Origin of the sequence: Flavobacterium crocinum (genome assembly GCF_003122385.1) — a bacterium.
GTDB lineage: Bacteria > Bacteroidota > Bacteroidia > Flavobacteriales > Flavobacteriaceae > Flavobacterium > Flavobacterium crocinum.
The window spans coordinates 5,305,771-5,421,113 of the sequence record NZ_CP029255.1; the positions used below are offsets into that span (position 1 = coordinate 5,305,771).

Below are 115,343 nucleotides of genomic sequence, written 5' to 3' on the forward strand. Positions count from 1 at the left end.
TAGTATTGGCAGGAGTTGCTAAAGTTCCATCTCCTAATCTATCATTTGTTAGAATATTTAATGGAGTTGAAGGCTGATTTGTTGTATTACCATTACTAATATCATTAGTAGCAATTGGTGGTAAACTAACCACAATTGTTTCCTCTAAATCATCTCCAGCTGTCGTAGGATCTGTTTGATCTCCTTTAGCCGCAGTTGTTCTATTGATAATAGTTAAACCTTTAGTACCCGCATTTACTTTTGCTGTAATTTCTAAGGTAACTGTACCATTAACTGCCAGGTTTCCAATAGTCCATACTCCAGACGCATAGTTATAAGTTCCAGCAGTTACTGTATGGCTTTCATAAGTTAAACCTGCAGGAAGAATATCTGTTAAACTAACACCTGTAGCACTAGTAGGACCACCGTTATTTGTAACCACAATACTGTATCTAATAGTATCACCTTCATTTGGTCTTGATGCAGAAATACCTGCAACAGTGACAGCCGAAACCGTTTTTACTGTAACCAAATCTGATACATTAACCGGAGTAACCACTACAGTACTCTGATCATTTTCTAATGGATTATTATTTCCAGGTATTGAGTTCGGATCAAATTGATCAGCACCTGTTACTTCAGCAACATTGTTATAATTTCCTGTAGCTAATACTCTAGCTGTAATACTTAAAGTTGCACTAGCGCTGTTAGCTAAATTGCCTACTGACCAGCCTCCGGAATTACTATCAAATGTTCCTACTGAAGGCGTTGCACTCACAAACGAATATCCTGATGGTAATTGATCTGTAACTACGATTCCTGTCGCATTACTTGGACCATTATTGGTTACCACAATGGTAAATACTGCATTTTCGCCAACATTAGGAGAGGCAGTTGCCACTGTTTTAAGTAAGCTCAAATCAGAAATCGCTCTTGGAGTACTGGAAACTTCACTTGTGTTATCCGCAGGATTTCCATCCGTTTCAGTACTTGTTGCCGTAGCAGTATTAAGATAATTACCTGTTGGGTTTACAGTAGCAGTAATGTTTAAAGTTCTTTTTATTCCGCTTGCCAGGTTACCTATTATCCAGTTTCCTGAGACATTGTCGTAGTTTCCTGTTGCATCGTCGCTTACAAAAGCGTAACCAGTAGGTAATCTATCATTTACAACCACACTTGTAGCATCACTTGGCCCATTATTTACAACATCAATTGTAAATACCACTGTAGATCCTACATCTGGAGTTGCATTATTTATTCTTTTCACAACTGCAAGATTTACTAATGCAGAAGGTGTAGTTGTTACTGTTGAAAAATCATCTCCGGTTCCATCATTTGGTGTAGAATCCGGATCCTGCTGATCGCTTGCAATTACCTCAGCATTATTTACATAACTGCCATTTTTAAGAACTTTAGCAGTTATCTGAATAGTTTCAGTAGTATTTGCAATAATTGGTCTTGAAACTGTCCAGTCTCCTGTTGTTCTGTTATACATCCCTGCAGTTGGAACTGCATTTACGAATTCATAACCAGAAGGCAATAAATCTCTAATAACAACACCAGTAGCATTGCTTGGTCCTGCATTTGAAACTGCAATTGTAAACACTACATTATCGCCCACTTTTGGAGCAGTTACATCAACAATTTTATTCACAGATAAATCAGCAATTTGTACAGGAGTTACAATAACTTCGCTTTGATCATTCTCTGTAGCGTCATTATTTCCCGGAGTAGAATTACTATCTACTTCATTAGCTCCCGTAACTTCTGCTACGTTATTATAATTACCCGTTGGCAATACCCGAGCCTGAATATCTAAAGTAGCTGTTGCTCCGTTTGCAAGAGTTCCAACTGTCCATGAGCCTGGTGTATTATTATAACTTCCGGCAGATGGAGCAGCACTAACAAATAAATATCCTGAAGGCAATTTATCTGTAACTACAACTCCTGTTGCATCACTTGGCCCAGCATTGTTTACCGTAATCCTGAAGGTTACAATATCATTAACATTAGGCGTATTATTATTAACTGTTTTAACTAAGCTTAAATCTACTAATGGACCACGAGATATTGTGATTTCATCTTGATCGTCTTCTGTTAAAACATTATTATTTGGTGTCGAATTTACATCTGTTTCATTCGCACTAATAACTTCGGCAACATTGGTATAATTTCCTGTTGCATTGACTGTAGCCGTAACATTTAAAACTGCTGAAGCTCCGTTTGCGATAGTTCCAATAGTCCATAATCCAGTTCCATTGGCATAAGTTCCGTTTGAAACTGTCGAACTAACATAAGTATATCCGTTAGGAAGTAAATCTCTAACCTGCACTCCTGTAGCATTACTTGGTCCCGCATTTGAAACTCTTACAGTAAACACCACATTTGATTCCGCTAACGGACTAATATTATTTACCGATTTAGTTAGTGATAAATTAATTAAAGCTGTTGGAACAGTAGTTACCGTTGAAGTATTATTCGCAGGGACTGGATCCGTTTGATTACTTGCTGTTACACTTGCAGTATTTCTAAATTCATTAGCTGTTCCTGTTATAGGATTTACTTTAGCCGTAATATCTAAATATTCTGTTTTTCCATTTGCAACACTTCCTGAAATTGTCCAATTTCCATTAGTTGCATTATAAGCTCCATTAGTCGAAGTATAGCTTACAAAAGTATAACCAGTAGGTAATAAGTCATTTACAATCACTCCTGTTGCATCACTTGGCCCAACATTTCTTAATGCAATTCTAAACTTAACATTATCTCCTACTTTTGGAGCAGTAACATCTACAGTTTTAATAACTTCTAAGTCAGCTAACTGAACTGGTGTAATTACAACTTGCTGTTGATCATCTTCTGTTGGATTGTTATTTCCAGGTGTTGAATCTGGATCAAATACATTAGAGTGAACTATTTCTGCAACATTTCTATAATCTCCGGTTGCATTTATTCTAGCGGTAACTGTTAATATTGCCTGACCACCACTATTTATAGTTCCTATATTCCAAGAACCTGAAGTGCTAGAATATGTAGTTCCTGTATGGCTCACATAAGTATAACCTGAAGGTAAATAATCAAGTACACTTACAGAAGTTGCAGCACTTGGTCCGGCATTTCTAACCGTTATCGTAAAAGTAACATTACTACCAACATTATATGGGCCTGCACTTACAACTTTTGTTAAACTTAAATCTGCAATTGCTCTTGGAGTACTAGAAACGCTACTTGTATTGTTAGCAGTATTAGTATCCGTTTCAGTACTCGTTACAGTTGCTGTATTAACATAACTTCCAGTTGCATTTACTCTGGCGGTAATTGTCAAGGTAGCTCTGGCTCCATTTGCTAGATTCCCTATAGTCCATGCGCCAGTTACTCTGTTATAGCTTCCTGCACTGCTATCGCTTATCCAGGTATAACCAGCTGGCAAGTTATCAGTTGCCACTACATTCGTAGCATTACTAGGTCCGTTATTTACAACTTGAATTGTAAACTGAACATTCGTTCCAACGTCTGGTGTAGCATTATTTATTTGTTTCGTTATCGCTAAATCAACACTTGGTGTTGGAGTAAGAGTTAGAGAAGCCTGATCATCTTCTGTTGGAATATTATTATTTGGTATTGAATCTGGATCAACCTGATCACTAGCTGTTATTTGAGCTGTATTGGTGTATTCATTAGTTGCTCCCGTCGCAGCATTTACTCTGGCTTTATAAGTTAAGTTTAAAGTAGCTCCATTTAAAACTGATAAACCAGACCAGTTTATTGCGTTTCCTCCTGCATTATAATTACCCTGATTAGAGACACTTCCTGTAATTAAAGTGAATCCAGCCGGTAAATTATCTCTCACTGCAATTCCGGTTGCATCACGGTTTCCATTGTTTGTAACAGCAACCGTAAAAGTTACAATATCTCCCACTCTAGGTGATATAACATCAGCGGTTTTAGTCAAACTCAAATCTGTCTGACCGATTAATGTAATTTCTACAGTATCAGAATCAACAGCACAAGAGCCGTTAGAAACAGTATATTTAAATACATATTTACCTGGAATAGTTCCGGCAATTTGTGTAGTAGGACTATTTACATCTATAATCACAGGAGTATTAGGTCCTGAAACAAATGACCACGTACCTGTATTTGGTGCAGGGTTTGTTGCAGCCATAGTAACAGTTGCGTATTCTCCCAGTGTTTGATCCGGACCAGCATTTACAGCTGCAATAGCCGGATTAATTGTTACCAGCATTGTATCTTCTAAATTACAGCCTCCACCATTAGAACTTGACCATTTAAACTCATAAGTTCCATTTGTCAAAGCTGATACAGTAGACTGAGCGCTAAATCTATTAGAAAAAATAGCTGTTGTTGGCCCCGATACCTGAGTCCATGTTCCCGTTCCTGGATTAACAGGATTAGCATTCATTACTGCTGTAGTCGAATTACATAAATTCTGGTCAGGACCTGCGTTTGCAGGTGTTGGAGGTGCTCCTGTAAAGGTAATATTTACAGTATCTGTACTTACAGCACAAACAGATCCATTTCTTACTGTCCAGGTAAAAGTATATGTTCCTACCGGCAATAAATATGGGTTAGCAATTGATAATGTTGATTTTGGATTATTTGGACTATCAATAACAATTCCTCCATTAGACGGATCAGTTGTTAATGTCCATGTTCCAATACCTCTTGTAGGAGCTACTGCATCAAGCTGGGTAGCTAACTGACAAGCACTTTGATCTGCTCCCGCATCGGCTGGGCTTGGAGGTGAGTAAGCGTTTATTCTAACAACATCACTTAAATTATTACAAGTACCATTGCTGGCTGTCCATTTAAAAATATAGACACCTTCTGTTAGTCCGGTAACGTTTGTAGTACTTAAAGTAGGTGAAGCTATTGCACCACCTGCCGGTCCACTGACTTTACTCCAAATACCCGATCCGGAAGTAATTGAATTACCACTTAAAGCAATCGAATTACCAGCTGATAAACAGATATCCTGATCAACTCCTGCATCAGGTGTTGTAGGTAAAGCACTATTTGTAACGGTCATAGTATCACTAGTAGCGGCACAACTTCCTGAACTTGCTATGCTATATCTAAAGGTATATGTATTTCCCGGTAAAATTGTGGCTCTCGCTGTAGAAGAAGAAATTGGTGTAATTGTTGTTGTTGCAGATCCAGAATCCAAAGTCCAGGTACCTGTAGATCCTTTTGTTCCCTGCAAAATAATTTCAGATGCATCACAAAGAATCTGATCTGGTCCCGCATCTGCAGGAGCATATACATTTAATGTTAAATCATCAGTTGAAGTTGCACAAGCCGGTCCATTTACACTAGACCATCTCAACACGTACGTTCCAGTTGTAAGTCCTGAAACTGTAGTTGTGCCATTATTTACATTCGCAAAAGTTGGATTATTTGGTCCTGAAACAACCGACCAGGTTCCTACTCCTGCTGTTATTGTGTTTCCTGTTAAGTTTGCAGTTGTAGTACAAACTGATAATGGTGAGTTTGTTACTACTGCTACAGTTGGTGGTAAACTTACTTTAAAACTCACTTCACTTGAAGCAGAATCACAAGTACCTCTGTTTACGACCCATTTAAAAACGTAATTTCCAGGTGCTAAATTACTAAATACAGCTTTTGGATCATGAATATCAGAAACGGTCCAAAAACTATTTCCGGAAACCTGAACCCATGTTCCTGTTAAACCTGTTGTAAGGTTGTTTGCATTCATGGTAACACTATTTCCAGAACTATCTGTACAAATATCCTGATTAGCTCCGGCAACAGAAGTTGGTGTCGCTGCTATTGTAAGAGTTGTTCTGTCTGAAAAATCCGAACATGCCGGATCAGCTGATGTAGTCCATTCAAATGTATAAATTCCATCTACCAGTCCAGTTACATTTGTATTAGGACTATTAGGATCGTTAAAAGTAACTATTGATGGTCCCGAAGCCTGGGTCCAGGTTCCCGTACCTACTGCAGGTGCTGTCGCGGATAATGTAGCAGCAGTTGTTCCAGAAGGCAAGCATCTGTCTGCTCCAGCTTCTGCAGGAGAAGGCGAAAATGTAGACGTAGTATTTATAACAACATCACTAGATGCAGGAGCACAATCTATTGCAGCACTTGTTACAGTCCATCTAAAAGTATACGAACTGCCTGGTGCCATTCCGTTAACATAAGTTTGAGGACTTGCCGGATTTACAATTGAAGCAGTCGAAGGACCTCCAACTTGCGTCCATTGTCCCGTTTGTCCATCTACTAATGCACCAGCTTTTAGGAAATAACTACCCGCACATACCGTAACAGGTGTTGTTCCTGCATCTGCACTAGGAGGCCCCGATACCGTGATAGAAGTTTCACTGAAAGTATCCACCGCATTTGTTCCTCCTGTGATGTTCCACCTAAAAACATACACTCCTATAGCCAATCCACTAACAGTAGGGTTATAATTATTTATATTATCAAAAATGGCAGTATTAGGTCCACTTACTTGTGACCAGTAACCTGATAAACCTGATGTTGCCATCAAAGCTGGATTGTTACCTGATAATTGAGTTGTGGTAATGCCACAAAGCAAAGCAACAGTAGTACCTGCATTTGATGGTTCCGGGCTTCTTGAAACAACAACATTAAGATCTGCAAATGCCTCAGAACAGCCAGTAGCAAAACTACCGCTTGTATATCTTCTTACTCTAAATGTATAAGTTCCAGGGAGCGATAATCCTGAAAAAGTAAAATTGTTTCCATTAAAACCTCCCGTAGCCGGTGCAGGACCATTTACAAATATAGCCTGGTTAGCATTACCACCAGAATAACTCATAAGGACACTTCCCGAAGTATTGTTAACGGGTAAAACAACAGTATTTACTCCATTATTTAAAGTAAGACTTGTTGCACTATTAACATAATTTACAGTAAAAGTAGATTGAGTCTCACAATTTGGATTGACTGCACTATTTCCTTTTATTTTATAGATAAAAGTATACGATTGATTAGTGCTAAAATCTAACCCCGTTATTTGTGTAGTTGGCTTATCAGGAGAAACAATAGTTGCAGTTGAGTTTGTACTCCATTCAACTGTTTCACCCGCATACAAAGGTATATTCCCTTGTAAAATTGTTGAAGTTATAGTATTATCACAAAAAGATTGTGAAGTATTTGTTCCTCCGGCAGTTGTAACATCTTGTGTTGCAGCCGGTACATTTATTGTCACTGTGTCAGAACCAACCGCACATGGTCCCTGAACTAACCATCTAAAGACATAAGATCCCTGAGTTAAATTCGAAACTGTTGCATTTGGAGTATTAGCATTTGTAATTGTTGGTACAGTAGGACCTGATACAAACGACCAGGTTCCTTGTTGCGTTCCTGTTCCGTTTCCTCCTATTGACGCATTTAAGCTCGTAGACTGTGTAGCTGTATAACATTCTGATAAATTTTGATCAGGACCAGCATTGGCAACAACTTCTCCTCCATAGTTGGTTACAGTTATAGTAGAAGATGATGAACAAGTAGAAGAACTAATTCTCCAGGTTAACTGCGTACTACCGGCAGCACTTGGAGACATTGTTATCATTGAGTTTGGAGAATTTGGACTACTTATGGTTACACCTGCATTATCTGCACCACTTTTCACCCATTGTCCTGTTTCTCCAGGATTCAAAGGAGCATTTGCAGACAGTGCATAAGTACCAGGACAGCCTTGGATATTATTTCCTGCTTTGGCAATAGTAATCGGATTTACGACGATACTAACATCCTGATAAGTTCTTCCTATCGCGCAAACGCCCGATAAACGAAAGGTATAAGTATTTCCTCCAACGGCACCTAAAACATTTGTTACGGCACTATTTGGATTTTGAATCACCACTGAAGGACCTGCTATCTGAGTCCACGTATGACTTACAATATTACCTCCCGCTACACCATTTAAAACAAGTGGCGTATTCGCACAAATTGTACTATTGATACCGGCATTTACAGAACAATCCTGTGAGTAAGCGCTTTCATCAAAAAAAAGAACAGCAAACAGTGCTAAAAAACAAGAAAGTACAGTATTAAAATTGGATTTTTTGTGTTTAGACGAGTAGTTTTTTCCCATAAATTAATCTTAAAATAATATTCCTCTATAAAAGTTTCCTTTTAAATTTTCTTTATTTAAATTCTTAAAAAATTCACTTTGCAACAGATATTGACAAGTAAACCAAATTAAGGTCATCGGAAGCTCTGTTTACTTCCCCGACCTGCTATATATTAAAGTTTATTATTATTCGAACTTATAAATGTCCAACTTGTATTTCGGGACAAAAAAATCACCATTTCAAACTGAGGTGAAAAAATAATATGCGTTTTTTCATATCGAATGAGAAGAATGTAAAAAAGAAATATTCCTTCTCAAATAGTCATTTCACTACATTAGCCCGCATAAATTCCGGGCGAAATTAATTAATCAATGCACTGAAATTTTCAAAAAGGCTTGCCAGATTACGTAAAATAAAAAGTATTAAGCAATGCAAAAATCAATAACTAACTCATCAGCAATCAATTATAAAAAACAATCGATTTAACGCTTTTCAACAGAAAATAAGAAGAGGATTACAGAGATAATTTTAAGAATTGAGAATGTAATCTTTTTTGAAAAAAAAACATGTTATTTTTCGCTCATTGTTAACATCATTTTTTTTCAAAAAAGCGAGTAAACCGACTAAAAAGAGGTATCATTTGATACGAAATAATGGAGTATTCCAGAACAAATTATTACGTTAGAAGAGAAAAATTGCAATTAGTTTTTCTCTTCTAAAGCAATCTAAAAACAAAAAAACATCAATCTGAAAAATCAAAATTGATGTTTTTTTATTCTGTGTATTTTCTAAACTATTCCCCCTGCTCTTTTTTTTCTTTATCACGTTCCTCCTGGAGATCAGTAATAAAAGTTAAGGGAGATACCCCGGTAACCTTTTTAAAAGTAGTTGTAAATCTGCTATGAGAAGAAAAACCACAGAGATCTGCAAGAAAACTAATTTTATACTTTAAAAAATTACTGTCGTTTCTTAAACGATCTGTAATATAATGTATTCGTAATTCATTTATGTATCCTGCAAAATCAATGGATTTGTTTTTGTTTATGACATATGATATATAACGCTGATTTATAGATAGTTTTACCGCAACATAATTTAACGAAATATCTTTATTGAGATAAAAGTGAGATTCTTCAAGCTTGTGTATTTTCTCTAAAATAGCATTTTCTGTAGCCTCGGACATATATTCTTTAGAAGCTTCCTGCTTAGGCTTTTCATCTTCTTCAATGTATACGACCTCTGTCTTATCACTAGATAATTTTGACGTATAATACTTCTTTCTTCTAAATACATATACCACCAACGCAATTAAGACCACAAAAACAAAACAGCAAACAGCAATAATAATCCTACTCTGTTGATATTTAGACTGATTCTGTTCTTGCTCCTCTCTTAGCGTTTTAATTAACTCATCTGTATTACTTTTACGACTATCTTCCTCATCTTTTTTCAACTTCAGATTCAATTCATTATACTCGATGTACTTTTTATAGTCAGTCTTTTTATAAAATTGCATTAACGAAGTGTACAATTCCTGCTTTAATGTAAAAAAATCTGAGGCCATTGCAATCTCTTCCGCTTTCTGATAATAAAGTAGTGCTTTTTTATCATCACCAACACTTGCATATACATTTCCAAAGCCATTAAATATAAAACCTTTTAACGGACTCTTTGAAGATTCCGATTCTGAGAGTTCTTTCTCCGCTTTTTGAAAATAAATCAATGCCGAATCAATCTTTTGCAAGGAAAGGTAATTTTTTCCAATAAGCTCATCATTAACAGCTATGTGGAATTTTTTATCTATAGTGGAATCAGCCAACTCAAATTTTTTCTTTCCAACTTTAAGATCTGCGATTGCTTTCGAAAAATTAGAAGAATACATTTCATAATAAGCAATTTCCTGAGATAACGTCCCCTGAAATTTATACATTTCATTCTTGTTTTCAATCTTTTTACTAACTGCTATTGCTTTCTGCAAATAAACTTTACCAAGACTGTAAATTTCGTATTCACGATAAATAGTCGAAAGAAAACCATTTATTCTTGCCTGAAGATTATAATTTTTATCCAATACTGCCAAACTATCTGCACGTTTTAAAGCTATAACAGCCTCATTTCGCATACCGTTTTGGCGCAGAAGCGTCGCTCTAAGCATAGATGCTTTTATACGCTCTGTGTTATTTGCTGAAATTTCATAAAGATAAGCGGTATTTCGAAGTGCCTTTTCCGGATTTGAACTTAGAAGTACGGTAGATGTTTCGTTAAAAACCTTGTCATATTTTGAACTCTGAGAATAACATAAGTCACTAAAAATTAAAAATACAAAAAGAAAAAAAATAGATTTTAGGCGCATAAAAATATAAGAAAAGCAAGCTTTACAGCATATTGCTGTTTGCTTGTGTAATCAATTAATGAGTTTAAAAATTCTTTTTAGACAAAAAACTAAATACTAAAACAGTTTAGCTCTTTCATCTTCATTTTAATAGTAGATTAAAGACTTGGGGATCCTTATAATAATTTAAAATGTTCTTGATTAAACTTAGAATGATAACTAAAAAATACAAACCATACCTATATTCTAATACAAAACTCAGTGTAAAAATTACACTTTGCTTTTTGCAAATTTAAAACATCAACTATACATTTGCTACATAAATTCAATTTAAAATTTCAAAAAAATACATTTCGAAGTTAATAATCATATTTAGTATTTTTTCTTCAAAATTGAGATGATTTATTTTTTTATAACATGGCAAAAAGCAGTTTTATTTCAATTTTCAACTGTCAATAATCTATGATTTGATCGGGAAAAAATAGTATTTTGTAGGAGTAAGTTGAAATATAAAAGCACTTCGAAAATTAAAGACTTTGTTATAAATGCTAAAATAAGTTATGCTATGGATCTATTAAAGATTCATGATTTTCTAAAACTTCCGAACGATATCAGCAGGACGAGCATTTTTTTGAGTTTGTCTCGTTTCCTGCTTCACAATTTGAACAAATATTTTCATTAATTTCAATATTCTATTTAATATAAGATTCAACAACAATTTCCCAAGTATCGAAACTGCTGTCATGCTTATATCCAATTTCGCACATTTCTGCTACCCATTTACTTAATGATTCATGCATCATTCTGACTTCTGTTGTTCTTCCGGAAATTACAAAGGCACTTTTATTATGAGGAGCCACTTTATTTTTTACGATATAACCAATATTTTGCAATTCTATTTGTAATGCTTCTGCTTTTAAAAGAGAATCCGAGTAAAAAAAGTAATCGATTTTCAGTTCATCTTCTTCTTCAATTTCAGCATCCCTAAGACTCACTAGAGATTCTGTAGCAAGCCTGTAATGCTTAACTAAATTTGCATTAAAATCATTTTCAGAAACTAATCTTTTCTCTTTTTTGGGCTTTAGGAAATTTAATATACTCATTTGTAAGGCTTATTATTTTGATTACTTTAACAAACATATATAAATCGTATATCACATTAAAGCAGATAATAAAAACTTAACATTAAAGCTTTTAGCTGTCCCATAAACTCATTCTACAATGGCTAATTTTAATGTGTTTTATTTAATGGTTATCTAATTATAAACTTAAAAATTCTTATCCTCCTTTAAGCGTTCTTTAAATAAAGTCCTTTTTGCAAATCAATTTACGCTAACTTATTGGCATCAGCAAGCCAATTGTAAGTTTCGTCCTGTGCCCTACTTGGAGTTATATGATCTTCTATTTCCACTTCACTACCGCCTTCGCTGTTTATTGTTCTTTTTTTGGTATTATCTTCTAATTGCAATTGAATAATTTTATTTATTTCTTCAATATGTTTTTCATCGTACACAGGAAAAGCCACTTCTATTCTTCTGTTTAAATTTCGGCTTAACATATCTGCAGAAGATAAATAGATTTTTTCGTGTCCGTTATTGGCAAATTTATAGATTCTGGAATGCTCTAAAAACATATCGACAATGCGATAGATTTTTATGTTTTGTGATACTTTTTTAATTCCCGGTAAAAGCGTACATATTCCGCGGACTATTAACGTAACTTCGACACCAGCTCTATCGGCTTCAATAAGTTTATCAATAATATCCTTTTCATCCAGTCCGTTTACTTTTAAAAATATAGATGCCGGTTTATCTGCTTTTTTATTTTTTATTTCTGCATCCATTAGTTCCAGCAATTTTTCCTTCATATTAAAACCGGCAGCTAGGATATGCTTTGGATCTGTGCCTTTTTTCTTGGTTTTTAAAAAGGAAAATATCTTTTTTAAATCATTGGTATACGCCGTTTCTGCGGTAAAAAAACCAAAATCTGAATAGATATTTGCTGTACTTTCATTGAAATTTCCTGTTGACAAATAGGCATAATTCTTTTTATTGCCGTACTTGTCTTTCATTGTAATCATGGCCGCTTTGGCATGTACTTTTAAATTAGGAAGACTCTGGATGATTTTAATACCTGCGTTTTTCATTTCTTTAGACCAGTACAAATTATTATGTTCATCAAAACGCGCTTTTACCTCAACAAAAACGGTTACTTTTTTGCCATTTTTTGCAGCGCTGATTAAAGCATTTGCAATTAAGGATTGAGAAGATATAAGATATAATGTAATTTTAATTTCCGTAACATTTTTATTTATTGCGGCCTGATTAAAAAACTGAAGCACATAATAATAGGATTGATATGGAAAATGAAGCAGTTGGTTTTGTTTTTTTATGACATCAAAAATCGATGTTTTGTTTTCAAAAGGCAGATGGGGAAGATTTGGATAATTTGCTCCCTGCAATTTTGGTTTTACAGGATTTGGAAATTTGAATAAATCAAAAAAGTTATGATGACTTCCTCCTTTTATCATTTCACTTTTGTAAAGTTTGAATGCTTTTTTACAGATTGAAAAAGAATCTGCATCCATATTAGAATCGTATAAAAATCTTGTAGCAGTACCTTTTTTACGCTCTTCGACTTTTGCTTCAATTTTGGCAATTAAATCGCCTGAAGTTTCGTCTTCAATTAAATAATTTTCATCCCGGTTTAATTTTATGGCATTGCACGAAATGATTTTATCCGCAGGAAATATCAATGATAAACAATTTCTGATTATCGTATCAATCGAAATAATATACTGTCTGTTTTCTATACTTTCCAGCTGCTTAAAACGTTCCAGTTTATCTGAAGGAATATTTAAATAAGCAAAATTATAATTGCCCTTAGTATCTTTTAATTTTACCAAAAAATATAAACTTCTGTTATTTAAAAAATAAGTTTTGGGCTGATTTACTGTAATATAAACAACTTGTATATAAGACAGAATAATACTTTTGAAATAATATTCAATCTCTGTTAAGTGTGCTGGCAGCAATTCCTGATATTCATAATAAATAATATCATTTAGCGCCAATTCAGTCAAAATGGAATAACTCCATATTTTTCCAAATCTGTTTTGTTGTCGGTTTACTTCTTTTAAAACATCTTCTAAGAGATCACTGTTTTTCTTCGTCTTCTTTTTCTGCAGTTTATTTATTTTGACTCTGAAAAACTCATCCAGATTGGAAGAATGGATGGCCAAAAATTTGATCCGGTCATATACTGCATTATTTAAGTCTTCGGCTTCATCCAAAATACAGTTGTTGAAAGAAAGCCACGAGATTTCCGAAGGAATAAGATGGTTATGCACGTTTTAGGTTTTGATGGTTAAAGCTGAATTAACAATACTAACTTCGTAAATTTAAGTCATTAATTTTTCTTCACTGCATCATAAATTCAAGCAATTAACCAAAAAATAATCTCTTGCTAACATATCATAATATTATCTCATTTATTTATGATGTCATATGCATCAAAGATTATAATTAAAGTTAAAAAATTGAAAAGTTACAGAAATAAAAAACCTCCAAGTCTAAGACTTGAAGGCTGTTTTTATGAAAATTTAAATCAACACTTAAATATTCAAATTTAACAACGGTGGATTTTTTCGCATTTCAGAAAGCAGTTTTCGGTTTCCTTTGTTCACCGCTGTTCGTACTCTTTTTTTCTTTCCCTCATATTCCTTAATACATCTTTCGAGTTCGCCGTACAGCTTGCTATATTTCTCGTATAACTTTTCCAGCGATTCCATGCCTTCCCGGATTTCTGATTCCTGAGATTCTTCCAGTACATATGAAAATACCGAAGACATCTCGTCAAATTTATCAAAGGCTGCAGCAATAATCCGGTGCTCTCTGGAATTTATTCCATTCATTATCAAATCTTCTTATTAAGTTAATTAATCAAAACGCTATTTTAAATTTAATTTTTGCAATACTTTTTCAGGATAGTCTGTAATAATTCCGTCAACCTGAAGCTGTATCATATTATCAATTGCTTTATCATCATTAACAGTCCACGGAATGATTTTCATCTTCATCAATCGAAGTGAATCGACTGCCGTTTGGTTGAGCAATTTATAATGCGGACTGTAGATTTCCGGCTTAAAATCAAGCAATAAAAGATTTTCTGAGATACTGCTTTCTCCAACCAGATAAGCAATTTTTGTTTTAGGATATCTTTTATGCATTACATTTAATACGGTGGGATCAAAAGACTGTATATTGATCTTTTGCTCAATGCCTTTTTCTTTAATAATCTTCATTACCAAATCCGTAAAAGCTTCCGGTTCCGGTTGTCTTTTTCCGTAATCTGATTTTTCAGATTTGATTTCGATATTGTATCGAACTGATTTTAGATTGTTTTTGGCGATAAATCCTTCTACATTATCAATTACTTCTGAAAGTAAAGGCTTGTATGTTTTTTGTTTTTGCTGCATCGGAAAAGCATTATTTCCTCTCGAACCTCCATCAAACTTTCTAATGCTGTCATAGGTCATTTCATAAAGGTTATAACTCTTTTCTTTATCTTTTGAAATTGGCTTTCCTTCGGTATCAATCATGTATTGCGACGACATAAAAGGTTCGTGAGAAACCACTACTTTCTGATCTTTAGAAATCACGACGTCCAATTCTACAACATCTGCACCTTTTTTTACAGCACTAAGAAACGCAGGAATCGAATTCTCAGGAAAATTGCCACGATCTCCTCGATGTCCCTGAACTTCAATCGTTCTTTTTGCTGTAATTGCTTTTTGATTTCCGCAAGAATATGTTGCTGATACTGCAATTAATACACAAAATATCTTTTTGATTTTTAGCATTTTATTTCACTTTATCGATTCTGTAAGTGGTATTTGACGAATGCGTTTTACCAAACATATCTGTTGCTTTAATTTCGATAGTATGTTCTCCAATAGCAAGATCAGAAGGAATATTTCCTCTCCAAACGTGCGTGCTTTTTTCAGGATCTGACGAACGTTTTCCCGGCATTAACACCTCAGACAATTCCCATTCGTAAACCAATTCTACGTAAGATGGATCCTGTACTTCTACATATTCCATTTCTTTCCATTCTCCCTGATCTACTCGATACACGACTTTATCTTTTTTACTTCCCATGAAAAAATTGGCAAATACCCCGGATTTGGTACGTTTTGCCTTGGCTACCACTTTTGGAGCGAAAACTTTCATTTGATAATTTTCCGGTTTTCCCGCTACTTTATAATCAACGGTATATTTATTTCCATTAAAATGAATGAAAGCATACCCTTTTGGAGTTCCATCTCTCATAACCGAAATTGGAATTCCCTTCTCATCCAGTTTTCCGGAATACCAGTCGCCTGATGTGGTTCCTATATTATAATGATGATGCGGAGTTTCTTGTAACCAGCCGTCTTTCTTTTCGAAAAAATCTTGTCTTTGTAAATGAGTATGTGCCGAAACGGAAAGTGTATTTGGGAAATCTTTCAACAATTCAAATAACTTTTGACGGTCTTCATCTCTGAAAGAATCGTCTTTACTGTCCGGTTCGCTTATCGGAATATGGAAAGCCAGAACAATCAAATTGTCTTTTGGAACCGTTTTAAGATCATTTGCTATAAACTGCATTTGCTCTTCAGTAAATCCTCCCCAATAACCTTCATGATCTCTTGGGTCTGGATATAAAACATCATCCATCACAATAAAATGCACTTTCCCATAATTGAAAGCATAGTTAGCTGGGCCAAAATGAGCTTCGTACGTTTCATCTGCCAATTTATCTTCTTTGGCGTCAAAATTTAAATCATGATTTCCTAAAAGATTGTACCACGGAATTCCAACTTTTTTTACTGCCTGAATATACGGATTGAATAAACTAAGGTCATTTCCCACCAAATCTCCCATACTTAATCCAAACGGAATATTTTTAATACCTTCGACTTCGGCAACAATTCCTCTTGTAAAAAAATCAACTTCTTCTAAAGTATAGGGCTGTGGATCGCCAAAAACAAGGGCCGTAAAATCATTGGTTTCTTTCTGCGGAAGCAATCCGAAATCTACAGATTCCGGTAATTTTCCTGTTGGAGCAACTCCATCAAATTTCCCTTTAGGAGAACCCGCTGGTTTATGATTATAGAAAAACTGAGGCAGATTATCTTTATTAACCTGAATCTTGTACCCCGAAGGTTTGATTACAGCAATTATTGCATCGCTTTGCAGTGGCAGTTCGTAGTTTCCTTTTTTATCAGTTAAAACTACTTCACGTCCATTGGTTACGGCAACATTTGCAATTCCTTTTTCTTTTTTTTCTTTTTTACCGTTTTGATTTAAATCTTCAAATACGATTCCCTTTACGCTTGTCTGTGCTGTTAAAACCCCGCAAAACAATAATGCGCTGTATATAAATGTCTTTTTCATTTCTTACTATTTTATTTATCCCACCAAACTTTCGTATTGATATTATCGCCTCCAACCATTTCAACTGCTTTATGATAGTTTTCAGTGTTTTTAATCTGCTGATTGTCTGGATAAGTGAATCTTGACGGCATAACTCCATTGTTTAACATTGCAGTAGTCGTAGGCAATACAGGCAATCCTGTTCTACGGTATTCAAACCATTGCTGATAATCTGTAAAATATAAAGCGTAGTATTTCTGCAGCATGATTCTTTCCAAAGTTCCATCATACTGTGCTTCTGGTTTACTAAAATAAGTCGTTGGAGTTGTCGCTTTTAGTTGCTCGATTCCTGCTCTCACTCCTTTTTCGTAATGTCCCGCGGCATCTGTAATAAGACCTCGCTGTGCTAATTCGGCTTTAATAAATTCAACTTCAGCATACGTTAAAAGAAAAATCTGCATTGGATTTTGCACCTGTGTGTTCAAAAGTGTCGAAGCATTATATTTGAACTGAGAATCAGAACCGGCATAAGCGCTTGTAATTCCTTTAAATCCGATTGGCGCATTGGTAACCAAAGCTGTTGCTCCAGTTGCAATTATAGCTCTTCTCGGATCTTCAAGCGTATTTAGATTGTCAATAAAGAAAGAAGCCATTTTGATGTTCAAATTAAAATCCTGTGGTCTTCCCCACGGAGAAACATTTGGCGAAACACCTGTTACTTTCAAAATAGCGCTTTCGGCAGTATTGGTGAAAACAGGGTAAACCTCAGGATGATCTGCCATATAAGCCAGTTTTGCAAAAGCTCCTGTTTCTGTTCTGTTAGAAACTCTTAACAGCAATCTCATTTTTAAAGAATTGGTAAACTTTTTCCATTTCAGAACATTGTTTTGAAACAAAATATCTTCTGTATAAATCATCGCTTTACTTGTGTCATAAAGCGTATTGGCTCTTTCTAAATCGGCTAAAATTGTTTCATAAATAAACTCCTGCGTATCATACTTTGGATACAAAATGCCATCTTCTCCGCTTACCGCTTCGGTCATCGGAACAGGCCCAAAAAGATCTGTAAGATTAGCATACACCAACGCATTCAGCGTTAATGCCACTGCTTCGTAGTTGCCGTCTCCTGCTTTTACAGAAGCCATTCGCATTTCTCTGATATTATTCAGCCATTTGTAATAATTATTCCAAGCCGAGTTTCCAATATTATTGCTGACATCATAACGATGCAAACCTCCTGAAATACTTGGAAAAGGAAGTGAAACCTGCATTAAATGAAAAGTAACATCTACACTCTGCGATGCATTCTGCGAAGCTATTCCGTAAATAATTGGATTAATTAAAGTGCCCGGACTTATTTCGGTAATAAGATTAGGGTTCTCATTTAGTTCTTCATAACCTCCTGTACAAGAAATTGTAAGCCCTGTAAGCATTAATAATATTGCTGTAATTTTTATCTTTTTCATTGTCTTATTATAAAGTCAAACTTAAATTGAAACCATAAGTAGCCGGTGAAGGCATCTGCCCCATTTCAATACCTGGTAAAATGGTATCTCCGTTTAATGCTGCTGTTTCCGGATCGTAAATTGGGAAATCTGAAACAGTTGCTAAATCTCTTCCGAAAAGTGAAAACTGAACTGACTGAAGTCCTGTATTTTTCAGCCATCTTTTTGGCATAGTATATTGAAGACTTATTTCGCGAAGTTTTCCAAAAGAAGCATCAAAAGAGTTGGATTCGATATTGGCTCTTCGATAATAACGAGTATACCAATCTGCTGTTTTTACTTGTATCGTATTGGGAGAATAAGAACCGTCTGCATTTTGAACTACACCTTCGCCAATGATAAAGCCGGTTTCCCTGCCCAAATTATTTGAATTCAATTTTCCTTGCTCAGAAAGTTTGTGATGTGTCTGCGAATAAATAATTCCTCCATACTGACCGTCTAAAGTAACATTCATAGTGAAGTTTCCGATTGAAAAACTATTCACCCAACCCGCTTTCCATTTTGGACTTGCATCGCCAATGTATTGAATTTCTTCAGGATACGCCGGAAGACCCGCATTATCGTAAACAATCTGACCATCAGGAGAACGTACAAATCCGAAACCGTAAATGGCGCTTGTGGTTCCGCCCACTTTTGCAATGATAGAAGCCGTTCCTCCTGTACCAATAATCTGCTGACCATCAATTCCTTCCGGAAGTTCCATTACTTTATTCCAGTTGCGAGACCAGTTTACAGTTGAATTCCATTTGAATTTTTCACCATCAATAATTTTTCCGCCAAGCGTCAATTCGATGCCTCGGTTTCTGACTTTTCCTCCATTCAAAACCGCACCACTGTAACCTGTTGAAAAATCCATTGGGATATCGATAATTTGATTTTTGGTAACACTCTCATAAATTGTAGCGTCTGCTGTAAGTCGGTTTTTAAGCATTCTAATTTCGAAACCTGTCTCAAAACTTGTTGTAATTTCAGGTTTAAAATGGTCGTTATATAAAACCGTTAAAGTCTGTGCTGAACTTGGAAAGGCACTTTGTCCGTAATATTTTTGGGTTTTATAAGGTTCTGTATCATTTCCTACCTGAGCAAAAGAAAGTCTGTATTTTAAGAAATCAATTGATTTAGGAAGTGAAACTATTTCAGAAATAACCGCACTTGTATTAATCGACGGATAAAAGAAGGAATTGTTTTCAACCGGAAGTGTACTTGTCCAGTCATTTCTTCCTGTAATATCAACAAAAAGCATATCCGCATAAGACATTGATACCAAACCATACAAACTGCTCATTTTTTTGTACGCATCACCTAAAGTCAAAATTGGTGCACTGGAACCATTTGAAAGTTTGTAAACTCCCGGTACAACTAAACCTGTAACTTCGGCTTCTGTTCTTCTGTATTTATAACTCATGGCATTTCCTCCGGCTGAAGCGGCAAGAGAGAATTTATTTCCGAAGTCTTTTTTATAAGAAAGTAAAAAATCAGAGTTGATTTCTTGTTTAAAAACATCTTGTCTTTCATAAAATCCTTTTGCATATCTGTTGATACTATAAGGTCTTTTCTGCTCCCTTGTCTGATTGTAAGTGTTCATAGAAGAGCGAAGCATTAATTCCAGATTTGACGACAAAGTGATGTTGGCAAAAATATTACCTACAATTTGATCACTGTCTAATGTATTAGTCGCTTCATAAGCAATCAAATACGGATTATCTATAAAAGAGCTGAAAGGATGTAACTGCTCGATTTGCTCTTTACCTTTCACCCAAATTGGACGATACCAGTCCAAGTCGATATTGGGCTGTTGAAAAATCATAAAATAAGCGATAGAACCATTGTTGTAACCTGTAGAAGGTAAATTGTCACTATTTCTTGTATTGTAATTTATTGCCGTTCCCAATTTAATTCTGTCAGATACCTGATAATTGGCATTAACAGCAGCAGTAACTCTATCAAAACCTGTATTCGGCATAATCCATTCATTCTTTTGATTTCCAACGGAAAGACGCATAGAACCTTTGTTATCTCCACCCTGAATAGAAATATTATTGTTTAAAGTCACACCCGTTCTCCAGAAATCTTTACGATTATCTCGGTAAGGCTGCCAAGGCAATCTTTGAGCCGACTGTCCTTGTAAAGTCGGATCATATTGGTAGAAATTCTGTCCCGTAAAAGCCGGTCCCCAGGCACTACTGGTTCCGCTGGTTGAAGTTCCGTCTGCCGAATTTCCATAAGAATAATATTGATTCCCCGAGGCATCTGGCGAATTTCCAGTTCCCTGTCCGTAAGTATATTGATAATCCGGCCATCTCTGGATCACATCAAATGTTGCTCCTGTATTTAAAGAAATTCCTAAACCTTTGTTTTTCTTTCCAGATTTTGTCGTAATAATTAAGGCTCCGTTTGCTGCACGGCTTCCGTAAAGCGCAGTTGCACCTGCACCTTTTAAAACCGTAACCTCATCGATATCATCCAGATTAAGATCAGAGATTCCGTTTCCGTAATCAATCGGAGAATCTTCTCCCATATAGGCGCTGCTTGAACCCGACGTTGTCATTTCAGCATTTACAGGAACTCCGTCAACAACAATCAAAGCATAATTTCCTTTTGGACTTAAAGATCTGTTTCCTCGAAGTGTAATCTGCTGAGAGTTTAATGGACCGGAACCTGTAGAAGTAATACTTAAACCTGCCACTTTTCCTTTTAATCCAGATGACCAGTTATTTGGTCTTCCCTGAGATAAATTATCAGATTTAATGGTCTGCTGTGAGAATCCCAAACGTTTCTCTTCTCTTTTAATTCCCAAAGCCGTTACTACAACTTCATTAAGTTCGCTTGTACTTAATTTCATTACAACAGTAATTGGATTAGCACTCGCTTGAATCTCTTGAGAAACATATCCCATGTAAGAAACTACAAGGACAGCCGAAGCATTTACAGCAAAGCTGAAATTCCCTTCCATGTCTGTCATCGTGTTTGTTTTTGTTCCTTTTTCAAGAATAGTAACTCCCGGCATCGGCATACCGCTTTCGTCCAAAACTTTTCCTCGCACATTCATCTGAGCACGAAGATTTTTGGTAACTGTAATAGTGTTGTTTAGTTTTTTAAATGAAAGACCTGTTTTTGCTGCTACTTTTGCAAGCACCCCATCAAGACTTTCCTTTTCTGCATAAATGGAAATGCGTTGCGAACTTCCAGATATCTTTTCGTCAAAAAGAAAAGTAAAAGATGTTTTCTGTTCTACTGCGCTGAAAAATTCTGTAATTGCCGCATCTTTTAGATTAAGGCTAATCTGCACATCTTTACCCGACTGTACAGAAGCAAATCCATTAAAGGAAGAAATTAATAAAATCATTAAGTAAAGATTTTTCATCTTTATATACTTATTGAAAAAAAATTGTAGTTTCGTATTCATTACTATTAGGCTCTAAATTTTATTTTTAGTCTTTTAAAATTGCCCGTTTCCGTTGCACCGGAAGCGGGTTTGTTTTTTCTGTTTTTAAGGTGTCTTTTTTCTTATAGTGATATGGTTTTTAGTTGTGTAATTTATTTTCAGCTGTTTTAAATAGGCAATACTTTCCAATACATTTTCCAGTTTTTCATCTTTAAACTTTCCGGAAATTGTAAGGTTGTTTAAATCTTGATCTTCAATTGTAATATCTACATTGTACCAGTTTTCAATAATTTTAACGGTTTCTGAAAGCTTGGTATTTTTAAGCATAATAGTATTACTGATCCAGGCGATTTTATCTTCGCTGTTTTCTGTAGAAATCTGCAGATCTGAATTCTTTATCAAATCGGCTTGTTGATTTTTAGTAATCTGCACTTTTTTTCCGGTTGGCGAACTCACTTCTACTTTACCACTAATCACACTTACTTTAGTATTATGATGGTTATAAGAATTAATGTCGAATGAAGTTCCCAAAACTCTCACTTTTACATCATGTGTTTGAACTATAAAAGGTCGTTTTACATCTCTGAAAACTTTAAAATAAGCCTGTCCAACAAGTGTAATATTTCTTGTAGTTTCAAATTCTTCCGGATAAGTAATGCTGCTGTTTGAGTTTAAGACAATAACACTTCCGTCTTTAAGGAAAATTTCTTTCTTTTCTCCTTTAGCTGTAATTTGAGTTATTACTTCAGGTTTAAAAATAAATTGAGCTGCAGTAAATGCAATCGAAAGTCCGACAACTAAAATTGCCGCAATTTTCAACGCTTTTCGAATAGTATATTTTTTTGGTTTTACCTTTAATTCTAAAAATATCTTATCTAGAATTACATCCCCTTTTTCATCAGATAATTCCATGTCTAATGATTGCTTCTGCATCTTATCAAAAAATGATTCAACGGCGATTTTTTCTTCAGGTGTGCAGGTACCTTCTTCGTATTTTTTTGCTAATTGCAAAAAGATTTCTTTTTTCAAAATATGTGCTTTTATAGACAAGTCACATTTTTTGAATCGAACAAGTAGTCGAAAATGCAGGCTTAACGTTTTCTTAAAACCGGTGTTTTTTAGTTAACATAAAAGAACGCCGCCCAGTAAAAAAGAAGATAATTATAAGAAGTGTTGTTTAAGCGAAGCTGCTTTAGAGCATTGCTGATATGTTTCTCAACAGTGTGAATTGACAAATTGAGTTTTACCGCAATTTCGGCATTTGTAAAATGATCCATTCGGCTGAGCAGGAAAACCTCTCTGCATTTAGGAGTTAACTTATTGATCTGATCGTTGATATTTTTCTCTAAATCAATATATTCCAAATCGTTTACAGTAAAGCCAGGATCTGGAATGCTATCTAATATTTTAATATGCTGCTGGTCGAATTTCAGGTTTCTGATTTGATTGGCAATCTTATATTTTACTGCTCTAAGAAGATAAGCTTCAAGGTTTAAGATTACAGTGTTGGATGCGTTTTTCCAAAGACTTATAAAGATTTCCTGAACGATATCTTCGCAGATCGCTTCATCTTTATAAATTTTAAAAGCATATGAATAAAGCTTTTTCCAATAACGGTTAAAAATAATTGAAAATGCAGCATCATTCCCTTCAAAAATTAATTTCTGAAGTTCGTCGTCAGTCATTTTCAAAAGATCTTTTTCCATGAGAGATAAAAAAGCAAATGAAAAACAACGAATAAAAATTACCTAAGAAACCAATTTAACTTTATGTTAAATTAATCTATTAAAAATCAATCTAGTCTTTTATCATTTGGATATGTCAAAATCAATTATTGCAGGAACTTTTTGGTTTGACGCTATAAATGATAAAGGCGAAAAAGTACAAATAAGAGAAGGACGTTTTGATTGGCAATATTAATATTCAAAGAAATGCTTTTTATACATTAATTCTGCTGATTACTATTTCAACCTGTAGGATAAATTAAATTAAAAAAGTAAATATAATGGTACACTATGGTTTTGATTTTTTTACAATCAAAGAATAACCTTAAGAAGTCATAGGCTAAGCAGTAAGTAATTTTAACGTTATAAAGAAGAAGCTAATCAAAACAAAAAACTAAATCCTCTATTCGTTTTGGATGAAAAGCCATCTTCAAATTTTTTGATTTCGTTTGACAAATATTTTTCATATTGATCTTTCATAAAATCCCTAAAAATTTGAATATTATCTTCTTTTCTGGTATCTATTAAAGCCTGAATATATTCTTGTTTATCTTCACTATTAACAATTGCTAAAGGAAGATCATAAAATGCCTGAATATAATTCATAAACAATCTGGAGGTTCTTCCATTACCATCATAAAACGGATGAATACTCACAAGATTAAAATGCGCATCAAATGACAAATACAGCTTTTCATCAATTGTCAAATTCTCTTTCATTTTATCACTTATAAATTTAACCAAGTCATTGGTAAGTCTTTCGACCTTATCATAATTTGGAAAATAAGAAACTCCTGCTGTAACATTCCCTTTTCTAAACATTCCTTTACTAGCATCAACTTCTCCTAAAATAGTATTATAGACACCTCCCGTGCTTTTCATAACATAAGAGTTAATTTCCTTAACTAACTCAACACTAACAGGAGTCTTACTTTTTGCCATATCAATAATAAAATGAAGTGCTTTAAAATGATCTGTTACCATCAAAGTATCATTAAGGGGCTTCCCTTTTGGCGTTAAACCGTCATCTAATAAAATTTGAGTCTCCAATTCTGTCAAAGTTGATCCTTCAATTTTTGTAGAATGGTGGCTTATAGAAATCAAATTGAATTTCTCATAATGCAATACATCAGTAATTCCTAAACTTTTATATTTTAAGATCAGAGATTCCATTGATTCGTGGTATTAGAAAAGTTGAATATAAAAATACAATTCTAAAATCAATTAAACAGACAACTTCCTAAAAATCATCGATAAAACCGAATAGATTGCGTAAAACAAAAAAGCCACTCAAATGAGTGGCTTTTCGTGAACGCAGAAGGATTCGAACCTTCGACCGCCTGCTTAGAAGGCAGGTGCTCTATCCAGCTGAGCTATGCGTCCATTATTTCAATTGTAGTCGGGGTGGCAGGATTCGAACCTGCGGCCTCCTGCTCCCAAAGCAGGCGCGATAACCGGGCTACGCTACACCCCGAGGCAAAATTTAAGCGGAGAGACAGGGACTCGAACCCTGGCGACGGTTACCCGTCGACAGATTAGCAATCTGCTCCATTACCGCTCTGGCACCTCTCCTTGCTAGTGGAATTGCTTCCGTTTTGCGAGTGCAAATGTATAACAACATTCCTTTTCTCACAAGCTTTTTTTCGAGTTTTTTTAGTTTTTTTTTATCTTTTTTCAAAACCACTTCACAATCAAACAAATAGAATTAACAAAAATTTCACTCAAATTTAAAATCTCTCCTATTCAACACAAAATTTGAATATAATTAAATAAACAGTAAATTTGCTTATAACTATTATTAAACAGAAAATGAACAAAAGAGTTGTTATCGTTTCTGCCGTTAGAACACCTATCGGAAGTTTCATGGGCGGGTTATCTACTGTACCTGCACCAAAACTAGGCGCTGCTGCTATAAAAGGAGCCCTTTCAAAAATTAACCTTGACCCAAAATTAGTCGATGAAGTTTTCATGGGGAATGTAATTCAGGCAGGAGTTGGACAAGCTCCGGCAAGACAAGCTGCTCGTTTTGCAGGATTATCAGACGAAGTTGCTGCGACAACAGTAAACAAAGTTTGTGCTTCCGGAATGAAAGCGGTTATGTTCGCTGCCCAGGCAATCGCATGTGGTGACGCTGAAATTGTAGTAGCGGGCGGAATGGAAAGCATGAGTTTGATTCCACATTATGTACAAATGCGTGCCGGAAACAAATTTGGCCCGGCAACAATGTTGGACGGAATGCAGAAAGATGGTTTGACAGATGCTTACGACAACAACGCAATGGGAGTTTGCGCTGATTTGTGTGCAACTGAATACAAAATTACTCGTGAAGAGCAAGACGCTTTTGCCATCCAATCTTATGAAAGAAGTGCAAAAGCCTGGGATGCTGGAAAATTCGATAATGAGGTTGTTCCTGTTGAAGTGCCTCAAAGACGCGGAGAACCTATTATATTTTCTAAAGACGAAGAATATACTAATGTGAAATTAGATAAGATTCCATCTTTAGCACCAGTTTTCACAAAAGACGGAACTGTAACTGCAGCAAATGCTTCTACAATTAATGACGGAGCTGCGGCTTTGGTTTTAATGTCTGAAGAAAAAGCAAATGCTTTAGGTTTAAAACCTATAGCTTACATAAAAGGTTTTGCAGATGCTGCACAGGAACCAAAATGGTTCACAACAAGTCCGGCAAAAGCATTACCAAAAGCATTAGACAAAGCTGGAATCTCAATTTCTGATGTTGATTTCTTCGAATTTAACGAAGCTTTCTCTGTTGTTGGATTAGCCAATGCAAAAATCTTAAACTTAGATAACGACAAAGTAAACGTAAACGGTGGCGCTGTTTCTTTAGGACATCCTCTTGGAGCTTCTGGGGCACGTATCATTGTAACTTTACTGAATGTTTTAGAACAAAATAATGCAAAAACCGGAGCTGCTGCAATTTGCAACGGAGGCGGAGGCGCATCAGCAATTGTTATCGAAAGAGCTTAAAACAATATCTCAAAAAATCAGGAGTTATAAAGGTAACTCCTGATTTTCAACTTATAAATTTCCTTACATGTTTGGAATTTGCAATCTTGCCATAGTACCCGTTCGAGCTGAAGCTAGTGACAGAAGTGAAATCGTAACACAGCTTTTATTTGGCGAACATATCGAAATTTTAGAACGCCATAATCAATGGGCTAAAATAAAAATTCAGTTTGACGACTACGTTGGCTGGGTCGATTCTAAACAATATCAGGAAATTACAAAAGAGCAATTCGATCTTTTGAGCAAAGAGTCAATTATCTTAAATGCTGATTTAATTGATTATATCACAGCACCAAATAATCTCTTGCTTCCTATTCCACTTGGAGCTTCCTTATCTTTTTTAAACAATAGCGAAATCAATACTTCTAATTTTGATTTTGAAGGAACCAAAACCAGTGGTATAAAACCCAAAAGCGCCTTAATCAAAACCGCTTTTATGTATTTAAACGCTCCGTATTTATGGGGTGGAAAAACGCCTTTTGGAATTGATTGCTCTGGTTTTACCCAAATGGTTTACAAACTAAACGGCTACAAAATCCATCGTGATGCTTCTCAGCAAGCACTTGAAGGCGACCCTTTGAGTTTTATTGAAGAATGCGAACCAGGTGATTTGGCTTTCTTCGACAATGATGAAGGAAATATTACCCATGTCGGCATCATTATGGAAAACAACTACATCATTCACGCAAGTGGAAAAGTACGTATTGATCGTTTAGATCATACCGGAATTTACAATCCGGAATTAAACAAACACACTCATAAACTTCGTGTAATCAAGAAAATTATCTAGTAAAAATTCCTTATAAAAAGAAGCAATGACAAAACTTGAATTATCCAAAAACGGCTTTCAGATCAACAATGTAAACATCGAATTCCCAATTGATATAAAAGTTTTACAAGAGGTTTTAGGAGATTCCAGATACACTAAAAAAAAGTACAATCATATTTATACCTGGGACGATCTTGGTATAATGGCCTTTTCTAAAAAAGGAGACCAAGTAGAAAGTCTTGCGATTGAATTTGAAGTTAAAGAATATGATTATTGTGCAAAAAGCATTTTTACCGGAGAATTTATTTTCGAAGGCGAGAAATTATTTCAATACTACGAAAACAACAAAAAACAGCTTGTAAAACTTTTTAAAGGAGACCGAAGCGGCGCTTTTATCCTAAACGGAATCAGCGTTTGGTTTGACAAAGAAGATGGTAAAATTACAAGTTTAAGCATTTCTCCACGCGAGGAAGAAGAGAAAAAAGTTTCAGCTCCTGTTGATCCCGAATTCAAATTCTTTGAACCACTTTGGAAAGAATGGATTTCTGAAATCAATAAAATTGTTTCTGAAAATAATGACTATTACAATCTTGCAGAAGGAATTTCAGAAGATGATATAAATAATCATTCAGTTATTGAAGATGAAATAACAATTCCTCTTGCTCTCGTAAATTTCTACAAAGTTCAAAACGTAGATTACGATGCCGTTACTTCAGCATTTCAGTTCTCGATAAACAATTGGAGTTACGAATTGATTCCGTTTCAGGACATTGCCGAAGAATGGATTTCCATACAAGACCTACAATTTGACGAAGAAGATTTACCGGAACAAGATGAAGTAGATTTCGAAAAAATCAAAACCAACAACTACGCCAATCCGAAATGGATTCCGTTTGCAACCGGACGAAACGGAGATTATTTACTTTACGACACAGATCCTGCATCAAAAGGAAAGTTTGGACAAATCATAGAACTTCAAAATGAATCCTGGTCAAGAATCATCGTCGCTGATTCGTTAAAAGAATTAATTCAAAACGAAATCAACAGTTTAAAAGCGGGCAAAACCGAGCATTTTGATTTTATTGTAGGAAAAGAAAATTAGAGCACACGGATAAAACAGATTTGCTTTGCGGAAACACAGATCTACACGGATTTTTTATTTTTTTCTCCCGCAGATTTAGCAGATTATGCGGATTTGTTTTTTTTTTTTAATCTGTTTGATCTGCTAAATCTGCGGCAGAAAATTAATAAGCAAAAAAAAATCCTTTTTAATCCACTTAATCTGTAGCAAAAATAAAATTAGTACAAATTCGGGAAATTAGTGGCTAAAAAAAACTAAGCACTCAATCGAATCGTCTTTCTAAACTCAGACGGACTATACCCTTTTTGCTTTCTAAAAAACTTATTAAAGTGGCTTTCATCCGTAAAACCAAATTCATACGCAATTTCATTAATACGTTTATCACTAAACTGCAAACGATGCTCAATCAGTTTCGTTTTATAATTACTAATATATTGCTGCATAGTTTCACTCGCATGTTTCTTAAAATAACGCCCTAAATACGTATTCGAAATCCCAAAATAATCACTAATCGATTCCGCTTTAATTTTTTCAGGAAAATAAATATTGTTCTGAATGTACTGCAGAATATCCATTGCCTTTGCCTCTGTACCAATATTAACCTGCTCCGGAAGATATTTCGCAATATTTCTCGCCACAATAATAATCAGTGTATTGACCAATTGCTGAATCAATTCCTGATTGTAAACATCTTTATCCTGATGTTCGCGACAGATTGCCTCAATCATCACTTTCACCAGACATTTATCAGGATCATTTTTAAGAATACAACCCGGCTGATGATTCGCATTTTGAAGAATATATTCCAATCGCTGTACATTCTCGTTTTGCAGACTCGAATTTTTCAAATAAATATCATTAAACCTCAAAAAGAAAAACTTTGTTTCCGTTTCAATGGTAAAATTATGACAATCTTCTGGCGTCAATAAAAACAAATGCCCTGGATCGTATTCAAAAATATTCTTATTAATACATTGTCTTCCCGTACCTTCTAAAATATAAACCAGTTCAAAGAAATTATGGCGATCACCCACATCGGGATATTCGTTTAAAGTTTCAAAAGAAACCGTAAAAGGCTCGTATAAATTCTCTTTTTTCATAATTCGTTTTTATTTGAAGTTGCAAATATACCTAAAAAAGACAAAATTATACCATTTTACACTCGTTTAAATGGTATAATTTTGTCAAGAAAATTTGTAAAACATAATATATATCAACATGGAATATAGAAAATTAGGCAATTCAGAACTAGAATTATCAGCCATAACATACGGCGCTTTTGCTATTGGCGGAACCATGTGGGGCGGAACCGAAAAGAAAGATTCAATCGAGTCAGTTCAGGCTTCTATCGACCACGGCGTAACCACAATCGACACTGCTCCTTTTTACGGATTTGGTTTAAGCGAAGAAATGATCGGAGAAGCTATAAAACCTTACGATCGTTCAAAAGTGCAGTTGCTTACTAAATTCGGTTTAGTTTGGGACGGAAGCAACAACGGAAAAGGAGACTTCTTTTTTGATGCTGATGATAACGGAAAACAAGTGCCTATTTACAAATACTCATCCAAAGAAAATGTAATTAAAGAAATCGAAGAAAGCTTAAAACGCCTTAAAACTGATTATATCGATTTACTGCAAATTCACTGGCCAGACAGCACAACGCCAATTTCTGAAACTATGGAAGCAGTTGAAACCTTAATTCAACAAGGAAAAATCAAAGCTTTTGGAGTAAGTAATTACAATATCGAACAAATCAAAGAAGCACAAAAAACGGTTCAGATCGCATCAGATCAGGTGGCCTACAGTATGTTAAACAGAAGCATCGAAAAAGACTTGCTTCCGTTTACCATCGCAGAAAATATCGGAATCATTGCGTACAGTCCAATGGAAAGAGGTTTATTGACAGGGAAATATTTCACCGACAGCAAATTAAAAGAAAACGATCACCGCAACGGCTACTTCGGAAAATTTGATTTACAAAAAGTAAAAACTCTAATCGAAGAATTAAGTTCACTGGCAAACGACAAACACATTTCTATCGCACAATTGGTATTACGTTGGACAACATTACAAAAAGGAATCGCAATTGTATTAGCCGGAGCAAGAAATGCAGAACAAGCCATTTCAAACGCCAAAACAATGGATTTCGATTTATCAGCATCGGAACTTACATTCATCAATGAAGCTATTGCTAAAATAGACTAATTATCTTTTTAAACACATAGAAACATAGTAAGCATAATTTGTCATTTCGACTGAAAGGAGAAATCACACTAGAAACTCTACAATGTATATCACCAATCTTTGTCGAATCCCGAGTGTGATTTCTCGTTCCTCGAAATGACAAAATTTACGTAAACTATGTGTTAGAAACTAGTTTCTTTCAATTCCCTTACCAAGAAAGAAAAAATCTATGCTTCTATGTGTTTAAAAAAATCTCAACAATTAAAATAATTTGGGCGTGTTTCGCCGCGGCGAACCGGGCTATCCGCTAAATCTTTTACTTTTTAAAGAAAAAAGTAAAAGGATATCGCTCCTATCCCTCACGCATCCGTTTTCAAAAGAAAGACTTATATCTCAATTTAGGTAAATAAAAATTTTGCGCCTCTGCGCCTTTGCGAGATTAAAAAATAAAGAAAAAAAAGCGTCTATAATTTCAATACAAAGACACTCATAAAACCAATAGTAAAAATGAAAAAGATATTTATAATTAACGGCGGACAGAAATTTGCTCATTCAGGCGGAAAATTCAACAAAACAGTTCAGGACTGGACAACCGAATTTCTTTCCAAAAACAACGAATACGAAATAAAAACAACTCACGTAGAAGACGATATTGATCTTGACAAAGAAGTAGAAAAATTTGTCTGGGCAGATGTTATCATTTACCACACACCAGTTTGGTGGTTTCAATTACCAAACCTTTTCAAAAAATACATCGACGATGTTTTCACCGCAGGTCACAACAAAGGAATTTACAAAAGCGACGGAAGAAGCCGTGTAAATCCAGACATCAACTACGGAACCGGCGGACTTCTGCACGGACGAAAATATATGTTGACCACAAGCTGGAATGCTCCTGCAACTGCTTTTACACTTCCGGGCGAATTCTTCGATCAAAAGTCGGTTGATGAAGGCGTAATGTTTGGTTTCCACAAAATGAACAAATTCACAGGAATGGAAAAACTAGACGGATTCCATTTTCATGATGTTGAGAAAGGCGCTACGACAGAAAATATCGCTATCTTTAAAGAGAATTACACGAAACACTTAGAGCAAACTTTTAAAAACTTATAATTATGATTTCGATTACCGCAATTTTAAAAAGTAAACCAGAGCATTTAATTGAAGTTAAAAATATGCTTACCCACCTAATTACCGAAACTAGAAAAGAAGAGGCCTGCATTCGTTACGATTTACATACCTCCGAAAATGTTTTTATTCTTTGGGAAGAATGGAAAGATCAGCCAGGATTAGATTTACACAATAGTCAATCCTATCTGCAAGATTTCATCAAAAAAACAGAAACCTTGGTTTCAAGTCCAATACAGGTCTATAAAACAGAACAAATTTTATAAGTTTTTTAGTTAGCCACGAATTACACAAATTTCCACTAATTTTTATCCGCTAAGAAAAAATTAATTCGTGAAAATTAGCGTAATTTGTGGCTATAAAAAAATTATTTAATTCCGCCAAAAGCACCGAAACACATATTTTTATGCAAAATTTCGACTTTTGAAAAACCAACTTTTTTCATTAAATCCAATTGATAATTCATCGATCTCGGAGAATCTTCTTTTTCAATATAATCCAAAACTTTTTGGCGATACTCCGCCCCTCCAATTCCTTCCAAATATTCTCCATAACGTTGCCAAGTATATTCGTTCAATAATTCTGTGTCCTGTGTGATTAAATCCGAAATCATCAAACATCCTCCAGGTTTCAACAATTTAAACAATTTAGTAAAAGTAGTTTCCCAATCTTCATCATCACGCAAATGATGTAAAACGGCACCCGCTAAAATAATATCAAAACTGTTTTCTTCTAAATCCAATTCACGAATATCGCCTTGTTTTATTTCGACTTTTTCATTTGTTACTGCTGAAACTCTTTCAAAAGCACGATCTAACATCGGTAAACTCAAATCGACCAAAGTGCAATTCAAGTTTGGTACTTTAGACAACATCATCAAAGTATAATTTCCCGCTCCACAGCCAACATCTAACACCTTTTTAGCATTAGGAACGATACGTTTTGAAGCTTCAGTAATTAATTCCAAAGAAATAGTCGCATCTATTGTAGCCACTTGCCCTGTTTCTAAATTTGAAAATCGTTCGACATCCTTATCAAATCGTTCTTTAATTTCTTGAATAGTTGATTTTTTCATGGTCTTTTGTTTTTTTATCTCTCGCAGATCACGCAGATTTAGGGGATCTTTTTGCTATTATTGATCGGAATTTTTATGATTAAGAATGATTTTAATAAAATTAATTAATAATCTGTCCTATCTGCTGAATCTGCGAGAGAATTGTTTTTCCTTTAAAGTTAGGGGGCATTCGTTAAGAGTTATGTGTCATTTCTTTCACGCTTTACTCATAACATTTAACTCTTAACTTCTAAAACCAAAACTATCTCTTTCATAAATACTTTAAAAATACTATTTTTATCAATTAACAATACTTTAAAAGTATCATGGAATTACGTCATTTAAAATATTTTCTGGCTGTAGCCGAAGAACTGAATTTTACCAAAGCTTCAGAAAAACTCTTTATTTCACAGCCACCATTAAGCCGACAAATAGCAGAATTAGAAGAAGAACTTCAGGCAAAGCTTTTCATTAGAAATAATAAAAAAGTCGAACTCACAGAAGCAGGAAAATATTTTGAAAAAGAAATTAAAACTCTTTTCCAGAATTTGGAACTTATTTCTGCAAAGACAAAAAAGATAGCCGAAAATGTTTCTGGTGAATTCAGAATCGCTTATATCAGTTCGATTTATTCAGCAGTAATTTCAGATTTAATAAAACATCTTAAAGCACAATTTCCTTATGTAAATTTCAAACTTTTTGAAATCTCAACCACCAAACAAATCGATGCTTTAGAACAAGGTAAAATCGAAATGGGAATTATTCGTTCTCCCGTAAAATCTCCAAAAATCAAATCGCATTTATGGTTTCAGGACGGATTTTCAATTGTTTTTAATAAAAAGAATATTCAGATAAAATCGGAAAAAGAAATTCTAAACCTGAAAGATGAAACTTTCGTTTTCTTCAACAAAGATTATGCACCACATTATCACGAAGTTTTACTCGAACTTTGCGCATTTTATGGCTTTACGCCAAAGATTATTCACGAAGCGAATAATATCAATTCAATAGTTCAACTAGTCAAAAACGGATTAGGAATTTCGATTGTTCCTTCGAATATTGCAAAGAATAATCAAGATCCTGAAATTGATTTTATTGAATTGAAGAAAGTGAATCTTTTTACAAATGTTTCAATTATAACTTCTAAAGAGGATGATTCTGAAATTACAAAAACTGCTGTTGATTTTTTATTGAATAAAAGTAGTTCACGCTAAGTTTTGTGATGAAATTAATCTCGCAAAGACGCGAAGGCGCAAAGTTTTTATTTATAAGTTGCGTCCAGCTTTAGCTGGATGGGGAAATAATTAAGTTTAAAAGGCTTTAGCCAAACAACTACAGATTTGGCTAAAGCCTTTTTCAATTCAACTTTTGTACCTCCAGCTAAAGCTGGAGGCAATTCAAAAAATCCTTTTAATCCTTTAATCTGTGGCAAAAAAACTTTGCGCCTTAGCGTCTTTGCGAAATTAAATTATAAAAAAACTTTCCGCCTTAGCGCCTTCGTGGCCATAACAAAAATTCGTTACAATTTAGTACAGAAATCCACATTATAAAAAGAGAACTTTTAAATACCTTAGCAAATTCAAATTCTACAATAAAAATTCAATATAAAAATGGCTGAGCAATCTTCAATTCAGTGTCCAAACTGCGGAACTCCTATCGATGTCAATGATGTTTTAAAACATCAATTGGAAGACAGCATCCGTAAAGAATTTCAACAAAAAGCAACTATTCAAAATAAAGAATTAGAGCTTAAAAACGAGCAATTGGACAAAGCCAAAGCCGAATTTGAAGCCAAAAAGAAACAAGAAAACGAACTTTTTGCGGAGCGTTTGGAACGTGAAAGAAAAATTGCCGAAAAGGAAATTTCTGAAAAACTAAAAACCAAACTCGAAGAAGAAAACAAAGATCGTTTGCTTTTAATGGAAAAAGAACTCTCTGAAAAATCGGAAAAAATCAGGGAATTAAATAAAATGGAAGGTGAAATCGCCAAATTACAGCGTGAAAAACTGGAAATGAAAGATGCTATTCAGGCCGAAGCCGAAAAACAATTGAACACACAATTGGCTTTGGAACGCGAAAAAATCAGAAAACAGGAAGACGATAAAAACGAGTTAAAATTTAAAGAACTTCAAAAACAATTAGAAGAACAGAAAAAATTAACCGAAGAAATGAAACGCAAGCAAGAGCAAGGTTCTATGCAATTGCAAGGCGAAGTAATGGAATTAGCGATTGAAGAATGGCTGGCCAACAACTTCCCGCTTGATAGCATTGATGAAGTTAAAAAAGGTGCAAACGGCGCCGATTGTCTTCAAATTGTAAATACTCGCGAACATCAAAACTGTGGTTCGATTTATTACGAAAGCAAAAGAACCAAAGCTTTTCAGCCATCTTGGATCGAAAAATTCAAAAATGACATCAGAATCAAAAGAGCCAATATCGGCGTTTTGGTTACCGAAGTAATGCCAAACGGAATGGAAAGGATGGGCATGCGCGACGGAATTTGGATTTGTACCTATGAAGAATTTAAAGGTTTGAGTGCTGTTTTGCGTCAGTCTTTAATTCAGATCAATCAAGCCGTTCAGGCGCAGGAAAACAAAGGCGATAAAATGTCGATGTTGTATGATTTTTTAACCAGCAACGAATTCCGTTTGCAGATTGAAGGAATTGTAGAAGGTTTTACACAAATGCAAAGCGATTTAGATTCTGAAAAAAGAGCGATGCAGAGAATCTGGAAACAACGCGAAAAGCAAATTGAGAAAGTGGTTCACAATACTTTAGGAATGTACGGTTCCATTCGCGGTATTGCTGGAAATGCAGTTCAAAGCGTTAAAGCTTTGGAATTGGATTTTATTGAAGGTAATGATGAAGAGGAAGAAAGTAAGGAATTGCTTGAATAATTTCGATTTAAAAAAATAAAAGCTCTCGCAGATTTTGCAGATTAAGCAGAGAAAATCCATTTAATCTGTAGAATCTGTGGCAGTAAAAATATCTGCTCAATCTGCAACCCGAGCGATAGCGAACAGGCGAAGCAAATCTGCGAGAACAAACAATAATTAATCCACCTTCTTAAAAACAGCCAATTTCCCAGAAGGATTGGACAAAATCAACTGATTATTACCTATAGAATACGTAGTTGTGCTTTGCAACGCTTTAGTAAACTCTCCCTCCTTATTCCCAGAAGGGCAAGCCATAAGAGTAGAAAGAACCTTTGAAAATCGCAGAACATCCTTTTCATAAAAAATCTGCCCGCTTAAAGGATTACAACCACCATAACCAGAAAATCTGTTTTCTGCCGAATTAATTTCGATTCGCGGAAATTCCTTTTGAAAATCAGTTGCAAAAACTTTGTAACCATTTAATTCTTCCAAAACCCAGATATCATGAAGTCGATAATCGGTAATGTATTTTCCGCATCCGCTAAGTTTTTTAAATTCTAATTCAGAGTTATTTTTTATTTCGACTTTCACACTGTAAGGCGAAATCGCACCAGACATCGAATCCTGACAATCCAACTGCTGAATTGTAATAATTCCGGAAGCAGTTTCGTTGCTTACCTTATACATTTTTACATTCGCGTCCATAGCTCTGATGGCGTCAACCGCAGGAAAAGTGATACTTTCTTTCCCCGGAATTAGTGAAGTAAAAACAATATTATCATTTCCTATTTTGACTCCCCAAAATGGCTCGTTTCCAGTTGCTTTAAAATAAAAGTTCATATCGTCCTGATTTACTCCTTGTTGAGCAGTTTCTTTTGTCTCTGAAGTTTTGCCTGCCGAAGTTTTACAGCCCACTATCAAAGACAGTAAAAGCAAAAGTGGTATTATTTTTTTCATACTATTTGTATTTGGAATGTGCTTTCTGCTAAAACACCTATAAAATTCTTATGAATTTACGACATTTTTTTGAAATCGTTATTTAGAATCTTTTCAAATTTGAAATAATTGACAATCTTCAAATTTACCAAAAACCTAGACTACGTAATAGATTACGGAAAAATACGTAGCAATCAGAATTCATATCTACTTAAAAAAATAAATTTGTTACGTATTTTTATAAGTATAAATACTTATATTTGCGTAGTAATACTTAATTAAAGAAATCATGATTAGAGTAATAGTAGTTGGAAACGGCATGGTTGGTTATAAATTTTGCGAAAAATTCATTGCAAAATCAGGACAGGAAAAGTATCAAATCACAGTATTTGGAGAAGAACCAAGGCGCGCTTACGATCGCGTTCATTTAAGCGAATACTTTGGAGGAAAAACAGCTGACGATTTATCATTATCAACAACCGAATGGTACGCAGAAAACAATATTATTCTGAATACATCGGAACTAATTACAGATATTAATCGTGATCAAAAAACAATACATACGCATTTAGAGAAAACCCATACGTACGACTACTTAGTTTTAGCTACAGGCTCTTCTGCTTTTGTACCTCCAATTGACGGAGTTGAAAAAGAAGGTGTTTTTGTATACAGAACTATCGAAGATCTTGACGCGATTATGGCTTACGCCAAAAAAATAAAAATAAAAGGTGCAACCGAAGCTGCAGTTTTAGGTGGAGGATTATTAGGATTAGAAGCTGCAAAAGCCGTTCGAGATTTAGGATTGAATCCGCATGTGGTGGAATTTGCGCCACGTTTAATGCCGAGACAATTGGATCAAGGAGCGAGTGATATGCTACAAGCTAAAATTGAAGAATTAAACATCGGAATTCATCTTAACAAAGCTACGCAATATATTGACGGTAAAGAAAGTATAACGGGAATGATGTTTGCAAACGACGAATTGTTAAAAGTAGACATGTTGGTTATATCTGCCGGAATTAAACCTCGCGATGAACTGGCTCGAGTTTCAGGACTTGAGGTTGGTTTGAGAGGTGGAATCGTGGTAAACAATCAAATGCAGACATCAGATCCTTCTATTTTTGCTATTGGCGAAGTAGCACTTTATAATCAAAACATTTACGGATTGGTTGCTCCAGGTTACGAAATGGCCGATGTTGCGGCCGAGCAAATCTTAAATGGTGATAAAACCATGAGAGAAACCATCGATATGTCGACACAATTGAAATTAATTGGCGTTGAAGTGGCGAGTTTTGGCGATCCTTTTATCGAAAATGAAAATGTAACGGCCATTATTTATGAAAATAAATTAAGCGGAATTTATAAAAGAATCAACGTAACCAAAGATTCTAAAACGCTTTTGGGCGGAATTTTAGTCGGCGATTCCAGCGATTACAATTCGCTTTTCCAGATTTACAGCAACGCGATGACATTACCTAAAAATCCGGAAGATTTGATTTTAGGTTCTCGCGACGGTTCTGAAGGTTCATCTTTAGGAAGCGTTATGGATTTACCAGACACAGCCGTAATTTGTTCTTGCGAAAATGTAACTAAAGGTGCGATCTGCTGTAAAATTTTAGACGAAAGTTGTTCTTCTTTATCAGATGTCGTTAAAGCAACCAAAGCAACTTCAGGCTGTGGAGGATGTAAACCAATGGTTTCAGATTTGGTAAAAGCGACTCAAAAATCTCTAGGAAAAGAAGTAAAAGAAGTGATCTGCGAGCATTTCAATTACAACCGTCAGGAGTTATTCGATTTGGTAAAAATCAATAAATACGAGAATTTCTACGATGTTCTGGATCATCACGGAAAAGGTGACGGTTGCGAAATCTGCAAACCTGTTGTAGCTTCAATTTTCTCTAGTATTTACAACGATACTGCCAACAAACACGTAACCACACAAGATACAAACGACAGATTTTTAGCAAACATTCAACGAAACGGAACGTATTCTGTAGTTCCAAGAGTTGCCGGAGGCGAAATTACTGCCGAAAAATTAATCGTAATTGGTGAAGTAGCCAAACAATTCGATTTATACACTAAAATCACAGGAGCACAGAGAGTTGATTTATTCGGAGCACATTTAAGTGATTTGCCGAAAATCTGGAAAATCTTAATAGATAATGGTTTTGAAAGCGGTCACGCTTACGGAAAATCGCTTCGTGCAGTAAAAAGCTGTGTTGGAAATGCTTGGTGCCGTTACGGAATGGACGACAGCGCCGGATTTGCCATCGAATTGGAAAATAGATATAAAGGAATCCGTTCTCCACATAAATTAAAAGGAGGAGTTTCAGCATGCATTCGCGAATGCGCAGAAGCCCGCGGAAAAGATTTCGGATTAATTGCCGTTGAAGGCGGATGGAATTTATACATCGCAGGGAATGGTGGAGCGAATCCAAAACACGCGGTTTTATTGGCTGAAAAAATTGATAAAGAAACCGTAATAAAATACATGGACAGATTTTTAATGTATTATATCCGTACCGCTGGCCCGCTAATCCGAACTTCAACCTGGTTAGAAAAATTAGACGGGGGCTTAGAATATTTAAAAGAAGTAATCATCGAAGACAGCCTAGGAATCTGCGAAACGCTTGAAGCCGAAATGCAGACTTTAGTAAACACTTTCGAATGCGAATGGAAACAAGTGCTGGAAAAACCAAGATTATTGAAACGTTTCAATCACTTTATAAACTCAGACGAAAAAGACGATAATGCCGTTTTTGTTCCCCTAAGAGATCAAAAAATGCCAAAAGCTTGGTCATAAACTTAAAACATAAATTTTTAAACACATAGAGACATAGATTTTAAAAACTTAATAAAGGCGTTTCACTTGAATAAACACACATAGCTATGTGTTAGAAACTAGTTTCTTTTAATTTTCTATTTCTCAAACAAAAAATAAAAAAATCTATGTTTCTATGTGTTTAAAAAAAATAAGCTCCAAAAAAAAGAAAAAAAAATCATTAAACGTTTGCTGTCCTTCTTACCCTCTTTTTTACTGCGCCATCATAACTCTCATGATTGTAAAAAGAGGGCTAAGAAACAGGAAATCAAAACACAATCAAAATGGAAGAAATCTTAAATCAATACGAAACGGTTCATGCGAGCGATGCTACAATTTGGTTCAAAGCAGGTAAAGTTGAAGATTTCCCGACCAACCGAGGCGGATGCATCAAATACAAAAACAAACAAATTGCCATTTTCAATTTCACACGCAGAAATGAATGGTACGCTTGCCAAAACGCCTGTCCGCATAAAATGGAAATGGTGTTATCAAGAGGAATGACAGGATCTGCCGACGATATTCCGAAAATCGCCTGCCCAATGCATAAAAAGACTTTTTCGTTAGTTGATGGTTCTAACTTAAACGGCGAAGAATATAGCATCGCAACTTACCCAATTAAGATTGTAGAAAACGAAGTTTTTGTTGGATTTGTAGACTGATTTAATCTCAATCTTGTCATTTCGACGAAGGAGAAATCTTCGCAAGTAGCTCAGTTCCAATAAGCCAATCTTTGTCGAGCTTCTCGCGAAGATTTCTCCTTCGTCGAAATGACAAAACTATCGTAATTACTATGTGAATTAATGCAAGTGAAACGCCTTTAACCACAAACAAATCTATGTTTCTATGTGTTAAAAAAAACTATCCGCAAAAAACTTAATTCCGTATCTTTGAAATTCTATTATCAAACCAAAAAATGACTACACCTTTTCAAAAAGCAAGCGAATGGATTGATGCCGAAAACGCACAAGACCCAAACATCGAAACCGACCAAAACAAAGAATATCCAAAAGAATTATTGTATTCCAACAGGATGTACGAAAGACTGATGCAGTTTGAACCCAATGCATCCGAAGAAATCCAAATCGCATCAAAAGCACAACACATCTGTCGATGGAAAGTCGCTCGCGAATCGTACCCAATGGATCGTGTTGGTTATTTGAAATGGAGAGAAGAATTGAAAAAATTCCACGCAAAAACTACTGCCGAAATACTAGAAAAAGCAGGTTACGACCAGACTTTTATCGATCGCGTTTCATTTTTAATAGAGAAAAAATTACTTAAAAAAGATCACGAAACACAATTATTAGAAGATGTAATTTGTCTTGTTTTCCTTGAATATTATTTAGAACCTTTCGTACACAAACACGACGAAGAAAAACTAAAAAACATCATCAAAAAAACCTGGGATAAAATGTCGGACAAAGGACATCAGGAAGCCTTAAAAATCAACTATACTGAAGAAAATCTGAATCTTATAAAAGCTTCTTTAGGACTATAATTTATATGAAGAAAAGCAATCAGGAAGAAGACAAAATCACGTTCAAAAATTTACGCCGTCTGTATTTTTTTGCGCTTCTTACTATTGCCTTAACCATAATTGTGAGTCAGATTTTAGTGCAATACAATCTGAATCAGCAGTTAAGCGATTCTAAAATCATTAATTTTTCGGGAAAACAACGAATGCTGAGCCAGAAAATCGTCAAAGAAGTTCTGATTCTGCATTATGTTTCTGATACCGCTTCTACCAAACAAATTTCGCATTTAAATGAAGTTTTAGCACTTTGGAAGAAAAACCAAAACGCACTCGAAAACGGTAGTGACAGCTTAGCTTTTCCAAAAGAAAAATCAGAAACACTTTCTAAATTATATCTCGAAATCAATCCGATTTTCAACAAAATTGCACAAACAACCGATTCCTTTTTACTGAATTTAAAACAGAAAAAAACAACTGCCGAAAACCAAAAATTCGTAAACATTATTTTAGAAAACGAAGGCATTTTCCTTTCTAAAATGAATCAAATCGTAACACAATACGATCTCGAAGCGCACGAAAAAGTAACCGAACAACGCCGAATAGAATACTGGATTTTCGGTTTCACACTTTTAATTCTGGTTTTAGAATTCTTCTTCATTTTCAAACCTACAAATAAAAAAATCGAACGATTAATTACAAGACTTTTATCTTCCGAAAAGAAAGCTCTAAAGCTCGCATACGACACTGAAATTCTCAGTGAAATCAAAGAAAATTCGGTTAAAGAGTTAAAATCGCTCAATTACGCAATGGAAAATACTTTACTCTATTGCCGAATTGCGCCCGACGGTTCGATCATTCACATCGGAGAAAAATTTGCCAAACTACTTAATTACACCAAGTTTTCATCCAACAAAAAATTCTCCGAAGTTTTAACCGTCGACGAAAAAGAACAAACCAATTTCGACCGACTAATTTTCGAAAAACAACGAAGTGGCTGGCAAGGTGAAATCAGTATTTTAAACAAAGAAAACGAAACCATTTGGCTTGATTTATCAATGGTTCCGGTCATGATCAAAAAAGACGAATTAGAACTTTTAATCGTCTGTTTTAACATCACCGAACGCAAAAAAGCACAACGCGAAGTCGAACGTTTAAACCTCGAAAACACAACAGAAAAAATCAATCAGCAAAAGATTATTTCGAGCAAAATTGTAGAAAATCAGGAAAACGAACAAAACCGAATCGCCAAAGAAATTCACGACGGAATCGGGCAAATGCTTACGGGTTTAAAATTCAGTTTAGAAAGCATCAATCTCGATGACAGAGAAAAATCAGAACAAAAAATTGAGTATTTAAAGAAACTTTCGCTAGACATTATAAAAGGTGTCCGCACCGCAACTTTCAACCTAATGCCACCGGAATTAAGCGATCACGGAATCGTTTCTTCATTGGCAAAACTCACACAAGAACTCTCAAAACTAACCGGAAAAGAAATCCTTTTCTACAACAAAACCGATTTCGACCGACGTCTGGATTCCTTAATCGAGATCAACATTTATCGCCTTACGCAAGAAGCCATCAACAACGCCATAAAATACGCCGAATCGTCGCATATAATCGTCCAGCTTTCCCACAGTGAAACACTTTTAAGCATCATCATCGACGACAACGGAAAAGGTTTCGACATCAATTCCGTCGACAAAAAACGCAACAGCGAATCCGGAATGGGACTTTTATTCATGAAAGAAAGAATTCAATACATCAATGGACGCGTTTTCATCAACTCCATTCCCGGCGAAGGAACGAGAATTACGTTCAACATCCCGATTCTTAAATGAGAAAATTAGTCAATTAGATAATTTGATAATTACTTAAAGTAGCGTAAAAAATTATCAAATTGACACATTCCCTAATTTTCTAATTGCCACATTAACTAATTATCTAATTAATCAGGGCGAGCCAGTATTAGAAAAAGTGGGCAATTTAACTTTGTCTATATACGCCCACTTTCCCTAATACTGTCGGGCTATCCGCTCCGCCACGGCGGATTGCTCCTATCCCTCTCGCGGGCAATCGGTTTCAAAAGATCTTTAAATTTATTACAAGATATTTTCAGCATTTTTTGTCATCCTGATTTCTATGATAAAACCAAATCTTTTTGATAAGAGGTTTGATTTTTTATTACCGCAAAAACTCGATGAATTATTTTGTTTCTCACAGCGTTTAAAACACTCATTTTGTTTTTTCCTTCATCAACTTTTCGGATGTAATATTTTCTTAAGTCATTATCAAGTCTAATTGCACTCATTGCGGCCATGTGTAAAACAGTCTTTAGGTTTTTATCAGCAAGCATTGATACTCCGGGCCTTTTTTTTAATGATGTTCCAGATTGAAAATCAAAAGGCACAACTCCGCTGTAGCATGCCATTTTTCTTGGATCAGTTATAACTGTAAAACCTTCTGTTTTAGATAATAATGTCCAAGATAAAACTTGACCCACTCCAGGAACAGATTTTATCAATTTCTGCTGGTGGTTTAGATTTTCATTCTTTAGGATTATAGCTTCAATATCATTTTCAATAATCATAATTTGTGCCTCAATACTTTTAATAAGTTTGATGTTTAAGTTTTTTAACTCTTTATCCAGCCCAATACCTTTCATTAATTTGTAGTCATGCTGCTGAACCATAAGCTGTTTTTTGATTTTTATTCTTAAAGCTCTTTCTGTCAATAGTATTTTTATTTTTTTTATAGAAGAGGAGCTCGGCTTCCATTCTCTGTTCTCCTGATAATTTTTCTCAATGAAACTGCAGATACGCAGTGCATCGATTTTATCATTTTTCCCTCTGACAAGACCAATGCTTTTTTTGATATGCAGAGCTGATATAACATAAACCTTAAAGTTAAATTTTTCCAATGCTTCAAAGATATTCCAGTTGTATCTGCCTGTATTTTCCATTGCCAGAATTACATTTTCTTTAGCATATCTTTTAAAAAAACGAGTAATGTCATTAATTTCATTTTCAATAGTAAAATAATTAATAGCCTCTTCTTTTACGCAGATATCTAAAGTCTTTTTGCTGATATCAATTCCGATAATAATGTTTTTCATAACTTTGTTTTTACGATTCAACAAATGATTTGAGAAATTCATCATAAGCTCAACTCCTTAATAACGGGTCTCAAGCCCAAATTTCTATCTGAGTCTTTGATGAAAGGGAAGCTAAAGTCTTAATCAGGATATGAGTCTCAAGCTCAGAGGAACGAATAGTTTACTTTTGCTTCCTTTCTCAATCATAAATCTACTTAAATTTCAAAAAACAAATCTAAAGGAGGAACGAAGGATCACACTAGAAACTCCACAATCTAAATCGCCAATCTTTGTCAAATCCCGTGTGTGATTCTTCGTTCCTCAGAATGACAAACTTTACGCTGGATAAACGTTCCGCATAGAAACTTCGATAAAGTTAACCGCAATCTTGTCATCCTGAGGAACGAAGGATCACACGAGAAACTCCGCAATCTAAATCGCCAATCTTTGTCGAATCCCTAGTGTGATCTCTCCTTCGTCGAGAGATGACAAATTTTACGCTTAAAAACTTTGTCAAAGTTTACCATCCAAGACTTTGGAATTTGGAATTTACAACATTAGAATTTTTAATGTTGGAATTTAAAATCTAAAAAATTACGTATATTAGCGTCTTCGTTATAGATGAATATACGTAAAAATCGAGAATCTAAATTAAGTAAATTATGAGTAATATCATTCGTGTAGTATTAGCAGATGACCATGTTTTTGTTCGAGACGGAATCAAATCTTTACTGGAAAACGAAGCAAACATTGAGGTTGTAGGCGAAGCAATCGATGGTGCCGACGCACTTGATGTTGTTGCTGAAACCAAACCCAATTTACTTATAGCCGATATTCGTATGCCAAACTTAACCGGTATCGAACTAGTAGAAAAACTTAGAAGCGAAAGCAATGATATAAAAATCATTATGCTTTCCATGCACGAATCAGAAGAATATGTATTGAAATCTATAAAAGCCGGCGCCGACGGATATTTACTAAAAGGATCTTCTAAAGAAGAATTCTTAAAAGCACTTCATACCGTTTCTGCTGGCGGAAAATACTTCAGTGGAGATATTTCTTCCATCTTAATTGGTCAATTAACAAATCCGTCTAATTCATTAGAACCGAAGCAAAACTTAAGCGACGAAATGATGATTACCAAAAGAGAAAAAGAAATCTTAACGTTGTTATTATCTGGAAAAGGCAACAAAGAAATCGCCGAAGCGCTTGACATCAGCAAACGAACTGCCGAAGTTCACCGTTTCAACCTAATGAAAAAGCTGAAAGTAAAAAACCTAATGGAGCTTTCAAACAAAGCAACTGAATACTCTTTAATTTAAAAAAATACGTATAAATACGTAATTATTTTTCGAAAACTGCGTTTTAGCATCTTTTAACTAAGTTATAGTACTTAATTTTGATAAAAAATATAAGTACTATGAAAACGACAAACTCATTATCGCAATCACACAAAATTTTATTTTTGAACACATTGGCTTTTACAGTGTGTTTTGCCTGCTGGACCTTAAACGGGGTTCTGGTAACCTTTTTAGTTGATAACGGAATTTTCCATTGGAGCGTTGTTCAGGTTGGATGGCTTTTAGGGATTCCTATTTTAACAGGTTCCATTATGCGTCTTCCCATTGGAATCCTTACAGATAAATTTGGTGGAAAATATGTTTTTTCCCTTTTACTATTGTTAAGTTCAATTCCACTCTTCCTCCTTCCCTACGCCGACAGTTTTTTCATGTTTGCCTTACTAAGTTTCTTCTTCGGAATGGTTGGAACCAGTTTTGCAGTCGGAATTGGTTATACTTCAATCTGGTATCCAAAAGAATGGCAAGGACGCGCTTTAGGTATTTTCGGAATGGGAAATGCCGGTGCCGCAATTACCACTTTTTTAGCACCTTCATTATTAAATCATTTCTCAGCAAATGACCCTCAAAATGGATGGAAAATACTTCCTATAATTTATGCTGTTTCTTTGGTTGTAATTGGCATTGCCTTTTTAATTTTCACTCAAAATAAAAAACCAGAAAGCAGTACCAAAACGGTTTCACAAATGCTTGTTCCCTTAAAATCTCAAAGAGTTTGGCGTTTTGGAGCTTATTATTTCTTAGTATTTGGTTGTTTTGTGGCGTATTCACAATGGCTTTTACCAAACTTCATGAATGTGTATCAAACCAGTTTAGTAATGGGCGGTTTGTTTGCCACTATGTTTAGTTTGCCATCAGGAGTTATTCGTGCATTTGGCGGTTATTTATCAGATAAATTCGGAGCACGAAAAGTAATGTACTGGGTTTTGGGTTCATCAGTAATTTTAAGCGCATTATTATCAATTCCTAAAATGGAAATTACGACTTCTGGTCCTGGAATATTAGCCGCTAAAAAAGGCGTTGTAAACCAAATCAGCGATAAAACCGTAAAAGTTGGAGATAAAGAATATCCCATTGCGCAAAAAACAGCAAATACATCTGAAAATACTATTTTTCCAACCACTTCAAGCTGGCAGGATGTAGTCGTATCACACAATCAAAGTGTTGCGAAAAAAGAGCTTATCGCCAAAGGTGTAACGGTTATTAAATTTGATGCTAATATGTGGGTTTTTCTTGTTTTAGTAATCCTGATCGGAATTTCTTGGGGAATTGGTAAAGCGGCGGTTTACAAACATATTCCAGAATACTTCCCAAGTGAAGTTGGGGTTGTAGGCGGAATGGTTGGAATGATAGGCGGATTAGGCGGTTTCTTCGGACCTATAATTTTCGGGTATCTTTTAACTGCAACCGGAATCTGGTCAAGTTCATGGATTTTTATTTTACTGTTCTCAACTGGCTGTTTGGTTTGGATGCATTATACCATTACCAAAAAGGTTAAAGAGAAAAAAGTAGCATTAGAAAAACCAGCTAAAGAACAACAACTTACTCCCGTAATGAATTAAGAAAACAAAAAAATATCCAACAACACTAGCAAAGGCTTATTTTTCTTATAAATTTACGCCCGAAGAAAAAATTACCAAACCCATGAAACAAATCAAAACCATAATCCTATTGCTTCTAGGATCTACTGCCTTACTTCAGGCACAGGAACTAGACGTAAATTTACAAATAAGGCCACGCTTTGAATATCGCAACGGCTACAAAACCCTTCTTGCGGAAGGACAAAAAGGAACTTCACAAATTTCGCAGCGTTCTCGTCTTGGCATTAATTTCAAGCAAGATGATTTAATCGTAAAATTGACTTTCCAAAACACGAGAACATGGGGTGATGTACCTCCTGCAACAGTTGCTGATAAAAATGGTGTGGCTGTTTTCGAGGCTTGGGCACAATATAATTTTACTCAAAAATGGAGTGCCAGAATGGGCCGCCAAGTTCTTTCTTATGATAATCAGCGTATTCTTGGCGAAATGGATTGGGCGCAACAAGGTCAAAGCCATGATGCGTTAACCGTCACTTATCAAACTGAAAAACAAAAATTAGATTTTGGTGGTGCCTATAATTCTACTGCCGAAAACACTTTTCAGACACCTTATACTGTTTCAAATTATAAAGCCATGCAATATGCCTGGTATCATAATCAATTCAGTGATGCTCTTTGTTTAAGCTTTCTTGCCTTAAATACAGGTTACGAATATGCCAACGCCGATGCAAAATTATTAGTTGATTATAAGCAAACTTTTGGCTCTTATTTAACTTTCAAAAACAGTAAAATAGACAGTAACTTATGGTTCTACGGACAAACTGGAAAAAGCACTGATCTCGAAGTAAGTGCTTGGAATGCTGCCGCAAACTTTAATTACAACGTAACCGACGCTTTTAAGGCTGGTTTAGGATATGAGTTTTTATCAGGAAAAGCGACAAATGACGGAAGCACTGTAATCAAATCATTCAATCCAATTTTTGGAACCAATCACGGTTTTAACGGTTTTATGGATTATTTTTATGTTGGAAATCACTTGAATAGCGTAGGTCTACAAGATGCTTTTATCAAACTAAACTACAATGTAAACAAATGGCAGTTTGGTTTAAGTCCGCATGTATTTTTGGCTGCTGCAGATGTCGTTACACCATTAAATGAAAAAATGGACTCTTATTTAGGAACTGAGATTGATGCTTCTTTTGGCTACAATTTCAAAAAAGACATTACAGTTACAGGAGGTTATTCTCAAATGTTTGGTTCTAAAACCATGGAATTTATCAAAAATGGAGACGCCAATCATACCAACAATTGGGCTTGGCTTATGGTTTCTGTCAATCCAAGAATTTTTAGCTGGAAAAAATAGTTTTTCTTTAAAATTGACTTATATATTTTACCCTTTTCTTATTTCTGGAAAAGGGTATTTTTTTTGTCTTCAAGAAAAGCTATTATATCATTTAATTATTTATATTTGAATCAATTATGAACCCCCAATTCTATCCTAATGAAACCATTTCTAAAATTATCTCTGATGACTTTTATTGTCACGCAGACAGGTATCGCTCAAAAGTACAATGATGCCTTAATTTCTAAAAACTCAGAAATAAACTTTGCAAAAACGCAAAAAAGAGGAATCAAGAAAAACAACATTGTTTATTATGTTGAAAATGATTTACAAACCATTTCGGCCTACAAAAGAAGCAAATTGAAATGGCAGACTAATGTAATTTCTGTTTGCGGAAAACCCAAAAAAGGAGAACCTGAAATTAGATATGTAGGTTATAATTCAGACAAACTGCTTATCGTAATCGGAAAACATAATTTTGCTGAAATTGATGTAAACAGTGGTGAAACTAAGTTTGTTGGTTAAGATTGAAAAAATGAAGAAATTTATATAGAATACCCTTTTTCTAAATAGAGAAAGGGTGTTTTTTTTGCTCTCAATATCATTTTTATCTTGTTAATTTGGATATATTTGATGAACAAAAATCCCTGAACAAAATACAAAACCATAAGCATGAATAAGCAAATTTTACTTTTTTTTACAGTTTTTATCTTCTCAAAATGCTTTTCGCAAAAATTAGAATCAAATAGAGAAAAAATTGAAAGCGCAAAAACTGAATTAAAAGAGGCAAATAAAATTTTTAGTGCTTGTATTGTAAATTCTGATTTAAAAATATGTGTAGACGAATTAGTAAAAAATGCTACAAATGAATATAGAAAATATAGCATTGGCGGAATGCTTTATGAAATCGATACAGACAAATCTTTTAAACTTCACGAAGAAGCCTATTTAGCCAATGACAATGATATAAATTTTGTTTTAGAATATGCAATTGAACTTCACAGAAAAGAAAAATATGCCGAAGCTTCAAAACTTTATGAAAAATATTCTGAAAATTCTCCAAAAGACATCAAAGCATATGCGTGGTTAAGTGATTGCTACATCAATACCGGAGAAATAGAGAAATCAATTCTAAATTGGAAAAAAACAAACCATTCCGAAAACCATATAGCAATTGACAATGCAATGTTCATTATTTATGGAAAAACTACACAAATTAAAACCCGAAGTGATTTAAGATTTGAAATTGAAAAAGGGGAAACTTCAAATTTTTATCCTTTAATATTCTTAGATAAAAACTGGGAATCAGATTGGTGGAATACGCATACCCAAGAATATTTCTTAAATGAAGATCTAAAATTAGCGCAAACAAAATTGGGAGAAGCAAATCCAGATTTTAAAACTATAAAAGCGTATTTAAAGATAAAAGAGCTTGAAAGATTAGGACAATCAGAAGAAATTAAAAAGGTTCTGGTTGACAATAAAATTATTTTAAACAATAATCCAATACCGGCTTTTGGTGAGTTCTCATCTGATTTATTGCGTATTACGTTTATTAATCAATTTTTAAATGAAAATGATTTTTACAAGAACCGAGGAAATGAGCTATTAGAACTTGCTAAAAAAACAAAAGATAAAGAGCTGCTAAACATTTATGCTTTTCTGCAAGCGTCAGTTAACGGAACTGTAAATCCTGAAATTGACAAATTAGGATGGAAAGAATTTAAAGATGAGCGATTTGCAAGAAGCTATTTTTCTGCTAAAGCAAATGATTTAAGATATGATGATATTGAATTAAATGAAGCCTTAAAGGATTTCCCAAACTCATCCTATTTATTTTGGCTGAAAGCAAAATGCGCAAAAATGGAAAACAAACCTGTAAGACAAGATTTGATAGAACTGATAAAAAGAGAATTCAAAACGTTTGGAACAGATCAAAACAAATATAGCTATAGACTTAAATCTTATATGGGCACTTTAGAGGTTGAAAAAGTATAAATAACTATCAAAATTCGACGTAAAATTTTAATCCAATGAAACTCATAGTCTGGAATTGCAACATGGCATTCAGAAAAAAAGCAGAATACATTCTCGCTTACAATCCTGATATTGCCGTTATTTCTGAGTGCGAAAACCCTGAAAAATTAAAATTTCCAGATAATATAAAACAGCCGACAGACATTCTTTGGTACGGAACCAATCCGCATAAAGGAATTGGCGTTTTCTCTTATAGTGATTATCGATTTCAGCTTTTGGATTGCCATAATCCTGCTTTTAAAAACATTCTACCCATTACTGTAACAAGCGGAAAAATTGATTTTACATTATTTGCTGTTTGGGCAAATAATCCATCGGATAAAGATGGCGCTTACGTTACCCAGGTTTGGAAAGCGATTCATTTTTATGAAAATTTGATCAAAGAAACCAAAACCATTTTAATTGGCGATTTCAACAGCAACACGATTTGGGACAAACCGCGTCGCGAAGGCAATCATACAACGGTTGTAAACAAATTGGCTGAGAAAAATATTTTCAGCACCTATCACAAATATTTCAATCAAATTCAAGGCAAAGAAGAGCATCCAACTTTATACCTTCACAAGAATGAAAACAAACCTTATCATATTGATTATTGCTTTACTTCAAATGATTTTATAGAAGTTTTAGAAAGCGTCGAAGTCGGCAATTATAAAGATTGGACTTCATACAGCGACCATAAACCTTTAATCATTAAATTCAATATATAAACTATGAATAATTGGACCAAACGTTGGGACAACCGCTACAGCACTGAAGAATTTGCATATGGCGAAGAACCCAATAATTACCTCAAAGAACAAATTGAAAAACTAAATCCCGGCACGATTCTTTTCCCTGCCGAAGGCGAAGGACGAAATGCCATTTTTGCAGCCAAACTAGGCTGGAATGTTTCTGCTTTTGATATTAGTGAAGAAGGAAGAAATAAGGCATTAAAACTTGCTGAAGCAAACAATGTTTCGATTGATTATCAAGTTGGCGAATTAGAAACTCTTGATTTTCAAGAAGGGCAATTTGAAGCACTTGCTTTGATTTATGCACATTTTCCGGCAGAAATCAAGTCTGAGATTCATAAACAGCTGAATGTGTTATTAAAAAAAGATGGCATTATTATTTTTGAAGCTTTCAGCAAAAAACATTTGGAATATGTAACCAAAAACGAAAAAGTGGGCGGACCAAAAGACATTGAATCTCTTTTTTCAATAGAAGAAATCAAAACCGATTTTCCTAACTATGAAATCTTTGAATTAGAAGAAAAAGAAATCGAACTGAGCGAAGGTTTATTTCATAATGGGACTGGTTCTGTAATTCGGTTTGTAGGGAGAAAACAATAAATTACACTTGTCGTGGAGACGCACTGCGGTGCGTCTCTACAAAAAATATCTTAAAAAAATATTCCCTTGGAAGATAATTCGTAAATTTGAAAAAATATTCAATGTCATGGATTTACAAACTAGAAAAATAGAATTTGTAAAAGAGTTTTTAAAAATTCAAAGCGAAGAACTGATTTCTCAGCTAGAAAATTTATTAAAAAGCAAAGATATTTCTGATGATAATGATTTTTTCAAACCAATGTCAATTGAAGAATTTAACAATAGAATAGACCAATCTGAAGATGATTTTAAAAATGGAAGATATAAAACGACTTCTCAGCTTTTAGAAAAATACAAATAATGAAATTAAAAATTGTCTGGTCGCAGTTTGCAGAAAATGAAATTGATAAAATCTACGACTATTATCTTCATAAAGCAGGAATTAGAGTCGCTAAAAAAATCATCCAGGAAATAATTTCTGAGCCAAATAAGCTCGTTTCCAATAATCTTTCTACCCAAATCGAAGAACTTTTACTTGACAGAGAAAACGAATATCATTATTTAGTTTGTAAAAATTACAAAATTATTTACAGCATAGATAAAGAAAATAAACAAAACCAAATCGCTGATGTTTTTGACACAAGACAAAATCCTGTAAAACTAAAGCGTACAAAATAAGCTTTATACAAGTAATACTACGTATTGCGTTTCAAAAATATTTATGCTCCATAATTTCAGATCTTAATGCTGAAACTTCCAAAATCCCAATTCTTTTCCCAACCGTTTGAATCAAAGCTTCCTTTTTAAGACTCGAGATAATACGAATCGCTTGCTCTTCAGTCGTTCCAGCAAAATCAGCGATTTCTTTTCTGGAAAGATCAATATCTATCAAACCATTGATTTGTCCAAATTTTCGATGAATATAAAGCAATAAATCAATCACGCGTTCACGAACATTCATGTGGGCGATTTTGCGAATATTGTTTTCGCTTTTATTTAATTCTTCTGCATAAAAAAGCATTAAAGCATAAGTAAACTCAGGAACTTCTTTTAAAATTTCAAGCATCGTTTCATTACTGAAATTACACAAAACAGTATCTTCAAGCGCATAAGCACCAATTAAGTATTTTTTACTTGTTCCAAATCCACGAAAGCCGATGATATCACCATTCGAAGTCAAACGAACTATTTGTTCACGACCATTAATTCCGGTTTTAACCGTTTTTGCTTTTCCTTTACAGATAAAATAAAGCCCCTGCAAAGACGCACCTTCCACAATAAACGGATCCGATTTTTTACAGATTACTTGCTGTTTCTTAGAAACATAGTCTGCCATCTGCTCCAAATGCAGGTGTTTCTTGATAAAACAATTTTCATTGGTACAAGAATAACAAAGGGTTTGTTCTTCTTTCATGAGTCCAAATTTTTATCACATTAAAAACTAATTTGTTGTTGCTCATTTTATTGCATCAAAAATAAAAAAATAAATTTAAAAATTACGTATTAATACGTAAAAATACTTATTTTTGTATACGTAATTCATTTACATCGAAAAATAGATTTCAGAATCAGCATCTAAAAAAGTACGCTAATGCAAAATACCAAAATCAAAACTACCTGTTCGTATTGCGGCGTTGGCTGTGGTATCATTGTAACTAACGATAGCAAAAACGGCGTAATGGTTGAAGGTGACAAAGATCATCCGGTAAACAAAGGAATGTTATGTTCCAAAGGAATGAATTTGCATTACGTAGCCAACGATACTTCTGACCGAATTTTATATCCTGAAATGCGAGGCAGTAAATCGTATCCATTAGAACGTGTGAGCTGGGAGACGGCTTTGGATCGCGCGGCCGCAGTTTTTTCTTCCATCATAAAAAAACACGGCCCAGACAGTGTTGGATTTTATATTTCGGGTCAATGTTTAACTGAGGAATATTATTTGGTAAACAAACTCGTAAAAGGATTTTTAAAAACCAATAATATCGACACCAATTCACGACTCTGCATGAGTTCTGCGGTTGTGGGTTATAAAAAGACTTTTGGTGAAGATTCTGTACCCATTGCTTATGATGATATTGAACTTGCGGATACATTTCTAATTACAGGCGCAAATCCGGCTTGGTGTCATCCTATTTTATTTCGAAGAATTGAAAAACACAAAGAGAAAAATCCGAAAATAAAAATCATCTGTATTGATCCAAGACGAACAGATACCGCCGCTTTCGCCGACTTGCATTTGCAGATTATTCCGGGTTCGGATATCATTTTGTACCATGCAATTGCTAGGCGTATTATCGAAAAAGGTTATGTAGATCATGATTTCGTTAAAAATCATGCAGAAAACTTCAAACAATATAAAGATATAATTTTAGGAACTTCGCTAGAAAAAGCTTCGAAGCTCTGCGGAATTTCTGTAAACGATATTAAACTTGCAGCTGACATTATCGGGAAAGCCAAAGGATTTATCTCGCTTTGGGCAATGGGATTGAACCAAAGTGCTGTTGGTGTTGATAAAAATACTGCTTTATTGAATTTATCTTTATTGACAGGTCAAGTTGGAAAACCAGGTTCTGGACCATTTTCATTAACCGGTCAGCCAAATGCAATGGGCGGACGCGAAGTTGGCGGCATGGCAACGCTTTTGGCAGCACATAAAGACATTGCCAATCCTGAACATCGCAAAGAAGTGGCCGACTTTTGGGGTGTTGACGAAATATCAGACAAACCGGGTTTAACAGCAACTGAAATGTTCGAAGCTTTAGAATCTGGAAAGATGAAAGCAGTTTGGATTATCTGTACGAATCCATTAGTAAGTTTACCAGATTCACGCAGAGCCGAAAAAGCACTTAAAAACGCCAAATTCGTAGTTGTTCAGGATATTTCACATAATGCTGATACAGCCAAATTTGCCGATTTGCTTTTACCTGCTGCAGGTTGGCTAGAAAAAGAAGGAACAATGACGAATTCTGAACGCAGAATTTCGTACTTGCCAAAAGGAATCAATGCGCCTGGAGAAGCGCTTCCAGATATTGAAATTTTAATTCGCTTTGCTAAAAAAATGAATTTCAATGGCTTCAATTTTAATAATGCCGAAGAAATTTATAAAGAACATTGCGCGCTTACCAAAAACACCAATATTGATATTTCATTCTTAAACTATAATCGTCTAAAAACGGAAGGCACTTTTCAATGGCCCGTTCCTGATTATAATCATCCGGGAACTCCGAGATTATTTACAGATAAAAAATTCTATACGCCTTCGCAAAAAGCCATTTTTAATCTGCCTGTTTCGATTGAAAATACTTCGGTACAACCAAACGCCGAATTTCCTTTTATTTTAACAACAGGAAGAATTCGCGATCAATGGCATACGATGACGAAAACGGGAAAAGTATCGCGATTACTGACACATATTCCGAGTCCGGTTCTGGAAATAAATCCAATTGATGCTTTTAAAAACGATATCAAAAATGGCGATATCGTAACTGTTTCAAGTAAAAATGGTGAAGTTCGGGTAAAAGCAAAAGTGACGGACGCAATCAAAGAAAAAGTCCTTTTCCTGCCAATGCACTGGGGAAAACAACTCGAAAATGACTTAAACCGAACGAATAATTTAACGAATACCGTTGTCGATCCCGTTTCAAAAGAACCTGATTTTAAATTCACCACGGTTTCGATTAAAAAATACGTAAAACCATTTCAGAAAATTGCGATTGTGGGTGCTGGTGCGGCTTCTTTTCGATTCATTCAAAATTATCGTGAATTCAACACAACCGATGAAATTATTGTTTTTTCGAATGAAGTAAATCCGTTTTACAATCGCGTTTTGCTTCCCGAATATATGACGGGAGAATTCACTTGGGAACAGCTTTTAAAAGTTAAAGACGGCGAAACTTTCAATAAGTTAAAAATAACCATGAAAGCTGGAGTTGCTATTGATAAGTTAGATTCGACAAATAAAACCATAAAAGACAGTTTAGGCGAAACACATACTTTCGATTCGTTGATTCTAGCAACCGGAAGCCGTCCTTTTGTTCCGGAAAATGCACAACTTCATCTTCCCGGCCGATTTACCGTTCGAAGAAAAGAAGATGCTGATCGTTTGAAAAAACACTTAGACAGCACGAATCTTCCACCAGAAGAACAGCATGTCGTAATTATTGGCGGCGGTTTATTAGGATTAGAATTGGCTGCAGCTTTAAAACATAAAAAAGTAAAAACCACGATAATTCAGCGTGCATCTCGTTTAATGGAACGTCAACTAGATCGTATTTCGAGTAAACTTTTGGCTGAAGAAGTACAGCTTCGTGATATTCAGATTTATTTTGATAACGAAGTCAGTACCGTTTTTGAAACTGATAATCCAAACGAAATTGAAATCGCCTTAAAAAGTGGTAAAATTTTGACGGCAAATGCCATTGTATATACGATTGGAACAATTCCGAATATCGAAATTGCCAGAGAAAGCGGTTTAATCTGCGGGCGTGGCGTAAAAGTCAATCAGTATTTACAAACTTCAAATCCTGATATTTTTGCCATTGGTGAAATAGCAGAATTCGAAAATAAATTATTCGGAATCACTTCTGCCGCCGAAGAACAGGCTGATATTTTAGCCAATTTCTTAGCTGGAGATATCAGCAGTTATTACAAAGGTTCAATTTTAATGAACATTCTAAAATTAGAAGATATCAACCTTTGCAGTATTGGAGATTTGACAATTCCGGAAAATGATGATTCGTACGAAGAAATTGTTTTCACCGATCTCAAAAAACGTTATTACAAAAAATGCATCGTAAAAGACGATCTTTTGGTTGGTGCCATTTTAATGGGCGATAAAAACGAGTTTGCCGAATTCAAAACCATGATTGAAAGCAAAATCGAATTATCAGACAAACGAAATACGCTTTTAAGAGGAAGTTCAAATGCAAAACCCGTTCTCGGAAAATTGGTCTGCTCGTGCAGTCAAGTCGGAGCTGGAAACATTGAAGAAACCATCAAAAGCGGTGTAAACGATTTCACTGAATTATGCAAAAACACAGGCGCAGGTTTAGGGTGCGGAAGCTGTAAAACGGAAGTAAAAGAGATATTAGCAAAGTGTAAATAAGCTCTGTTGATTTACTTTGAGCGTAAATTTTAACGCAAAGAGCGCAGAGGTTTTACGCAAAGTTTCGCAAAGTATATTTAAAGGAGACAAAGTTCGCAAAGCTTTGAGAATAGATTTTAGTCAAGCTTTGTGAACTTAAAAAAACAATTTAACGCACAGAATATAAACCTTAAAAAACTTTGCGAAAAAACTTTGCGCTCTTTGCCTTAAAATCAACACAATCCAACAACCTGAAACCTAAAACAAAGAAAACCTGAAACAAAAGAAACAAAATGGAGTTAACAAGATTAATAGTAAAAGGAGGCGTTATATCGCCGGGAGAACTTAGAGAAGTTGTAAATATCGCTTCGGAGGAAGGTTTAGACTCCATTTCATTTGGTTCAAGGCAGGATATTATTTTTCCGAAAGGGTTTAAATCTTTAGATAAAACCACTTTAGGTAAACATCATTTTGTTTATCCCGATCAAAAGAGCGGGAATAATATCGTTTCGTCTTATGTTTCTACGGATATTTTCAGAAATACCAATTGGTTGACTGGAAACCGTTTTCTCTATATTTTAGAAGAATTCAAAGAACAACCAAAGCTAAAAGTCAATATAACCGACCCAAAACAACAATTGGTTCCTTTGTTTACGGGACATTTAAATTTTATTGCTTCAGAACAAGAAGATTATTGGTATCTATATATTCGTCTTCCAAATTGGCAAAAAATGGAGATTTATCCCGTTTTGCTTTACACTTGGGATTTGGCTAAGATTTATTACGAAATAGAAAAAATCTCCGAAGAAGAATCAATTGATATCGAAATGCTTTTTACTTTGGTCAGCGAAGCTTTAGACACCAATAACCGAACAATAGACAAACCTCTTAATGTTCCTTTCTATCCATTTCCGTATTATGAAGGAATGAACAGAATGGGAATCGATCAATACTGGCTAGGTTTGTACTGGCGAAATAATCTTTACGATCTGGATTTTCTTAAAGAAATGTGCGATTTGTGTTTTGAATGCAAAATCGGAAAAATCTGTATCACGCCTTGGAAATCTTTCATTATCAAAGGAATTCCGAAAGACCGAAAATTGGAATGGGAAAAATTTCTTGGGAAAAGAGGAATCAACGTCCGTCATTCTTTATTAGAATTAAACTGGCATTTACCCGTTGCAATGGAATGGGCTTTGAACCTAAAAACTTTCCTAGTTCGAACATTAGATCAATTTGACATTAGTACCTACGGATTGAATTTTGGAATTTCAGAATACAATCGCGACGGACATTATTTTACATCGATTATCATCGAAAAAAATGAATTACCAAAGGATTTGGAATCCATCAAAATTCGAGATACTTATAATGTTTTATTCGCTAAAAATTTTGATCCCAATACACGCGAATACATTGTACATTCACAAGATATTGACAAACTCGAACTTCCGACAATTTTAATCGAATTAAGCCGAAAATATTTTGACGAACTCGGAAATACTACTGCAGAAACAGTCGAAAATCCTCAGAAAAAAGAAAAAATTCAGCAGGAGATTTATCAATGCCAGGAATGTTTGACGTTGTACAAATCAGAATACGGAGATGAAAGTCAGGGAATCCCAAAAGGCATTTTGTTTACTGATTTAGGAGATGATTACTGCTGTTCATTATGTGAAGCGCCAAAAAGCAATTTTAAAATTTTGGAAGCAATTGAAAACTAACACTTTCTATAAAAAGCTTAACATTTCTGTATTTAAAAATTGCGTATATTTAGCTTAACTAAGAATTTCTATTGAAGCTTGGCACTCCAAAAGCTTTTTCTACTCTTAGTTCTAATCTATTTTACTCAATAAAAAATACTGTTATGATAAAAAGAACAACCAAAACTCCTGCTGTGCAGCCCAGTGATATTCCAGCAGAAACAGCTGTAGAAAGCACGACAGAAGTAACGCCGGAAGCAAAAACAACGGTTAGAAGAACCACTAGAACAGCTACCAAAACACCAACTTCAAAAGCAACAACTGCAAAAGCGCCTGCTGCAACTGTTAAACCCGCTGCAAAAACGCCAGTGCGATCTGCATCTAAAGCAACTCCAAGAGCAACGGTCAAAAAAGAAGCTGTTACACCAGAAAAAAAAGAACCGATTGTTTCTGAAATTATAGAAATTCAAACGCAAGATAATCCTTCGCCTTTACAAAATGAACCGATCTTAGAAATTGACGGAACCATCCTTGAAATTGTAAAAGACAAAAAGAAAGATATCAAATCACAGCTGAAAGCAAAACTTAAAGCTAAAAAAGAAAAAGAGAAAAAAAGAGAAAAGGCTATAAAAGCCGTAATCAAAAAGCTTGAAAAAGCGAAGAAAGCAAAACTGAAAGCTGCTGAGAAGAAAAAAGCCAAAGCTAAAAAGGCAAAGGAAAAAGCGAAAGCTAAGAAAATTGCTGAGAAAAAAGCTAAAGCATTGAAAAAGGCTAAAGCTAAAAAGAAAAAATAATCTTGAAAAGGTTTGACTTTATGAGTTGAATCTTTTTTTGACTCTAGTTTGTCATTCTGAGGAACGAAGAATCACACTAGAAACTCCGTACAGCATGTCGCCAATCTTTGTGGATTCCCGCGTGTGATTCTTCGTTCCTCAGAATGACAAAACGATACGCAAACTTTGTCAAAGTTTTAAACTTTGACAAAGTTTCTCTCGAAACTATTACCCGCCAATCGCAATCATACTACGATTATCAAAATGAAGTGTCGGATCATCAATTTCTTCCACTGTCGCCATTCCTGCCCTAACTTTCTTTTTATTTTGAATCGATTCTGAAATGAGATTCGCAATGGATTCCCCATTTCTAAAGGCCGTCAGCAAATCAGTTTCAGAATTCGAGAAAAGGCAATTTTTTATTTTTCCGTCAGCCGTCAAGCGGATTCTGTTGCAACTATCACAAAACGGATTTGTGATGGAACTGATAATTCCGAAATCGCCTTGAAAACCGTTTATTTTATAATTTCTGGAAGTGAAGTTTTTCTCATCTTCCAATTTCTGAATTTCATCTGTAGCAAAAACAGTTTCTACTAAAGATAAAATCTCCTTTTGAGAAACCATTTTGCTTCTGTCCCACTCATTTCCTGCAAAAGGCATGAACTCAATAAAACGGACAGAAATGGGCAAAAACTGCGTCAGTTTTACAAAATCCACAATTTCGTTATCATTAAAACCTTTAATCAAAACCACATTCACTTTTACGTGAAATTCATTATTCAAAAGTAAATGCAAATTGTCCACTACTTTCTCAAACTGATTTCTAAGCGTGATAGAAGCAAATTTCGACGAAACTAAAGTATCTAAACTCAAATTAATCTTTTTGACTTTAAATTCCTTTAAAGTCTCCAAATGACGGTCGATTAAAATCCCGTTTGTGGTTAAGGAAAGTGAAATATCTAGAGTTGATAATTTAGAAACAATTTCAGGAAAATCTTTTCTCAGTAAAGGTTCACCGCCTGTTAACCTGATTTTGTCAACACCATTTTGCGCGAAAGTTTGAGCTATAGCAAAAATCTCTTCAGCCGTCATTAAACTGGCTTTTGGAGAAAGCGCGATTCCGTCAGCAGGCATGCAATACGTACAACGCAGATTGCATTTTTCCAGCAACGAAATGCGCAAATAATTATGTTTGCGCCCAAAACCGTCCGTCAAAATTGTATTAGAGGCTGTCATGGTTTTTTCCTTTTAAAATATGAAAGACGTGCATTACGTGTGGAAACACAGCGTCCATCGATTCTTTTACTCCGTTTGTTGAGCCTGGCAAAGCCAAAACTAAACTATTTCCTAAAGTTCCCGCAACGCTTCGCGAAAGCATTGCATATGGCATTCTTTGTTGTCCATAACTGCGAATTGCTTCTTCAATTCCCGGAATTCTGCTTTCTAAAATTGGTTCCAAAGCTTCTGGCGTTACATCTCTTGGAGACAAACCAGTTCCGCCCGTAAAGATTACCAATTGATGTTCTTTAGCGAAAGCTTTTGTTTTTTCCTGAATAATCTCCAGTTCATCTGGAATGATTTCGTAATGCGCTGTTTCAACTCCATACGACTCTAATTTTTCTACAATCGTTTTTCCAGAACGATCTTCTTTATCACCTGCAAAAATCGAATCTGAACAAACAAAAACCGCTGCTTTTATGGCAGTCGGGAATTTATTTTTGAAAGAAGATTTTCCGCCTTCTTTATTAATTAATTTTATTGTTGAAATTTCGATTTCTTTATCAATTGGTTTCAGCATATCGTACATTGTTAATGCCACGATTGATGCGCCGTGCATAGCCTCAACCTCAACTCCAGTTTTATAAACCGTTTTTACATTGAAAACAATATGAATTTCTAAACCTTCAATTTGATATTCAACTGAAGTAAATTCAATAGGAAGCGGGTGACAATCTGGAATCGATAAATGCGTGTTTTTTACTGCAAATAATCCAGCCGTTTTAGCCATTTCAAACACGTTTCCTTTTGGCACTAAATTGTTCACAATTGCATCAATTGTTTCTTGCTTGCTAACTTTTACAATTGCTGTTGCTGTTGCGACTCTTAAAGTACTTATTTTATGCGTAATATCTACCATTAACTATTTTGTTTCCAAGTGAATGTATCGTTCTCAAACATTTCTTTTCCAAAAATCGGAACATCAGTTTTAATCCAATTTACGATGGCTTCTGTCGCTTCATAAACTTGTTTGCGTCGTGTTGCCGAGACGAAAACAAATAAACATATTTCGCCTGCTTTTACAACGCCTAAACTGTGGTAAATATGCATGCAGGTTAAATCGAATTTAGCGAAAGCTTTTTCGCGAATCGCGTACAAAGCTTCGTTCGCCATATCTTTATAAGCTGAATAATCAATCGCTACGACGGTATTGTCATGAATAACATCGGCACGAACTTGTCCAAGAAAGATGTTATGTGCCCCGATGGTATGTTTGGACTGATGTTTGGCAATCGACTCAGCGATAAACTCAGGCGAAATTGGGCCTTCTACAAATACATTTTTACTCATTTTTTATGTTTTTTTTGCCACAGATTACACTGATTAAAAGGATTTTTTTTCTTTCGCCACGACTCGAGCGATAGCGAACAGGCGAAGCAATTACACGAATTTTCACAAATTAAAATCTATTACAAAGAAATTAACCGCAATATTGTCATTTCGACGAAGGAGAAATCTTCGCAAGTAACTCCGCACAGTAATTTGCCAATCTTTGTCGAGCTACTAACGAAGATTTCTCCTTCGTCGAAATGACAAACTAAACGAAAATCCTAAAATCTGTAACTATATTTTTATTTCTTCTTTCAATAATTGTTTCATTGCCAAAGCGCCTCCAGCAACACTTTTTATATTTTCAAATCGGTGTTTTTGAAGCAACTCAACTGCAATCTTACTTCTAATTCCCGATTGGCAAAAAATATAAATTGTTTGGTTTTTATCCAGTTTTTCAATTTCTTTTTCTAAGTTCATTAACGGAATCTGTATTTGATGTTGTAAACTTATTCTTGGTGATTCATCAAAATTTCTAACGTCCAAAAACAAAACTTCATCATTTTTTATTTCATCTAAAACAGATTCAAATCTCACTTCTTCAATCACACATTTATTATATTTTTCTTCGAATGCTTCTTTGTTTATAATTTGAAAATCGATTTTATCGAAATCATACTTTTGCTGTTCGTTAGTCAGCGTATTATAAACCAATATTTTTCCGCTTAAAACTTCTCCGATTCCGAGAATCATTTTCAAAACTTCATTGGCTTGAAACATTCCGATAATTCCAACCGAAACGCCAAGTACTCCCGCTTCTTCACAATTTAAAGCATTCGAGTTTTCATCTGGATATAAACATCTGTACGATGGTCCATTTTGATAATTGAAAACTGAAACTTGTCCCTGAAACCTGAAAATAGAACCGTAAACCATTGGTTTATTAGTTGCCAAACAAGCATCATTTATTAAATATTTAATTACAATATTATCTGTTGCATCAACGATAATATCATAGTTGTAAAATAACGAGAGGGCATTTTTTCCGGATAATTTTCCTGAAATTGCTTTTACTTTTACCAAAGGATTCAACTCTGAAATCATGGCTTTGGCTTCCTTCGCTTTTGATTTTCCGATTGCAGAAGTTTTATAAATTACCTGTCTCTGAAGATTCGAAATCTCAATAACATCGTGATCTACAATTCCGATTTCGCCAACTCCGGCCGAAGCAAGATAAGGTAAAATCGCAGCGCCCAAACCTCCTGCGCCAATTACTAAAACTTTTGCTTCTGCTAATTTCTGCTGGCCATTCTCTCCTATTTCTGGAAGGATTATTTGTCTGTTATATCGGTTATCTGCATTCATAATTTATCCTCCTGCAAATGGTGGCAATAAAGCTACGATATCACTTGTCTGTAAAATGTAATCTGCTGTTTTCGAAACTATTTTTTGATTGACTGCAACTCGGAAAGTCAGCGATTCCAATTCATATTTTTCGTCTAAATCCTGCAATAATTTTTGCAAAGACAATTCTTCAGAAAAAGATAATTTTTCGAATTCACATTTTGTCTTTTCGGCTACCGCACCAAAATATTTAACCTCAATCATTTTTATAAATTTAAATTCTGAAAAATGAATTCATCTTCAAAATGTTCCTGAAAATAAGAAATCCAGCTTGATGTATTTCTCACCACTTCACCAATTACGATAATGGCTGGCGATGATATGTTTTTTTCAGCTACCAATTTAGTAATTGTACTAATAGTTCCAATCACTTTTTGCTCCGAATTTTTAGTTCCGTTTTGGATAATGGCAATTGGAAGATCATCATTTCTGTTTTCTTCATAAATCGAAATAATTTCATTCAATTTATGCATTCCCATCAAAATTACCACTGTTGCTGCCGATTTTGAAGCCAAATGAACATCTTTTGATAATTCATGAGCCGAAGTTGTTCCTGTGATTACCCAAAAACTCTCCGCTACTTTTCGCTGTGTCAAACTGATTCCGACTGAAGCAGGAACTCCCAAAGCTGATGAAATTCCAGGAACAATAGCAGTTTCAATTCCGAAATCTTCTGCAAATTCGATTTCTTCGCTTCCTCTTCCAAAAACAAACGGATCACCGCCTTTTAAACGAACCACATGTCCGTGTGTTTTTGCCATAGAAACAATCAAATCGTTAATCTGGTCTTGTGTATAAGCATGACAGCCTAATCGTTTTCCAACAAAAATAATTTCGGCTTGCGGTGCATATTCTAACAATTCTTCGTTTACCAAAGCATCATATAAAACTACATCGGCACTTTTTAAAGCTTTTATGGCTTTCATCGTAATCAGTTCAACATCGCCCGGGCCTGCGCCTACGATTGTTAACTTGGGTGTTTTTAAAATTTCCATACTGCTTTAAATTGAATTGATATTTAAATCATCTAATTCATCTGGCGAATTAACATTGGTCAAATGATAATTTTCGCTTTCTTCTATATTGATAATCTGATGCGGCACTTTTGCCAGCAGATCCATCATTCTCAATTCGTTGGAATCGATAGCACTTTTTATAATCGGAACAATTTCTTTAGAATAAATTCCAATTAACGGATGTGTTTTGCTTTCTGATGCAAAAACTGTAATTCCGGCCTCATTAGTATGTTTTGAAATTAATTCCTGCAATAATTCTGTTGAGATCAGCGGAATATCACAGCTTAAAATCAGATTGAATTCGGTTTCAGAATGCGATAATGCGGTGTAAACTCCACCCATTGGACCTTTTTCAGCAATTAAATCCGGTATTTTTTCATACGGCAGATAATTGTATTCTTCTGAAGACGTAATTAGTTTTATATGGTTCGTTATTGGCAAAATCGCCTGAATGATATGTTCGATGAACGGTTTTTCCTGAAACAAAACCAATCCTTTCTCTGATTGCATTCTGGAGCTTTTTCCTCCGCAAAGAATAAATACTGTTAGTGTTTTCATAGTTTTTTTGTTTCAGGTTTCAGGTTGCGATGAGTTTTTTTACCGCAAAGTGCGCTAAGTTTTTTTGCTCATTGCTACCTTTAAATTAAGTTCGCAAAGCTGGATCTACATAAAGCTTTGCGTACTTTACTATTTTTGATAAAATTAACTTAACCTAAAAACTTTGCGTTCTTTGCGGTTAAATTTTATTTCATTTTTAAGGAAAAATCAATTTAACACTTGCCATTAAAATCACTGTTCCTAAAACCATTTTTAAAGTTCTGTTTGAGAATTTTCCGCTTCCGTAAAATCCACCTAACATTCCTCCTACAACTGCTATTGGAACCAAATAAAAACTTTCCATCGGGATTGTATTTCCTCCTAAAAAGAATCCTAGCATTCCGGCAAATGAATTCACAAAAATGAAAAGACTCGAAATCGCCGCCGATTCTTTTACCGATGCCCATCCCAGAAATAATAAAATTGGACTCAGAATAATTCCGCCACCAATTCCAAGCATTCCTGATAATAATCCGATTGCAAAACCAATTGCCAATGCTAACGGAAGATTTATTTTTACTTCTTCTTTTTCTTTAAAATTAAAAACTCCAAACAACCTCAAGGCCGCGAAAACCAATACAATTCCGAGAATTATTTTATAAATCGTATTGTCCAAAGTGATAAATCCGCCAATAAAAGCAGCAGGAATTGATGCTATCGCAAACGGATAAAATAGTTTGGGCTTGAAATAATTATTTCGGTAATAAAATAAGAACGAAATACTTGAAACAAACAAATTCAACAGCAATGCCGATGGTTTCATAACCGAAATCGGAAAAGCAAAAATGCTCATCAATGCCAGATATCCCGAAGCGCCACCGTGCCCAACACTGGAATATAAAAATGCAATTACAATTAAGGCAAAACTGAATAATAGTATGTTTTCGGAACTTAGGAGATTCATTTTTTTGTTTTATTTTGTTTCAAGTTTCAGGTTTCAAGTTTTTACTTTGTGTCTAAACTTGAACTAAAAATTTATTTTCTTTATTCTATTCTCTTTTTTCTTTAATCTTAAAAAGCTAATCAATCGGCAAAATCGTAACTAATTCTCCCTTTTGTATCTTTTCGCAATTCTGCTCTACAATAACTAAACCATTGGCAATAGCGAAAGAATTTAACATTGAGGAAGCCTGACCGTCTAAAATGGTCACATTTGTTTCATCATATAATGCTTTTAGAAACAATGTTTTTCCTGTTGTATTCTTTACATCATCATTCAGTTTTCTAACAATTTTAGGAAGATGAGTATTTGAAAAACCCATCAAGTTTTTTACTGCCGGATAAACATAAATATAAAAATTGGTCAATGATGATGCAGGATTTCCCGGAAGTGCAAATACCAATGTATTTTTTTTAGATCCAAAGAACATGGGCTTGCCTGGTTTTTGATTTATTTTATAAAAATGTTCTTGTACCCCATTTTCCAGTAAAGCTTCTTTCACAAAATCATAATCGCCAACCGATATTCCGCCAGAAATCAATACAATGTCATTCTTTTTTAAGAGATCTTTTAAAGCATTTTTAGTTTCTTTTAAACTGTCTTTTACTCTAAAAACTTTTGCATTTTTTATACCTATCGTTTGTAAAGCGGCCTGAAGCATTATGGAATTACTTTCATAGATTTTCCCTTTTTTCAGTTTTTTCCCTGGCTCTACTAACTCATTTCCTGTTACTAAAATGGCAACTTTTGGCTTTTTATAAACTTGTATTTCAGTAATTCCTAAACAGGCTAAAAAACCAATTGCAGCAGGTGTAATTAATGTATTGGCATCAAAAACAACATCTTCTTCATTAATTTGTTCGCCTTTATTTCTAACATTTGCAAATGGCTCAGGCATTTTAGCAATCAAAATGGAGTCTTCATTTGCCATAACATCTTCCTGCATTACCACAGTATCAGCATTTTTAGGAACATGAGCACCTGTAAAAATACGGACAGCTTCGTTTTCTTTCAGTTCTACCTTTACATGATCTCCTGCCTGAGAAATTCCGACGATGTCAAATTGATGCCTTCCGGAATGAATAAACGCATATCCATCCATAGCAGATTGACGAAACGGCGGCATAGCGATGGGCGAATAAATTGTTTCTGCCAGAACGTAACCAAGTGCTTTATGAACTTGTATTTTTTGTTTCGGCATATTTGAGCTGTTCGCTGCAACAATTTCTAAGGCTTCTTTGACTTCAATCATTTTTATCTAGATATAAAACTAAGTAAAAATACTTATTTACAAATATAAGTATTTCTCCTTACGGTGAACATTTTTTTTGGCTTTATTTTAATTTCTATAAAATTACTCTAATTTATTCAAAATCAACTTTAAAATTCTTATCTGATTTTTATAAAATAATAGATGAATTACTTTTTGAGACGTTTTCTGTTCTCCTTTTAGGTAAAAGAAGGAATTTAAAACTGATTATCAGTCAGAAAACCAAGTATAAAATACTACATTTTCTACTTTCTTTTAAAAATTATTTTAACATATATTTCAATTCCGCATTGCTTTCTATCCCTTTTACAATAAGGCTTAAGCAAACCAAACCCAATCTACAACAAGCACATAGCTCTTTATTTTTCAAAAAAAAGTAAACAAACTTTTGGTTTTTATTATATAAAATTTAACTTTGTCTATAGGATTAGTAGAGTTTAAAATAATATTTCAAACTAAAAAATTATTATTGTGAAAACAACAGAAAGCATATTGCATTACATTCTTCCTAAAAGGTACACTTATAACACTTCTTGTTGTATGTGTTTCTGTTGTTAATAATCTACTTTTATTTTGTTTGCTAATTATCACATAAAAGCAAATTTCTTAAAAACACACCACCAAAAATATTTATTGCATTTACCCAAAAATCTCTCCGAGGCATTTTTATGCTTTGGCGGATTCTTGAAACCATACCTTTTTATTCAGAAATTAAATAACTAACAACTAAAGAAAACTAAAATGAAAACAATGCAATGCTGTTGCTGTAAATAAAAAAAGCCATTTCTGCGGCAACAGAAATGGCAAGGCTTAAAGAACATTTATCACTAAATCAAGAACACTTTTAGAGTGCTGTATAAACAGTGCTCAGGGCGTCTTGTTAATTACTTAAAACCATTACAAAGAAATGAAAAAAAAATTAAACATATACATACCGCTGTTTCTACTCTTGATAACGGCGGGAATACACGCCCAAAATACCACGCCGCTTATTCAATCTAAACTCGACGGAACTGTAGTCGATGCCATTACAAATCAGCCTGTTATAGGTGCTTCAGTTACCATCAAAGGAACAACTCACGGGGTTGTAACTGATGCTGAAGGAAAATTTTATTTTCAGACAGGACAGAAATTTCCTTACACTTTGATCGTAAGTTACATTGGATATAAAAAACTAGAAATAATTGTAGAGAAAAACCCCGTAATTATTAACCTTAAAGAAGAACGTCAGGAACTGGACGAGTTGGTAGTTGTAGGTTACGGAACGCAGAAAAGAAAGGATATTACCGGTTCTGTAGCATCGGTTCCAAAAGCTAATTTATCTCAGGTAACTTCATCAGCAGATAATCTTTTAAGAGGTGCAATTTCCGGGGTTGTAGTCACGCAAAGTTCGGGACGTCCAGGTGCTTCATCGAGTGTGCGTATTCGTGGAGGAAACTCTATCACTGCCGGTAACGAGCCTCTATATGTTGTTGATGGAATTTTAATTTACAATGATAACGCAAACAGTTCGGCTGGAGTTTCTTTTGCCGGCGCAAGCGTCAATGTATTATCCACAATAAATCCTGCTGATATTGAATCTATCGAAGTATTAAAAGATGCTTCGGCAACTGCAATTTATGGTTCCCGAGGTGCAAATGGTGTTGTCATTATTACTACTAAAAAAGGAACTAAAGGACAAGATAATATTTCGTACCAGGGCTATTTTGGGTTCCAAAACATTTCCAAAAAATTAAGAGTAATGAATGGCAGCGAATGGGCAAGCTTGCGAAATGATGTTCAGGCAAGTATTGGTCAGGCTCCTTCTTTTTCTCCAGAACAAATCGAGGCTTTAAAAACTTCAGGAAGTTACGACTGGCAGTCGGCTGCTTTTGTCACTGCTGCTCCAATACAAAGTCACAATTTATCTTTTTCCGGTGGTGACGAGAAATCCAGATATGCTATTTCTGCAGGTTATTTTGATCAGGACGGAATTGTCTTAGGAAGTGATTTTAAACGTATTTCTCTTCGCGCAAACTATGAAAGAAATTATTCTCAGAATTTTAAATTCGGAGTAAATGCAAATTACACCAACTCAATTTCTAATGGCGTAGGATCAAGTAGTAGCGGTGGAAGAAATCCGAATCCATTAGTTGGAGTTTTATTAAATGCTCCTGTAGTTCCTATTAAAAATGCAGACGGAAGTTACAATGTTACCAGTAACCCGTACACTACTTCTGTAAATGGCTATGTTTCCAATCCGATTAATGATTTGGAAAACACCACTAATGAAACGAAAATCAACAGAATCTTAACGAGTTTATTTGGTGAGTATAAAATCACTAAAAAACTAACTGCCAAAGTCGCTGTAAGTGGTGATGTTATCAACACAAAACAAAATTATTACGCACCGGCAAATACGTCAAACGGAGCTGGAACAAAAGGTCTAGCTTCTGTTGGAGACCGAGTAGTTAGTTCTGTTTTAAATGAAAACACGCTGAACTACAATACTAATTTTGGCGAAAACCATAAATTTTCTGCCTTAGGAGGTTATACACTTCAATATACAAAAGGAGAAGTAGTAAATGCCGGAGCGCAGACTTTTGTAAATGATGCTAACACTTATAATGCATTACAAGATGGAGTTGCCGTTAAACCTTATAGTGACGCTTACGAAAGTGTTCTAAAATCATGGCTGGCAAGGGTAAATTATTCTTATAAAGGAAAATACAACTTTACTTTATCAGGTCGTGCAGACGGATCTTCAAGATTTGGTTCCGAATCACTTTGGGGTTATTTTCCTTCTGCAGGATTTTCATGGAATATTACTGACGAAGAGTTTGCTAACAACATTAAAGGCGTAACCGAGGCAAAACTGAGAATTACAGCAGGTACAACAGGGAATCAGGAAATTGGAAATTATTTGTCTTTACCGGCGATGGGATCTGTAAACTATTCTTTTGGAGGAACATTATATACTGGTTTAGCTCCTACCCGACTGGCAAATCCGGATTTGAAATGGGAGAAAACGACTCAATATAACGTCGGATTGGATTTATCATTATTGGACAGAAAAATCAATTTTGTTTTTGATGTGTACTACAAAAAAACAAACGATTTATTAATTAGTGTTCCCGTTCCTTTGAGTTCCGGTTACGCAACTGTTCTCCAAAATATTGGTGGAGTTGAAAACAAAGGTCTTGAAATTGGCTTGACAACGGAAAACATTAAAACAGAAAACTTTGCGTGGAATTCTAATTTAGTTTTCTCTACTAATAAAAATAAAGTAACCGAAATCGGAAACGGTGTAAACGAATTTTTTCCGGTAGTTCCAAACGGTTCTTTATTGCAGCAACAACCTGTAATTGTAAAAGTTGGATTGCCCTTAGGAACTTTCTGGGGGTATAGAACAAACGGGATTTTCCAAACTCAGGAAGAAGTAAATACACAGCCTAAAATCAACAGTTTGGCGAATACAAAAGTAGGAGACAGAAAATATGTTGATACCAATGGAGACGGCGTTATCAATGCTTTGGACAAAGGAAATCTGGGAACTTCTCAGCCAAAATTTGTTGGAAGTTTCAGCAACACCATTTCATACAATGATTTTGATCTGAACTTTTCTTTTCAGGGTTCTTATGGCGGAAAAATCTTTAATGCATTAAATCAACAATTAGAAATTTCGACTCTTGGAACCAACGCGGCCTCTACTTTAAATGATCGCTGGACGCCAACAAATCCAAGCAATGAGATTCCAAGAGCATCAAGTTCTCCGCTTGGAATTGTTTCTGAAAGATATGTAGAAGATGCTTCTTTCTTAAGATTGAAACTCATCACTTTAGGCTATACTTTACCAAAAAGCGTTTCTAAAAAAATAGGAGCAAAAAGCGTAAAGTTCTACATCTCAGCAGAAAACTTAATCACATGGACCAAATACACTGGTTATGATCCAGAGGTAAGCTCTTACGAACAAAACAACTTATATCCGGGAATTGATTTTGGTTCTTATCCAAACTCTAAAACATTCATCTCGGGCCTGAACGTAACTTTCTAAGTAAAAAAATATAAAATGAAAAAAATCATTATAACATTCCTTTTAAGTGCCGGTTTATTGACATCTTGCACAGAACTGGAGGTAACACCAACCTCTTTTGTAACCGAAGACAATTACTTTATTACCCAGGATGATGCCGTTGCAAGTGTAACTGCTGTTTATGCTTCTCTTAGCCTTGATCCGGGAGAACAGAGTTTATTTGGTCGAAACCTTTATTTCTTAACCGATATGGGTTCCGATTATGCTGCTGCAGGAGTTTCTGCTACAAACCCACAAGTAAGAGCCATGAGTGCTTTAACACATGATGCTACTACAGATCGTGTTCAGGTAGCGTGGAGACAAATTTATGCCGGAATCAACAGAGCCAATGTTTCTATTGACAATATTCCAAAAGTAACGGGTAACGAAGTCATTAAAACAAGATTAATCAATGAAGCAAAGTTTATCAGAGCATTACTTTATTTTCAGGCAGTACGTCTTTGGGGAGGAGTTCCGATTGTTTTACATGAAGCAACTTCAATCAATTTAGGAAATTTAAAAACCAACAGAGCAACTGTAGAAGAAGTGTATACGCAAATCATCAAAGATTTAACTGATGCAGAAGCTTTACCGGCAACTTACACTGCTGCAGATGCAGGTCGTGCCACTTCGGGAGCAGCAAAATCAATTTTAGCAAAAGTGTATCTGACCAGAAAAGACTGGCCAAATGCAATTGCAAAATCAAGAGAAGTAATCAACGGAGGATACGGGTATGCTTTGTTTGAAGATTTTCAGGATATTTTCACTAAAACAAAAAAGAACGGAAAAGAACACATTTTCTCCGTTCAGTTTGAGCCAAATCAGGCAGGAAATGGTTCTAGCGGAAGTACTTTTCAGGCAACCTCATTTACCGGATTTACAGCAACAGAACCCGCTGATATTATCTCAGACGTTGCTTTGTTTTATGATATCTATGCTGCGGGAGATAAAAGAAGAGATGTCAGTTATGCTAAACAATTGCTTAATCCGACAACAGGAACATTATATACATTTCCGAAGCCAATCTTCAAAAAATATCTGGATTTAACGAATCTGGCGACACCTGCAAACGTATCAATCAACTTTCCGGTGATTCGTTATGCAGACATCTTATTGTCTTTAGCAGAAGCGATAAATGAACAAGGCGGACCAACGGCAGAATCGTACGAATTAATCAATCAAATTCGCAGAAGAGCTTTCGGAAAAGCCATTACGACTCCAGACGCAACAGTAGATTTAAGCGGATTAAATCAGGCAACATTTAGAGCCGCAATTCAGGAAGAACGTAAAAAAGAATTTGTTCAGGAAGGGCAAAGATGGTACGATTTAGTAAGATGGGGAACTTTAGTTACTGAAGTCAAAAAAGTAACCGCTAAAAACTCTGTTTCAGAACGAAATAACCTTTATCCGATTCCGCAGAGCGAAAGAAACATCAATCCGGAGGGGTTACCACAAAATCCTGGATATTAAAAGTTTTAAACACATAGAGACATAGATTTTTAATTATTAATAAAGAAAGTAAAAGAGCAAACTCGTTTCTCCACACATAGTTGCTATGTGAATTGAAATAAGTGAAACGCCTTTTATCGATTCTAAAAACTATGATTCTATGTGTTTAAAAAAGATTGAAGATTAGAAAACCTTATAACTAAAAAACTATAAAATCATGAAAAATTTAAAAAATAACCTTTTAATCAAAAGTCCTAAAAAGGGGCTTTTGATTACTGCAATACTGGTTACACAATTAGGATTTGCACAAGACACACAAGAATTTAAAGGCACAATCGGCAAGACTTTAGCAGATTCAAAAGAATACTGGCCAGAGCCTGTAACCGCTCCAAAAGGTGCTCCAAATGTGGTTTGGATTTTACTGGATGATGTTGGATTTGGAGCTTCAAGTGCTTTTGGAGGTTTAATCAATACGCCAACTTTTGATAATTTGGCAAATAATGGATTGCGTTATACGAACTTCCATACAACTGCTATTTGTGCACCGACCCGTGCCGCTTTATTAACGGGAAGAAATTCGGGAAGAGTTCACGTAAGCGGATTTTCGCATACGATCTTATCTGCTGGTTTTCCTGGATGGGACGGAAGAATTCCTTCTGACAAAGGAACCATCGCAGAAATTCTTCGTGCCAACGGATACAACACTTTTGCCGTTGGAAAATATGGAGTTACTCCAGACGAAGATGCAACAGATGCAGGTCCGTTTGACAGATGGCCAACAGGAAAAGGTTTCGATCATTTTTACGGATTCTTAGGTTCACAAACCGATCAGTACAATCCTGATTTAGTAGAAGATCAAGTTCATATTAAACCTGATGGAAGACATTTAAATGAATTAATCACAGATAAAGCCATCAGTTATATTCAGAAACAGCAGAAAGCGGCACCAGGAAAACCATTTTTCTTATACTATGCACCGGGAGCTGTTCATGCACCTCATCAGGTTGCCGAAAAATGGGTAGAGCCTTACAAAGGAAAATTTGACGAAGGTTGGGATGTTTACCGCGAAAAAGTTTTGGCTAACCAAAAGAAATTAGGAATATTTCCTCAAAATGCCGGACTGCCTGATCGTAATGCATTAATTACAGAATGGAAGAAACTGACTCCGGACCAAAAGAAAGTTTATGCAAGATTTATGGAAGTATATGCCGGATTCCTGACTTATACAGATTATGAAATTGGAAGAGTGGTGAATTATTTAAAAGAAAGTGGGCAGCTAGACAATACTTTAATTTTTGTTGCAATTGGAGATAACGGAGCAAGTAAAGAAGGAACTCTGCAAGGAACAATCAATCAGAGTTTATTCTCTCAAGGAAAAACAGATGAAGAAAACTTCCAAAGCAATTTGAATAACATCGGCGAAATCGGAACGGCAAAAGGTTTAAATACGAATTATCCTTTAGGATGGGCGCAGGCAACAAATGCTCCATTTAAAAACTGGAAACAGGATGCACATTCAGAAGGAGGAACTCGTAATCCGTTGATTGTTTTTTATCCAAATGGGATTAAAGATAAAGGCGGTATCAGAAATCAGTACAGTCATGTGACCGATTTACTTCCAACCACTTTAGCAATTACCGGAATTAAAGCACCGGAATATATCAAAGGAATTAATCAGGATATTATTCAAGGTTCGTCATTTCAGGCTTCTTTAGACAATCCGAAAGCAGAGTCATTGCATAAAGTGCAGTACTACTACATTTTTGGAAACAGAGCGATTTACAAAGACGGATGGAAAGCTTCTGCAGCACATTTACCAGATTCTTTCGCAGTGAAAAAATCTTTAGGAAGCAACGAAAAACCGGCACCAAGTAATTTCGACACCGATGTTTGGGAATTATATAACCTAAACGAAGATTTTAACGAACGTAATAATCTGGCTAAAAAATATCCTGAAAAACTGGCTGAACTTCAAAAATTATTTGACGAGCAAGCCAAAGAAAACAATGTTTATCCTTTGATTGACTGGCAGGATGTGTACAACAGAAGAATCCACAACACAGGAGCTGATAAAGGAAAAACAGTTTCAGATTTAATCAAACAGGCCACTAAACCCGGAGGCAGTTCAAATTAAAGATTTCACATAACCTGCAAGGTTTACAAAACCTTGTAGGTTTAAATTAAAAGCTTAAAAAACATACCTACAAGGTTTTGGAAACCTTGCAGGAGTACAAACTGAATAATTATGAAACGAGTAGATTATGAAATTATCGGAAAAAAGATTGTCGTGGGGATAATCTTGTTTTTAGTGCCGTTGGCCATTCTGGCTGGCGGATTAACCTTAATTAATCAATTTTTAAAATAAGAAATCATGGCAATAGTTCAAAAAGAAAAATTAGTAAGAGACTTAACGATAAGTTTTTTCATTTATGCATTGCCTGTTGTGGCAATTTACCTTTACTTTAAACTAACGGGTGGCACTGTAAGCGAATCACACTTAACATTACCTTCATTCTTAGAATTTGCGCAACCTGTTTTTGCTAATATCAGAACTTGGGGACTAACAGTATTTATGATTGTTTTAGGAATAATCGAATTTGCTGCAGGTTTATATGATGACGAATGGACAGGAGAAGAACGTAAAATTGATATTGTTTGTTTCTTAGCACCAAAATTAATCTTACCTCCAATCATTGCCTTTTTCAGTTTAAATGCTTTACCCTATTTATTGCCAAATGCTGCCAATGCTTTGGCATGGGTTCCGTTTTGGGGAGGCTTTTTCCTAATTGCAATTGCCGATGATTTAACGCAGTATTGGTATCACAGACTGCATCATCAGGTTCCGTTTTTATGGCGTTTCCATAGAACACACCACTCGGCTCCGTATATGGGAATGGCGATGGCTTCGAGACAAAACTTTATTTATACGGTTTTCTTTTCTCAAATTTATTTGACTGCTACTTTAACGTATTTAGGGTTAGGACTTCCTGCTTTATTCGTTTTGGTCATTAAAAGTATCATCACTTTAGGAGCTCACTCGAGCATTCCTTGGGACAAACCTTTCTACAAATACAAAGTGTTACATCCAGTTGCGTGGGTTTTAGAAAGACTGATTTCTACTCCAGCAACACATCACGCACACCACGCCGATACTAGCGGAGACGGTGTTGGACATTTTAAAGGAAACTTCGGAAACATGTTCTTTATTTGGGACGTCATTTTTGGAACAGGATTAATTACCCGTCAATATCCAAAATCATTCGGAACAAAATCATACAAACAAGAAGAATGGTACGCACAGTTTCTTTGGCCGATTTTTAAATCTAAAAAAGAAGGAAGTTCTCTTGCCGAAGGTGTATTATCACTTCCATCAAAACCTAAAGTAGTTGCTGAAGAAACTCCCGCACCAGTTTTAGAACAAGTATAATATTTCCGGATATGAAAAATCAAATCTTAAAAACCAGCTTAACAGCAATTGCCTTTTTATGGGCGATTGCTGTCTTTTCGCAGAATGAAAACCATAATTCATTATCTTTAGATTCCTTTTATTCTAAAATAAAAAGTCAAAAGAATCCACAGATTGTTGATGCGAGAACTTCGGAAGAATTTGCTCTAAATCATATTGAAGGCGCAGTAAATTTTAATCTTCAATCTGAAAATTACGATCAGTATATCGCTAAACTAGATAAATCTAAGCCTGTTTTTATTTATTCCATTGGAGCTGGCAGAAGCGTCGCTTTAGAAAAAGAATTATTAAAAAATGGTTTCTCAGAAGCCTACAGTCTAGAAGGCGGGATTGCCAATTGGATTGGAAACGGAAAACCTTTTTATTCTAATCTGAAAAGCAAATTGTCTTTAGCAGAATTCACTAAAATTATTGCTTCGAATAAAAACGTTTTGGTTGATATTGGTTCGAAATATTGCGGTCCCTGCAAAAAAGTAAAACCTATTTTGGAAACGATTCGGGCAGAATACGGTTCGAATTTAAAAATTGTAGAAATTGAACTGGAAGACAGTCCGCAGGTTATTGCTGATTTAAAAACCGTAAAAGTATTTCCAACTTTAATTCTATATGAAAACGGAAAAATTATTTTTAAGAAGGAAGGGATTAGTGATTTGAAAAATGAGGTTGATATTGCATTGGCTTTGAAGTAATCACAATCTTTTACACAGTTTCAACATAAAGTATGTCATCCTGAGGAACGAAGGATCACACATGTAATTCTACAAAGATTGGCGATTTTCTTTGCGGAGTTTCTGGTGTGATCCTTCGTTCCTCAGGATGACAAAATACTGGCAAAAGCAATACAAACTAACCAAAAACCAAACTATGGCAACCTATAAAAAAATAATCAAAATTGTTATCCCTATTTTAATAGTGCTTTTCATTCTGGCAGCTTTTCTTTTCTGGCCAATTAATACCGATGGTACTTTAGTCAAAGAAGATGAAAAACTGGCAGAAGGGAAAAAGGAATTTTTAGCCTCCAAACCAAAATCTGATTCGCTTTCAGGAAAGAAGACTAACATTATCATTCTGCTTGCTGATGATTTGGGCAAATATGATATTTCCCTTTACGGCGGAAAATCGACACCAACACCACAGATTGATTCTCTAGCAGCTTCAGGCGTTACTTTTACAGATGGTTATGCATCTGCTGCGATTTGCTCTCCTTCACGTGCCGGATTGATAACGGGAAGATATCAGGAGCGTTTTGGACACGAATATCAGCCTGGAGACCGTTATCCTAAAAACAATCTGGAATATTATGCTTTTAAATATTTATTAAATACCAATGATTGGAGATTAAATGATAAAATCGAATATCCAAATGATGCTTCTATTAAAACACAAGGGCTTCCGAAATCTGAAATTACTTTTGCTGATTTAGCCAAAAGGCAAGGTTACGCTACAGGAATTATAGGAAAATGGCATTTGGGGCACAACAAAGGTTTCTTTCCTTTAGACCGTGGTTTCGATTATCATTACGGATTTTATCAAGCCTTCTCCTTATATGTTCCGGAAGATGACAATCCGGATATTATCAATCATCATCATAAAGATTTTACCGACAAAATGATTTGGGGCAAAGGCCGTGTTGGAATCGGACAAATTCGCCGTGATACTACTGTTATTGACGAAAAAGAATATTTAACCGAAAAGTTTGCCGAAGAAGCCGAAGCCTTTATTGATAAAAACAAAAACAAACCGTTTTTGCTTTACATTCCGTTCAACGCACCACATACGCCGTTTCAGGTTCGTAAAAAATATTACGATCGTTTTCCGAATGTAAAAGACGAAAATAAACGTGTTTATTTTGCCATGATCAGCGCTTTGGATGATGCGATTGGAAGAATTCGTGAAAAAGTAAAAAAAGAGGGCCTTGAAGACAATACCTTAATCATTTTTGCCAGTGACAACGGTGGTGCCGACTATACTTTTGCCACCACAAATGCTCCGCTAAAAGGCGGTAAATTTTCACATTTTGAAGGTGGAATTAATGTTCCGTTTGCACTTTCGTGGAAGGGGAAAATCAAGCCACATACGGTTTATAAACAGCCCGTAAGCACTTTAGATTTTTTCACAACCATAGCCTCAGCAATTGGTTCAGATTTACCAAAAGACAGAGTTTATGATGGAGTAGATTTAGTCAAAACTGTCAATGAAAACAAGGTCGCGCACAAAGATTTATACTGGCGATCTGGTGATGCAAAAGCTATTCGAAGCGGGGACTGGAAATTGGTTATTAGCGGCAAAACACATGAAAAATGGTTGTATAATCTAGCTTCAGATAAATCGGAAACAACAGACCTCTCACAAAAAAATCCTGCAAAGGTAAAAGAATTACAAACTGCGCTGCAAAACTGGGAAAAAGGATTAATTAAACCGCTTTGGCCAAACTTGACCTATTATGAATTCAATTTTGGAAAACAGAAGTACTTTGTTGATTTGTAATATTTAAATAACGAATTTATCTCCTGCAAGGTTTCCAAAACCTTGTAGGTGTATTTTATTACTCAAATTAGTCATCAATACCTACAAGGTTTTGAAAACCTTGCAGGAAAGCAACATTATACAAGTTGCCTCCAGCTTTAGCTGGAGGTATAAAATTTCAACACACCGAAGGCTTTAGCCAAATTTATTATTCGGCTAAAGCCTTTCCTATATTCACAAAACTTCACCTCCAGCTAAAGCTGGAGGCAATTGAAAATAAAACTCTTTAAATAAAAAATGTCAACCTCAACAAAATTCACCATTCACGAAGACTGGACTGTCGTTATTCTCGGTTTTCTTATTATTGGAATTTCTCTTTTTATTTTTCTCCCGGAAGTTCTCGTTTTCAAATGGACAAATGGAACCGATTTAATTTCCAATGTATTCCAAATAAAAAATCTTCAACATATTGGTTTTCAATTTATTTATTTTCTTCTAATTGGAAGTATTGGAACTTTTTTAGTTGGAAAATCAGTCAAAAACTACATTCTTGGATTTCCAATAATTTATTTCTTAACTATAATCGCTTTAATTCTTGCTGGAAATACAGAAGTTAAAGCACTAAATCTAGAAGCTGTAATTTTTAGTTTAGTAATCGGATTATTAATTGGAAACTTCTTTAAACTTCCAAAATGGTTTCGTTCTGCTCTATCAACTGAACTTTTTGTCAAAATCGGATTGGTTTTGCTGGGAACAAGCGTTATTTTTTCAGATATTCTAAAGGCAGGTTCATTGGGCTTAATTCAGGCATTGGTGGTTGTTTTATCTGTCTGGTATTTTGCCTTTTGGCTTTGCCGAAAATTAAAAGTTGATGATGAATTAACCATGATGATTTCGAGTGCCGTTTCGATCTGCGGAGTTTCGGCAGCAATTGCAACTTCCGGAGCCATAAAAGGAGATTCTAAAAAACTGTCTTATGTGATTTCGATGGTTTTGGTTACTGCTATTCCCATGATGATTTTTATGCCAATTATAGCAAGTCATTTTAATTTTCCAGAAGAAGTAACCGGAGCCTGGCTCGGAGGTAGTATTGATACTTCCGGTGCAGTTGTGGCTTCCGGAACTTTGGTTGGTGAAACGGCTTTAAAAATAAGCACGATTGTCAAATTTTCTCAAAATGTTTTATTGGGTTTAGCCGCTTTTGCCATTTCTATTTATTGGACTTATACGCATAATAAATCGGCTGAAGTTCAGGAATCGAAACCGACACTGAGCGTAATTTGGGAACGTTTTCCAAAGTTTGTTATCGGGTTTATTGGAGCTTCTATTATTTTCTCCTTTTTCATTGCGCCTGAAAATCGCGAAACCGTAAAAGAAAGTTTAAAAAACCTGCAGGGACTTTGGTTCGCTTTGGCTTTTACCAGTATTGGTTTGGAAACTAATTTTAAAGATTTGCTTGAAAACAACAGTAGAAAACCTTTGATAGCATTTTTAACGGCACAATTGTTTAATATCATTATTACATTGATTATCGCTTTTTTACTTTTTAAACCTTAAAAAACGATTTTCTCTTAACTAAACCCGACAGGTTTTAAAAACCTTCGCGTTTTTCTTCTATTAATAAATTAGTTTTAAATTTTTCAGCTGCCTCCAGCTTTAACCAGAGTCTTACAATTTAATTCCTTTACTATTTACTTAAAAATGAACCGTTCCTACGGAACTCATTTGAATGGCATAAATTTATTTCAACGGATTAAAATCCGTTGCTACAATATTTTTCATTCCTACGGAATTAAATCGTAATCATACCTTCAAACATAATTAAAACAATTCAACCAGATATTAATTAGCAATATAAAAGAGCCATTAGGCTCAAACCATTTTGTAGAGCCGGATTTTAATCCGGTTAAAAAATAACACACCAAAATTAAAGAACCATAGGTTCGATGCATATTTAATTGAGCCGATTTAAAAACCTCCCAAGTTTGTCACTGTAATTCAAATATTAAACCTAAAAAAGCAAGTAAAAACTGTCTAAAACAAAACAGCTTTTAATTGCTTTTATTTTTTCACAAAAAACAAATAAACAACTAAATATCAATCACTTAAATACATTAAAAATATATTTTAAATTCTTCTGACTACACTTTTTTCTAAAAAAATTAAATAATCTTTTGGTTTTCTTTACAATAAAATTAACTTTGTCTATAGGATTAGTAGAGTTTAAAACATAAAAAACTACATTTTGAAAACAACAGCTTATACATCGCATTACAATCTTCCTAAAAAAATCACATATAACACCTTCTGTTATATGTGCATGTGCTGTTAAGATCCAATTTCATTTTTGTTTTCAATTCGAAAATAAAATCACAAACTAAATTCATACTGACAAATCAGCGATTAATATCTTATGACATTAAGAGCATAACCATGTCAAAATCATATTAACAAAAAAAATAATAACTAAAACAAGACTATAATGAAAATAATGCACTGCCCTACTCTTTCATAGTAAAAACCATTTCTGCGGCAACGGAAATGGCAAGACTCAAAGAACATTTATCACTAAAGAAAGCCTTCGGAAATTGACGAATCAATTTCTCGTATCGCTGTATTATTTAAACCCAAAAAGTAATGAACAAGCAATTACACGCCCTTTTGTGGATTTTTGTGTTCTTAATTTCTACAGGAATTAAAGCGCAGAATACACAACCCTTAATTAATTCGACCTTAAATGGTACCGTAATCGATCAGGTAACCAATCAGCCAATTCCGGGAGTTACCGTTCAAATAAAAGGAACAACCCACGCAGCTGTAACCGATTTAGACGGAAAATTCTATTTTCAGACCGGACAAAAATTTCCTTACACATTAGTTGTAAGTTATTTAGGTTATATCACTACAGAACATATCGCAACCAAAGATTTCGTTCAGATTTCTTTAAAAGAAGATGTAAAAGAATTAAATGAAATCGTAATCATTGGATACGGAAGCACTTCCAAAAAAGATTATACCGGAGCTGCTGAAACTGTAGCCCAAATGTCATTAAAAGCTACACAAAAAACATTAGAAAGTTCGCTTCAGGGTTCTGTTGCGGGTGTAAACGTAACACAGACTTCGGGTGCTCCGGGTGCGGGAATGAGTATCCGTATTCGCGGCGGAAGTTCTATTCAAGGAGGAAACGAACCGTTGTATGTAATCGACGGATTTCCGATATATAATTCCGAAGTAACTTCAGGCGTTTTGAGCGGTACGCCGACTAATCCCCTTTCGACTATAAACCCTGCCGATATTGAATCGATTACAGTTCTTAAAGATGCTTCTTCTACCGCCATTTATGGTTCCAGAGGAGCCAACGGAGTTGTTATTATTACAACTAAAAAAGGTTCAAATACTGTAACAACTGTCAATTATGACTTTACAATCGGTCAGCAGGAAGTTCGAAAAAAAATTGATTTATTAGATGCACAAGGTTTTTCAAGATTGCGAAATGCAGCCTTATATGATTCTAATCCGTCAGGCGGACCAAATCAATATTTGAGTGAGGCACAAATTGCTCAGCTCGGAAAAGGAACGGACTGGCAGGATGCTGCTTTCCAAAAAGGATTAACACAAAATCATCAATTGAGTATTTCCGGCGGAAACAATCAGACCAAATTTGCGGTTTCCGGAAACTATTACAATCAGGAAGGAATTATTAAAAATACAGGTTTTGAACGTTTCAGTACTCGTATCAATTTAACTTCAAAAATTAGTAGTAAAGCGAGATTTGGATTGAACTTAACTCTTGCTGAAACCAAATCAAAAGTAGCTCCAAGCGGTTTAATTACTGCTTTAATAAGCATGCCTCCTACGGCAACTATTTATGAACCGGACGGAACTTATACTTTAAGAAATCCGTTTGAGAATATTTTTGCCAATCCGATAGCAACTTTAAACGAACGTAAAAATCAATCTATTACCGATCGTATTTTGGGAACTGTTTACGGCGAATATGATCTTTTGAAGAATTTAGTTTTAAAAGTTTCTTTTGGAACTGATGTTATTTTCAACAAGGAAAAAAGTTATCTGCCTGCTAGTATTTACGAAGGTTCTATTACCAACGGAGAAGGAAAAATTGGTAATGCCGATTCGAAAAGCTGGTTAAACGAAAACACTTTAACCTATACTACAGTTTTTGGCGAAAAACACCATTTGAATGCTTTAGCAGGTTATACGCAGCAAAGATCTACCAGAGAATTTTCGACTGCAGGATCACAACAATATGTAAACGACATTACCGGTTATTACAGTTTACAAAGCGGTAATATTGCTTTAATGCCTTCTTCCGGTGAAAGTACCTGGGCATTGAATTCTTATTTATCAAGAGTAAATTACAATTACGATTCAAAATATTTCCTGACCGGAAGTATCCGTGCTGATGGTTCTTCCCGTTTTGGAAAAGACAATAAATGGGGTTATTTCCCATCTGTTGCGGCCGCTTGGCAGATTAGCAACGAAAGCTTTTTTGAACCGCTTAAAAAAATCGTTAACAACTTAAAAATTAGAAGCAGCTGGGGTGCCACAGGAAATCAGGAAATTGGAGAATATCAGTCTTTATCTACTTTAACAAGTGTAAAATATCTTTTTGGAGATCAGATTTATACGGGTTTTACGCCTACGCGAATTGCCAACGACAATTTAGGATGGGAATTAACGAATCAGTTTGATGCTGGGGTTGATGTTGGTTTTTTCGAGGATAAATTGAATTTAACAGTTGATGTCTATCGTAAAACAACCAAAAACTTATTGTTAGATGTTCAGCTTCCTTATACAACCGGATTTACTTCTTCTCTACAAAATTTTGGTTCTGTTCAGAATCAGGGAATCGAATTAGGTTTGAATGCTTCTCTTGGAAATACAGCTTTTTCCTGGACATCCAACTTTAATATTGCCTTTAATAGAAACAAAATTATTGCTTTAGGAAATGGTGCTGAATTTTACACTTTCGGAAATTATATTTTAAAAGTGGGTCAGTCTTTAGGTACTTTTTACGGTGCTGTTACGGACGGAATTTTACAAACGGATGAAGTTGCCACAAAAGGGGTGTTCACAGGAAATGCAACGCCAAAAGCGGGAGATCGTTTATACAAAGATATCAACGGAGACGGCGCTTTTACAACAGCAGCAGACAGAACCAGTATTGGTGATGCACAACCTGATTTTGTTTTCGGATTCTCGAATAATTTTACTTACAGAGGTTTTGAATTAGCGGTTTTAGTAAATGGTTCGGTTGGAAATAAAATTTTGAACGGAAACTTGCAGGCTTTAGAATTATACAACGGACAGCAAAATGCCTCTACTTCTGCTTTAGATGCATGGACCCCAACAAATCCTAGTAATACAACGCCAAGAGCAAAACTAGATCCTGCACCGGTTTTCTCTAACCGATTTGTGGAAGATGGTTCTTTCGTTCGATTAAAAAATATCACTTTAAGCTACAATCTGCCTAAGAAATTATCCGAAAAACTAAGCTTGACTTCAGTAAAATTCCGTGTCATTGGAGAAAACTTACTGACCTGGACAAAATACACTGGTTTTGATCCGGAAGTCACAAACGGAACAACGATTTCTCCAGGAACAGATACCGGAATTTATCCAGCTTCTAAAACTATTTCAGGCGGATTAAGTGTAACATTCTAAAAGATTTAACATGAAAAAACTAATTATATTCAGTTTTGTAGCCCTCTTTTTAATCAGTGCCTGCAATCCTTTAGACGAAGATCCGAAAGCTTTCATTTCGTCTACCAACTTTTATAAAACAACTGAAGATGCCGATGCAGCCGTAATTGCGATTCACAACGCCATCAACAGTTCAACACATACTTTGTACAATCGTTTAATTCAGATTGCTACCGAAATGGCAACAGACGATTACGAAGCGGGGCCAAGAGCCAGAAATGCTCATGTTAGAGCTTTATCAAACCTGACTCATGATGCTTCAAACGATCGTATGATCGAATTGTGGAGACAGAGTTACGATGGAATCAACAGAGCAAATGTGGCTATTGATAATATTGCTAAAAACCCAAATCTTAATTCTCAGAAAGACAAAGATTTAATTAATGAAGCGAAGTTTTTAAGAGCACTTTTGTATTTCAATTTAGTAAGATGGTTTGGAGATGTTCCGTTGGTTTTGCACGAAACAACGGTTTTAACACCGGAAGCTATTAATGTTTCGAACACACCGGAAGCCGATGTTTACACCCAAATTGAAAATGATTTGATTGATGCAGAAGCTCTTCCTGTAGTTCAGGAAAATAAAGGAAGAGTTACAGCAGGTGCAGCAAAAAGCATTTTGGCAAAAGTATATTTAACCGAGAAAAAATGGCAGAAAGCAGCTGAAAAAAGTAAAGAAATCATCGACAGTAAGGTTTATGATTTATTTGAAAATTATGCTGACGTTTTTAATGTGGCAACCAAAAACGGAAAAGAACATATTTTCTCAGCTCAGTTTAAAGGTTTAACGAATTGGAACGGAAACATGCTGGCTTCTACAGCAGCACCGACTTCTGTTCCCGGAATTGCAGGAGATCAGGCTGATGCTTTACATAAAGAAGGCGGTCTTTTTGAAGCTTTCGCTGAAGATGATAAAAGAAAGTACATCACGTTTGCAGTAGAATTTGTAAGTCCAACTGATGGGAAAACCTATAAAGTGACGCCTCATTTCAATAAATATTATGATCCTTCGACACCAGCTTCTCCTGGACAATCTTCTAAAAACACGCCAATTATAAGATTTGCTGAAGTTTTATTGATTTATGCTGAAGCTGTAAACGAACAAAACGGGGGCCCAACAACAGAAGCTTATGCAGCAGTAGATCGGGTGAGAACTAGAGCAGGGATTCCATTATTAGCGACGACATCGCCAGGATTAAGTCAGGATGCTTTTAGAGAAGCTGTTTTTGAAGAAAGGAGAAAAGAATTGGTTTACGAATATCAGCGCTGGTTTGATTTAGCAAGAAGAGGCCCAGATTATTTTGTGGCAAAATTAAAAGCAGCAGGAAAAACAAACGCACAGCCAAAACATGTTCACTTCCCTATTCCACAAAGAGAACTGGATTTGAACCCAAATTTGAAACAGGTTCCAGCTTGGAGGTAATTTTTTTTGAAACACATAGAAACATAGGTTTTTCTGCTTGTGAAAAAGAATATAAAAGAGAAATACATTTCTCAACACATAGCTATGATTTTTATTACGAGTGAAACGCCTTACTAAGTCTATAAAATCTATGTTTCTATGTGTTTCAAAAAATTAATAATTAAAAAATATACTAACAGTAAATTATAAATAAAATGAATAAAAGAATAAACATTTTATTTTCTGTCTTATTGACAGGAATAATTGGTACTTACGAAGCCAGCGCCCAAAATGCATCCTCAAAACCCAACGTAATTTTAATTATGGTGGATGATATGGGGTATTCAGATTTAGGAAATTATGGTTCAGAAATTAAAACGCCAAATCTGGATCGTTTAGCGAAAGAAGGAACTCGTCTTCGTGAGTTTTACAACAACTCAATCTGTGCGCCAACCAGAGCTTCTTTATTAACAGGTCAATATCAGCACAAAGCGGGAGTTGGTTATTTTGATGTGAATTTAGGTTTGCCTGCTTATCAAGGTTATTTAAACAAAGAATCTCTGACTTTGGGAGAAGTTTTCCGCTCAGGAGGTTACAGCACTTTAATGTCAGGAAAATGGCACGTTGGTTCTGAAGATCAGGCACAATGGCCAAATCAGAGAGGTTTTGATAAATTTTACGGAATCTTAAAAGGTGCGGCTAATTATTTTGATACCAAACCGCTTCCTTTCGGGAAAACAGCTTATCCGGTTAAAATGATTCGTAATAACGAAGAATTACATCCAAAAGATGATTCTTACTACTTTACAGATGAAATTGGAAACAATGCAGTTACTTTCTTAGACGAACAAAATAAAGAAAACAAACCTTTCTTTTTGTACTTAGCTTTTACTGCTCCGCACTGGCCATTACAGGCAAAAGCAGTTGACATTGCAAAATACAGAGGTAAATTTGACGAAGGCTGGGATGCTTTAAGAGAAAAAAGAATCAAAAAATTAAGAGAAAATGGAATCTTACTGCCAAATCAGACAATTGCTCCAAGAGACCCTGAAGTTCCAGAATGGGATAAATTGACTTATGATGAAAAACAATTTTGGAAAGCCAAAATGGAAGTTTATGCCGCAATGGTTGACAACATGGATCAAAACGTTGGAAAAGTTCTAGACAAACTTAAAGCTTTAAAGAAAGACAAAAACACTTTAATCATTTTCATTGCAGACAATGGCGCTCAAGGCGGATTCAATACGTACAATCCGTTAAGAAGAGGTTTAGTTCGTAACGACGGCCCAATTGGAAGTTCTGGATCTTTTGATTATCAGGAACAAAACTGGGCTTATTTGTCTAATACGCCATTACAGGATTATAAAAACAATATGCACGAAGGCGGTTTCAGTTCGCCATTTATTGCCTGGTATCCATCAAAAATTAAAGCGGGAAGAATTGATAAAGGAACGGGACACATAATTGACCTTGCTCCTACTTTCTATGAATTGGCCGGAATTGAATATCCTAAAAACTTAAATGGTGTAAATTCTAATCCGCTTCCGGGGAAAAGTTTATTGCCGGTTTTATTTGATAATGCATCAGAAGTAAACAGAGGTACACCATTATTTTGGGAAAGAGCGGGAAACAGAGCCGTAAGAGAAGGAAAATGGAAATTGGTTTCTATTTATCCGTCTTACCAATGGGAACTTTACGATCTTGAAGCAGACCGCGGAGAAACAACTAATGTTGCGGCTCAAAACCCGGGAATTGTAAATGATCTTTCAGCAAAATATTTTGACTGGGCAGATAAAACAGGAGTCGTAGAATACAGTAAATTCAAACAAAAAAACGAATTAATTCCAGGTGCTGCTCCAAAAAAATAATTACTTTTTTTGATATTTTTAGTAATTATGACAAAAAGCGATTGTTATTAAAACAGTCGCTTTTTAAAACAAAAAAATGGTCTACAAGCCAAATGTTCCTAGGAACAAAAAGGGCTGTCTCAAAAGTTTGGACAGCCCTTTTCTATTTTAAATTTCTAAAGAAAATTATCTAAAATCATTCAAAGATTTCTCAATAATTTCAAGACATTCATTAATCTGTTCTTCCGTCATAACCAACGGCGGTGCCAGTCTGATTTTGTTTCCGTGAGTTGGTTTTGCTAATAATCCATTATCTCTAAATTTCAAACAGATTTCCCAAGCCAAATCAGATTCTTCGTCTGTATTGATTACAATTGCATTTAAAAGACCTTTTCCGCGAACCAGCGTAATCAAATCATTTTTTTCGGCAATTTTATTTAATCCGTCTCTTAAAATAACACCAAGACGTTCTGCATTTTCAGCCAGTTTTTCGTCTTTAATCACTTCAAGAGCAGCGATTGCAACTGCAGCAGCGACAGGATTTCCACCAAAAGTAGATCCGTGCTGACCCGGTTTAATCACATTCATGATTTCATCATTACATAAAACTGCAGAAACCGGATAAACTCCACCAGAAATTGCTTTTCCTAAAATTAAAACATCAGGCTGTACATTTTCGTGGTGAACTGCTAATAATTTTCCTGTACGCGCAATTCCTGTCTGCACCTCATCAGCAATAAAAAGTACATTATGTTTTTCGCAAAGTGCTTTCGCTTTCGCTAAATACCCTTCAGACGGAACATAAACTCCTGCTTCCCCTTGAATTGGTTCAACTAAAAATCCAGCAATATTTTTAGATGAATTTAAAGCGTTTTCAAGTGCTTCCAGATTGTCATATTCAATTTTGATAAAACCGTCTGTAAAAGGTCCGAAGTTTTTACGTGCTGTTTCATCATTAGAAAATGAAATAATGGTAGTCGTTCTTCCGTGAAAATTATTCTCACACACAATAATCTGTGCCTGATTTTCAGGAATTCCTTTTACTTCATATGCCCATTTTCTGGAAATTTTTAAAGCCGTTTCTACCGCTTCAGCTCCTGTATTCATTGGAAGAACTTTATCGAAACCAAAATATTTCGTTACATATTCTTCATAGTTTCCTAATTTATCATTGTAAAAAGCACGCGAAGTCAAAGTCAGTTTTTGTGCTTGCTCTACCATTGCATTTACAATTTTCGGATGGCAATGACCTTGATTTACCGCAGAATAAGCAGATAAAAAGTCATAATATTTTTTTCCGTCAACATCCCAAACGTATACTCCTTCTCCGCGTTCTAAAACTACCGGAAGCGGATGGTAATTGTGAGCGCCGTATTTATTCTCTTTTTCAATCAAAACTTCTGATTTTGACGAAAGTGCTTTTTCTGTACTAATCATAATCTGCTTTTTATTTTTACAAAAATATTAAAATTTAAATAATTTCGAGTCTAAGAATAATATTTTGACTTAAAAATAACAAAATTTGAGTCAAAATTCACATTTTAAAACAAATAAAAAGCAAATATTTATTTAGACAGAAACAGTAATTTGTGAATAATAATTAAAAAAAATAACTACTTTTATAAATCATCAACAACTGAAATTTAAAGATTTTTATTGAATGGATTTATTAGACGAATTTGATATCAGTATTATTAAAGAATTAGAAAAAGATGGCAGAATGGCTTTTTCTGCTATTGCTACTAATTTGAAAATATCAAATACAATGGTACATCAGCGTATTAACCGAATGATCGAACAAGGCGTAATTGGCGGCATAAAACCGATTATTCAGGAAAAGAAAATTGGGTACGACTGGGCTTCTTTTACGGGGCTTACACTAAACAAAGACTCTGATTCTGAAAGAATTATTGAAGCACTTAAAGAAATTCCTGAAATTACAGAATGTTATTATGTAACAGGTTCGTTTACTTTATACATTAAAATCATTGCCAAAAATCACGAGCATATGCGTCGTATTCTTTATGAAAAAATTGATGGAATTCCGGGTATTGACAAAACCGATTCGATTGTAGAATTAGGCTGCGCTTTTAAAAGAAATATATCTTTATAAAACTTCATTCTCCCAGCGAGAATATTCGTTATAAACCTCACAAGAATTTACTTGTGAGGTTTTTTTGTAACATATTATTTCTGATATTTGTTAAAAATTGTAGAAATATGAAAAATTCAGTACTAATTTTATTCAGTGCAATCTTATTTTCCAATCTTATGAATGCGCAATTAAAACCTGTAAAATACTCAGAGGGAAACCAGCAATTGAATGGTTTATTTATAAAATCGGCTAAAAAAAGTGCTAACAATCCGGGAATTCTTCTTTTACCGGCATGGCTTGGAATTGACAACGCTTCTAAAGGAATTGCAGAAGAATTATCAAAACTAGGCTATCACGTTTTTATCGCAGATATTTACGGAGAAGGAAACTATCCTAAAAATACCGGTGAAGCCGGAAAACAAGCCGGTTTCTATAAAACGAATTATGAAGCTTATCAAAAAAGAATCAATACTGCATTGCAGGAATTAATTAAATCCGGTGCAAATGCTGATAATATAGTAGCTATTGGTTACTGCTTTGGAGGAACCGGAGTTTTAGAAGCAGCGAGAGGACATTTAAATCTAAAAGGTATTGCTTCATTTCATGGTGGTTTAGGTAAAGATGCCAGCAGAAAAACAGAAACGATCAACGCAAAAGTTTTAGTTTGTCACGGAGCAGATGATCCATTTGTTCCAAAAGAAGAAATTACTTCATTCCAGCAGGAAATGCGTGATTCTAAAGCAGACTGGGAAATGATATATTATTCCAATTCTGTTCACTCTTTTACCAATCCGGAAGCCGGAAATGATAATTCTAAAGGCGCAGCTTATAATGCAGTTGCGGCAAAACGCTCTTTTGATCATTTACAGCTTTTCCTGAATGAAGTTTTAAAGAAATAATACCACTTAATCCCTACCAAAAACAAATCAACTAAATAACCAATGTCACATAGTAAAATCAGAGAAGATAAAACCTGTTTGAATTGCAGGCATGTTGTAGAGCAAAAATTCTGTCCTAACTGCGGCCAGGAAAACAGCGACAGCCGAAAAACTTTTCATCATTTATTTGTTCACTTTTTTGAAGATTTAACGCATTATGAAAATGCTTTCTGGAAAACCATTAAAAACCTGCTTTTTAAGCCTTCGACTCTTACAAAAGAGTATCTTTCCGGAAAACGTCTTTCTTATTTAGCACCTGTTCGATTGTATATTTTCATCAGTTTTATTACTTTTTTACTGATTTCTATGTTTCCGAGTAAAATCAACGGAGATATTGATAAAAGTGAAAAGGAATTAAATAAAGAAATCGCTAAAGCTACTAAAGACCTCAATATTAAAAAGGAAGACAAGAAATACTTTCATTTTTTGAACATGAAGAAAATTGATTCTGTTCAGAAATACGGAAAAGAAGAAGAAAAGCTTAATGCCAGCTCTTATTGGTTTGTTGAAAAAGCAAGTCATGTTACTGAGAAATATACTAAAAAAGAGATTTATGTAAAATTTATAGAAGCTTTCTTTCATAATCTTCCGAAAATTCTCTTTATTATCATGCCATTTTTCGCCTTTTTCTTATGGCTTTTTCACAACAAAAAGAAATGGTATTATTTTGATCACGGAATTTTTACGCTCCATTATTTCTCTTTCCTGCTGCTCATTTTTCTCATTATGTTTATTATAGACCGTTTAATTGGCCTTTTTGGAGAAGATAGTCCATTGTCTTACATCTCAGGATTAACAACGTTTGCAGGAACAATCTGGATGTGTTATTATTTTTATCCGGCGCATCATCGCTTTTATGGAGAATCCAGAATCGTGTCTTTTGTAAAAAGTTTCTTTCTTTTTATAATCAATTCCCTTTTTATTCTATTTTTACTGACTTTATACGTTCTTTACACATTTATTAATTTACACTAACTATTAGGAAATGAAAAAACTACTCCTTTTATTATTAATCGCCTCAGCATATTCATGCAAGACTGCGCAGACCACTGCATCCAAAGACAATTCAGATCCTACTAAATATGTTAAAGCAATCAGCGAAAAAGATTTAAAGAAAATGCTTTATACAATTGCTTCAGATGAAATGGAAGGCCGTGAAACAGGTTCCCCAGGACAGAAAAAAGCAGGTCTTTACATGATTGAACAATACAAAAAAAGCGGCATCTCTTTTCCAAAAGGAGCATCTGATTATTATCAGCATATTCCGGCTGCTTTCTTAAACGCAAGAAGAAACGAAAATTTACCTGATTCTGAGAATATCTGGGCTTATATTGAAGGTTCTGAAAAACCAAATGAAATTCTGGTTATTTCGGCACATTATGATCATGTTGGAATTAAAGATGGCGAAGTTTATAACGGAGCTGATGATGATGGTTCCGGAACTGTTGCGGTTATGGAAATGGCTAAAGCTTTTGCTAAAGCTAAAAAACAAGGACGCGGACCAAAACGTTCTATACTTTTTCTTCATGTAACTGGCGAAGAACACGGTTTACACGGATCTCGTTTTTATTCTGAAAATCCTTTGTTTCCAATTGCAAACACTATCGCCGATATCAATATTGATATGATTGGTCGTCGTGATGTAGAACACGCCAACACTAATAATTATGTATATGTAATTGGGGCAGACAGATTATCATCTGACTTGCACAATGCAGTTGTGGCTCAAAACGAAAAATACATCAAAATGGACTTAGATTTTAAATTTAATGATCCTAAAGATCCAAACCATTTTTACGAGCGTTCTGACCACTATAACTTCGCTAAACATGGTATTCCATCTATCTTCTTTTTCAACGGCGTTCACGAAGACTATCACGGAAAAGACGATACTCCGGAAAAAATCGAATACGACGCTTTAACTAAAAGAACAAAACTGGCTTTCGTTTTGGCCTGGGATTTGGCTAATAGAGAAAACAGACCGGTGGTGGATAAAAAATAGTTGCAAAGTCTCAAAGTTGCAAAGGTACAGAGGTTTCAAAACTTTGACTATAAACAAAAAAAGGATAAGCTAAGCTTATCCTTTTTTTGTTTATATATTTTAGTTTAAAGTCTTAGAATAAAACCTCTGTACCTTTGCAACTTTGAACCTTTGCAACTCTTTCTAGTCATTCATCGAAATCAAAAACTCTTCGTTATTTTTTGTTTTCTTGAAACGGTCATTTACGAAATCCATAGATTCTACAGGATTCATATCTGACAAGTATTTACGCATGATCCACATTCTTTGAAGTGTTTTTTCGTCTAATAACAAATCATCACGACGTGTACTTGAAGATGTAAGATCGATTGCAGGGAAAATACGTTTATTAGCTATCTTACGATCTAATTGAAGTTCCATGTTACCGGTTCCTTTAAATTCTTCGAAGATCACTTCGTCCATTTTAGAACCAGTTTCTGTTAATGCAGTTGCGATAATACTTAAAGATCCTCCATTTTCTACATTTCTGGCTGCTCCAAAGAAACGTTTTGGCTTTTGTAATGCATTAGCATCAACACCTCCACTTAATACTTTTCCTGATGCAGGCTGTACCGTGTTGTAAGCTCTCGCTAAACGCGTGATAGAATCTAAAAGAATTACAACATCATGACCACATTCTACTAAACGTTTTGCTTTTTCTAAAACGATGTTTGCAATTTTCACGTGCTCTTGTGGCTCTCTGTCAAAAGTCGAAGCGATAACCTCTCCTCTTACACTTCTTTGCATGTCAGTAACCTCTTCCGGACGTTCGTCAATAAGAAGTACAATTAAATAAACTTCTGGATGGTTGGCCGCAATTGCGTTGGCTATATCTTTAAGAAGCATTGTTTTACCCGTTTTAGGCTGTGCAACGATCATACCACGCTGACCTTTACCTATTGGTGAAAACAAATCTATAATTCGGGTTGAAATAGAACTGCCTTTTTCGGCAATTTTGAATTTTTCTGAAGGGAAAACCGGTGTTAAATGTTCGAAAGAAACTCTGTCACGAACCACTTGCGGATCGTGTCCGTTGATTTTTAACACACGAACTAAAGGGAAAAATTTCTCTCCTTCTTTTGGAGGGCGAACCACTCCTTTTACTGTATCTCCGGTTTTTAAACCAAATAATCTGATTTGTGAAGTTGATAAATAAATATCATCCGGAGAAGCTAAATAATTATAATCTGATGAACGTAAAAATCCGTAACCGTCCGGCATCATTTCAAGAACGCCTTCACTTTCTATAATCCCGTCAAATTCGAAATCCGAATCTCTGAAATTATTAGTATTCTTTTTATTTTTATGATTAGGATTTTGGTTATTGTGGTTTCCGTTTCCATTGCCATTCCCGCTTTGATTCGGGTTTTGATTTTGATTTTTATTTTGATTCGGATTAATCTTTTTTGCAGGAGCAATTACCGGAGTTTTTTCAGCTGTTTCTGCTGTTGTTTCAGAAGCAACTGGTTCTGAAGGCACTTCTGTTGTAACTTCCTGTACAGTTTCTTTTTCTTTTTTAAGAGCTACTTTTTTCTCGTAAGCCGACTTATTGAATTTTATAATTTTAGGCTCTTTTTTTGATACTGGCGTTTTTTCTTCCTGTACTTCCGGAGCCGCAGTTTCTGCTATTGGCTGAATTGTTTCGACAGTATCGTTTTTTTGAACAGTTTCCTCTACTTTATCAAATTCTAAAACGGGAGTATTTTTGGCATTTGCTGCTTTGGTTTTAGCAGGAGCAATTCTGGTACGCTTTGGTTTCTCTTCTTTTGTTTCTGCTGCTGCCTCATTTTTTGGAGCTTCTGTCTGAGCAAGAGATGTTTCCTGATGTGCTAAAATCTGACTAATTAAAGTCTCTTTTTTGACACCATTAATCTTTATTGTTTTAGCTAACTTAGCTATTTCTTGAAGCTCAGCAAGCTTCATTTCTTTTAATGCAGAAATATCAAACATGAATGTTCTATGAGTTTAATTATTTTAAAGGAAATACTGTAAAAAGAATAGGTAGATAATAAATTTGAATTGACCGCAGTATGAAGTGCTTACGGTATTATGATGCAATAATACGAATAAAATTTTATCATACAATAGTATTTTAAAAAAAGAAAATATATTTTTGTAAAACATTTTTAGATCATGATACAAAGAATTCAAACTGTATATTTATTTCTGGCTTTTGTTGCGACAGGCGTTTTAATGCTTTTCTTGCCGCTTTGGACAACAAGTGCAGGAAAGCCGTTTTATTTTATGCAGGATCAACTTTATACTATTTTATTAGGCTTGACAACAATGCTTACTATAATTAGTATAATTTCATTTAAAAAGAGACAAAATCAGTTTGTATTAAACAGACTAAACATCATATTAAATTTAATTTTATTAGGATTATTTGTTTACCGATCACTAAATTTATCTGGAGAAGCGGAAGTTTCTGAGAAAGGTATTGGGATGTTTCTTCCTATTGTTGCTATCGTGTTATTAGTTTTAGCTAATAAGGCCATCAAAAAGGACGAAGATCTTGTAAAATCTGTAGATCGTTTGAGATAAACCTATAAACTTAGTTTATTGCGCGAAGAAGAACCCGAATTTTATATTCGGGTTTTTTTTGATTCAAAAAGAAATTAATGTAAGATAATTTTCATAATTTTACCAATTAACAGTTTCTTAAATGACATCTCCAATAAAAATTCATCTTGCAGATGACCATCAGGTTTTAATTGATGGTCTCTCCAACTTATTAAAGACAGTTTCTAACTTTGAAGTGGTTGGAAGTTCGCTGGACGGTACAACCGTTTACCATGATGTCCTTGCTGATGAAGCCGACATTTTGATTTTAGATATCAGCATGCCTAAAAAGGACGGCATCGAAACTTTAAAAGAATTCAACGAAAAACAAGCTGGCTGCAAAGTCATTATTTTATCCAGCTATGATGATTTAAAAATTATAAAAGAAGTCATGAAACTGGGTGCAAAAGGCTATCTGACCAAAAATTGCGCCGGCGAAAACATTATTGAAGCGGTTGAAGCTGTTTATCAGGGACAGGAATATTTTAGCGATGCTATTAGAGAAAAGATTTTTAATACTTTTAAAGACAATCCAAAACTGAATCAAAATGCCGTTATTGAAAACCCCATTTTAAGTCCGCGTGAAATTGAGATTATTATTTTGATTGCTTTAGAATACAGTGGAAAAGAAATTAGCGAGAAGCTTTTTATCAGTTCGCATACTGTGGAGACACATCGCAAAAATATCATGAAAAAACTAAACATAAAAAGCACGATCGGTTTAGTAAAATATGCGTTGAAAAACAATTTGATTAATCCATAGAAATAAACTTTATGCCGGGTTTCAACTTTCTTATATCATTACTTTTATGTATCGCTGTTAAGGGAACTTTTCTTTCTCAAAATATGGCAAACACAACTGGTAATCTTATTACTTCTGAAACCGAGATCATAAGCGAAACAGCTCCCGGTCAAATTAAAAAATCAGAACAATCAAGAAACAAAAAAATCGTTAGTTTATCTATTCTGCTTATCATTATTATATTTCTTTTATTGTATTTTTTGTACCAAAACAACAAGTTAAAACAAAAGATAAAAAGAAAGGATACCAAACAAAAAATCCTTTTAAATATCATTAATTCGGGTATTGATACTCAGGAAATAGAGCGAAAAAAAATCGCTTCCTTTCTTCATGACAATATCAATTCGCTCTTATCATCGGTTGGACTGCATTTGAATACTTTTACAGCACAACATGATATACAATCTGATGAAATACAAAAAGCAAAAGCTATTTTATCTGAAGCCCATGAACTTTTAAGAGATATGTCTCACGATCTTGTCCCTACTCTTCTGGTTCGTTTCGGATTAATTTACGCTCTCGAAGATTTATGTGAAAAACATTCTAATTCTGCTATAGATTTTGAATTCTCAAGTTCTATTCCTACCAGTAAAAGATATACTGATAAGTTTGAAATGAAAATCTATTTCATTGTCAGCGAATTATTCAACAACATTATAAAACATAGCGGAGCAACTAAAGCCAAAATTGATTTATTAGAAAAAAACGATGAATTAATATTATCAGTTCATGATGACGGAATTGGTTTTAGAACCCAAAAACTAAAAGAAGCGGAAGGTTTTGGATTAAACCGAATCAGGGCACGTATCAAGAAATACAGAGGGCGTCTGACTATTATTTCAAAAGAAAATAAAGGCACCAAAATCAAGATCGAGATTCCACTCCCTCATTAAATTATTTTGCGCCAATTTCGATTATTTCCAAATCTTTAATTTTATCGTCGTCAATTACAAATCGAAGCATTGTTCTAACTTTGTGAAAACCACTTTTTCCGGCAGCTCCCGGATTCATGTGCAAAAGATTATTCTTTTTGTCAAACATCACTTTTAAAATATGAGAATGTCCGCAGATAAAAATTTTCGGCGGATTCTGAGCCATTTCTTCCTTAATAACTGGGTTGTATTTTCCCGGATAACCTCCGATATGAGTAATCCAAACTGAAACATTTTCGCAAGAAAACCTGTTATTTAAAGGAAATTCCATTCTTGCTTTCGCATCGTCAATATTTCCGTAAACTGCTCTTAACGGTTTTAGCTTTTTAATTGTATCGGTTACAACCAAATCTCCAATATCACCAGCATGCCAAACTTCATCGGCCTGATTTACATATTTTAGAATCGTATCATCTATATGGCTGTGAGTATCCGAGAGCAGGAGGATTTTTTTCATTTTTTTTCAAAAAAGTGCAAAGGTTCAAAGATACAAAGATACAAAGGTTTTTTTGTAGAGACGCACCGCAGTGCGTGTTTCGTGTCGTTTTAAAATTCATTATTTTCCAATTTTCCAATCTGGCGTTAGACGCACTGCAGTGCGTCTCTACAGATATTCATGATTAAATTTTTTAAAACATTCGTTTCTCTAGACCATCTCCAATCTGACGTTAGACGCACTGCGGTGCGTCTCTACAGATATACAGACTGGAAAACCTTTGTCTCTTTGCAACTTTGTCTCTTTGTCACAAAAAAAGAAAAAACTTAGCGTCTTAGTATCTTAGAACCTTAGCAACTTTTTTTCGTACCTTTGCAACTCTGAACCTTTGAACCTCTAAAGTGAGATATTTTATTCAATTTGCTTATAACGGAACACATTATCATGGCTGGCAGATACAGCCCAACGCCTCTTCTGTTCAGGAAACTTTAAATAAGGCTTTTTCGGTTTTATTGAATGAACCTATAAGTATTATGGGTGCCGGAAGAACCGATACTGGTGTACATGCAACAGAAATGTTTGGGCATTTTGATACTGAAAAAACTTTGGATGTTCCTATGTTGGTTCATAAACTGAATTCTTTTTTACCAAAAGATATTGCCATTTTTAATATTATTCCGCTTCATGATGACGCGCATTGCCGATTTGATGCTACAAAACGAACGTATGAATATCATATCAATACCGTTAAAAATCCGTTTTTGCAGGAATTGAGCTGGTATGTGACTCAAAAATTAGATGTGAGTTTAATGAACGAAGCAGCACAGTTATTATTGAAACATACCGATTTTCAGTGTTTTTCGAAAACCAATACGGATGTGAACACTTATGACTGCACGATTTTTGAGGCATTTTGGAAACAGGAAGAAGGAAAACTGATTTTTACCATTTCGGCCAATCGGTTTTTGAGGAATATGGTTCGGGCCATTGTGGGGACTTTAATTAATATAGGGTTGCACAAAATTACGCTGGAAGATTTTGAAAACATTATCGCCAGTAAAAGCAGAGAAAAAGCGGGATTTTCGGTTCCGGCACATGGTTTATATTTAACCAAAATTGATTACGATTACATTTAATAGCCCTGATTGAAGTGAAAAGCTTTTTTGAAAAAAATATTGTTTTTGTAATTTTTATGGAGCGACCAACGGAAGCTTTATAAAAATAATACAAAAACCTATTTTTGAGAAAAACTTGTAACGGAAAGCAGGAAACAGCTCCTAAAAATAAATGAAAGCAAAAGCATTCGACACAGGATTATTTAAACGAATTTTAAAATATACAAGGCCTTATAAATGGCGTTATTACGGCGTAATTATTTTTGCCGTTTCGCTTTCTATTTTTGCCGCACTCCGTCCCTATTTACTTAAGGAAACCGTTGATGGCTACATCAAAACCCATGATAAAATGGGATTATTGTTGTACATTATTTTGATGGGCGCAGTTTTATTGATGGAGGTTTTCTCTCAATTTTATTTTGTGTATTGGGCCAACTGGCTCGGGCAGGATATTGTAAAAGACATCAGGACAAAACTTTTTAAACACATACTGAGTTTTAGAATGAAATATTTCGATTTGGTTCCGGTTGGACAGTTGGTTACACGAGCTGTTTCGGATATTGAATCAATTGCCCGTATTTTCAGTCAGGGATTGTTTATGATTATAAGCGATTTGATGAAAATGGTCGTGGTGCTGATTTTCATGTTTTATATGAACTGGAAACTAACCTGGATTGTAATCGTTGCGATGCCTATTTTGGTTTACATTACGAGAATTTTTCAACGTAAAATGCAGGTGGCTTTTGAGGAAGTTCGAACGCAAATTGCCAATATGAACTCTTTTGTTCAGGAACGTGTGACAGGAATGAAAATCGTACAGCTTTTTAACCGTGAAAAAATCGAAGCTGAAAATTTTAAAGACATCAACAACAAACACAGAGTGGCCTGGATTAAGACGATTTTGTATAACTCTATTTTCTTTCCAATTGCGGATATTATTTCATCGATTACTTTGGGATTGGTTGTGGTTTATGGCGGTTTCAGAATTTTGAACGGAGATCATTTTACCACTTTTGGAGATTTGTTTTCGTATACGATGTTCATTGGAATGTTATTTAACCCGTTGAGACAAATTGCGGATAAATTCAATGAAATGCAGTTGGGAATGATTGCAGCCAATCGTGTTTTTGATATTATTGATACGCAGGATCATATTCAGGATACGGGTAAAATTGAAGCGCCAGTTTTTAACGGAAGCATCGAATTTAAGCAAGTTCGTTTTAGTTATATTCCCGAAGAAGAAGTTATCAAGGGAATTGATTTGTCGGTTTCGGCAGGACAGACTGTGGCGATTGTAGGTTCTACAGGCGCGGGAAAATCTACGATTATTAATCTGCTGAATCGTTTTTACGAAATCAACAGCGGAACGATTTGTATTGATGGAGAAAATATCGAAAACTATACTTTGGCTTCTTTGAGAAAACAAATCGCTGTGGTTTTACAAGATGTGTTTTTGTTTGCCGATACGATTTACAATAATATTACTTTGCACAATCCGGAAATTACCCGAGACATGGTAATTGATGCGGCAAAGAAAATTGGTGTTCATGATTTTATTATGAACCTGCCAAATAATTACGATTTTGATGTAAAAGAGCGCGGTGTTATGTTATCATCCGGACAACGCCAGCTGATTGCATTTTTACGTTCGTACGTGAGTAATCCAAGTATTTTGATTTTGGATGAGGCTACTTCTTCTATTGATACGTATTCAGAAGAAATGATTCAGCGTGCGACAGAAACGATTACAAAAGGAAGAACTTCTATTATTATAGCACATCGATTAGCAACAATTGTAAATGCAGATAAAATTGTGGTGATGGATAAGGGATTGATTGTTGAACAGGGAACGCATCATGAATTATTAACTAAAACTGATGGTTACTATAAAAATTTATATGACTCTCAGTTCGCCGTGGCGAACTAAGTCATGATGGTATTCTTTGAAATTTAGATTAAAAAATATTACTTCAAGACGTGCTTTTGTAATTTACGTTATTGTATCTATTCTGGTTACGGTTTTGTCGGTTTACATTCTAAGTAATCTGATTACAGACCTGACCGAAAAATCGAATGATGATATAGCGATGCGTAACTTCCTTAAAAAGCAGGAATTCATGTCTGAGGAACTTACCAAGTTTTGGGAGCAGGAAAAAAGAATTGAACATGTTTTAAAAATAAGCAGTTCTGCCAACCTTGACAATAATTTACAGCTTTTGTCTTCGTTGCAGGCGAATAATAAACTCGTGGTCAATAATTGGTTTCAAATTAATGAAAATGATATTCATTTTGGTAACAATGCTATTTCGGGTGAAATTAAAAATGATGTAAAAACATTTCTTCTTCAAAACAAAAATGCGGAACATCTCAGCGTAATTCTTCCGCAGGGAAAAGAATGGGTTTGGCGTATTTATTTCAAATTAGTTTCAGAAAATAATATGACTGTAAAATACGGTTATGATATTAATCTGAGACTGCTTCATAGTTATATTTCTAAAATAGATAAAACGAAAACAGCTACCAATTACGCTTTTGTTTTTGATAATAACGGAACCTGCGTTTACCATCCGGAAATTACTTTTCTTGGAAAAAATATTTTTAAGATTTCGGCCTTCAATCCTTCTGATACTATTTACAGTAAGAAAAAAGATTTTGCTAAAAGAACAACACTATCTGAATTTTTGAAAGTAGATGTCATTCGTTTTACCAAAAAACTGGACATCAAACATTCTAACTGGTTTGTGTGCGTTAACGTTCCGAAAATGGTCTCGGATGAAAATGTTGCTTTGATTAAAAAGTATTCGACCTGGATTTATTCGATTACGACAGTAATGCTTCTTTTGATTTTTTATCTTTTCTCTTATGCCAACAGACGTGCGTACAGAGAAAAGGGAATTGTAATTAAAGAGAAAAACAAACTTCTTGTAGAGAATGAAAAAATAATCAAAGAGAAAGCGTTAATTCAGTTACAGCAATTGAAGGAGCAGATTAATCCGCATTTCCTGTTCAATTCGCTCAATTCACTTTATATGTTAATTGGAAGTGATATTAAAACAGCACAAAAATTTACGCTGAACCTTTCCCGTATTTATCGTTATTTAATTGATCCGCCGGAAAAGAACATTGTTCCTTTAAAGGATGAATTACTATTTATTGAAAAATACATCTTTTTACAGCAGACTCGTTTTAAGGAAGAGTTATTCTTTTCAATAGAAATCGAAGACGAATCGGCATTAAACAAACATATCCCCTATCTTGCTTTTCAGGTTGTAGTCGAAAATGCTATTAAGCACAACTCGGCTACACAGGAAAATCCACTTACTACAAAAATCCTGATTAAAGCAGATCAGGTAATTATCAGCAACAATCTTCAAAAGAAACTGAATGCTGAACCGAGCACCAAATTTGGATTAAATTATCTCCAAAGCATTTACCATTATTATTCAAAAAACGAATTTAAGACATCAGAAAAAGATGGCTATTTTGTTTGTATCCTTCCATTACTATCCATTCACTCCTGAAAAAAATCCATTCACTCCCTTTTTTTTTTTTGCTGCACTAAAATAAAATAGTTTCGGCCAAAAATTAACCTAAACTTAACATCTGATGAAGGAAAAGGCATTCCTGCATAATTTGATAACAATTTGCATACTCCTATTATTATTAGCTCCGCTTACTGTTCAATCTCAAAAAAAGAAGAAAGACAAAAAAGAGGAAACAACTGAAATTAAAAAAGATTCTACCGATTCTAAAAAAGGTAAAAAATACAGTGACCTTGTCAAAAAGGGAACCGTTAAAAAAGGACTGTTCAATGTTATTCAGGTAAAAACCGATGTTTATTTTGAAATTCAGGACAGCTTATTTAAAAGAGAATTTTTAGTTGTAAACAAATTATCGCAAGTTCCTTTTCAGGTAAATGAAGCCGGTTTAAACAAAGGAATGAATTATGAAAACAAGATTATTAGTTTTTATAAAGATACAATCGCAAAGAAAGTCTGGGTAAAATCGTATGTTCCTAAAGTTTCTTCTCCAAAAGAAGACGCGATTACCCAATCAGTTCAAAACAATTTTGCCGAATCTATTATTGAAGTTTTTGATATTGAAACCAAAAACAATGATTCGACTGCTGTTGTAATAAAAGTAAATAAGATTTTTGACGGAAAACAAAAAAGCTTCAACGATGTTTTAAGCAACATTGGTTTTGGAGGTTCTGTTAAATCTGAGCTTTCTTATATTGAAGGTTTAAAATCTTTCCCAAAAAATATTGTTGTCAAATCTCAACTGACAACTTCTATAAGCGAAGGCGGTCCGGCATTGTCGGTGACTCTTGGCGTAACAAGTAATATTATTTTATTGGATAAAACTCCAATGAAACCACGTTTTTCTGATAAAAGAATTGGATTTTTTACAGAAAAACACTGGTATTTTGCCGATGCACAACAGGCAATGCTTGAAAAAGAATTAATAACACGCTGGCGTCTTGAACCTAAAAAGGAAGACGAAGAGCGTTATTTAAAAGGTGAATTAGTAGAGCCGAAAAAACCAATCGTTTATTACATCGATCCTTCTACTCCAAAGCAGTGGAGAAAGTATATTATTGATGGAGTTCACGATTGGCAGGCAGCTTTTGAAAAAGCAGGATTTAAAAATGCTGTGATTGCAAAAGAACCTACTGAACAAGATTTAGATTTTGATATTGATGATGTTCGTTATTCTGTAATTACGTATGCGGCTTCTCCAAAATCAAATGCAATGGGACCATCTGTGGTTGACCCAAGAAGCGGTGAAATTATCGAGGCTGATATTATCTGGTGGCATAATGTTATGACTTCGCTTCAAAGCTGGATGCGTATTCAGACTGGACCAATCGATCCAAAAGCCAGAGGCAATAAGTTCAGTGATGAGCATATGGGAGAAGCAATTCGTTTTGTTTCTTCTCACGAAGTCGGTCATACTTTTGGTTTGAAACACAATATGGGTTCTTCTTTTGCTTATGATGTTGAGTCCTTGCGTTCTAAAGAATTCACAGCAAAAATGGGCGGCACTGCTCCTTCTATTATGGATTATGCCCGTTACAATTATGTAGCACAACCTGAAGATAATGTTACTGTAATTACTCCTAAAATTGGAGAATATGATAAATATGCGATCGAATGGGGATACAGATGGTACGGTCCAAATGACAACGAGACTTTAAAACTAAATACTTTAATCGCTAAACACCAGGATGACCCTATTTATTTTTACGGAGAACAGCAGGAAAATATAATCGATCCACGTTCACAGTCTGAAGATTTAGGAAATGATGCTGTAAAAGCGAGTGAATACGGTTTGAAAAACCTAAAACGTGTTGTTGATAATATTTTAAGCTGGACATACGATAAAGATCAGTCGTATTATGAAACGGGGAAATTATACATCGGGACTATTGGTCAATGGCAGTTGTACAATCGTCATGTGATGAACAATATTGGCGGTGTTTATTTGAACGAAACGGTTCATGGCGACAACAAACAAAGTTACGTTCCGGTTCCGGCAGCAATGCAGAAAAGAGCGACTGATTATTTAGCTAAAAATGTCATCACGATTCCGCAGTGGTTGTTTTTTAATGACATTTTAGACAAAACCAATCCGTTGAAAGATTCTCCTCTTGGTCCTTATGAATATACACCTTACACGCTTTCAAGAGAATTGCAATACAGCATTTTATACGATTTATTTAGTGATGATCGTTTGCTTCGAATGACAGAAAATGAATTGTATCAGCGTAATAAAACCAAAGATCCTGTTTTTACCGTAAATGATTTGTTTAAAAAAATGCACCAAAGTGTTTTTGCGGGAACGATTCAGAATAAATCTTTAAGCATTTTGGAAAGAATGACACAAAAGAATTATATAGATGTTTTGATTGTTTCAACAAATAAATTATTTGAAAAAACAGATGCTAAAAAATTACTGGATATTCAGCAGACTTTAAATATGCCTCATTTGTGCGGTTATTTAGATGATGCTCATATGGCAAGAAACATTAATCAGTCTTCTTTAAAAAGAGTTACTGAAGTGACTTCTGATAAAAAAGGAGAACTAAACAGAGTCCTTCAATTATTAAAAACTAAAAAAAGCACAGGAGACCAATCTACCCAAAACCATTACCGCGATTTGATACAACGAATCGAAAAAGCCCTAAATAATACAACCTTTTAATACACAACCCAAAAACATGACAAAAATTTTACAAGCCTTACTGCTGTTCCTCGCTATTGCAGGTTACTCGCAGGAAACCCGAACTATTACGGGAATCATTCAGGACGCGACAGATTCTTCACCAATTCCGGGTGCATCAATCTTTGTTGAAAATAATTCCATTTCAAACAAAACTGCTATGGCAGGTATTATTCATAGTGAAGCTATTGGAACTACTTCAGATTTCGACGGTAAATTCACCTTGAAAGTGGCAAAAAATGTTACTGCTTTGAGAGTTACTTTCATGGGATACAAATCGTATACTTTGGAATTAGACGGTCAAAAAAATTACACCATTAACCTAACATCTGAAACAGCTAAACTTCAGGAAGTTGTAGTTACAGGTTATCAAAAAATTGAGAAAAGAAAAGTTACCGGTGCAATTGCGAAAGTAGAGATGGCCAGCATTCAACAAGCCGGAGTTGCCAGTGTTGACCAAATGTTATTAGGACAAGTAGCAGGGGTTGCCGTTACTACACCATCCGGAGCACCTGGAGCACCAGCTAAAATTAGAATTAGAGGTACTGCTTCTCTTAATGGTTCCCAGGATCCACTTTGGGTTCTTGACGGATTACCATTAGAAAGTGAGGATGTGCCTAAAAACTACGATAAGGATAATATCGATTTATTAGCTAATTATTCTATCGCAGGATTAAATCCTGATGATATTAAAGATATTACTATTTTAAAAGATGCTGCTGCAACTTCTATTTATGGTGCGCGTGCTGCAAATGGAGTTATTGTAATTACTACTAAAAAAGGAAAAAGTGGTAAAATGGTAATTAACGTTAACACTAATACTTTTATCAATCTTAAACCTGATTTTGATAAATTAAATTTAATGAATGCTAACCAAAAAGTTGATTTTGAACTTGGTTTGGCTAGTCGTTCAGATTTAACATATAGAGATACCAATGGTGAAGTCGCTCGTATTTTAAACGGAGCGAATGAATTAAATACTTTCAGAAATGGCGGATTCTCTTCTTTGAGTCCAACTACTCAAAATGCAATCAATGCTTTAAGAAACAATAATTTTAACTGGGGGAACTTAATTTACCAAAATGCAATTAATACACAGCATGGTTTAAGTATGTCCGGAGGAGGTGAAAAATCAGACTACTATTTTTCTGCTGGCTTTTATGATGAGCAAGGAACTACTATCGGAACTGGTTTCAAACGTTACAATTTAACTTTAAAAAACAATTACGAAGTATCAGACAGATTTAAAGTTGGCGTTGGACTTTTTGGCTCAGAGTCTATAAAAAACTCTTACGTTACAGATGTAAGTACAAATACAAATCCTGCTAATTATACAAGAAATGTAAATCCGTACCTGACACCTTATAATGCTGACGGAAGTTATAATTATGACCAGGATATCACAGGATATTCTGATCGTTACATTCCATTTAATATTTTAGAAGAGAGAGCAAATACTTCATACGACCTAAAAGCAAGAGCCATAAAAGCTATTTTAGATGCTGAATATAAAATTACAGATCATTTAAAAGCTAATAGCCAGCTTGGTCTTCAGTTAGACAATACTTCTTCTGAGAAATTCGCCGGTCAAAACAGTTATTATACAAGGAGATATAGAGAAAAATCACGCTATTTTTCTAATGGTAGTTTTAATTACTTTCTTCCAAATGGTGGTGTAATTGAAAATTCTAATAAAGACTTTTTTCAATATAATTTAAAGACAACCCTTAATTACTCGAACACTTTTGCTGATAAACACGAGGTCGAAATTATGGTTGGTAATGAAATCAGAAGAAATTATCAAACTGCTATTTTTACAAAAGGATTCGGTTTTGATGAAAACACCTTAACAACGCAGCAAATCGTTTTTCCTAATGCTGACATGGCAAACAACTCTGAATACAGAACGTATCGTAAAGAACAAAATGAAAATGCATTTGCTTCTTTCTTTGCTACTGCTTCTTATACCTACAACAGAAAATATACTGTTTTTGGAAGTGCCAGATATGATGGTTCAGATTTATTTGGTGTAGATCCAAAATACAAATATTTACCACTTTGGTCTGGCTCTGCAGCCTGGTTGGTTTCTCAGGAAAACTTCTTAAGAGACAGCAACGTTATTTCTAACTTAAGACTACGTGGTTCTTATGGTTTACAAGGAAATATCGACAAAAATACATCTCCATTTGTTGTAGGAGAAAACAAAACTACAACTATTCTTCCGGGACAGACAGAACCTACAATTGTAGTAGTTAGTCCTCCGAACGAAAAATTACGTTGGGAAAAAACTACGAATACAAACTTTGGTGCAGACCTTGGATTGTTTCACAACCGTATCAGTATTATTGCTGATGTTTACGGAAGAAAAAGTACCGATTTATTAGGTAACAGAGCATTACCATTAGAAAATGGTTTCGAATTTACAAACATGAACTGGGCTCAGGTAACGAATAAAGGTTTCGAACTTTCTATCGCAACAAAAAATATTGATCGCCCAAATTTCAAATGGACTACCAACTTTAACCTTGCACAAAACAAGAGTAATGTTGACCGTATAGAAGTTCGTGATACTGATTATATGCCAAACAGAGAGGGACGTCCTGTAAATGCAATTTTCGGATTTAAAACAAACGGAATTGATGAAAACGGAAATCCATTATTCGTAAACAAAAAAGGAGAAACAGTAAACAGCCAGACTTTCTTCGGATTGTATGATGTTTTAGCAGACATATTCCCGGGAGAATTTTCTCAATCTAACTTATCGGCAGCAGAATTTAGAGATTTATTTACTTATTTAGGAGATAGAGATCCTAAATTTACAGGAGGTATTACTAATACTTTCAAAGTGGGCAATTTTGATCTGGCAGTTGTGGCTTCGTTTACTTTAGACCAAACTATGGTTGAAACTCCACCTTATTATGGAGCTGAAGTAGACAGAGGATTAAATTATTCGACTAGAATTTTAAATGCCTGGTCACCAACTAATACATCTTCAAACCTGCCTGGTATTACAAGTCAGACTTCCGGAACAGGAGATTCATGGATGGCTTACCAATGGTATTCAGGAGGAAATCAAATTAAAACAATGAATTATCTCGATACCTGGGTTCACAAAATGAGTTATATGAGATTGAACAGTATGCGTTTAGGATATACACTTCCAAAAGCATTTACAGATCACATTAACATTCAAAGCATTAGACTGAATGTTGAAGCAAGAAACTTATTTGTAATCAGTTCTGATTTCAAAGGTTATTTTGATCCTGAAACTTATGGAAATATTTATGCTCAGCCAGTTCCTAAGTCATTTACTGTTGGATGTAATGTTACTTTTTAATACTATCAAAAGATGAAAAAATACTCAAAATATATATTGTTTTTTATCGCAGCGCTTACCGTAAGCAGCTGTGATGATTATCTGGATGTAACGCCTATTGGTAAAGTAATTCCGGAAACATTACCACAATTTCGTGCCGTTTTAACAACAGGATATTCTGTTTATCCACAGCATAAATCATTGACTGAAGTTCGTGCAGACGAGCTTACCTTGAATGAGTTTAGCGATGATTTTATCTATTACAGAGATATCTACATTTGGAAAGACAGCAATCCTGACAAGATTACAACCACTTTTCAATATCAGAATTTATATACTGTAATTTTTTACACCAATGTTTTAATCAACGAAGCTTCTAAAAAAATCGAAACTTCTGCAGAAAGAGACCAATTAATTGGAGAAGCTTACGCATTAAGAGCAATGGCTTATTTTGATTTGGTTAATCTTTTCGGAAAACCATATAATGCGGCAACTGCAGCAAGCGACAAAGCAGTGCCGTTAGCATTAGAAATAGATTTAGAACAGGCTTTTATTCCTCAAACCGTTGAAGTAATTTACAATCAGATTATTTCTGATACTAACGAAGCAGAGAAATTACTTAATGTAACATCTCAGCCAAAAGGATTAAATTACCGTTTTTCTAAAGCTTCATTATACAGTTTAGAAAGCCGTATTTACCTGTATCAAAAACAATGGCAAAAATCTCTTGATGCAGCAAACAAAGCATTGGCGATTAATTATAATTTAATTGATTTAAATGCAACAAAAGTTTTAGCGAACAGATATGACAGCGCTGAATCTATTTTAGCACTTGAAAATACATTTATCAATAGTTTAAAATCGGTTTCATATGCTTCGCCGGATTTAATTGCCACTTATAACAAAACAACAGATTTACGTTACCCTCTTTACTTTTTAGCAAGCGGAAGCCGTTTCAGAATCCAAAAAGGAGGAGAAGACGCTCAGAAATGTTCTTTTAGATCTTCTGAATTATACCTGACAAAAGCAGAAACTTTATTAGAGTTAAATAATTTGGCGGATGCCAAAACAACTGTAGTAGCTTTTATTGCAAAACGTTATACTCCGGCTGGCCTAAGTGACCTTACAACTTCTGTAAATGCAATGAACACAACTGATTTAGCAACGTTTATTGCTAACGAAAGACGCCGTGAATTTGCTGCTGAAGGACACCGTTGGTTTGACCTGAGAAGAACTTCTCAAAAACAAATCATTCACACTGTAGATGGAAATGAACATACATTGATACAAAACGATCCGCGTTACACGATTATTTATCCTGCAAACGCGAGATTGAACAATCCCAATCTATAATACCTATTTGTTTTTTAAGAAGGTCCAGTTTTTTAAGCTGGGCCTTTTTTTATTGCAAAAACTAATTACTGAATTATCTTTGCAAATAATTAGAGAAAACCAAATGTCTAAAAAATGAAAGTTGCAATCGTCGAAGACGAATATCTGGCGTCCAGTTATCTAAAATCCATTTTAGAGCAACAGGATATTTTACCAATTTCAGAAATCAGTGTTCTAAAATCGGTAAAAGAAGCTGTTATTTTCTTTAGCGAAAATAAAATCGATTTAGCTTTTATGGACATTCATTTGGGAGATGGAAAAAGTCTTGAAATTTTCGAAAAAACCATCGTCTCCTGCCCTGTCATCTTTATCACGGCTTACGATTCGTATGCCATTTCTGTTTTCAAACATTTTACAATCGATTATCTTTTAAAACCTTTTGAAGAATCAGAATTGTTAGAAGCACTTCATAAATTCAAAAAAATAAAAGACAGTTTTAACAGCGACTCTACGCTTCAGTCTCTTGTTGCCATAGAAAATCCCGAAAGCAATAAAATACAGCGCCATTTCTTAGTAAATCACGGTTATAAACTGATTTCTATAAACGAAAGCGAAATCACTTATTTTGCAGCAACCGGAAAGCATTTATTTATCTACTTAAAATCAGGAAACAGTTACTTATATAATAGTACCATAACAGATATCATAAATAGTCTTGATTCGTTTCATTTTTTCAAAATAAACAGAAAGTATATTGTTCATCGAAGCTGTATCAAAGAAGTCGTAAAACATTCTCATCAGAAAGTCGAACTCATTTTAACCGTTCCTTCAGTAGAAAACGATCCCATTTTTATCAGTAAAAAGGAAATCCACAACTTTAAAAACTGGCTGGATCAATAATTTAATCATTATTTAGCCCTAATTTGATGTTAATTTCAAAATTAAAAAACTGAAGATTTGACAATTTGTGATTTAAAATCCGACTAAAAACTGTCAAAATCACTTTAAAACGTTAAATTAGCGTTATAGAAATCATAAAATTGAGGTTTCACAATCAATGAGATAGCAAAAATTTTTCGTTTATTCTTTATCTTTGAGAGTATAGAAATCAAATGTAAAAGAATATGCCACACAATCGATTTTATCCGGATGAACAATTTAAAGAAATAGAAATAAATGCCTCATTACAACTTAAATATGCAATTTCAAACAGAGGAAGACTAATTAGCTTTACTGACGAAATTGAAAACGGCCGAATCTTAAAAGGCGGTTTAAGCGACGGATATCCAACTTTCCGTTTTAAGGTTAAAAAAGATGATAAAATCGTCAACAAATATCTTTTCTTATACAAGTTAGTTGCCCAATATTTTATCCCGAAAGAATCTGAAGATCAAACTTACGTATTGCACTTAGATTACAATCGAAGCAATGATGATGTAAAAAACCTTCGCTGGGCAACCAAACAGGAAATGATGGCACACAGCCGTAAAAGTCCTCGTGTAATTCAGGCGAAAAAGAACCTGATCGAACACAATCTAAAAGCCGACGGAAGAAAACTAACAACAACTAAAGTCATGTTAATCAAGAAGATATTAGCAAGACCGGAACAAAAAACCCGTCTTAAAATGATCGCGAAACAATTCGGCGTAAGCGAAATGCAGATCAGAAGAATTGCCAGCGGAGAAAACTGGGGACACGTTAAGGTTTAAAATGTTTATAGTTTATAGTTTATAGTTTTTGGTTTATAGTTAAATACGCTTAACCTTTAACTCATAACGCTTTAACTTATATTTAGCCACAGATTATTTGGATTAAAAGGATTTTTAAAAAATCTATGTTAATCTTTATAATCTGTGGCTTATTTTTTAGTTCTAGTAAAATTGCTATTAATTACAAATTGTCAGGCTGAGCGGAGTCAAAGCCGTCGCAAAGTTTTTCCATCTGAATTAAATTATAAAAGCCACAGATTATTTGGATGAAAAGGATTTTTAAAAATCTGTGTTAATCTTTATAATCTGTGGCTTATTTTTTAGTTATAGTAAAATTGCTATTGATTACAAATTGTCAGGCTGAGCGGAGTCAAAGCCGTCACAAAGTTTTTCCATCTGAATTAAATTATAAAAGCCACAGATTATTTGGATTAAAAGGATTTTCAATCTGTGTTAATCTTTATAATCTGTGGCTTTATTTTTTTTTTAAATTAAAAGCACTTCTCTCTATTCACCAAGGACTAATTACTAAGAACTAATCACTAAATCACAAAAATCAATTCATAATTCACAATTTACAATTCACAATTACTTCAGTTTCTGTGAAAAGGTCAAAATCTCTGACTTTAAAAACAAATTTTCGGGCTTTCATTTAAAATAAATCCTTAAATTCGCAAGCACAAATAACAAAAGAATAAATCGAAAGATGAGTTTCGGAATTATAAAATTCATTTTTCGATAGTTAATACTAAAAGCAAAAAAAATGAAATACGACGTTATTGTTTTAGGAAGTGGTCCTGGTGGATATGTAACAGCAATTAGAGCTTCACAATTAGGCTTTAAAACTGCTGTAGTAGAAAAAGAAAATCTTGGTGGAGTTTGCCTTAACTGGGGATGTATTCCAACAAAAGCTCTTTTAAAATCTGCTCAGGTTTTTGATTATTTAAAACACGCTTCTGACTACGGATTAAAAGTTTCTGAATTCGATAAAGACTTCCCTGCTGTTATTCAACGCAGCCGTGGTGTTGCTGAAGGAATGAGCAAAGGAGTTCAGTTCCTGATGAAAAAAAACAAAATTGACGTTATCGAAGGGTTTGGAAAACTAAAACCAGGAAAAAAACTTGACGTTACGGATAAAGACAATAAAGTTACAGAATACAGCGCTGATCACATTATCATTGCAACTGGTGCTCGTTCTCGTGAATTACCAAACTTACCTCAGGATGGTGTAAAAGTAATTGGATACCGTCAGGCAATGACTTTGCCAACTCAGCCAAAATCTATGATCATTGTGGGTTCCGGAGCAATTGGAGTGGAGTTCGCTCACTTTTACAACTCAATGGGAACAGATGTTACTATCGTAGAATTTATGCCAAACGTAGTTCCTGTTGAAGACGAAGATATCTCAAAACAATTTGAGCGTTCTTTGAAAAAATCTGGAATTAAAGTAATGACTAACTCTTCTGTTGAGCGTATCGACACAACAGGTGCAGGAGTTAAAGCTTTCGTTAAAACGGCAAAAGGAGAAGAAGTTTTAGAAGCTGATATCGTTCTTTCTGCTGTTGGAATCAAAACAAACATTGAAAACATCGGCTTAGAAGAAGTGGGTATCGCTGTTGACAGAGATAAAATCTTAGTAAACGCTTACAACGCAACTAATATTCCAGGATACTATGCAATTGGAGACGTTACTCCAGGTCAGGCTTTAGCTCACGTAGCTTCTGCTGAAGGAATCAACTGTGTGGAAAAAATTAAAGGTTTACACGTAGATCCAATCGATTACGGAAACGTTCCAGGTTGTACTTATGCAACTCCGGAAATCGCTTCTGTAGGTTTAACAGAAAAACAAGCGAAAGAAAAAGGTTACGAATTAAAAATTGGTAAATTCCCATTCTCAGCTTCTGGAAAAGCAAAAGCGGCTGGAAATGCTGATGGATTCGTAAAAGTAATCTTCGATGCTAAATACGGAGAATGGTTAGGATGCCACATGATTGGTGCTGGTGTTACAGATATGATTGCTGAAGCAGTTGTAGCTCGTAAACTGGAAACTACTGGTCACGAAATCCTTAAATCTATCCACCCTCACCCAACAATGAGCGAGGCTGTTATGGAAGCTGTAGCGGATGCTTACGGCGAAGTAATTCACTTGTAAAAATATACCGTTTTACGGTTATATATAATTTTTCAATTTATAAAATCCGATTTGTGAAAACAGATCGGATTTTTTTTATTCTCACAGTTTTGACGTTTCAATCAAAGAGAAACCCGGGTAATAGAGAACCGGAAATGCTTTATCTAAAAGCACTTTTGTTAAACTGAATCCATTTGCAAAACATTCTCAACCATCCATAAGGAAAACATATCCATACAAAAATTTGTTCAAAACTTAATGTAAGAAAATATCTTCTTTATTTTATATTTTTTTACTTTTATCCCTTTAAAATCGGGACTGTCACACATCAGCAAAATCAAGACAATCTATTCTGATCTAGCAATAAGAAAAAAATAAAAAACTTCTTTAAAACTCATGATATAAACTATATATCATTAAAAACAATTCAGCAGACAACAAAAAACTCTTAAACTTTATACACGATGGAAGAAACAAAAATATTCTACGCCGACGGAGAAAATCCAAAAATGATCGAAGCTTACAAAAAGGCTCAGGAAACCTTTAAATATTTCTGGAGAGAATTATCCTGGGAATACCGCAGAATAATTCCCGGACTAGACGTTGCCTGTGTAAAACTGGCATTTACACAAGAAATTGACAATGAAACTGTCGTAGAGCACATGTGGATTAACGATGTAAATTTTGATGGAGAAACGATATACGGAATTTTAGTAAATGATCCGGGCGAACTGACAAATGTTGCTAACGGAGACGAAATTGCAATTCCGGTAAATCAAATCAGTGATTGGTTATTTGCTATTAACGGACAGACTTATGGTGCGTTCACAATTCAGGCTATGCGTTCTGAAATGAGCGAAGACGAAAGAGAATCTCATGATGAAGCCTGGGGATTGAATTTTGGTGATTTTAATGATGTTTTGGTTGTTAATGAACAAAAAGAAAAACCAGAAAATCTAATTGAGCATCCGATGAGCAAAAACATGAAAGAAAGCCTTATTGAATTTGTAAACAATAATCCAGAAGAAGTAACTCATCAAGATGAATTAGGATATACTTTTTTACATCGAGAAGCCATTGCAGGAAATCAGACTTCAGTTGAAGTCTTATTAGAGTCAGGCGCCGACAAAAACGCTAAAACTGAAAGTGGTAAAACACCTTTTGATTTTGCCAAAGAACTAAATTGGGAACATTTACTTCCTCTGCTTCAATAAAATTTAAAAAATCCGGTTTACTTCAATAAATCGGATTTTTTTATGCAATTCACTTAAAAATAAATATTCTTTTTTGATAACATTTTCACGGCATTTTTTAAATAATAAAGCACTAATTTTGCAGCGCCCTAAAAACAAATATCTGCCATGAAAAAAATATTGTTTCTACTTACGATTGTTCTTTTTTTACCAAATCATTTTTTTGCACAGACAGAAACAAATATGTCTGCCGTATTTGCGAAATCTTATGATTATGTAAATGACTTCGAAAAAATTCTTAATTCGGGTCAGGTAAAAACTTTAAACGATTTTTTAAAATCAAGTGAAAACAAGACTAAAAGTAAAATTCTAATTGTCACCACGTCTTCAATAGCTCCTTACACAGACCTGACCGATTATTCTCTGGCTTTAGATAAATATATGCTTGCAAAACTAAAAATCGATACTTCTATTTTAATCGTAATTAGCAAACAATTAAGACAAATCCAAGTTCAGGGTGTCGAAAAGATAAGAGCCAAAATGAGCGATCAGGAAATGAAAGACATTATAACTACCTATGTAGTACCTGAATTAAAAAAAGGAGATTATTACAAAGGCTTAGAGCAAGGTACAAAACAACTTATTAAAAAAATAGAATAAAATAGCAATCCGGTCTACTTCTGTAGATCGGATTTTTTTTATAAAAAATCCCTTTTCTGCTATAAAAGCAATATCTTGTATATTCAATAAATAAGAAAATAACGATAATGATTTTACAAGATTGTTAAAAGATTTATCAGGACAATTAGTAATCAAACCAGAAGAAAATATTTTTTTACTTATAACTCAATTAAAAAGAAAACAATGGCAAACACTTTTTATTCCTATTCCGCTTATATTTTACCTTCTTCAAATGCGACGCTTACAGCATTAAAAGAACATTTGAATACTTTTTATCAGGAATCAGACAATGGAGATCAGCCCGAAATTGTGCTTAGTAATAATCAGATTACCATAACATTTAACGAGGAATATCGTTTCTATATTAATTTATCAGAAGAGAAACATATAAATGAAGAAGCTTTGGAAATTGCCCAAGATCTGGAAGAAGACTGGAACGAAAAACCTTTTGATAAAGAAAAATTAAAAACTGCTCAAAAACGATTTGAAGTTTGGGGAGATAAGGACTTTGATATGGATTATTTTAATGACAGTTTATTTATAATAGATCAGATTGAAAAATTTTCAGATATTATTATTTTTCAAAATATGTAAATATGCCAATCCGGTCTGCGACAGCTTATCGGATTTTTTTTTATGCTAAATTCCCTATTTTCCA

At 34.7% G+C, this 115,343-nt stretch carries 82 protein-coding genes and 3 tRNA genes (1 of these 85 running past the window's edge); 53 read left to right on the plus strand and 32 right to left on the minus strand.

From position 1 onward, the window contains the following. The 15 genes from HYN56_RS22470 to HYN56_RS22540 all read right to left on the minus strand — a co-directional run. Positions 1-8,086, minus strand: partial view of a PKD domain-containing protein gene (locus tag HYN56_RS22470; protein WP_109194244.1) — the 5' portion only. Its footprint begins 4,958 nt before the window's first position; only the first 8,086 of its 13,044 coding nucleotides appear in the window; its start codon is at positions 8,084-8,086; its stop codon lies beyond the left edge, outside the window. 773 nt (positions 8,087-8,859) lie between these two features. Next, on the minus strand, positions 8,860-10,419 hold the full coding sequence (locus tag HYN56_RS22475; RefSeq protein WP_109194245.1) for a helix-turn-helix domain-containing protein: 1,560 nt from the start codon (positions 10,417-10,419) through the stop codon (positions 8,860-8,862). Positions 10,420-11,090: 671 nt separating this feature from the next. Then, a complete protein-coding gene (locus tag HYN56_RS22480) occupies positions 11,091-11,501 on the minus strand; it encodes a ribonuclease E inhibitor RraB (RefSeq protein ID WP_109194246.1) in 411 nt (136 codons plus the stop codon). 224 nt (positions 11,502-11,725) lie between these two features. Further along, entirely contained in the window at positions 11,726-13,747 is a 2,022-nt protein-coding gene (ppk1, locus tag HYN56_RS22485; protein ID WP_109194247.1) for a polyphosphate kinase 1, read from the minus strand. Positions 13,748-14,011: 264 nt separating this feature from the next. Then, on the minus strand, positions 14,012-14,311 hold the full coding sequence (locus HYN56_RS22490; RefSeq protein ID WP_109194248.1) for a hypothetical protein: 300 nt from the start codon (positions 14,309-14,311) through the stop codon (positions 14,012-14,014). Positions 14,312-14,347: 36 nt separating this feature from the next. Next, on the minus strand, positions 14,348-15,259 hold the full coding sequence (locus HYN56_RS22495; protein WP_109194249.1) for a glycerophosphodiester phosphodiesterase family protein: 912 nt from the start codon (positions 15,257-15,259) through the stop codon (positions 14,348-14,350). A 1-nt stretch (position 15,260) separates the two neighbouring features. After that, on the minus strand, positions 15,261-16,835 hold the full coding sequence (locus tag HYN56_RS22500) for a calcineurin-like phosphoesterase C-terminal domain-containing protein (RefSeq protein ID WP_109194250.1): 1,575 nt from the start codon (positions 16,833-16,835) through the stop codon (positions 15,261-15,263). A gap of 11 nt (positions 16,836-16,846) precedes the next feature. Beyond that, positions 16,847-18,280, minus strand: a complete 1,434-nt coding sequence (locus HYN56_RS22505; protein WP_109194251.1) for a SusD/RagB family nutrient-binding outer membrane lipoprotein — start codon at positions 18,278-18,280, stop codon at positions 16,847-16,849. Between the two features lie 7 nt (positions 18,281-18,287). Continuing rightward, positions 18,288-21,683, minus strand: a complete 3,396-nt coding sequence (locus HYN56_RS22510; RefSeq protein WP_240622618.1) for a SusC/RagA family TonB-linked outer membrane protein — start codon at positions 21,681-21,683, stop codon at positions 18,288-18,290. A gap of 126 nt (positions 21,684-21,809) precedes the next feature. Continuing rightward, positions 21,810-22,733 carry a FecR family protein gene (locus tag HYN56_RS22515; RefSeq protein ID WP_146194631.1) on the minus strand — a complete coding sequence of 308 codons (924 nt, stop codon included), beginning with the start codon at positions 22,731-22,733 and terminating at the stop codon, positions 21,810-21,812. Positions 22,734-22,822: 89 nt separating this feature from the next. Further along, the gene (locus HYN56_RS22520) at positions 22,823-23,410 is read right to left on the minus strand and encodes an RNA polymerase sigma-70 factor (RefSeq protein ID WP_109194254.1); all 588 of its coding nucleotides are present in this window, start codon (positions 23,408-23,410) and stop codon (positions 22,823-22,825) included. Positions 23,411-23,809: 399 nt separating this feature from the next. Continuing rightward, on the minus strand, positions 23,810-24,601 hold the full coding sequence (locus tag HYN56_RS22525) for a Fic family protein (protein WP_109194255.1): 792 nt from the start codon (positions 24,599-24,601) through the stop codon (positions 23,810-23,812). Positions 24,602-24,737: 136 nt separating this feature from the next. Beyond that, positions 24,738-24,811: transfer RNA gene (locus HYN56_RS22530), tRNA-Arg, on the minus strand. 16 nt (positions 24,812-24,827) lie between these two features. Beyond that, a tRNA-Pro gene (locus HYN56_RS22535) sits at positions 24,828-24,902 on the minus strand. Between the two features lie 14 nt (positions 24,903-24,916). Continuing rightward, positions 24,917-25,000, minus strand: a tRNA-Ser gene (locus HYN56_RS22540). A gap of 237 nt (positions 25,001-25,237) precedes the next feature. On the opposite strand from HYN56_RS22540, the gene HYN56_RS22545 reads away from it, so the two are divergent. The 3 genes from HYN56_RS22545 (at position 25,238) to HYN56_RS22555 (ending at position 28,326) form a co-directional block, all read left to right on the plus strand. Further along, positions 25,238-26,416, plus strand: coding sequence for an acetyl-CoA C-acyltransferase (locus HYN56_RS22545; protein ID WP_109194256.1), 1,179 nt, complete (start codon positions 25,238-25,240; stop codon positions 26,414-26,416). Between the two features lie 67 nt (positions 26,417-26,483). Further along, positions 26,484-27,245, plus strand: coding sequence for a C40 family peptidase (locus tag HYN56_RS22550; RefSeq protein WP_109194257.1), 762 nt, complete (start codon positions 26,484-26,486; stop codon positions 27,243-27,245). A 25-nt stretch (positions 27,246-27,270) separates the two neighbouring features. After that, positions 27,271-28,326 (plus strand): SMI1/KNR4 family protein, encoded by a 1,056-nt coding sequence (locus tag HYN56_RS22555; RefSeq protein WP_109194258.1) that lies wholly within the window; start codon positions 27,271-27,273, stop codon positions 28,324-28,326. 233 nt (positions 28,327-28,559) lie between these two features. Here the strand turns inward: HYN56_RS22555 and HYN56_RS22560 are convergent, their stop codons facing one another. Continuing rightward, entirely contained in the window at positions 28,560-29,405 is an 846-nt protein-coding gene (locus tag HYN56_RS22560; RefSeq protein WP_109194259.1) for an AraC family transcriptional regulator, read from the minus strand. Positions 29,406-29,523: 118 nt separating this feature from the next. Between HYN56_RS22560 and HYN56_RS22565 the strand changes: the two genes are divergently transcribed. The 3 genes from HYN56_RS22565 to HYN56_RS22575 all read left to right on the plus strand — a co-directional run bounded on the left by HYN56_RS22565 (position 29,524) and on the right by HYN56_RS22575 (position 31,883). Further along, positions 29,524-30,510 carry an aldo/keto reductase gene (locus tag HYN56_RS22565; RefSeq protein ID WP_109194260.1) on the plus strand — a complete coding sequence of 329 codons (987 nt, stop codon included), beginning with the start codon at positions 29,524-29,526 and terminating at the stop codon, positions 30,508-30,510. Between the two features lie 486 nt (positions 30,511-30,996). Then, positions 30,997-31,602 (plus strand): NAD(P)H-dependent oxidoreductase, encoded by a 606-nt coding sequence (locus HYN56_RS22570; RefSeq protein WP_109194261.1) that lies wholly within the window; start codon positions 30,997-30,999, stop codon positions 31,600-31,602. A gap of 2 nt (positions 31,603-31,604) precedes the next feature. Continuing rightward, a complete protein-coding gene (locus HYN56_RS22575) occupies positions 31,605-31,883 on the plus strand; it encodes a putative quinol monooxygenase (protein ID WP_109194262.1) in 279 nt (92 codons plus the stop codon). A gap of 101 nt (positions 31,884-31,984) precedes the next feature. Here HYN56_RS22575 and HYN56_RS22580 read toward each other — a convergent pair whose 3' ends face one another. Then, a complete protein-coding gene (locus HYN56_RS22580; RefSeq protein WP_109194263.1) occupies positions 31,985-32,692 on the minus strand; it encodes a class I SAM-dependent methyltransferase in 708 nt (235 codons plus the stop codon). Positions 32,693-32,997: 305 nt separating this feature from the next. Between HYN56_RS22580 and HYN56_RS22585 the strand changes: the two genes are divergently transcribed. Together HYN56_RS22585 and HYN56_RS22590 are read left to right on the plus strand one after the other, a co-directional pair. Beyond that, entirely contained in the window at positions 32,998-33,885 is an 888-nt protein-coding gene (locus tag HYN56_RS22585; protein WP_109194264.1) for a LysR family transcriptional regulator, read from the plus strand. Between the two features lie 396 nt (positions 33,886-34,281). Next, a complete protein-coding gene (locus HYN56_RS22590) occupies positions 34,282-35,568 on the plus strand; it encodes a DUF2130 domain-containing protein (RefSeq protein ID WP_109194265.1) in 1,287 nt (428 codons plus the stop codon). Positions 35,569-35,724: 156 nt separating this feature from the next. Here the strand turns inward: HYN56_RS22590 and HYN56_RS22595 are convergent, their stop codons facing one another. Beyond that, positions 35,725-36,504, minus strand: coding sequence for an META domain-containing protein (locus HYN56_RS22595; protein WP_109194266.1), 780 nt, complete (start codon positions 36,502-36,504; stop codon positions 35,725-35,727). Positions 36,505-36,772: 268 nt separating this feature from the next. On the opposite strand from HYN56_RS22595, the gene nirB reads away from it, so the two are divergent. From nirB to HYN56_RS22615, 4 genes are all read left to right on the plus strand, one after another. Next, positions 36,773-39,286 (plus strand): nitrite reductase large subunit NirB, encoded by a 2,514-nt coding sequence (gene nirB, locus HYN56_RS22600; RefSeq protein ID WP_109194267.1) that lies wholly within the window; start codon positions 36,773-36,775, stop codon positions 39,284-39,286. A 302-nt stretch (positions 39,287-39,588) separates the two neighbouring features. After that, positions 39,589-39,966: a nitrite reductase small subunit NirD gene (gene nirD, locus HYN56_RS22605; protein ID WP_109194268.1), complete on the plus strand. Its 378-nt coding sequence runs from the start codon at positions 39,589-39,591 to the stop codon at positions 39,964-39,966. Positions 39,967-40,220: 254 nt separating this feature from the next. Further along, on the plus strand, positions 40,221-40,805 hold the full coding sequence (locus HYN56_RS22610; protein WP_109194269.1) for a DUF4202 domain-containing protein: 585 nt from the start codon (positions 40,221-40,223) through the stop codon (positions 40,803-40,805). A gap of 5 nt (positions 40,806-40,810) precedes the next feature. Continuing rightward, positions 40,811-42,619 carry a sensor histidine kinase gene (locus HYN56_RS22615; protein WP_109194270.1) on the plus strand — a complete coding sequence of 603 codons (1,809 nt, stop codon included), beginning with the start codon at positions 40,811-40,813 and terminating at the stop codon, positions 42,617-42,619. A 299-nt stretch (positions 42,620-42,918) separates the two neighbouring features. Here the strand turns inward: HYN56_RS22615 and HYN56_RS22620 are convergent, their stop codons facing one another. Further along, the gene (locus tag HYN56_RS22620; RefSeq protein ID WP_240622557.1) at positions 42,919-43,893 is read right to left on the minus strand and encodes an IS110 family RNA-guided transposase; all 975 of its coding nucleotides are present in this window, start codon (positions 43,891-43,893) and stop codon (positions 42,919-42,921) included. Between the two features lie 641 nt (positions 43,894-44,534). Here HYN56_RS22620 and HYN56_RS22625 point away from each other — a divergent pair. The 9 genes from HYN56_RS22625 to HYN56_RS22665 all read left to right on the plus strand — a co-directional run bounded on the left by HYN56_RS22625 (position 44,535) and on the right by HYN56_RS22665 (position 52,141). Further along, entirely contained in the window at positions 44,535-45,194 is a 660-nt protein-coding gene (locus HYN56_RS22625) for a response regulator transcription factor (protein ID WP_109194271.1), read from the plus strand. Between the two features lie 98 nt (positions 45,195-45,292). Then, positions 45,293-46,792 carry an MFS transporter gene (locus HYN56_RS22630; protein ID WP_109194272.1) on the plus strand — a complete coding sequence of 500 codons (1,500 nt, stop codon included), beginning with the start codon at positions 45,293-45,295 and terminating at the stop codon, positions 46,790-46,792. Between the two features lie 82 nt (positions 46,793-46,874). Beyond that, positions 46,875-48,134: an alginate export family protein gene (locus tag HYN56_RS22635; RefSeq protein ID WP_109194273.1), complete on the plus strand. Its 1,260-nt coding sequence runs from the start codon at positions 46,875-46,877 to the stop codon at positions 48,132-48,134. A gap of 138 nt (positions 48,135-48,272) precedes the next feature. Then, complete coding sequence (locus HYN56_RS22640; RefSeq protein WP_109194274.1) at positions 48,273-48,638, plus strand: hypothetical protein; 366 nt, start codon at positions 48,273-48,275, stop codon at positions 48,636-48,638. A 147-nt stretch (positions 48,639-48,785) separates the two neighbouring features. Next, positions 48,786-50,111 (plus strand): tetratricopeptide repeat protein, encoded by a 1,326-nt coding sequence (locus HYN56_RS22645; protein ID WP_109194275.1) that lies wholly within the window; start codon positions 48,786-48,788, stop codon positions 50,109-50,111. A 35-nt stretch (positions 50,112-50,146) separates the two neighbouring features. Further along, entirely contained in the window at positions 50,147-50,860 is a 714-nt protein-coding gene (locus HYN56_RS22650; RefSeq protein ID WP_109194276.1) for an endonuclease/exonuclease/phosphatase family protein, read from the plus strand. 3 nt (positions 50,861-50,863) lie between these two features. Further along, positions 50,864-51,484 (plus strand): class I SAM-dependent methyltransferase, encoded by a 621-nt coding sequence (locus HYN56_RS22655; RefSeq protein ID WP_109194277.1) that lies wholly within the window; start codon positions 50,864-50,866, stop codon positions 51,482-51,484. 106 nt (positions 51,485-51,590) lie between these two features. Beyond that, on the plus strand, positions 51,591-51,824 hold the full coding sequence (locus HYN56_RS22660; RefSeq protein ID WP_109194278.1) for a hypothetical protein: 234 nt from the start codon (positions 51,591-51,593) through the stop codon (positions 51,822-51,824). Further along, entirely contained in the window at positions 51,824-52,141 is a 318-nt protein-coding gene (locus HYN56_RS22665; protein ID WP_109194279.1) for a type II toxin-antitoxin system RelE/ParE family toxin, read from the plus strand. Before HYN56_RS22660 ends, HYN56_RS22665 begins: the two co-directional genes overlap by 1 nt. A gap of 31 nt (positions 52,142-52,172) precedes the next feature. On the opposite strand, the gene HYN56_RS22670 is transcribed toward HYN56_RS22665, so the two are convergent. Then, positions 52,173-52,877, minus strand: a complete 705-nt coding sequence (locus tag HYN56_RS22670; protein ID WP_109194280.1) for a Crp/Fnr family transcriptional regulator — start codon at positions 52,875-52,877, stop codon at positions 52,173-52,175. 177 nt (positions 52,878-53,054) lie between these two features. Between HYN56_RS22670 and HYN56_RS22675 the strand changes: the two genes are divergently transcribed. The 3 genes from HYN56_RS22675 (at position 53,055) to HYN56_RS25125 (ending at position 59,046) form a co-directional block, all read left to right on the plus strand. Next, positions 53,055-56,570, plus strand: coding sequence for a nitrate reductase (locus tag HYN56_RS22675; RefSeq protein ID WP_109194281.1), 3,516 nt, complete (start codon positions 53,055-53,057; stop codon positions 56,568-56,570). A gap of 272 nt (positions 56,571-56,842) precedes the next feature. Further along, positions 56,843-58,273, plus strand: coding sequence for a rubredoxin (locus HYN56_RS22680; protein WP_109194282.1), 1,431 nt, complete (start codon positions 56,843-56,845; stop codon positions 58,271-58,273). A 143-nt stretch (positions 58,274-58,416) separates the two neighbouring features. Beyond that, on the plus strand, positions 58,417-59,046 hold the full coding sequence (locus tag HYN56_RS25125) for a hypothetical protein (RefSeq protein ID WP_109194283.1): 630 nt from the start codon (positions 58,417-58,419) through the stop codon (positions 59,044-59,046). A 207-nt stretch (positions 59,047-59,253) separates the two neighbouring features. Here HYN56_RS25125 and moaA read toward each other — a convergent pair whose 3' ends face one another. The 9 genes from moaA to HYN56_RS22730 form a co-directional block, all read right to left on the minus strand. Then, positions 59,254-60,261, minus strand: a complete 1,008-nt coding sequence (gene moaA, locus HYN56_RS22690; protein WP_109194284.1) for a GTP 3',8-cyclase MoaA — start codon at positions 60,259-60,261, stop codon at positions 59,254-59,256. Next, the gene (moaCB, locus tag HYN56_RS22695) at positions 60,248-61,162 is read right to left on the minus strand and encodes a bifunctional molybdenum cofactor biosynthesis protein MoaC/MoaB (protein WP_109194285.1); all 915 of its coding nucleotides are present in this window, start codon (positions 61,160-61,162) and stop codon (positions 60,248-60,250) included. The genes moaA and moaCB overlap by 14 nt, the downstream gene beginning before the upstream one ends. Beyond that, positions 61,162-61,593 (minus strand): molybdenum cofactor biosynthesis protein MoaE, encoded by a 432-nt coding sequence (locus HYN56_RS22700; protein WP_008468715.1) that lies wholly within the window; start codon positions 61,591-61,593, stop codon positions 61,162-61,164. Before HYN56_RS22700 ends, moaCB begins: the two co-directional genes overlap by 1 nt. A 273-nt stretch (positions 61,594-61,866) precedes the next feature. Continuing rightward, positions 61,867-62,937, minus strand: a complete 1,071-nt coding sequence (moeB, locus tag HYN56_RS22705; RefSeq protein ID WP_109194286.1) for a HesA/MoeB/ThiF family protein — start codon at positions 62,935-62,937, stop codon at positions 61,867-61,869. Between the two features lie 3 nt (positions 62,938-62,940). Beyond that, on the minus strand, positions 62,941-63,180 hold the full coding sequence (locus HYN56_RS22710; protein ID WP_109194287.1) for a MoaD/ThiS family protein: 240 nt from the start codon (positions 63,178-63,180) through the stop codon (positions 62,941-62,943). 2 nt (positions 63,181-63,182) lie between these two features. After that, positions 63,183-63,971: a uroporphyrinogen-III C-methyltransferase gene (gene cobA, locus HYN56_RS22715; protein WP_109194288.1), complete on the minus strand. Its 789-nt coding sequence runs from the start codon at positions 63,969-63,971 to the stop codon at positions 63,183-63,185. A 6-nt stretch (positions 63,972-63,977) separates the two neighbouring features. After that, positions 63,978-64,550, minus strand: a complete 573-nt coding sequence (locus tag HYN56_RS22720) for a molybdenum cofactor guanylyltransferase (RefSeq protein ID WP_109194289.1) — start codon at positions 64,548-64,550, stop codon at positions 63,978-63,980. Positions 64,551-64,746: 196 nt separating this feature from the next. Beyond that, on the minus strand, positions 64,747-65,493 hold the full coding sequence (locus HYN56_RS22725; protein WP_109194290.1) for a sulfite exporter TauE/SafE family protein: 747 nt from the start codon (positions 65,491-65,493) through the stop codon (positions 64,747-64,749). A gap of 115 nt (positions 65,494-65,608) precedes the next feature. Further along, positions 65,609-66,781, minus strand: a complete 1,173-nt coding sequence (locus HYN56_RS22730; RefSeq protein ID WP_109194291.1) for a molybdopterin molybdotransferase MoeA — start codon at positions 66,779-66,781, stop codon at positions 65,609-65,611. Positions 66,782-67,706: 925 nt separating this feature from the next. Here HYN56_RS22730 and HYN56_RS22735 point away from each other — a divergent pair. The 10 genes from HYN56_RS22735 (at position 67,707) to HYN56_RS22780 (ending at position 87,222) form a co-directional block, all read left to right on the plus strand. Continuing rightward, positions 67,707-70,832 carry a SusC/RagA family TonB-linked outer membrane protein gene (locus HYN56_RS22735; protein WP_109194292.1) on the plus strand — a complete coding sequence of 1,042 codons (3,126 nt, stop codon included), beginning with the start codon at positions 67,707-67,709 and terminating at the stop codon, positions 70,830-70,832. A gap of 15 nt (positions 70,833-70,847) precedes the next feature. Next, on the plus strand, positions 70,848-72,320 hold the full coding sequence (locus HYN56_RS22740; protein ID WP_109194293.1) for a RagB/SusD family nutrient uptake outer membrane protein: 1,473 nt from the start codon (positions 70,848-70,850) through the stop codon (positions 72,318-72,320). Between the two features lie 196 nt (positions 72,321-72,516). Then, positions 72,517-74,433, plus strand: a complete 1,917-nt coding sequence (locus HYN56_RS22745; protein WP_109194294.1) for an arylsulfatase — start codon at positions 72,517-72,519, stop codon at positions 74,431-74,433. Positions 74,434-74,670: 237 nt separating this feature from the next. Next, a complete protein-coding gene (locus tag HYN56_RS22750; RefSeq protein ID WP_109194295.1) occupies positions 74,671-75,726 on the plus strand; it encodes a sterol desaturase family protein in 1,056 nt (351 codons plus the stop codon). A gap of 11 nt (positions 75,727-75,737) precedes the next feature. After that, the gene (locus tag HYN56_RS22755; RefSeq protein ID WP_109194296.1) at positions 75,738-76,454 is read left to right on the plus strand and encodes a thioredoxin domain-containing protein; all 717 of its coding nucleotides are present in this window, start codon (positions 75,738-75,740) and stop codon (positions 76,452-76,454) included. 175 nt (positions 76,455-76,629) lie between these two features. After that, positions 76,630-78,252 carry a sulfatase-like hydrolase/transferase gene (locus HYN56_RS22760; protein ID WP_109194908.1) on the plus strand — a complete coding sequence of 541 codons (1,623 nt, stop codon included), beginning with the start codon at positions 76,630-76,632 and terminating at the stop codon, positions 78,250-78,252. A 276-nt stretch (positions 78,253-78,528) separates the two neighbouring features. Further along, positions 78,529-79,788 carry a YeiH family protein gene (locus HYN56_RS22765; protein ID WP_109194297.1) on the plus strand — a complete coding sequence of 420 codons (1,260 nt, stop codon included), beginning with the start codon at positions 78,529-78,531 and terminating at the stop codon, positions 79,786-79,788. A 1,080-nt stretch (positions 79,789-80,868) separates the two neighbouring features. Next, entirely contained in the window at positions 80,869-83,916 is a 3,048-nt protein-coding gene (locus HYN56_RS22770; RefSeq protein WP_109194298.1) for a SusC/RagA family TonB-linked outer membrane protein, read from the plus strand. A gap of 10 nt (positions 83,917-83,926) precedes the next feature. After that, a complete protein-coding gene (locus HYN56_RS22775) occupies positions 83,927-85,375 on the plus strand; it encodes a RagB/SusD family nutrient uptake outer membrane protein (protein ID WP_109194299.1) in 1,449 nt (482 codons plus the stop codon). Between the two features lie 194 nt (positions 85,376-85,569). Continuing rightward, the gene (locus HYN56_RS22780; protein WP_109194300.1) at positions 85,570-87,222 is read left to right on the plus strand and encodes an arylsulfatase; all 1,653 of its coding nucleotides are present in this window, start codon (positions 85,570-85,572) and stop codon (positions 87,220-87,222) included. Between the two features lie 165 nt (positions 87,223-87,387). On the opposite strand, the gene rocD is transcribed toward HYN56_RS22780, so the two are convergent. Next, the gene (rocD, locus tag HYN56_RS22785; RefSeq protein WP_109194301.1) at positions 87,388-88,638 is read right to left on the minus strand and encodes an ornithine--oxo-acid transaminase; all 1,251 of its coding nucleotides are present in this window, start codon (positions 88,636-88,638) and stop codon (positions 87,388-87,390) included. 223 nt (positions 88,639-88,861) lie between these two features. On the opposite strand from rocD, the gene HYN56_RS22790 reads away from it, so the two are divergent. From HYN56_RS22790 to HYN56_RS22805, 4 genes are all read left to right on the plus strand, one after another. Then, positions 88,862-89,314, plus strand: a complete 453-nt coding sequence (locus tag HYN56_RS22790; RefSeq protein WP_091491630.1) for an Lrp/AsnC family transcriptional regulator — start codon at positions 88,862-88,864, stop codon at positions 89,312-89,314. A 107-nt stretch (positions 89,315-89,421) separates the two neighbouring features. Beyond that, a complete protein-coding gene (locus HYN56_RS22795; RefSeq protein ID WP_109194302.1) occupies positions 89,422-90,195 on the plus strand; it encodes a dienelactone hydrolase family protein in 774 nt (257 codons plus the stop codon). 42 nt (positions 90,196-90,237) lie between these two features. Continuing rightward, positions 90,238-91,209 carry a DUF3667 domain-containing protein gene (locus HYN56_RS22800; protein WP_109194303.1) on the plus strand — a complete coding sequence of 324 codons (972 nt, stop codon included), beginning with the start codon at positions 90,238-90,240 and terminating at the stop codon, positions 91,207-91,209. Positions 91,210-91,219: 10 nt separating this feature from the next. Beyond that, entirely contained in the window at positions 91,220-92,236 is a 1,017-nt protein-coding gene (locus HYN56_RS22805; protein ID WP_109194304.1) for a M28 family peptidase, read from the plus strand. 162 nt (positions 92,237-92,398) lie between these two features. On the opposite strand, the gene rho is transcribed toward HYN56_RS22805, so the two are convergent. Next, positions 92,399-94,204, minus strand: coding sequence for a transcription termination factor Rho (gene rho, locus HYN56_RS22810; protein ID WP_109194305.1), 1,806 nt, complete (start codon positions 94,202-94,204; stop codon positions 92,399-92,401). 183 nt (positions 94,205-94,387) lie between these two features. Here rho and HYN56_RS22815 point away from each other — a divergent pair, with 183 nt between their 5' ends. From HYN56_RS22815 to HYN56_RS22825, 3 genes are all read left to right on the plus strand, one after another. Then, positions 94,388-94,798, plus strand: coding sequence for a DUF4293 domain-containing protein (locus HYN56_RS22815; protein ID WP_109194306.1), 411 nt, complete (start codon positions 94,388-94,390; stop codon positions 94,796-94,798). A gap of 121 nt (positions 94,799-94,919) precedes the next feature. After that, the gene (locus tag HYN56_RS22820) at positions 94,920-95,579 is read left to right on the plus strand and encodes a response regulator transcription factor (RefSeq protein ID WP_109194307.1); all 660 of its coding nucleotides are present in this window, start codon (positions 94,920-94,922) and stop codon (positions 95,577-95,579) included. Positions 95,580-95,662: 83 nt separating this feature from the next. Then, positions 95,663-96,511, plus strand: coding sequence for a sensor histidine kinase (locus tag HYN56_RS22825; RefSeq protein ID WP_240622619.1), 849 nt, complete (start codon positions 95,663-95,665; stop codon positions 96,509-96,511). 1 nt (position 96,512) lies between these two features. On the opposite strand, the gene HYN56_RS22830 is transcribed toward HYN56_RS22825, so the two are convergent. Further along, entirely contained in the window at positions 96,513-97,007 is a 495-nt protein-coding gene (locus HYN56_RS22830; RefSeq protein WP_109194309.1) for a metallophosphoesterase family protein, read from the minus strand. Between the two features lie 380 nt (positions 97,008-97,387). Between HYN56_RS22830 and truA the strand changes: the two genes are divergently transcribed. The 12 genes from truA (at position 97,388) to HYN56_RS22890 (ending at position 115,279) form a co-directional block, all read left to right on the plus strand. Then, positions 97,388-98,122 carry a tRNA pseudouridine(38-40) synthase TruA gene (gene truA / locus HYN56_RS22835; protein ID WP_109194310.1) on the plus strand — a complete coding sequence of 245 codons (735 nt, stop codon included), beginning with the start codon at positions 97,388-97,390 and terminating at the stop codon, positions 98,120-98,122. A 151-nt stretch (positions 98,123-98,273) separates the two neighbouring features. Continuing rightward, positions 98,274-100,028: an ABC transporter ATP-binding protein gene (locus HYN56_RS22840; protein WP_109194311.1), complete on the plus strand. Its 1,755-nt coding sequence runs from the start codon at positions 98,274-98,276 to the stop codon at positions 100,026-100,028. Between the two features lie 16 nt (positions 100,029-100,044). Beyond that, a complete protein-coding gene (locus HYN56_RS22845) occupies positions 100,045-101,622 on the plus strand; it encodes a histidine kinase (RefSeq protein ID WP_109194312.1) in 1,578 nt (525 codons plus the stop codon). An 85-nt stretch (positions 101,623-101,707) separates the two neighbouring features. Beyond that, positions 101,708-104,305, plus strand: a complete 2,598-nt coding sequence (locus HYN56_RS22850) for a zinc-dependent metalloprotease (protein ID WP_109194313.1) — start codon at positions 101,708-101,710, stop codon at positions 104,303-104,305. A 16-nt stretch (positions 104,306-104,321) separates the two neighbouring features. Beyond that, positions 104,322-107,660 carry a SusC/RagA family TonB-linked outer membrane protein gene (locus HYN56_RS22855; RefSeq protein ID WP_109194314.1) on the plus strand — a complete coding sequence of 1,113 codons (3,339 nt, stop codon included), beginning with the start codon at positions 104,322-104,324 and terminating at the stop codon, positions 107,658-107,660. 12 nt (positions 107,661-107,672) lie between these two features. Continuing rightward, positions 107,673-108,992, plus strand: coding sequence for a RagB/SusD family nutrient uptake outer membrane protein (locus HYN56_RS22860; protein ID WP_109194315.1), 1,320 nt, complete (start codon positions 107,673-107,675; stop codon positions 108,990-108,992). A gap of 114 nt (positions 108,993-109,106) precedes the next feature. Further along, positions 109,107-109,871, plus strand: coding sequence for a LytR/AlgR family response regulator transcription factor (locus HYN56_RS22865; protein ID WP_109194316.1), 765 nt, complete (start codon positions 109,107-109,109; stop codon positions 109,869-109,871). Positions 109,872-110,095: 224 nt separating this feature from the next. After that, entirely contained in the window at positions 110,096-110,680 is a 585-nt protein-coding gene (locus HYN56_RS22870; RefSeq protein WP_109194317.1) for an NUMOD4 domain-containing protein, read from the plus strand. A gap of 763 nt (positions 110,681-111,443) precedes the next feature. Further along, positions 111,444-112,832 (plus strand): dihydrolipoyl dehydrogenase, encoded by a 1,389-nt coding sequence (gene lpdA, locus HYN56_RS22875; RefSeq protein WP_091491656.1) that lies wholly within the window; start codon positions 111,444-111,446, stop codon positions 112,830-112,832. A gap of 443 nt (positions 112,833-113,275) precedes the next feature. Next, positions 113,276-114,025, plus strand: coding sequence for a DUF2314 domain-containing protein (locus HYN56_RS22880; protein ID WP_109194318.1), 750 nt, complete (start codon positions 113,276-113,278; stop codon positions 114,023-114,025). 147 nt (positions 114,026-114,172) lie between these two features. Then, the gene (locus HYN56_RS22885; RefSeq protein ID WP_109194319.1) at positions 114,173-114,664 is read left to right on the plus strand and encodes a TPM domain-containing protein; all 492 of its coding nucleotides are present in this window, start codon (positions 114,173-114,175) and stop codon (positions 114,662-114,664) included. A 204-nt stretch (positions 114,665-114,868) separates the two neighbouring features. Further along, positions 114,869-115,279 (plus strand): hypothetical protein, encoded by a 411-nt coding sequence (locus HYN56_RS22890; RefSeq protein WP_109194320.1) that lies wholly within the window; start codon positions 114,869-114,871, stop codon positions 115,277-115,279. The last annotated feature ends 64 nt before the right edge of the window (positions 115,280-115,343 follow it).

Bases quoted from the DNA above. Each gene is read 5' to 3' on its own strand.
- HYN56_RS22475 (WP_109194245.1), bottom strand. From the start codon at position 10,419: ATGCGCCTAAAATCTATTTTTTTTCTTTTTGTATTTTTAATTTTTAGT.
- HYN56_RS22480 (WP_109194246.1), bottom strand. From the start codon at position 11,501: ATGAGTATATTAAATTTCCTAAAGCCCAAAAAAGAGAAAAGATTAGTT.
- HYN56_RS22490 (WP_109194248.1), bottom strand. From the start codon at position 14,311: ATGAATGGAATAAATTCCAGAGAGCACCGGATTATTGCTGCAGCCTTT.
- HYN56_RS22495 (WP_109194249.1), bottom strand. From the start codon at position 15,259: ATGCTAAAAATCAAAAAGATATTTTGTGTATTAATTGCAGTATCAGCA.
- HYN56_RS22500 (WP_109194250.1), bottom strand. From the start codon at position 16,835: ATGAAAAAGACATTTATATACAGCGCATTATTGTTTTGCGGGGTTTTA.
- HYN56_RS22505 (WP_109194251.1), bottom strand. From the start codon at position 18,280: ATGAAAAAGATAAAAATTACAGCAATATTATTAATGCTTACAGGGCTT.
- HYN56_RS22510 (WP_240622618.1), bottom strand. From the start codon at position 21,683: ATGAAAAATCTTTACTTAATGATTTTATTAATTTCTTCCTTTAATGGA.
- HYN56_RS22520 (WP_109194254.1), bottom strand. From the start codon at position 23,410: ATGGAAAAAGATCTTTTGAAAATGACTGACGACGAACTTCAGAAATTA.
- HYN56_RS22525 (WP_109194255.1), bottom strand. From the start codon at position 24,601: ATGGAATCTCTGATCTTAAAATATAAAAGTTTAGGAATTACTGATGTA.
- HYN56_RS22545 (WP_109194256.1), top strand. From the start codon at position 25,238: ATGAACAAAAGAGTTGTTATCGTTTCTGCCGTTAGAACACCTATCGGA.
- HYN56_RS22550 (WP_109194257.1), top strand. From the start codon at position 26,484: ATGTTTGGAATTTGCAATCTTGCCATAGTACCCGTTCGAGCTGAAGCT.
- HYN56_RS22555 (WP_109194258.1), top strand. From the start codon at position 27,271: ATGACAAAACTTGAATTATCCAAAAACGGCTTTCAGATCAACAATGTA.
- HYN56_RS22560 (WP_109194259.1), bottom strand. From the start codon at position 29,405: ATGAAAAAAGAGAATTTATACGAGCCTTTTACGGTTTCTTTTGAAACT.
- HYN56_RS22565 (WP_109194260.1), top strand. From the start codon at position 29,524: ATGGAATATAGAAAATTAGGCAATTCAGAACTAGAATTATCAGCCATA.
- HYN56_RS22570 (WP_109194261.1), top strand. From the start codon at position 30,997: ATGAAAAAGATATTTATAATTAACGGCGGACAGAAATTTGCTCATTCA.
- HYN56_RS22575 (WP_109194262.1), top strand. From the start codon at position 31,605: ATGATTTCGATTACCGCAATTTTAAAAAGTAAACCAGAGCATTTAATT.
- HYN56_RS22580 (WP_109194263.1), bottom strand. From the start codon at position 32,692: ATGAAAAAATCAACTATTCAAGAAATTAAAGAACGATTTGATAAGGAT.
- HYN56_RS22585 (WP_109194264.1), top strand. From the start codon at position 32,998: ATGGAATTACGTCATTTAAAATATTTTCTGGCTGTAGCCGAAGAACTG.
- HYN56_RS22590 (WP_109194265.1), top strand. From the start codon at position 34,282: ATGGCTGAGCAATCTTCAATTCAGTGTCCAAACTGCGGAACTCCTATC.
- HYN56_RS22595 (WP_109194266.1), bottom strand. From the start codon at position 36,504: ATGAAAAAAATAATACCACTTTTGCTTTTACTGTCTTTGATAGTGGGC.
- nirB (WP_109194267.1), top strand. From the start codon at position 36,773: ATGATTAGAGTAATAGTAGTTGGAAACGGCATGGTTGGTTATAAATTT.
- nirD (WP_109194268.1), top strand. From the start codon at position 39,589: ATGGAAGAAATCTTAAATCAATACGAAACGGTTCATGCGAGCGATGCT.
- HYN56_RS22610 (WP_109194269.1), top strand. From the start codon at position 40,221: ATGACTACACCTTTTCAAAAAGCAAGCGAATGGATTGATGCCGAAAAC.
- HYN56_RS22615 (WP_109194270.1), top strand. From the start codon at position 40,811: ATGAAGAAAAGCAATCAGGAAGAAGACAAAATCACGTTCAAAAATTTA.
- HYN56_RS22620 (WP_240622557.1), bottom strand. From the start codon at position 43,893: ATGAAAAACATTATTATCGGAATTGATATCAGCAAAAAGACTTTAGAT.
- HYN56_RS22625 (WP_109194271.1), top strand. From the start codon at position 44,535: ATGAGTAATATCATTCGTGTAGTATTAGCAGATGACCATGTTTTTGTT.
- HYN56_RS22630 (WP_109194272.1), top strand. From the start codon at position 45,293: ATGAAAACGACAAACTCATTATCGCAATCACACAAAATTTTATTTTTG.
- HYN56_RS22635 (WP_109194273.1), top strand. From the start codon at position 46,875: ATGAAACAAATCAAAACCATAATCCTATTGCTTCTAGGATCTACTGCC.
- HYN56_RS22640 (WP_109194274.1), top strand. From the start codon at position 48,273: ATGAAACCATTTCTAAAATTATCTCTGATGACTTTTATTGTCACGCAG.
- HYN56_RS22645 (WP_109194275.1), top strand. From the start codon at position 48,786: ATGAATAAGCAAATTTTACTTTTTTTTACAGTTTTTATCTTCTCAAAA.
- HYN56_RS22650 (WP_109194276.1), top strand. From the start codon at position 50,147: ATGAAACTCATAGTCTGGAATTGCAACATGGCATTCAGAAAAAAAGCA.
- HYN56_RS22655 (WP_109194277.1), top strand. From the start codon at position 50,864: ATGAATAATTGGACCAAACGTTGGGACAACCGCTACAGCACTGAAGAA.
- HYN56_RS22660 (WP_109194278.1), top strand. From the start codon at position 51,591: ATGGATTTACAAACTAGAAAAATAGAATTTGTAAAAGAGTTTTTAAAA.
- HYN56_RS22665 (WP_109194279.1), top strand. From the start codon at position 51,824: ATGAAATTAAAAATTGTCTGGTCGCAGTTTGCAGAAAATGAAATTGAT.
- HYN56_RS22670 (WP_109194280.1), bottom strand. From the start codon at position 52,877: ATGAAAGAAGAACAAACCCTTTGTTATTCTTGTACCAATGAAAATTGT.
- HYN56_RS22675 (WP_109194281.1), top strand. From the start codon at position 53,055: ATGCAAAATACCAAAATCAAAACTACCTGTTCGTATTGCGGCGTTGGC.
- HYN56_RS22680 (WP_109194282.1), top strand. From the start codon at position 56,843: ATGGAGTTAACAAGATTAATAGTAAAAGGAGGCGTTATATCGCCGGGA.
- HYN56_RS25125 (WP_109194283.1), top strand. From the start codon at position 58,417: ATGATAAAAAGAACAACCAAAACTCCTGCTGTGCAGCCCAGTGATATT.
- moaA (WP_109194284.1), bottom strand. From the start codon at position 60,261: ATGACAGCCTCTAATACAATTTTGACGGACGGTTTTGGGCGCAAACAT.
- moaCB (WP_109194285.1), bottom strand. From the start codon at position 61,162: ATGGTAGATATTACGCATAAAATAAGTACTTTAAGAGTCGCAACAGCA.
- HYN56_RS22700 (WP_008468715.1), bottom strand. From the start codon at position 61,593: ATGAGTAAAAATGTATTTGTAGAAGGCCCAATTTCGCCTGAGTTTATC.
- moeB (WP_109194286.1), bottom strand. From the start codon at position 62,937: ATGAATGCAGATAACCGATATAACAGACAAATAATCCTTCCAGAAATA.
- HYN56_RS22710 (WP_109194287.1), bottom strand. From the start codon at position 63,180: ATGATTGAGGTTAAATATTTTGGTGCGGTAGCCGAAAAGACAAAATGT.
- cobA (WP_109194288.1), bottom strand. From the start codon at position 63,971: ATGGAAATTTTAAAAACACCCAAGTTAACAATCGTAGGCGCAGGCCCG.
- HYN56_RS22720 (WP_109194289.1), bottom strand. From the start codon at position 64,550: ATGAAAACACTAACAGTATTTATTCTTTGCGGAGGAAAAAGCTCCAGA.
- HYN56_RS22725 (WP_109194290.1), bottom strand. From the start codon at position 65,493: ATGAATCTCCTAAGTTCCGAAAACATACTATTATTCAGTTTTGCCTTA.
- HYN56_RS22730 (WP_109194291.1), bottom strand. From the start codon at position 66,781: ATGATTGAAGTCAAAGAAGCCTTAGAAATTGTTGCAGCGAACAGCTCA.
- HYN56_RS22735 (WP_109194292.1), top strand. From the start codon at position 67,707: ATGAAAAAAAAATTAAACATATACATACCGCTGTTTCTACTCTTGATA.
- HYN56_RS22740 (WP_109194293.1), top strand. From the start codon at position 70,848: ATGAAAAAAATCATTATAACATTCCTTTTAAGTGCCGGTTTATTGACA.
- HYN56_RS22745 (WP_109194294.1), top strand. From the start codon at position 72,517: ATGAAAAATTTAAAAAATAACCTTTTAATCAAAAGTCCTAAAAAGGGG.
- HYN56_RS22750 (WP_109194295.1), top strand. From the start codon at position 74,671: ATGGCAATAGTTCAAAAAGAAAAATTAGTAAGAGACTTAACGATAAGT.
- HYN56_RS22755 (WP_109194296.1), top strand. From the start codon at position 75,738: ATGAAAAATCAAATCTTAAAAACCAGCTTAACAGCAATTGCCTTTTTA.
- HYN56_RS22760 (WP_109194908.1), top strand. From the start codon at position 76,630: ATGGCAACCTATAAAAAAATAATCAAAATTGTTATCCCTATTTTAATA.
- HYN56_RS22765 (WP_109194297.1), top strand. From the start codon at position 78,529: ATGTCAACCTCAACAAAATTCACCATTCACGAAGACTGGACTGTCGTT.
- HYN56_RS22770 (WP_109194298.1), top strand. From the start codon at position 80,869: ATGAACAAGCAATTACACGCCCTTTTGTGGATTTTTGTGTTCTTAATT.
- HYN56_RS22775 (WP_109194299.1), top strand. From the start codon at position 83,927: ATGAAAAAACTAATTATATTCAGTTTTGTAGCCCTCTTTTTAATCAGT.
- HYN56_RS22780 (WP_109194300.1), top strand. From the start codon at position 85,570: ATGAATAAAAGAATAAACATTTTATTTTCTGTCTTATTGACAGGAATA.
- rocD (WP_109194301.1), bottom strand. From the start codon at position 88,638: ATGATTAGTACAGAAAAAGCACTTTCGTCAAAATCAGAAGTTTTGATT.
- HYN56_RS22790 (WP_091491630.1), top strand. From the start codon at position 88,862: ATGGATTTATTAGACGAATTTGATATCAGTATTATTAAAGAATTAGAA.
- HYN56_RS22795 (WP_109194302.1), top strand. From the start codon at position 89,422: ATGAAAAATTCAGTACTAATTTTATTCAGTGCAATCTTATTTTCCAAT.
- HYN56_RS22800 (WP_109194303.1), top strand. From the start codon at position 90,238: ATGTCACATAGTAAAATCAGAGAAGATAAAACCTGTTTGAATTGCAGG.
- HYN56_RS22805 (WP_109194304.1), top strand. From the start codon at position 91,220: ATGAAAAAACTACTCCTTTTATTATTAATCGCCTCAGCATATTCATGC.
- rho (WP_109194305.1), bottom strand. From the start codon at position 94,204: ATGTTTGATATTTCTGCATTAAAAGAAATGAAGCTTGCTGAGCTTCAA.
- HYN56_RS22815 (WP_109194306.1), top strand. From the start codon at position 94,388: ATGATACAAAGAATTCAAACTGTATATTTATTTCTGGCTTTTGTTGCG.
- HYN56_RS22820 (WP_109194307.1), top strand. From the start codon at position 94,920: ATGACATCTCCAATAAAAATTCATCTTGCAGATGACCATCAGGTTTTA.
- HYN56_RS22825 (WP_240622619.1), top strand. From the start codon at position 95,663: ATGGCAAACACAACTGGTAATCTTATTACTTCTGAAACCGAGATCATA.
- HYN56_RS22830 (WP_109194309.1), bottom strand. From the start codon at position 97,007: ATGAAAAAAATCCTCCTGCTCTCGGATACTCACAGCCATATAGATGAT.
- HYN56_RS22840 (WP_109194311.1), top strand. From the start codon at position 98,274: ATGAAAGCAAAAGCATTCGACACAGGATTATTTAAACGAATTTTAAAA.
- HYN56_RS22850 (WP_109194313.1), top strand. From the start codon at position 101,708: ATGAAGGAAAAGGCATTCCTGCATAATTTGATAACAATTTGCATACTC.
- HYN56_RS22855 (WP_109194314.1), top strand. From the start codon at position 104,322: ATGACAAAAATTTTACAAGCCTTACTGCTGTTCCTCGCTATTGCAGGT.
- HYN56_RS22860 (WP_109194315.1), top strand. From the start codon at position 107,673: ATGAAAAAATACTCAAAATATATATTGTTTTTTATCGCAGCGCTTACC.
- HYN56_RS22865 (WP_109194316.1), top strand. From the start codon at position 109,107: ATGAAAGTTGCAATCGTCGAAGACGAATATCTGGCGTCCAGTTATCTA.
- HYN56_RS22870 (WP_109194317.1), top strand. From the start codon at position 110,096: ATGCCACACAATCGATTTTATCCGGATGAACAATTTAAAGAAATAGAA.
- lpdA (WP_091491656.1), top strand. From the start codon at position 111,444: ATGAAATACGACGTTATTGTTTTAGGAAGTGGTCCTGGTGGATATGTA.
- HYN56_RS22880 (WP_109194318.1), top strand. From the start codon at position 113,276: ATGGAAGAAACAAAAATATTCTACGCCGACGGAGAAAATCCAAAAATG.
- HYN56_RS22885 (WP_109194319.1), top strand. From the start codon at position 114,173: ATGAAAAAAATATTGTTTCTACTTACGATTGTTCTTTTTTTACCAAAT.
- HYN56_RS22890 (WP_109194320.1), top strand. From the start codon at position 114,869: ATGGCAAACACTTTTTATTCCTATTCCGCTTATATTTTACCTTCTTCA.